The sequence below is a fragment of the Allobosea sp. genome (assembly GCF_030695125.1).
Lineage (GTDB): Bacteria > Pseudomonadota > Alphaproteobacteria > Rhizobiales > Beijerinckiaceae > Allobosea.
In genome coordinates, this window is the sequence record NZ_JAUYTP010000029.1 from 54,774 (window position 1) to 167,628 (window position 112,855).

The 112,855-nt window shown below is 68.2% G+C and carries 97 protein-coding genes and 1 tRNA gene (2 of these 98 only partly in view); 46 read left to right on the forward strand and 52 right to left on the reverse strand.

What is annotated here, in order from left to right; translation table 11 throughout:
• The 3 genes in view from Q8S38_RS08685 to dctP are tightly spaced (at most 59 nt apart) and all read right to left on the reverse strand, a layout consistent with a single transcriptional unit that may run on beyond the window.
• On the reverse strand, window positions 1-667 hold the 5' portion of the coding sequence (locus Q8S38_RS08685) for a TRAP transporter large permease (protein ID WP_305680026.1). Its footprint begins 647 nt before the window's first position; only the first 667 of its 1,314 coding nucleotides appear in the window; it begins with the start codon at window positions 665-667; its stop codon lies beyond the left edge, outside the window.
• Window positions 664-1,176 carry a TRAP transporter small permease subunit gene (locus tag Q8S38_RS08690; protein WP_305680027.1) on the reverse strand — a complete coding sequence of 171 codons (513 nt, stop codon included), beginning with the start codon at window positions 1,174-1,176 and terminating at the stop codon, window positions 664-666. Before Q8S38_RS08690 ends, Q8S38_RS08685 begins: the two co-directional genes overlap by 4 nt.
• A gap of 59 nt (window positions 1,177-1,235) precedes the next feature.
• Window positions 1,236-2,291, reverse strand: coding sequence for a TRAP transporter substrate-binding protein DctP (dctP, locus tag Q8S38_RS08695; protein WP_305680028.1), 1,056 nt, complete (start codon window positions 2,289-2,291; stop codon window positions 1,236-1,238).
• Window positions 2,292-2,894: 603 nt separating this feature from the next.
• Here dctP and Q8S38_RS08700 point away from each other — a divergent pair.
• Complete coding sequence (locus Q8S38_RS08700) at window positions 2,895-4,196, forward strand: SAM-dependent methyltransferase (protein ID WP_305680029.1); 1,302 nt, start codon at window positions 2,895-2,897, stop codon at window positions 4,194-4,196.
• Window positions 4,197-4,291: 95 nt separating this feature from the next.
• Here Q8S38_RS08700 and Q8S38_RS08705 read toward each other — a convergent pair whose 3' ends face one another.
• Window positions 4,292-4,609, reverse strand: coding sequence for a DUF2853 family protein (locus Q8S38_RS08705; RefSeq protein ID WP_305680030.1), 318 nt, complete (start codon window positions 4,607-4,609; stop codon window positions 4,292-4,294).
• 237 nt (window positions 4,610-4,846) lie between these two features.
• Between Q8S38_RS08705 and Q8S38_RS08710 the strand changes: the two genes are divergently transcribed.
• Complete coding sequence (locus tag Q8S38_RS08710; protein ID WP_305680031.1) at window positions 4,847-5,794, forward strand: NAD(P)-dependent oxidoreductase; 948 nt, start codon at window positions 4,847-4,849, stop codon at window positions 5,792-5,794.
• Window positions 5,795-5,804: 10 nt separating this feature from the next.
• Here the strand turns inward: Q8S38_RS08710 and Q8S38_RS08715 are convergent, their stop codons facing one another.
• The 4 genes from Q8S38_RS08715 to Q8S38_RS08730 form a co-directional block, all read right to left on the reverse strand.
• Window positions 5,805-6,335, reverse strand: coding sequence for a L,D-transpeptidase (locus tag Q8S38_RS08715; RefSeq protein WP_305680032.1), 531 nt, complete (start codon window positions 6,333-6,335; stop codon window positions 5,805-5,807).
• A 127-nt stretch (window positions 6,336-6,462) separates the two neighbouring features.
• Window positions 6,463-7,296, reverse strand: coding sequence for a heme ABC transporter ATP-binding protein (locus tag Q8S38_RS08720; protein WP_305680033.1), 834 nt, complete (start codon window positions 7,294-7,296; stop codon window positions 6,463-6,465).
• Window positions 7,289-8,365 (reverse strand): FecCD family ABC transporter permease, encoded by a 1,077-nt coding sequence (locus Q8S38_RS08725; protein WP_371125867.1) that lies wholly within the window; start codon window positions 8,363-8,365, stop codon window positions 7,289-7,291. Before Q8S38_RS08725 ends, Q8S38_RS08720 begins: the two co-directional genes overlap by 8 nt.
• A gap of 26 nt (window positions 8,366-8,391) precedes the next feature.
• Complete coding sequence (locus Q8S38_RS08730) at window positions 8,392-9,348, reverse strand: heme/hemin ABC transporter substrate-binding protein (protein WP_305680034.1); 957 nt, start codon at window positions 9,346-9,348, stop codon at window positions 8,392-8,394.
• A gap of 276 nt (window positions 9,349-9,624) precedes the next feature.
• On the opposite strand from Q8S38_RS08730, the gene Q8S38_RS08735 reads away from it, so the two are divergent.
• The 3 genes from Q8S38_RS08735 (at window position 9,625) to Q8S38_RS08745 (ending at window position 12,093) form a co-directional block, all read left to right on the forward strand.
• Entirely contained in the window at window positions 9,625-9,972 is a 348-nt protein-coding gene (locus tag Q8S38_RS08735) for an antibiotic biosynthesis monooxygenase family protein (RefSeq protein ID WP_305680035.1), read from the forward strand.
• A gap of 10 nt (window positions 9,973-9,982) precedes the next feature.
• Entirely contained in the window at window positions 9,983-10,504 is a 522-nt protein-coding gene (gene hutX / locus Q8S38_RS08740; protein ID WP_305680036.1) for a heme utilization cystosolic carrier protein HutX, read from the forward strand.
• 134 nt (window positions 10,505-10,638) lie between these two features.
• Entirely contained in the window at window positions 10,639-12,093 is a 1,455-nt protein-coding gene (locus Q8S38_RS08745) for a hypothetical protein (protein WP_305680037.1), read from the forward strand.
• Window positions 12,094-12,100: 7 nt separating this feature from the next.
• On the opposite strand, the gene Q8S38_RS08750 is transcribed toward Q8S38_RS08745, so the two are convergent.
• Window positions 12,101-12,823 (reverse strand): fused DSP-PTPase phosphatase/NAD kinase-like protein, encoded by a 723-nt coding sequence (locus Q8S38_RS08750; protein ID WP_305680038.1) that lies wholly within the window; start codon window positions 12,821-12,823, stop codon window positions 12,101-12,103.
• 195 nt (window positions 12,824-13,018) lie between these two features.
• Here Q8S38_RS08750 and ppa point away from each other — a divergent pair, with 195 nt between their 5' ends.
• On the forward strand, window positions 13,019-13,555 hold the full coding sequence (gene ppa / locus Q8S38_RS08755) for an inorganic diphosphatase (RefSeq protein ID WP_305680039.1): 537 nt from the start codon (window positions 13,019-13,021) through the stop codon (window positions 13,553-13,555).
• A gap of 99 nt (window positions 13,556-13,654) precedes the next feature.
• Here ppa and Q8S38_RS08760 read toward each other — a convergent pair whose 3' ends face one another.
• Window positions 13,655-14,530, reverse strand: coding sequence for an HpcH/HpaI aldolase/citrate lyase family protein (locus Q8S38_RS08760; protein ID WP_305680040.1), 876 nt, complete (start codon window positions 14,528-14,530; stop codon window positions 13,655-13,657).
• Between the two features lie 116 nt (window positions 14,531-14,646).
• On the opposite strand from Q8S38_RS08760, the gene Q8S38_RS24985 reads away from it, so the two are divergent.
• Window positions 14,647-16,359 (forward strand): serine/threonine dehydratase, encoded by a 1,713-nt coding sequence (locus tag Q8S38_RS24985; protein WP_371125860.1) that lies wholly within the window; start codon window positions 14,647-14,649, stop codon window positions 16,357-16,359.
• 104 nt (window positions 16,360-16,463) lie between these two features.
• Window positions 16,464-17,177: a class I SAM-dependent methyltransferase gene (locus Q8S38_RS08775; RefSeq protein WP_305680041.1), complete on the forward strand. Its 714-nt coding sequence runs from the start codon at window positions 16,464-16,466 to the stop codon at window positions 17,175-17,177.
• 81 nt (window positions 17,178-17,258) lie between these two features.
• Here Q8S38_RS08775 and hydA read toward each other — a convergent pair whose 3' ends face one another.
• The 4 genes from hydA to Q8S38_RS08795 form a co-directional block, all read right to left on the reverse strand.
• Window positions 17,259-18,707 carry a dihydropyrimidinase gene (gene hydA, locus Q8S38_RS08780; RefSeq protein WP_305680042.1) on the reverse strand — a complete coding sequence of 483 codons (1,449 nt, stop codon included), beginning with the start codon at window positions 18,705-18,707 and terminating at the stop codon, window positions 17,259-17,261.
• 56 nt (window positions 18,708-18,763) lie between these two features.
• Window positions 18,764-19,537 (reverse strand): HpcH/HpaI aldolase family protein, encoded by a 774-nt coding sequence (locus tag Q8S38_RS08785; protein WP_305680043.1) that lies wholly within the window; start codon window positions 19,535-19,537, stop codon window positions 18,764-18,766.
• Window positions 19,538-19,725: 188 nt separating this feature from the next.
• Complete coding sequence (locus tag Q8S38_RS08790; RefSeq protein WP_305680044.1) at window positions 19,726-20,352, reverse strand: ferric reductase-like transmembrane domain-containing protein; 627 nt, start codon at window positions 20,350-20,352, stop codon at window positions 19,726-19,728.
• A gap of 5 nt (window positions 20,353-20,357) precedes the next feature.
• Entirely contained in the window at window positions 20,358-20,855 is a 498-nt protein-coding gene (locus Q8S38_RS08795; RefSeq protein ID WP_305680045.1) for a twin-arginine translocation signal domain-containing protein, read from the reverse strand.
• A 617-nt stretch (window positions 20,856-21,472) separates the two neighbouring features.
• Between Q8S38_RS08795 and Q8S38_RS08800 the strand changes: the two genes are divergently transcribed.
• Complete coding sequence (locus Q8S38_RS08800; RefSeq protein ID WP_305680046.1) at window positions 21,473-22,672, forward strand: amidohydrolase family protein; 1,200 nt, start codon at window positions 21,473-21,475, stop codon at window positions 22,670-22,672.
• Window positions 22,673-22,681: 9 nt separating this feature from the next.
• Here Q8S38_RS08800 and Q8S38_RS08805 read toward each other — a convergent pair whose 3' ends face one another.
• The 9 genes from Q8S38_RS08805 to Q8S38_RS08845 all read right to left on the reverse strand — a co-directional run bounded on the left by Q8S38_RS08805 (window position 22,682) and on the right by Q8S38_RS08845 (window position 34,143).
• Complete coding sequence (locus Q8S38_RS08805) at window positions 22,682-24,166, reverse strand: amidohydrolase family protein (protein ID WP_305680047.1); 1,485 nt, start codon at window positions 24,164-24,166, stop codon at window positions 22,682-22,684.
• Between the two features lie 46 nt (window positions 24,167-24,212).
• Window positions 24,213-25,928 (reverse strand): dipeptide ABC transporter ATP-binding protein, encoded by a 1,716-nt coding sequence (locus Q8S38_RS08810; RefSeq protein ID WP_305680048.1) that lies wholly within the window; start codon window positions 25,926-25,928, stop codon window positions 24,213-24,215.
• A complete protein-coding gene (locus tag Q8S38_RS08815; RefSeq protein ID WP_267522831.1) occupies window positions 25,925-26,764 on the reverse strand; it encodes an ABC transporter permease in 840 nt (279 codons plus the stop codon). The genes Q8S38_RS08810 and Q8S38_RS08815 overlap by 4 nt, the downstream gene beginning before the upstream one ends.
• 65 nt (window positions 26,765-26,829) lie before the next feature.
• Window positions 26,830-27,798 (reverse strand): ABC transporter permease, encoded by a 969-nt coding sequence (locus Q8S38_RS08820; protein WP_305680049.1) that lies wholly within the window; start codon window positions 27,796-27,798, stop codon window positions 26,830-26,832.
• A gap of 28 nt (window positions 27,799-27,826) precedes the next feature.
• On the reverse strand, window positions 27,827-29,395 hold the full coding sequence (locus Q8S38_RS08825) for an ABC transporter substrate-binding protein (protein ID WP_305680050.1): 1,569 nt from the start codon (window positions 29,393-29,395) through the stop codon (window positions 27,827-27,829).
• Window positions 29,396-29,493: 98 nt separating this feature from the next.
• Window positions 29,494-30,894 carry an amidohydrolase family protein gene (locus tag Q8S38_RS08830; protein WP_305680051.1) on the reverse strand — a complete coding sequence of 467 codons (1,401 nt, stop codon included), beginning with the start codon at window positions 30,892-30,894 and terminating at the stop codon, window positions 29,494-29,496.
• A complete protein-coding gene (locus Q8S38_RS08835; protein WP_305680052.1) occupies window positions 30,891-32,381 on the reverse strand; it encodes a chlorohydrolase family protein in 1,491 nt (496 codons plus the stop codon). The genes Q8S38_RS08830 and Q8S38_RS08835 overlap by 4 nt, the downstream gene beginning before the upstream one ends.
• Window positions 32,382-32,802: 421 nt before the next feature.
• A tRNA-Glu gene (locus Q8S38_RS08840) sits at window positions 32,803-32,877 on the reverse strand.
• Window positions 32,878-33,033: 156 nt separating this feature from the next.
• On the reverse strand, window positions 33,034-34,143 hold the full coding sequence (locus Q8S38_RS08845) for an alkene reductase (RefSeq protein ID WP_305680053.1): 1,110 nt from the start codon (window positions 34,141-34,143) through the stop codon (window positions 33,034-33,036).
• Window positions 34,144-34,415: 272 nt separating this feature from the next.
• On the opposite strand from Q8S38_RS08845, the gene Q8S38_RS08850 reads away from it, so the two are divergent.
• The 5 genes from Q8S38_RS08850 (at window position 34,416) to Q8S38_RS08870 (ending at window position 39,037) form a co-directional block, all read left to right on the forward strand.
• Window positions 34,416-35,144, forward strand: a complete 729-nt coding sequence (locus tag Q8S38_RS08850) for a ComF family protein (RefSeq protein ID WP_305680500.1) — start codon at window positions 34,416-34,418, stop codon at window positions 35,142-35,144.
• A gap of 86 nt (window positions 35,145-35,230) precedes the next feature.
• Entirely contained in the window at window positions 35,231-35,488 is a 258-nt protein-coding gene (gene grxC, locus Q8S38_RS08855; protein WP_305680054.1) for a glutaredoxin 3, read from the forward strand.
• Between the two features lie 61 nt (window positions 35,489-35,549).
• Window positions 35,550-36,032 carry a DUF1178 family protein gene (locus tag Q8S38_RS08860; RefSeq protein WP_305680055.1) on the forward strand — a complete coding sequence of 161 codons (483 nt, stop codon included), beginning with the start codon at window positions 35,550-35,552 and terminating at the stop codon, window positions 36,030-36,032.
• Between the two features lie 9 nt (window positions 36,033-36,041).
• A complete protein-coding gene (locus Q8S38_RS08865; protein ID WP_305680056.1) occupies window positions 36,042-36,917 on the forward strand; it encodes an aldose 1-epimerase family protein in 876 nt (291 codons plus the stop codon).
• A 110-nt stretch (window positions 36,918-37,027) separates the two neighbouring features.
• Complete coding sequence (locus Q8S38_RS08870; RefSeq protein ID WP_305680057.1) at window positions 37,028-39,037, forward strand: protein meaA; 2,010 nt, start codon at window positions 37,028-37,030, stop codon at window positions 39,035-39,037.
• Between the two features lie 14 nt (window positions 39,038-39,051).
• Here Q8S38_RS08870 and Q8S38_RS08875 read toward each other — a convergent pair whose 3' ends face one another.
• Window positions 39,052-39,186, reverse strand: a complete 135-nt coding sequence (locus Q8S38_RS08875) for a hypothetical protein (protein WP_305680058.1) — start codon at window positions 39,184-39,186, stop codon at window positions 39,052-39,054.
• Window positions 39,187-39,339: 153 nt separating this feature from the next.
• Here Q8S38_RS08875 and Q8S38_RS08880 point away from each other — a divergent pair, with 153 nt between their 5' ends.
• Window positions 39,340-40,956, forward strand: coding sequence for an AMP-binding protein (locus tag Q8S38_RS08880; RefSeq protein WP_305680501.1), 1,617 nt, complete (start codon window positions 39,340-39,342; stop codon window positions 40,954-40,956).
• Here the strand turns inward: Q8S38_RS08880 and Q8S38_RS08885 are convergent.
• The 4 genes from Q8S38_RS08885 to Q8S38_RS08900 all read right to left on the reverse strand — a co-directional run bounded on the left by Q8S38_RS08885 (window position 40,928) and on the right by Q8S38_RS08900 (window position 45,908).
• Complete coding sequence (locus Q8S38_RS08885) at window positions 40,928-42,088, reverse strand: GNAT family N-acetyltransferase (protein ID WP_305680059.1); 1,161 nt, start codon at window positions 42,086-42,088, stop codon at window positions 40,928-40,930. The genes Q8S38_RS08880 and Q8S38_RS08885 overlap by 29 nt on opposite strands.
• A 122-nt stretch (window positions 42,089-42,210) precedes the next feature.
• On the reverse strand, window positions 42,211-43,350 hold the full coding sequence (locus Q8S38_RS08890; protein WP_305680060.1) for a CobW family GTP-binding protein: 1,140 nt from the start codon (window positions 43,348-43,350) through the stop codon (window positions 42,211-42,213).
• 31 nt (window positions 43,351-43,381) lie between these two features.
• On the reverse strand, window positions 43,382-44,284 hold the full coding sequence (locus tag Q8S38_RS08895; RefSeq protein WP_305680061.1) for an EamA family transporter: 903 nt from the start codon (window positions 44,282-44,284) through the stop codon (window positions 43,382-43,384).
• A 10-nt stretch (window positions 44,285-44,294) separates the two neighbouring features.
• Window positions 44,295-45,908 carry a D-alanyl-D-alanine carboxypeptidase family protein gene (locus Q8S38_RS08900; RefSeq protein ID WP_305680062.1) on the reverse strand — a complete coding sequence of 538 codons (1,614 nt, stop codon included), beginning with the start codon at window positions 45,906-45,908 and terminating at the stop codon, window positions 44,295-44,297.
• A gap of 203 nt (window positions 45,909-46,111) precedes the next feature.
• Here Q8S38_RS08900 and Q8S38_RS08905 point away from each other — a divergent pair, with 203 nt between their 5' ends.
• From Q8S38_RS08905 to Q8S38_RS08925, 5 genes are all read left to right on the forward strand, one after another.
• Window positions 46,112-47,014, forward strand: a complete 903-nt coding sequence (locus Q8S38_RS08905) for a DMT family transporter (protein WP_305680063.1) — start codon at window positions 46,112-46,114, stop codon at window positions 47,012-47,014.
• A 139-nt stretch (window positions 47,015-47,153) separates the two neighbouring features.
• Window positions 47,154-48,323 carry an acetyl-CoA acetyltransferase gene (locus Q8S38_RS08910; protein ID WP_305680064.1) on the forward strand — a complete coding sequence of 390 codons (1,170 nt, stop codon included), beginning with the start codon at window positions 47,154-47,156 and terminating at the stop codon, window positions 48,321-48,323.
• Window positions 48,324-48,363: 40 nt separating this feature from the next.
• A complete protein-coding gene (locus Q8S38_RS08915) occupies window positions 48,364-49,557 on the forward strand; it encodes an MFS transporter (protein WP_305680065.1) in 1,194 nt (397 codons plus the stop codon).
• Window positions 49,558-49,628: 71 nt separating this feature from the next.
• A complete protein-coding gene (locus Q8S38_RS08920; RefSeq protein ID WP_305680066.1) occupies window positions 49,629-49,862 on the forward strand; it encodes an AbrB/MazE/SpoVT family DNA-binding domain-containing protein in 234 nt (77 codons plus the stop codon).
• Window positions 49,859-50,263 (forward strand): type II toxin-antitoxin system VapC family toxin, encoded by a 405-nt coding sequence (locus Q8S38_RS08925; protein WP_305680067.1) that lies wholly within the window; start codon window positions 49,859-49,861, stop codon window positions 50,261-50,263. Before Q8S38_RS08920 ends, Q8S38_RS08925 begins: the two co-directional genes overlap by 4 nt.
• Before the next feature lie 12 nt (window positions 50,264-50,275).
• On the opposite strand, the gene Q8S38_RS08930 is transcribed toward Q8S38_RS08925, so the two are convergent.
• A complete protein-coding gene (locus tag Q8S38_RS08930) occupies window positions 50,276-50,548 on the reverse strand; it encodes a BolA family protein (RefSeq protein WP_371125861.1) in 273 nt (90 codons plus the stop codon).
• Window positions 50,549-50,676: 128 nt separating this feature from the next.
• Between Q8S38_RS08930 and Q8S38_RS08935 the strand changes: the two genes are divergently transcribed.
• Entirely contained in the window at window positions 50,677-51,294 is a 618-nt protein-coding gene (locus Q8S38_RS08935; protein ID WP_305680068.1) for a DnaJ domain-containing protein, read from the forward strand.
• A 19-nt stretch (window positions 51,295-51,313) separates the two neighbouring features.
• On the opposite strand, the gene Q8S38_RS08940 is transcribed toward Q8S38_RS08935, so the two are convergent.
• The 3 genes from Q8S38_RS08940 to Q8S38_RS08950 all read right to left on the reverse strand — a co-directional run bounded on the left by Q8S38_RS08940 (window position 51,314) and on the right by Q8S38_RS08950 (window position 54,086).
• Entirely contained in the window at window positions 51,314-52,084 is a 771-nt protein-coding gene (locus Q8S38_RS08940; RefSeq protein WP_305680069.1) for an ABC transporter permease, read from the reverse strand.
• Window positions 52,081-52,869, reverse strand: coding sequence for an ABC transporter ATP-binding protein (locus Q8S38_RS08945; RefSeq protein WP_305680070.1), 789 nt, complete (start codon window positions 52,867-52,869; stop codon window positions 52,081-52,083). The genes Q8S38_RS08940 and Q8S38_RS08945 overlap by 4 nt, the downstream gene beginning before the upstream one ends.
• A gap of 155 nt (window positions 52,870-53,024) precedes the next feature.
• Complete coding sequence (locus Q8S38_RS08950) at window positions 53,025-54,086, reverse strand: ABC transporter substrate-binding protein (RefSeq protein WP_305680071.1); 1,062 nt, start codon at window positions 54,084-54,086, stop codon at window positions 53,025-53,027.
• A gap of 299 nt (window positions 54,087-54,385) precedes the next feature.
• Between Q8S38_RS08950 and Q8S38_RS08955 the strand changes: the two genes are divergently transcribed.
• On the forward strand, window positions 54,386-55,390 hold the full coding sequence (locus Q8S38_RS08955) for a TerC family protein (RefSeq protein WP_305680072.1): 1,005 nt from the start codon (window positions 54,386-54,388) through the stop codon (window positions 55,388-55,390).
• A gap of 21 nt (window positions 55,391-55,411) precedes the next feature.
• Here the strand turns inward: Q8S38_RS08955 and Q8S38_RS08960 are convergent, their stop codons facing one another.
• Entirely contained in the window at window positions 55,412-55,915 is a 504-nt protein-coding gene (locus tag Q8S38_RS08960) for an Lrp/AsnC ligand binding domain-containing protein (RefSeq protein WP_305680073.1), read from the reverse strand.
• A gap of 80 nt (window positions 55,916-55,995) precedes the next feature.
• Between Q8S38_RS08960 and putA the strand changes: the two genes are divergently transcribed.
• The gene (putA, locus tag Q8S38_RS08965) at window positions 55,996-59,088 is read left to right on the forward strand and encodes a bifunctional proline dehydrogenase/L-glutamate gamma-semialdehyde dehydrogenase PutA (RefSeq protein ID WP_305680074.1); all 3,093 of its coding nucleotides are present in this window, start codon (window positions 55,996-55,998) and stop codon (window positions 59,086-59,088) included.
• A gap of 162 nt (window positions 59,089-59,250) precedes the next feature.
• Here the strand turns inward: putA and Q8S38_RS08970 are convergent, their stop codons facing one another.
• The 6 genes from Q8S38_RS08970 to Q8S38_RS08995 form a co-directional block, all read right to left on the reverse strand.
• Window positions 59,251-59,664, reverse strand: coding sequence for a F0F1 ATP synthase subunit epsilon (locus Q8S38_RS08970; RefSeq protein ID WP_305680075.1), 414 nt, complete (start codon window positions 59,662-59,664; stop codon window positions 59,251-59,253).
• Between the two features lie 106 nt (window positions 59,665-59,770).
• The gene (gene atpD, locus Q8S38_RS08975) at window positions 59,771-61,237 is read right to left on the reverse strand and encodes a F0F1 ATP synthase subunit beta (protein ID WP_305680076.1); all 1,467 of its coding nucleotides are present in this window, start codon (window positions 61,235-61,237) and stop codon (window positions 59,771-59,773) included.
• 66 nt (window positions 61,238-61,303) lie between these two features.
• Window positions 61,304-62,173, reverse strand: a complete 870-nt coding sequence (locus Q8S38_RS08980; protein WP_305680077.1) for a F0F1 ATP synthase subunit gamma — start codon at window positions 62,171-62,173, stop codon at window positions 61,304-61,306.
• 105 nt (window positions 62,174-62,278) lie between these two features.
• Entirely contained in the window at window positions 62,279-63,808 is a 1,530-nt protein-coding gene (gene atpA, locus Q8S38_RS08985; protein WP_305680078.1) for a F0F1 ATP synthase subunit alpha, read from the reverse strand.
• On the reverse strand, window positions 63,808-64,377 hold the full coding sequence (locus Q8S38_RS08990; protein WP_305680079.1) for a F0F1 ATP synthase subunit delta: 570 nt from the start codon (window positions 64,375-64,377) through the stop codon (window positions 63,808-63,810). Before Q8S38_RS08990 ends, atpA begins: the two co-directional genes overlap by 1 nt.
• Window positions 64,378-64,597: 220 nt before the next feature.
• Window positions 64,598-66,784 (reverse strand): primosomal protein N', encoded by a 2,187-nt coding sequence (locus tag Q8S38_RS08995; RefSeq protein WP_305680080.1) that lies wholly within the window; start codon window positions 66,782-66,784, stop codon window positions 64,598-64,600.
• Window positions 66,785-66,895: 111 nt separating this feature from the next.
• Between Q8S38_RS08995 and Q8S38_RS09000 the strand changes: the two genes are divergently transcribed.
• Window positions 66,896-67,246 carry a hypothetical protein gene (locus Q8S38_RS09000; RefSeq protein ID WP_305680081.1) on the forward strand — a complete coding sequence of 117 codons (351 nt, stop codon included), beginning with the start codon at window positions 66,896-66,898 and terminating at the stop codon, window positions 67,244-67,246.
• A 140-nt stretch (window positions 67,247-67,386) separates the two neighbouring features.
• Window positions 67,387-68,316 carry a tyrosine recombinase XerC gene (locus Q8S38_RS09005; RefSeq protein ID WP_305680082.1) on the forward strand — a complete coding sequence of 310 codons (930 nt, stop codon included), beginning with the start codon at window positions 67,387-67,389 and terminating at the stop codon, window positions 68,314-68,316.
• A 12-nt stretch (window positions 68,317-68,328) separates the two neighbouring features.
• Here Q8S38_RS09005 and Q8S38_RS09010 read toward each other — a convergent pair whose 3' ends face one another.
• Window positions 68,329-69,717, reverse strand: coding sequence for an amidase (locus Q8S38_RS09010; RefSeq protein WP_305680083.1), 1,389 nt, complete (start codon window positions 69,715-69,717; stop codon window positions 68,329-68,331).
• A gap of 155 nt (window positions 69,718-69,872) precedes the next feature.
• Complete coding sequence (locus tag Q8S38_RS09015) at window positions 69,873-70,616, reverse strand: GntR family transcriptional regulator (RefSeq protein WP_305680084.1); 744 nt, start codon at window positions 70,614-70,616, stop codon at window positions 69,873-69,875.
• A gap of 182 nt (window positions 70,617-70,798) precedes the next feature.
• Here Q8S38_RS09015 and uxaC point away from each other — a divergent pair, with 182 nt between their 5' ends.
• From uxaC to Q8S38_RS09060, 9 genes are all read left to right on the forward strand, one after another.
• Window positions 70,799-72,202 (forward strand): glucuronate isomerase, encoded by a 1,404-nt coding sequence (uxaC, locus tag Q8S38_RS09020; protein ID WP_305680085.1) that lies wholly within the window; start codon window positions 70,799-70,801, stop codon window positions 72,200-72,202.
• 11 nt (window positions 72,203-72,213) lie between these two features.
• Entirely contained in the window at window positions 72,214-73,062 is an 849-nt protein-coding gene (kduI, locus tag Q8S38_RS09025; protein ID WP_305680503.1) for a 5-dehydro-4-deoxy-D-glucuronate isomerase, read from the forward strand.
• On the forward strand, window positions 73,062-73,820 hold the full coding sequence (kduD, locus tag Q8S38_RS09030; protein WP_305680086.1) for a 2-dehydro-3-deoxy-D-gluconate 5-dehydrogenase KduD: 759 nt from the start codon (window positions 73,062-73,064) through the stop codon (window positions 73,818-73,820). Before kduI ends, kduD begins: the two co-directional genes overlap by 1 nt.
• Window positions 73,817-74,158, forward strand: coding sequence for a cupin domain-containing protein (locus tag Q8S38_RS09035; protein WP_305680087.1), 342 nt, complete (start codon window positions 73,817-73,819; stop codon window positions 74,156-74,158). The genes kduD and Q8S38_RS09035 overlap by 4 nt, the downstream gene beginning before the upstream one ends.
• Window positions 74,159-74,277: 119 nt before the next feature.
• Window positions 74,278-75,261: a TRAP transporter substrate-binding protein gene (locus tag Q8S38_RS09040; RefSeq protein ID WP_305680088.1), complete on the forward strand. Its 984-nt coding sequence runs from the start codon at window positions 74,278-74,280 to the stop codon at window positions 75,259-75,261.
• A gap of 75 nt (window positions 75,262-75,336) precedes the next feature.
• A complete protein-coding gene (locus Q8S38_RS09045) occupies window positions 75,337-75,831 on the forward strand; it encodes a TRAP transporter small permease (protein ID WP_305680089.1) in 495 nt (164 codons plus the stop codon).
• Window positions 75,828-77,114, forward strand: coding sequence for a TRAP transporter large permease (locus Q8S38_RS09050; protein ID WP_305680090.1), 1,287 nt, complete (start codon window positions 75,828-75,830; stop codon window positions 77,112-77,114). Before Q8S38_RS09045 ends, Q8S38_RS09050 begins: the two co-directional genes overlap by 4 nt.
• The gene (locus Q8S38_RS09055) at window positions 77,111-78,577 is read left to right on the forward strand and encodes a mannitol dehydrogenase family protein (protein WP_305680091.1); all 1,467 of its coding nucleotides are present in this window, start codon (window positions 77,111-77,113) and stop codon (window positions 78,575-78,577) included. Before Q8S38_RS09050 ends, Q8S38_RS09055 begins: the two co-directional genes overlap by 4 nt.
• 55 nt (window positions 78,578-78,632) lie before the next feature.
• Window positions 78,633-79,463, forward strand: coding sequence for a transporter substrate-binding domain-containing protein (locus tag Q8S38_RS09060; protein ID WP_305680092.1), 831 nt, complete (start codon window positions 78,633-78,635; stop codon window positions 79,461-79,463).
• A gap of 183 nt (window positions 79,464-79,646) precedes the next feature.
• Here the strand turns inward: Q8S38_RS09060 and Q8S38_RS09065 are convergent, their stop codons facing one another.
• The gene (locus Q8S38_RS09065) at window positions 79,647-80,810 is read right to left on the reverse strand and encodes an amidohydrolase (RefSeq protein ID WP_305680093.1); all 1,164 of its coding nucleotides are present in this window, start codon (window positions 80,808-80,810) and stop codon (window positions 79,647-79,649) included.
• A gap of 249 nt (window positions 80,811-81,059) precedes the next feature.
• Here Q8S38_RS09065 and Q8S38_RS09070 point away from each other — a divergent pair, with 249 nt between their 5' ends.
• Together Q8S38_RS09070 and Q8S38_RS09075 are read left to right on the forward strand one after the other, a co-directional pair.
• Window positions 81,060-82,766 carry a lysine--tRNA ligase gene (locus Q8S38_RS09070; protein WP_305680094.1) on the forward strand — a complete coding sequence of 569 codons (1,707 nt, stop codon included), beginning with the start codon at window positions 81,060-81,062 and terminating at the stop codon, window positions 82,764-82,766.
• A 136-nt stretch (window positions 82,767-82,902) separates the two neighbouring features.
• Window positions 82,903-83,583 (forward strand): nitroreductase, encoded by a 681-nt coding sequence (locus Q8S38_RS09075; protein WP_305680095.1) that lies wholly within the window; start codon window positions 82,903-82,905, stop codon window positions 83,581-83,583.
• A gap of 20 nt (window positions 83,584-83,603) precedes the next feature.
• Here Q8S38_RS09075 and Q8S38_RS09080 read toward each other — a convergent pair whose 3' ends face one another.
• The 3 genes from Q8S38_RS09080 to Q8S38_RS09090 form a co-directional block, all read right to left on the reverse strand.
• A complete protein-coding gene (locus Q8S38_RS09080; protein WP_305680096.1) occupies window positions 83,604-84,569 on the reverse strand; it encodes a DUF808 domain-containing protein in 966 nt (321 codons plus the stop codon).
• An 83-nt stretch (window positions 84,570-84,652) separates the two neighbouring features.
• Window positions 84,653-85,840 (reverse strand): acetyl-CoA C-acyltransferase, encoded by a 1,188-nt coding sequence (locus Q8S38_RS09085; protein WP_305680097.1) that lies wholly within the window; start codon window positions 85,838-85,840, stop codon window positions 84,653-84,655.
• A 46-nt stretch (window positions 85,841-85,886) separates the two neighbouring features.
• A complete protein-coding gene (locus Q8S38_RS09090; protein WP_305680504.1) occupies window positions 85,887-87,971 on the reverse strand; it encodes a 3-hydroxyacyl-CoA dehydrogenase NAD-binding domain-containing protein in 2,085 nt (694 codons plus the stop codon).
• Between the two features lie 216 nt (window positions 87,972-88,187).
• Here Q8S38_RS09090 and Q8S38_RS09095 point away from each other — a divergent pair, with 216 nt between their 5' ends.
• Window positions 88,188-88,931: an enoyl-CoA hydratase-related protein gene (locus Q8S38_RS09095; protein ID WP_305680098.1), complete on the forward strand. Its 744-nt coding sequence runs from the start codon at window positions 88,188-88,190 to the stop codon at window positions 88,929-88,931.
• 19 nt (window positions 88,932-88,950) lie between these two features.
• On the opposite strand, the gene Q8S38_RS09100 is transcribed toward Q8S38_RS09095, so the two are convergent.
• The 4 genes from Q8S38_RS09100 to Q8S38_RS09115 all read right to left on the reverse strand — a co-directional run bounded on the left by Q8S38_RS09100 (window position 88,951) and on the right by Q8S38_RS09115 (window position 93,606).
• The gene (locus tag Q8S38_RS09100) at window positions 88,951-90,465 is read right to left on the reverse strand and encodes a tripartite tricarboxylate transporter permease (RefSeq protein ID WP_305680099.1); all 1,515 of its coding nucleotides are present in this window, start codon (window positions 90,463-90,465) and stop codon (window positions 88,951-88,953) included.
• Window positions 90,466-90,475: 10 nt separating this feature from the next.
• On the reverse strand, window positions 90,476-90,943 hold the full coding sequence (locus Q8S38_RS09105; protein WP_305680100.1) for a tripartite tricarboxylate transporter TctB family protein: 468 nt from the start codon (window positions 90,941-90,943) through the stop codon (window positions 90,476-90,478).
• 112 nt (window positions 90,944-91,055) lie between these two features.
• Window positions 91,056-92,057, reverse strand: a complete 1,002-nt coding sequence (locus tag Q8S38_RS09110) for a tripartite tricarboxylate transporter substrate binding protein (protein WP_305680101.1) — start codon at window positions 92,055-92,057, stop codon at window positions 91,056-91,058.
• Between the two features lie 124 nt (window positions 92,058-92,181).
• Window positions 92,182-93,606, reverse strand: coding sequence for a trypsin-like peptidase domain-containing protein (locus Q8S38_RS09115; RefSeq protein ID WP_305680102.1), 1,425 nt, complete (start codon window positions 93,604-93,606; stop codon window positions 92,182-92,184).
• Window positions 93,607-93,830: 224 nt separating this feature from the next.
• Between Q8S38_RS09115 and Q8S38_RS09120 the strand changes: the two genes are divergently transcribed.
• Window positions 93,831-99,080 carry an alpha-2-macroglobulin family protein gene (locus tag Q8S38_RS09120; protein ID WP_305680103.1) on the forward strand — a complete coding sequence of 1,750 codons (5,250 nt, stop codon included), beginning with the start codon at window positions 93,831-93,833 and terminating at the stop codon, window positions 99,078-99,080.
• 110 nt (window positions 99,081-99,190) lie between these two features.
• Window positions 99,191-101,281, forward strand: coding sequence for a penicillin-binding protein 1C (gene pbpC / locus Q8S38_RS09125; protein ID WP_305680104.1), 2,091 nt, complete (start codon window positions 99,191-99,193; stop codon window positions 101,279-101,281).
• Window positions 101,282-101,405: 124 nt separating this feature from the next.
• On the opposite strand, the gene Q8S38_RS09130 is transcribed toward pbpC, so the two are convergent.
• Both Q8S38_RS09130 and Q8S38_RS09135 read right to left on the reverse strand, forming a co-directional pair.
• Window positions 101,406-104,492 (reverse strand): efflux RND transporter permease subunit, encoded by a 3,087-nt coding sequence (locus Q8S38_RS09130; RefSeq protein ID WP_305680105.1) that lies wholly within the window; start codon window positions 104,490-104,492, stop codon window positions 101,406-101,408.
• On the reverse strand, window positions 104,489-105,601 hold the full coding sequence (locus Q8S38_RS09135; protein ID WP_305680106.1) for an efflux RND transporter periplasmic adaptor subunit: 1,113 nt from the start codon (window positions 105,599-105,601) through the stop codon (window positions 104,489-104,491). The genes Q8S38_RS09130 and Q8S38_RS09135 overlap by 4 nt, the downstream gene beginning before the upstream one ends.
• A 772-nt stretch (window positions 105,602-106,373) precedes the next feature.
• Here Q8S38_RS09135 and phnC point away from each other — a divergent pair.
• From phnC to phnE (Q8S38_RS09155), 4 genes are all read left to right on the forward strand, one after another.
• Complete coding sequence (gene phnC / locus Q8S38_RS09140; protein ID WP_305680107.1) at window positions 106,374-107,192, forward strand: phosphonate ABC transporter ATP-binding protein; 819 nt, start codon at window positions 106,374-106,376, stop codon at window positions 107,190-107,192.
• A gap of 66 nt (window positions 107,193-107,258) precedes the next feature.
• Window positions 107,259-108,176, forward strand: a complete 918-nt coding sequence (gene phnD / locus Q8S38_RS09145) for a phosphonate ABC transporter substrate-binding protein (RefSeq protein ID WP_305680108.1) — start codon at window positions 107,259-107,261, stop codon at window positions 108,174-108,176.
• A 75-nt stretch (window positions 108,177-108,251) separates the two neighbouring features.
• Window positions 108,252-109,133 (forward strand): phosphonate ABC transporter, permease protein PhnE, encoded by an 882-nt coding sequence (gene phnE, locus Q8S38_RS09150; RefSeq protein WP_305680109.1) that lies wholly within the window; start codon window positions 108,252-108,254, stop codon window positions 109,131-109,133.
• Window positions 109,130-109,984, forward strand: a complete 855-nt coding sequence (gene phnE / locus Q8S38_RS09155; RefSeq protein ID WP_305680110.1) for a phosphonate ABC transporter, permease protein PhnE — start codon at window positions 109,130-109,132, stop codon at window positions 109,982-109,984. Before phnE (Q8S38_RS09150) ends, phnE (Q8S38_RS09155) begins: the two co-directional genes overlap by 4 nt.
• Before the next feature lie 33 nt (window positions 109,985-110,017).
• On the opposite strand, the gene phnF is transcribed toward phnE (Q8S38_RS09155), so the two are convergent.
• Window positions 110,018-110,773: a phosphonate metabolism transcriptional regulator PhnF gene (gene phnF / locus Q8S38_RS09160; protein WP_305680111.1), complete on the reverse strand. Its 756-nt coding sequence runs from the start codon at window positions 110,771-110,773 to the stop codon at window positions 110,018-110,020.
• Window positions 110,774-110,861: 88 nt separating this feature from the next.
• Here phnF and phnG point away from each other — a divergent pair, with 88 nt between their 5' ends.
• The 3 genes in view from phnG to Q8S38_RS09175 are tightly spaced (each overlapping or abutting the next) and all read left to right on the forward strand, a layout consistent with a single transcriptional unit that may run on beyond the window.
• Window positions 110,862-111,308 (forward strand): phosphonate C-P lyase system protein PhnG, encoded by a 447-nt coding sequence (gene phnG, locus Q8S38_RS09165; protein ID WP_305680112.1) that lies wholly within the window; start codon window positions 110,862-110,864, stop codon window positions 111,306-111,308.
• Complete coding sequence (gene phnH / locus Q8S38_RS09170; protein ID WP_305680113.1) at window positions 111,308-111,910, forward strand: phosphonate C-P lyase system protein PhnH; 603 nt, start codon at window positions 111,308-111,310, stop codon at window positions 111,908-111,910. Before phnG ends, phnH begins: the two co-directional genes overlap by 1 nt.
• Window positions 111,910-112,855, forward strand: the 5' portion of a protein-coding gene (locus Q8S38_RS09175; RefSeq protein WP_305680114.1) for a carbon-phosphorus lyase complex subunit. It continues 251 nt past the right edge of the window; only the first 946 of its 1,197 coding nucleotides appear in the window; the start codon lies at window positions 111,910-111,912; its stop codon lies off the right edge, out of view. Before phnH ends, Q8S38_RS09175 begins: the two co-directional genes overlap by 1 nt.

Below are 112,855 nucleotides of genomic sequence, written 5' to 3' on the forward strand. Positions count from 1 at the left end.
GCGTGAACCTGATCTTCTCGCCGAGCGGGCGTGGATCGGGCTCCGGATCGGGTGGGGCGAGCGTCGGCTTCAACGCGCAGGCGACGAGGATGTAGAGGATGAACAGGCCCGACATCAGCAGGCCTGGAAACAGGATGCCCGCCAGAAGATCGCCGATCGGCAAGGTCGCGATCGGCGCGAGCACGATCACCGGCACCGAGGGCGGGATGATCGTGCCCAGCGAGCCGCCCGCACAGATCGTGCCCGAGATCAGCTTGTTGTCGTAATGCCGCTTCACCATGGCCGGGATCGCGAGCATGCCGACCAGGGTCTCGGTCGCGCCGACGACGCCGCTGGCGGCGGCAAAGATCGTGCACATCAGCAAGGCTGCGATCGCGAGCCCGCCGGGCAGGCGCCGCGTCCACATATAGAGCGCGTCGAAGAGGCGCTCGGCGATGCCGGCCCGCTCCAGGATCGAACCCATGAAGATGAAAAGCGGGATCGCGCCCAGCACATAGTTGGTCGAGAGATCGTCGATGCGCTGCGCGAACTGGTGGACGAGCGTGCCGCCGAAGCGCATCAGCCCGAAGCCGAGCGCCGCGATCATCATCGAGAAGGCGACAGGGAAGCCGAGGAAGATCAGCCCCAGCAGCGCCGGGAACATCCAAAGCACGGTCTGCGCGGTCATCGGGCCGATCCTTCGGTCTCATATCCGAATACGATCAGCAGGTTCTCGATCGCTTTGGCGAGGCATTGCAGGGCAAACAGCCCGAAGCCGATGACGTAGATGACGCGATAGGGCCAGACCGGCGGGTTCCAGGCCGACAGGCCGGTTCCCTCGCCGGTGCGGTAGACGCTCGCGACGTTTCCGATCAGCGCATTCGTGATCCAGAACAGCATCCCGGCCATCAGCACATAGCCGACCGAGTCGATCACGGCGATGCCGCGCCGCGGCAGGATCTGATGAAGGAAATCGACATTGACGTGCTGGTCGAGCAGCACCGCATAGGACAGGCCGAACAGGAAGATCGATCCCATCATCATGTAGCTGAGCTCGAAGGCCCACTGCGTCGGCGCCGCGAAGAAGTACCGGCTGACGACCTCGAACACCATGGCGAGCACGAGCGGCAGCACGATCAGCGCTCCCACGCGGCCAGACCACAGCGAGAGCCTGTTGATGAATCGGACGATGGGCATGAAGACCTCGGGTCGGGCCCGCGACGGCGACCCGAAGGCCGCCGCCGCCAGGCGAAGGATCAGCGCGAGCCGATGGCGAAGCGGAATTCGCTCAGCGGCTTGACGCTGGCCATGAAGGCCTTCTGGCTGTCATAGGCTTTCTTGAACCAGGCGTTCGAAGCCGCCTGCTTGTCGGCCCACTCGCCCGACGCCTTTACCACGGCGGCCGTCAGGCTCGGATCGACCTGGATCACCTCGATGTTGCTCGCCTTGATCTGCTTGTAGGCATCGAGATCGCTCTTGGCGTAGCCGAGATAGGTGTCGAGCACGGTCAGGCGGCCGGCAAGCTCCAGCAACTGCTTGTCCTTGTCGCCGATCTTGGCCCAGACGGCGTTGTTGAAAACGCAGTCATGCGCGCCCGACGGCGCATGCAGACCGGGCATGATCACGTATTTGGCGACCTTGTGAAAACCCTCCGACAGGTTGCTGCCCGGGCCGCCCCATTCGATGGCGTCGACGACCTTGCGCTCGAGCGCGCTGAACACCTCCGAGCCCGGCAGAACCACGGTCGAGGCCCCCAGCATCGGCGCGATCTCGGCCCAGGAGGACGAGGTGCGCAGCTTGAGGCCCTTCATGTCCGCGACGGTGCGGATCGGCTTGTGCGAGTGCATGAAGAACTCCGTCTCCAGCACGCCGCAGGGGAAGGCGACGACGTCGAACTTCTCCTTGCGCCACTGCTTCCAGAGATCGGCACCCCCGCCATTGTAGAGCCACATCATCATCTCTTCGGGGTTGGGCCCCGCCGACCAGCCCGAGAAGATCGCGCCGGTGCGATCGACCGCCCAGTCGTAGCCCGGCCAGCTATGGCCCATATCGGCGACGCCCTTCTGGACCGTTTCCGTGACCTTCAGCGCCGGCCCGAGCGCGCCGGCCGGGAAGACGTTGATCTTGATCCGGCCCTCGGTCATTTTCTCGACGTTCTCGGCATATTTCTTGGCGCCGATGTCGAGCCAATGGCCGCCCGCCCAGGGCGTGGCCATGTTGAGTTCCATCTTGTTCTGCGCCAGGGCGCCCGGGGCGCCAAACGCAAATCCTGCTGCGATGGCGAGCGCGGCAGCGGTCTTGAATCCGGTCATGTTGTTAGCCTTTCCCTCTGGTGCGGCCCTTGTCGATATCTGCGCGTCGGCCGATCTGCCGTGGTTCGGCAGCGCGCGATGGTTGGCTTGATCGTAACGACGGAAGGTCGGCCGGGCAGAGGCATCACCATCATTCCGCAGCGCCCTTATCGTCAGGCTGCTCCGTGGCGATGTCCCGTTCCCCGACAACCTCGCTCTCCCCCCGCTCATCTGCGCCATGCAAGCCCAACGGCGCACCGCGCATCACATCATATATCGCCCGCGCATTTGCAGCGGGTCTCGTCACAGAACCGCAGGCAAGGATCGCGCCAGCCGCCCCAAAACAGATCAAAAATTTCACTGAGGGGCGATCCAGGCGCCCGCTCCACAAACATTATGACATATATCAGCACGGTGCTTGCAGCGCGGCAACCGGGCTGGACAACACGATTATCGAGGCTCGCCTCATTGCGAGGACGTCATCAGAAAACCGGCCAAGCGCAGTGTCAATCCAGCGCACCGCATGGGCAGCCCGCGCCTGGATCGGCGCCATGCCCTGCGACGGCTTGTCATCGGCGCACAGCGCGGCCAAAGACAGCGCGATGATCGGGCGGGAATGACGGCATGGACCAAGAGCAGAAGCGCCTCGCGGCGTTGCGACATCTCCTGACGCAAGCCCATGAGAAACTCGGGCTGAAGCTCGGCTTCCAGCTTTGGGACGGCAGCCGCGTCCCCGGCACCTGGCCACAGGACGGGCTCGCCATCGCCATCCGCGATTCCGGCGCCGTCGCCGCGCTGCTGCGCAAGCCGAAACTCGACACGCTGCTGAACCTGCACATCAGCGACCGCATCGCCCTGCTCAACGGGTCGATCTTCGATCTCGCCACAGCACGGCCCGAGGGCAAGATCGGCCGGCTGGCGCGCACGATTCCGAAGGCCGCCGTGTTCGACGTCGTCCGTCGCTTCATCTTCGCTCCGGGCTCCGCGCCCAGCGCCGTCGCGCATCGCAAGGGCGACGAGATCGCACGCGATGGCGCCCCCGCGACCAACAAGGCCAATGTCGCCTATCACTACGACGTCTCGAACGCCTTCTACAGGCTCTTCCTCGACGAGGAGATGGTCTACACCTGCGCCTACTTCACCGAGGACCATGGCGATATCGGCCGCGCCCAGCGCGACAAGCTCGACATGATCTGCCGCAAGCTGCGCCTGAAGCCGGGCGACCGCTTCCTCGACATCGGCTGCGGCTGGGGCGCGCTCGTCTGCCACGCCGCCCAGCATTACGGCGTCGAGGCGCATGGCGTGACGCTGGCCGAGGAACAGTTGAAGCTCGCCCGGGAGAAGGTCGAGCGGCTTGGCCTCACCGACCGCGTCACGCTCCATCTGCAAGACTACACGCAGATGGAGGGGCAATTCGACAAGATCTCGTCGATCGGCATGTTCGAGCAGGTCGGCATCCGCAACCACCCGGACTATTTCCGCGCGGTGAACCGGCTGCTGCGCCCGCGCGGCCTCTATCTGCACCACACCATTTCCCGCCGCGCCAAGAAGACCGACAAGGCCTTCAACAGGATGCCCGCCGAGTACCGCGCGCTGGTGCGCTACATCTTCCCCGGCGGCGAGCTCGACCATCTCGGCATGTCGATCACCAATCTCGAGCGCCATGGCTTCGAGGTCCATGACGTCGAGGGCTGGCGCGAGCATTACCAGCGCACGACGCGGCTGTGGTGGGAGCGGCTGGACGCGCGCAAGGCCGAGGCCGAGGCCGAGATCGGCCCCGAGCGGACGCGCATGTGGCTGCTTTATCTCGCCGGCTGCTCGCTCGCCTTCGAGCGCGGTGGTGCGCTGGTCAACCAGACGCTGGCCTCGAAGCGCCGCAAGGGCGCTTCGGGCCTGCCGCTGACGCGGGCGGACCTCTATCGGTAGAGGCGTCGCTTGCGTCATGCTCGGGCTCGAACCGAGCATCTCCGGATCGAGTTTCTCGGGTCTGCGCTTCGCTTCGCCCGAGAATGACGTCCAGCCTATTTCTTCACGAAGGCGTCGAGCTTCCCGTAATGCTCGGCGAGCAGATAATAGAACGTCAGGCGCGACTTGGTCTTGTCGGCCTTCATGTGCTCGCAGATCGCCTTGACCGAAGCGTCGAGGTCGTCGCTCTTCAGACCGAGCTTCTTCTTCAGGAAATTCTCGCGGACGCGCTCGAGCTCGGTCGCGTCCGAACAGGCGACATAGCGCGTGTCGGGCTTGCTCATCACCAGTGCATAGGACTTCGACATGCCGGCAAAGGCCGCTTCGTTGAGCGGCTTCTTGGCGAATTTCTTGACGTCAGCCAGATGATCCATCGTCAGCCCCCTTTTTGTCCGGGACGACGCTGCGCCCGGTTTCCTGTTGTCGCAACGTTACGTTAACGCGCTTCCGGAACCGGGGCGAGGCCTCAAAAAGGCTAGCCCGAATCTTTTTCACGCCGGGTTCGCGCGATGGCGATGCGCGTGGCGGATACGGGCCCCCGCGGCGATGCGGGTTGAGTTCGGCGCGACCAGATGTTGCGATGCAGCATGATGGACGGAGCGCTGCGACCGATGAAGCCGACGATTCTGATGGCCCCGAAAATGCCCGCCGCCCTCGTGGCGCGGCTGCGCCAGGATTACGAGGTGCTGGGGCCGATGGACCGGGCGGCCCCCGAAGCCCTGCCGCCCGGGGCTGAAGCGGCTCGCGTGCTCCTCACCGTCGGCGGCTGGCGCACCGACGCCGCGCTGATCGACGCCCTCCCGAATCTGGGCCTCGTCGCCTGCTACGGCACCGGCATCGAAGGTGTCGACCAAGCGCATGCCAAGACACGCGGCATCCTGCTCAGCAATGCCGCAGACGCCAATGCCGACGCCGTCGCCGAATTCGCAGTCGGCCTGATGCTCGCCAGCGTTCGCCAGATCGGCAAGGGCGACCGCTTCATTCGCGCCGGGCGCTGGCAGGGCAACGCGATCGAACGCATGCCGATCGTGCCCGGCCTGCGCGGCCGCAGACTCGGCATCTACGGCCTCGGCGCCATCGGTGGCCGGATCGCGACGATGGCCTCGGCCTTCGGCATGGAGATCGGCTACCACAACCGCTCGCCGCGCCCTGAATTACCCTATCTCTACCGCGACAGCCTGGGCGGCCTGGCGGAGTGGGCTGACGTGCTGATGGTGGCGGTCCGCGCCAGTGCGGACACCCGCCATGCGGTGAGTGCGCCGGTGCTGCGGGCGCTCGGCCCCAGCGGTCATCTCGTCAACATCTCGCGTGGCATCGCCATCGACGAGGAGGCTCTTTGCGAGGCGCTGGAGACGAGCGTTATCGCCGGCGCCGGGCTGGACGTCTTCGAGCACGAGCCGCATGTTCCCGAGCGCCTCAAGGCGCTCGACAACGTCGTCCTGACCCCGCACATCGCGGCGATGGCCGACAGCGCCCAGGCGGCGCAGCAGGCGCTGCTGCTGCGCAATCTGGACGCGTTCTTCGCCGGGGAGCCGCTGCCCTCGGGCGTGCCGCTCTAAGGCGCGCGGGTCAGGGCAGCACGACCACGGGCGTGCCCATGCGGACGCGGGCATAGAGATCGGCGACGTCGTGGTTGTGCATGCGGAAGCAGCCATAGGACGCCGCGGTGCCGATCGTGGCCGGCATATTGGTGCCGTGGATGGCGTATTCGCCGCCCGGCCCCAGCCCGATCACGCGCGCGCCCATCGGGTTGCGCGGCGAGCCGCCGGGAATGACGTCGGGGAGACGAGGATTGTCGCGTCTGACGGAGGCCGGCGGGCTCCAGGCCGGATCGACCTGCATCTCCTCGACATATTTCACGCCACGCCACTGCTTGCCGGCCTTGCCGACGGCGATGGTGTAGCGGATCGCCTCGCCGGGCGCCGTGACCAGATAGAGCCTCCGCTCGCCGGTCCTGATGACGATGGTGCCCGGGCGATAGCGCGCATCGGGCGCCTGCACGATTTCGCGCGCCGCCGCGGGCCCTCCGGCCATGACGAGGAGCGGCAGCGTCAGGGCGGCCGCAAGCATCAGCGTCATCGCAGCGTGGCGTCTGGCCATGGTCGCATCTCCCGCATGTCAGGACTGGCGGGTGATCTGACGCCGATCCCCTGAATCAGCGGTTGAGCGATATGGTGAAGCCGGATTCAGGATGAATCGCCACTGAATCCCCGCGATTGCGTGCCCGTCAGGCCGCCGGGCTGATCCGGTGCTGCTGCGGCAGGAGGAAGGGGAGGCCCGGCGCCGGCGCCCGGCTGAGCGAGAGATCGACCTTGAAGACCTGGCGCAGCAGCGCATCGTCGAGCGTCTTGGCCGGCGCGCCCTGCGCGATGATCTGCCCCTGATCCATCACCACCAGATGGTCGGCATAGGTCACCGCCAGATTGAGGTCGTGCAGCACGATCAGCACCGCGACGCCGCGCGCGGCGATGGCCCGCGCCATGTCGAGCAAAGCGAGCTGATGGCACAGGTCGAGGCTGGCGATCGGCTCGTCGAGGAACAGCGCCTGGCGCGGCGCGATGCTGCGCCCGGCCTCGATCTGGCAGAGCGTGCGGGCGAACTGCACGCGCTGCTGCTCGCCGCCCGACAGGGTCTGGTACTGGCGCCCGGCCAGATCGAGCACGCCTGCCGCCGCCAGGCAGTCGCCCACCAGCGCGTCGCGGCGTGGACGCGGCATCGCCCGACCGACGCCATCGACGCCGAGGCTCGCCACCTCATAGACGCTGAAGGGAAACGCCAGCCGCGCATGCTGCGCCATGACGGCGCGCTGGCAGGCCAGCCGCCAGGCGGGAATGGCCGTGAGGGTCTCACCGTCGATCGCGACATCACCGGCCGAAGCCCTGACCTCGCCGGTCATCAGCTTCAGCAGCGTCGATTTGCCGGCCCCGTTGGGCCCGATCAGGATCGTCGTCGTGCCCGGCACGAGATCGAGCGTCGCGTCGCGCACCAGCGCCTTCCCCCCGGTGGTGAAGCCGAGGCCCCGTGCGCAGACGAGGGCGTCTTGAAGCCGCGGCTCAGACATCGAGCGGCCCCGCGCGACGCAGCAGCAGCCACAGGAAGAACGGCGCGCCGATCGCCGCCGTGACGATGCCGATCGGCAGCTCGGCCGGCGCCACGACCAGCCTCGCGACGATATCGGCGCCGACGAGCAGCATCGCCCCGCCCAGCGCCGACAGCGGCAGCAGCAGACGGTGATCGGGCCCCACCGCCAGCCGGATGAGATGCGGCACGACGATCCCGACGAAACCGATCGCCCCGGCCGCCGCGACGCTGGCGCCGACCGCGAGCGCCACCAGCAGGATCGCCAGCGCCTTGATCCGCTGGACCGGAATGCCGAGGTGATAGGCCTCCGCCTCGCCCAGCATCAGCCCGTTGAGGCCGCGCGCCAGCAGCGGCATCGCCAGCAGCAGCGGAATCACGATCGGCGCGATTGCGCTCAGCTTGGTCCAGCTTGCGCCGCCGAGGCTGCCCATCGACCAGAAGGTCAGGTCGCGCAATTGCCGGTCGTCCGAGATGAAGGCGAGCAGCCCGGTCATCGAGCCCGACAGCGCCCCCAGCGCCACCCCGGCCAGCAGCATGGTCGCCACCGAGGTCCGGCCCTGGCGGGTCGCGATCAGATAAAGCGCCAGCGTCGAGATCAACCCGCCGCAAAACGCCCCGAAGGGCAGCACGGCGAAGGGCAGCTTCATCAGCGTGCCGCTCAGGAACCGGTCCCCCAGCACGATCGTCGCCGCCGCAGCCAGCCCCGCTCCGGCCGAGACGCCGACGAGGCCGGGATCGGCCAGCGGATTGCGGAACAGCCCCTGCATCAAGGCCCCCGAGACCGCCAGCGCGGCCCCCACCAGCAGGCCGAGCAGAACGCGCGGCAGGCGGATGTTCATGACCACGAGCACGTTGCGGCCCTCGAGCAGCGCCACGTCGCCGGTCAGCCGCGCCCACAGGATCTCGGCGACGCGGCCGGGCGCGATGCTGATCGCGCCCTGACCGATCGCGACCAACGCCAGCAGGATGCAGCCGAGCACCAACCCGCCGACCGCAAGGGCTGCAACCCGCCGTCGCCCGGCAACCAGCGTCGCCAGGCCGGCCGGCAGGTGCGACACGGACGGTGCGGCGAGCGTCACGGCGCGTTCGCGGTCTTCAGCGGCGGGATCGCCGCCTCGGGATAGATCGCCGCCATCAGGTCGCGCGCGGCCAGCGGCGTGCGCGGGCCGAAGCCGAGCAGATAGAGCCCGTCCATGCTGACGAGCCGCTTCTGCCGCGCCGCCGGCGTCTCCGCGAAAGCGGGCATGGCGAAGAGTTCCTCGGGCGTGGAGAGATGATTGGCGTTGTTGCGCATCATCAGGATCACATCCGGCGCCCCGGCCATGATCGCCTCGTCCGTCATCGTCTTGTAGCCTTCAATCCCGTCGGCGACATTGACGGCCCCGGCATGGCGGATGATCGCATCCGCCGAACTGTTGCGCCCGCCGACCATCACCCGGCCATTCTGCAGCGACAGCACGAACAGCACCCGCCGGGGCTTGGCGATGGCGCTGCGCAGCGCTGTCAGCTCCTCGAACCGGGCCCGCGTCTGCGCCGCCAGCCGCTTGGCCGGCTCGACGGCGCCGACCACGCCGCCGATCGCCTCGATCTTGGAGGCGACGCCCTCGGCACTGGTCTCGTCAGGGATCCGCGCGATGCCGACGCCGGATTCGCTCAGCAGCGACACGGCGCCGGGCGGCCCCGCCCCGTCGATCAGCATCACCTGGGTGGGCTTCAGAGACAGCACGCCCTCGGCCGACAAGGCCCGGACATAGCCGACGCTCGCCTTGTCGCGCAGCGCCTCCGGCGGGAACAGGCTGGTCGAGTCGACGCCGACGATGCGGTCCTGCAGGCCCAGCGCATAGATCACCTCGGTGATCACGCCACCGACGGCGACGATGCGCGGCGGCGCCTGGCCCAGCGCCGGCCCGGCCAGGCTCGCCGGCAGCAACAGGCTGCCAGCAGCCAGCAACGTCAGGCCGATCGCTGCCGAGAGTTCGCGCCGGTCGGGCTGGCGAGGTCGGCCCGTCGAGAGGAAGTTGAAAGCGCGCATGACAGATCTCCGATCGGAGGTGGCTCTGCTTCCCTATGGCAAGCGAAGGGCTCGGAACCACCACCTTGATATCAATCAGACCAAGTAATCCGTAGTTTTTAATTATTCAAAACTAAGAAACACACCGGCGTTGTTGACGTTGATATTCAGCTTTACTAGAAACGGTCAAGGGCATGACGAAGGCCGCGACACCGGGCAAGATGCCGGTCGGGCATGGATGTCGTCGCGCCCGCCTGACCGCCGCCAGACCAGACTTCAGACAACAGGACAATTCCGATGTTCATCGCCATGAACCGCTTCAAGGTCGCAAAGGGCCAGGAGGCTGCTTTCGAGACCGTCTGGTCGACGCGCAAGACCCGCCTCGACGAAATGCCGGGTTTCCTCGCCTTCCATCTGCTCAAGGGCCCGGAGAAGGAGGACCATACCCTGTACTCCTCGCACACCACCTGGGCCTCGAAAGCCGAATTCACGGCCTGGACCAAATCGGAGCAGTTCCGGGACTCGCACCGCAACGCCGGCGAGAAGCGCGAGCAGCCGCTCTTCCTCGGCCATCCCGAATTCGAGGGCTTCGAGACGGTGCTGAGCGAGACCAACCCGCGCCTGCCCCTCCAGGCGGCCGAGTGAGGCCGACGCCATGTCCGACAGCCTGACGATCGATGCACAGGACGGGATTGCGCGCGCCCGGCTCCTCCTCGCCGAGAAGCCCGATGCCATGGTCGAAACGCTGGCGCGCGAGGCCGGGGTGTCCACCCGCGCCGTCCTCGAGCTGATGCCCCCCGAGGGACGCATTCTGATCGCCGCGGAGCGTTTCGAGGCGCTCTGGCAGGAGCTGGCCTCCTGGGGAACGGTGATGCTCCTCGTCAACACGCCCGATATCGTACTGGAATGCGAGGGCGCGCTACCGATCGGCTCCTTCGGCCATGGCTACTACAACATCCATGGCGACAGCCCCATCGGCGGCCATATCAAGGCCGCCAACTGCGCCGCGATCTATGTGGTCGATCGCCAGCTGCCGAGCCGCCGCGTCTGCTCCGTCCAGTTCTTCAACGGAGCCGGCGAGGTGATGTTCAAGGTGTTCGTCCGCCGGGATGCCGAGCGTGCGCTGCTGCCCGACCAGCTGGCGCGTTTCGAAGCCTTGAAAACAAAATTCAACTGAACGGCCATTCAGCCGCCTGATTTGGAGGGTCTGTGCCCGTTCCGGGCGCAGGCCCATCCCTGGTTTGTGATGCCGCATCTTTACGACCCCTTAACCCTGTTGGCGCAGCCTCGATCCCCTAGGGCCGAGCCATCGTGAGCGCGACTGACGAGCCCGGTTCGCCGGGCAGCCCGCGCGACATGACCGGCGAAAGCCCGTCCGATGGTCCAGCCGCAGGTATCGACATGGTCGCACATGTCGCCTTGGAAAGGGCGAGCTTTCCGCCGAACCGTCCCGCCCTGGCCTTCGTGCAGGGGCGGCGCTTCGTCGCGCGCCTTCCGGCTTTGCGCCAGAGCCTCGCCTCCGCCGTGATGCTGGGCCTGCGTTTCGTCCAGGCCCGGATGATCTCGGTCTGGGGCCTGCTGGTCGCCGCCTATTTCTGCCCGCCGCATATCTTCGCAGCCTTTGCCGTATTTTCGGCGGCGGCGGCCTTCGTTTCGATCCCGGCCCTCATGCGGCTCGAGGCCGTGTTCTTCCGCAGTGGTGACGGCCGCGAACTCGCGCTGGCCTTCCGGCTCGCTCTGGCGAGCGGCGCCGCCTTCCTCGGGCTGGTGGCCGTCGTGCTGATCGGCCTCGCCGCGACGGGCTGGATCGCGCCGGCCGTCGCGCTGGTCTTCTTCCTCTCGCTGGCGGCCCGCGCGGTGTTGCGCCTGCTCTGGGCCGAGGCGACGGCTGAAGGCGACTTCCGCGCCATCGGCAACAGCAATCTGATGCAGGCACTGGTCCAGCCCTGCCTCATGCTGCTGCTGATCGGGCTGTTTGGACCCAAGGCGCTGGCGCTGTTCCTGGCCGATGCGCTCGGACACTGGGCTGCGGCGATCCATGTCATGATCCGGCGACGCGAGAACATCTTTGCCCTCGCGCGGCCCCGGCTCTGGTCGCTGCGCGCTTTGGCCTGGGGCGCGAAACGCTGGAGCGATGCGCCGCGCATCCTGTTGCCTGCGGCGCTGCTGTCTTTCGCCTTCACCGCCGCGCCGCTGATGGCACTGCCCTACGCCACTGATCCGCTGCTGGCCGCGCAGGTCGCGCTGGCGATGCGCCTGCTCGACATGCCGACGCAGATGTTCGGCATGGTGTCGGGCCCGCTCCTGATGAACGGCCTGCGGCGCCAGAGCGGTCAGCGGCGGCAGGTCTGGGTGCGCTGGACCACGCTGGCCCTGATTGCGGGCACGATCGGCGTCTATGGGCCGATTGCGCTGGGCACCAGCCATTTCGACGACCTGTTCGATGGCAGCAGATGGTCCGGCGTCGGCCATGTCATCGCGATCATGACGATGTTCTACGCCGGCATCGCCCTGTTCAACCCGCTCCATGACATCGCCGCGCTCGCGCGCACCACGGGCTGGCAACTGGCTGCCCATGCCATCGCGCTGTTTGCCATCGTCGCGACGATCCTCTGGTTCGGCGAACTCTCCCGGGACCTGCTCTATGCGGTGGGCGCGATCTCTCTGGCCCGGGCGGCCGCGCATGTCCTGTTCGCCTGGAGCGGACAGGCACACCGCCATCGCGGCGGCGCCGATGTCGCGGGCGCGCGCGCCGCGGCCTCCTGATCCGCCGCTACTCCCTGCGGATCAGGCGATCGGCCAGGAGCGACGACAGGAAACCCGGCCTGAAGCTGCTTTCCAGACGCACGGGATCGTAGACGTCCCGCGCCCAATCGAGAAAGGCGATGCCCTTGGCCGCGCCCTCAGCCCGGTAGGCGTCGAAGAACGCGTCGAGAATGCCCGTCTTGGCGAAGCGGAAATGTCCGTAGCGCAGCGACAATTGCCGTGTCGCCTCGTCGAGCGGCCGCCCTTCGTGAATCAGCAGATAGAGCGCGGAGAAGAACCCGGCCCTGTCGGCGCCCGATTTGCAGTGGACCAGCGCCGGCTCCTGCAGCGTCGCGAAGAAATCGCCCGCCGACAGGATCGTCTCGCGATCGGGCGCGCCGCGCGAGCGCAGCACGAAATCGACCAGCGCGATGCCGTGACGTTCGCAGGCTTCCCGCTGCAGCGGCCAGGAGCCGTGCTCGCGCCCGCCGCGCAGATTGACGATCGTCTTCACGCCCTGGCTCGCAAACCAGGCGATCTGCCCCGGCGCGGGCTGCGCGGCCCGCCACAGTCGCGGCGTGACCTTGTGGGCATTGAGATAGGCCAGCCGGAAGATCCCATGGTCGACCAGCAGCATGTTGGCCCAGGCGCGCAGCCGCTGGCCGCGGCTTTCGATCGGCCGGTCCCAGCGCGCGATGCGGGCCATGCGCCTGGCATAGCGCTCCTCGTCGGGGCGCATCCGGCTCAACATGGGCGCAGCCCGCCGGGAGCGAGACCCGCACGGCTCGAATGAGATGTCATGCCGCGCCCGATACCAGCGCGGCGGCGCGAGCGCAAATCGGCGGGGCAGGACGGGGGCCGGAGACTGGTGCTAATGTCGGGCTTGGCGTTTTCGACGCAAACCCTCATAAGACGCCCGTTTCCCATCCTGACAGGTCTCAACACAATGCGCCTCGACGCCATCTCCATCGGCAAGAACCCTCCCGACGAAGTCAATGTTGTGATCGAGGTGGCGATCGGCGGCGAGCCGATCAAGTACGAGATGGACAAGGAAGCCGGCACGCTCTTCGTCGACCGCTTCCTCTACACCCCGATGCGCTACCCCGGAAACTACGGCTTCATTCCGCACACCCTGTCCGAGGACGGCGACCCCTGCGACGTGCTGGTGGCCAACACCCGCCCGCTGATTCCCGGCTCCTACATCGCGGTGCGCCCGATCGGCGTGATGATGATGGAGGACGAGGGCGGCGGCGACGAGAAGATCATCGCGGTGCCGGTCCCCAAGCTGACCAAGCGCTACGAGAACGTCCACAACTACACCGACCTGCCGAAGATCACGCTCGACCAGATCCAGCACTTCTTCGAGCACTACAAGGATCTCGAGCCCGGCAAATGGGTCAAGCTGACCGGCTGGGGCGACGCGAAGAAGGCCAAGGAGCTCATCGTCGAGGCGATGGAGCGGGCCAAGGCCGCGAAGGCGTAAGACCGCGCCGGGGCGTCATTCTCGGGCCGCGCCTGCGCGGACCCGAGAATCTCATCGTCAAGGGATGCTCGGGTCGAGCCGGAGCCTGACGAGCCTAGCTCAAGCCCCGATCGCCTCGCTGAGCGCCACCACACGCTTGGCCATCTCGGCATGGAGCAATTCGACCATGCGCCCGCCGAGCTGGATCGCACCCTTGCCCTGGTTTTCCGGCTGTGCGAACGCGGCGATGATCGCGCGGGCCTGGGCCAACTCCGCCTCGCCGGGCGCGAACACGGCATTGGCCTGTGCGACCTGCGCCGGATGGATCAGCGTCTTGCCGTCGAAGCCGAGGTCGCGGCCCTGCTCGCACTCGGCCTGGAAGCCATCCTCGTTCTTCAGGTCGTTGTAGACGCCGTCGAGAATGTCGAGCCCATGGGCGCGGGCCGCCAGGATCGCGCTGGTCAGCCAGGGCAGCATCGGCGCGCGGCCGGGCACGAAGCGGGCGCGCGTCTCCTTGGCGAGATCATTGGTGCCCATCACGAAACAGGACAGGCGCACGCGCGGATCCTGCGCCGCATGCGCGATCTTCTCGGCGTCGAGGATGGCGAGCGGCGTCTCGATCATCGCCCAGACGCGCAGCGTCGGCTCCGCCCAGAGCCCGGTGAGCTGCGCGCCGATCAGTTGCAGCGTCTCGGGCGCCGAGACCTTGGGAATCAGGATCGCATCAGGCTTGGCTTCGACCGCAGCCGCGAGATCGTCCATGAACCAGGGCGTGTCGACGCCGTTGGTGCGGATCACGAGTTCGCGCCGGCCATAGCCGCCGGCCTTCACGGCGGCGCAGACCTGGTCGCGGGCCGAGGCCTTCGCTTCGGGCGCCACCGCGTCCTCCAGGTCGAGGATCAGCGCGTCGGCGGCAATCTCGCGGGCCTTTTCGAGGGCGCGGGCATTGGAGCCGGGCATGTAGAGCACGCTGCGGCGGGGGCGGATCGTCGGCATTTATTGTCTCCCGGCGCCGGACCGGCGCCTTCCCAAAAAGTTTCGCTGCACTGCACACTAGACGCGCCGCGCATGCAACGTCAGTTCTGCGAAAGGCGAAGACGGAAGGCGGGTCGATGAGCTGGATCGCGGGCGTGGACGGGTGCAAGGCCGGCTGGATCGCGGCCGTTCTCGACCTCGCGAGCGAAGCTCTCCCGACCCTCCATGTGATCGCGTCGATCGCCGATCTGTTCGCGCTCAAGCCAGCATTTGCGGTCGTGGCGATCGACATGCCGATCGGATTGCCCGATCGCATCGAGGGCTCGGGCCGCAGCCCTGAGCAGAGCGTGCGCGCCCTCCTCGGCCAGCGCCAGTCATCGGTCTTCTCGATCCCCGCCCGTGCGGCGGTCGAAGCTCCTGACTATGCGCAGGCCTGCCGGTTGGCGCTCGCGACGTCCCAGCCGCCGCGCAAGGTCTCCAAACAGGGCTTCCACCTCTTTCCGCGCATGCGCGAAATCGACACGCTGCTCAGAACCGAGGCCGGATTGCGCGACCGCGTGTTCGAGGTTCATCCCGAACTCGCCTTCGCCACCATGAATGGAGCGCCCCTCGCCCACCCCAAGAAGATCAAGGGCACGATCAACCCCACCGGCATGGCGCAGCGACGGACGCTGTTGATCGCAGCCGGCATCCCGGCGGCAACCCTGCAGGCGCAGCCCCCCAGGGGCGCCGGTGCCGACGACATGCTCGATGCGCTCGCCGCCCTGGTCGTCGCGCGGCACATCCAGGCCGGGCGCGGACGGCCCTTCCCCGAACCACCGGGACGCGATAGCCACGGATTGCCCATCGCGATCTGGACCTACTGGCCGGACCGCCCGCCGCCACAGGACCCCGCCATGACCGACCGCCCCGTCCCGCGCCCGATGATCGAAGCCGCTGCGCAGCGCATTGCGGGCCATGCCCGCGTCACCCCCGTGATGCGGCTGGGCGTCGGAGCCTTCGGTTCGCAGGCCGACATCTCGCTGAAGCTCGAATGCCTCCAGCATGCCGGCTCCTTCAAGACGCGCGGCGCCTTCAACAACCTGCTCTCGCTGGACGTTCCCGCAGCCGGCGTCGCGGCAGCCTCGGGCGGCAATCACGGCGCGGCGGTCGCCTATGCCGCTCGCGCGCGCGGCGTGAAGGCGCGGATCTTCGTCCCCGAGATTTCGCCCGCCGCCAAGATCGAGGCGATCCGCCGCTTCGGCGCGGAGGTCGTGATCGGCGGCGCGCAATATGACGACGCGCAGGCCGCCTGCGACGCTTATGTCGCCGAAACCGGTGCGCTCAAGATCCACCCCTTCGCGGCCAGGGAAACCATCGCCGGCCAGGGCACGCTCGGCCATGAATGGCAGGGGCAGGAGCTCGATCTCGACACCGTGCTGGTCGCGGTCGGCGGCGGCGGGCTGATCTCCGGCATCGCCGCCTGGTTTGCCGGGACGAAGGTCAAGGTCGTCGGCGTCGAGCCGGCAGGGTCGCGCGCCCTGCAGGCGGCGCTGGAAGCCAAGGGGCCCGTCGACGTCAAGGTCGCCTCTGTGGCCGCCGATTCGCTCGGCGCCCGCAATGTCGGTCCGCTCGTCTATGAGGTCTGCAAGGACAGCGTCGATCATGTCGTCCTGGTCCCCGACACCGCGATCAGCGATGCGCAGGTCACGCTCTGGCGCGATTTCAGGCTGGCGGTGGAGCCCGGTGGCGCCGCCGCGCTGGGCGCGCTGCTCTGCGGCGCCTACCAACCCGCCAGCGGCGAGCGGCTCGGCGTGCTGGTCTGCGGTGCCAATGTCGACCTCGGCAAGCTCGCCACCCTGACCGGTTGACGCCGGCTTGTCGTCGGGCTGCCGACGCCATGCGCCGCCGTCGTGAATGGCCCGCGTGGAAGGCTTGCCTGATCGGACTTCCCTTGCGTTAAACTTTGCGTCCCATGCCAGAGCGTCCGGTCAACGACACCCTGAGGCTGATCAAGGCGATCCTCGCGCCGCTCGAGGAGCGCCGCATCGTCGAGATCGGCTGCGGACGCGGCGCCCTGCTGCAGGCGCTGGCCGAGGCGGGCGCCAAAGTCGCGGGCATCGACCCCGACCCGGAGGCGCTGGCCGAGGCGCGCCGTACCGCTCCGACCGCGATCCTGCGCCAGGCCGGTGCGGAACGCCTGCCCTTCACCGACGGGGCCGTCCATGCCGCGCTCTTCGTCAACAGCCTGCACCATGTCCCGGTGGCAGGCATGGGGACCGCGCTGGCGGAGGCCGCGCGGATCGTCGAGCCGGGCGGCGACATCATCGTGGTCGAACCGCTGCCAGAGGGAACCTTCTTCCAGTCGATGCGCCCGATCGAGGACGAGACGCAGATTCGGCTCGATGCGCAGGACGCCATCAAGGCGGCGATCAAGGACGGGCGGCTGCTTCTCGTCGCGAAGAGCGAGTATGACCGCGTCGAAAGCTACGCCACCGTCACCGACTTCATCGACCGCATTGTCGCCATCGACCCGGCGCGACGAGACAAGGCCATCGAAGAGCGGGAGCGGGTGATGAAGCGCTTCTTCACCCTGGCCGAGTATGTGAAGGGCGGCTACCGGCTGCGCCAGCCGCTGCGCCTGCACCATCTCAAGGTCCCGGCCCCGGCAGGCAACCCCGATCCCTGACGGACGCAGGTTAACGTCCCGCCTTTGAAATGGCAGCCTTGCCGCTGCGCCGGCCATCAAGCCCCGACGCCGCGATCATGCTCATCTGTATCGCCCCGCCGGCTCGAACGAGGTCGGCAGCTGCCCCGCTGGGGCGGCCAGCGCCGAGCGCTCGCGCGCGACATGCCCGCCCTGCCCCGGCCTGCCGACGAGCTCGCCGTCGCGCACCAGCACCTGTCCCCGCAGGATCGTGGTCATCGGCCAGCCGGTCACCGCGATGCCCTCATAGGGCGTATAGTCGCTGCCGTGATGCAGCAGGGACTGGCTGATCGTCACCTCGCGCTTGGGGTCCCAGATCGCGATGTCGGCATCCATGCCGATCGCGATCGAGCCCTTCTTGGTCAGGCCGTAGGTCTTCGCGTGATTGGTCGCCGACAGCGCGACGAACTGGTTCAGCGTGATCCGCCCCTTGCCGACCCCTTCCGAGAACAGGATCGGCAGCCTTGTCTCGACGCCGGGGATGCCGTTGGGCACCCAGCGGAAGGAGGTCTTGCCCTTCGGGATCAGCTTGCCGGCCGGGTCGTCATAGCGGAACGGGCAATGGTCGGAGGAGAATACGTTGAAGATGCCGTTCGACAGCCCTTCCCAGCAGGCCTGCTGGCTGGCGGTGTCGCGCGGCGGCGGCGAGCAGACATATTTGGCGCCCTCCATGTTGAGGCCGTCCATGTCTTTCTCGGTCAGCACCAGATATTGCGGGCAGGTCTCGCCATAGACCTTGAGGCCGCGCGAACGCGCGCGCGCGATCTCCTCCATCGCCTCGCGGTTCGAGACATGGACGATCATCACGGGGACATCGACGAGTTCGGCGAGCGAGATCGCGCGATGCGTCGCCTCGCGCTCGACGGGAATCGGCCGCGACGTCCCGTGGAATTTCGGCGCGATGTGCCCGCCGCGCTCCAGCCGGTCGGTCAGGAAGCGGATCGCGTCATAGTTCTCGGCATGGACCATGACGAGCGCGCCGGTCTCGCGCGCCACCGACATCACCTCGAGCATCTCGCGGTCGTTCAAAGCGAGCCCGTCATAGGTCATGAAGACCTTGAAAGAGGTGTAGCCGTCCTCGATCAGCGCCGGCAGGTCCTGCCCCAGCACCTGCTCGGTCGGCTCGGAAATGACGAGATGGAAGGAAACGTCGGTGTAGCAGCGCCCCTCCGCCAGCTTGTGATAATCCTTCACCGTCTCGCGCAGCGACGTGCCCTTCTCCTGCATACAGAACGGCATCACGGTAGTGTTGCCGCCGAACGCCGCCGAAAGCGTGCCCGAGGCGAAATCGTCGGCCATGACGATGCCGTCGCCGCTGGGCTGGGCGATATGGACATGACTGTCGATGCCGCCGGGCAGGACGAGGTGGCCGGTGGCGTCGATCACCTGGGTCGCCGGGCCGAGATCATGCCCGAGCGCCACGATGACGCCGTCGCGGATACCGACATCGCAGGAAAACACATCCGATGCGGTGGCGATCGTGCCGTTGGCGATGATGAGATCGTAGGCCATGTCCGGTCTCCAGAGTGATTGTCCCGCCGCATCGACGGCCCTTGCCTGCGATGTCGTCAGGCCAGCCCGCGCACCCGCGCTGCAACCTCCAGGCCGCGGTCGATCAGGAGGTTGATGTCGTTGGTGGCGACGATCAGTTTCGCGCCGAGATCATAGGCATGGCTGCGCAACAGCACCTCCCCGACCCCGATGACGCCAAAAGCCTTGCCATGCGCCGCAGCCGCTCCGGCTATGGACGCAAAGGCTGCCAGAACAGCGGGATGCTCGACGGCGCCGACATGGCCCATATCCGCCGCCAGATCGTTGGCGCCGATCATCAGCATGTCGACGCCATCAACGGCCGCGATCGCCTCGGCATTGGCGACCCCGAGCGCGCTCTCGATCATCAGGACGACGACGGTATCCGTCTCGATCTCGGCCATCATCTGCGCGGCCGGCGGCACGCGAAAGCCGAGCCGCGCCAGCGGGCTCGGCAAAGAGCGTTTGCCGGCGGGCAGAAAGCGGCATTTTTCGACGACGAGACGGGCTTCATCCGCGGTTTCGACATGCGGCACGACAACACCCTCTGCACCGCAATCCAGCACGCGGGCGAGGTCGGGCGCATAGGGACCGCCGACCCGCACCAGGCAGGGCAGCCCGGCCTCGAACGCCGTCACGCTGATCGAGGCCGCGTCCCCGATCGCGATCGGGCCATGCTCCATGTCGACGAGCAGCAGATCGAAGCCGCAACTGCGCGCCACCGTCACGATCTCGACCGTGCGCACCACGCAGGCCGCCAGCCCGATCGACAGGACGCCCGCATCAAGGCGCCGTCGCAACGTCTCTCGCATGATCGTTCGCCTCGACAGGGACCGCACAAAAACGGGAAAGGCCCATGCAAATGGCATGCACATTGCGCACGGGATGCCAACCGTTTCGTTGTCTTGCCCCTCGCGTCAGTTTGCTGCGCGTCGGCGCGTCGAGCCACGCGGGCCGCATGACAGTCTGAGCAGAGTCGCGACCTCGATCGGGCGCAGGGCTAGGGGCGGTTCGCCGCCCGCCTCGTGCGTGCGATCAAGACCCAGACGCGCAGGTCGAGGACCACTTTGGCGGTCGCCAGCAGCACCAGTGCGCAGAATGCGGCCTTGGACAGCGGCTCCATCGTCCCCTCGATCAGCAGCGCATGGACCACGCTGCCGACGACGATCACGACCGCAAGCGCCGTATGCCCGATGCGCCAGGCCTTCGGCGCGATGCGCAGGCGAGCCCGCAGCAGCGCCAATGTCGCGGCGGCAAAGCTGGCCCACATCGCGACGACGCCCCAGGCTGAAAACGGGGTGGGCGACGCAAACAACAGCGCATCGATCACATCCGGCGGGCTCGTCAGCCACAGCCCCGCGACATGGAGCCCGATCAGCGCCACCAGCGCGATTCCGAGCCAGCGATGGAGGCGACGACCGCGCAGCGCGCCCAGGCCGGGCAGATAACCGCCAGCCAGCAAAGGCTGGCCCAGCAGGAGCGCCAGCGCCAGGATCCCCGCCAATCCGGAGGCGATGTAGACGCCGTCGCGCCAGGCGATCAGCGGACTCGTCGCCGCAAGCCCGATCGGCGTCGCCACCACGATCACGAGCGCGGCCCAGATCAGAACAGCCCGACCAGACCTCAAGCCGCTCAGACCGGCTGCAGGACGAAGTGAGCGCTGAGGCTGGTGTTGCGCGCGCTGGCCATCACGGGCCGGAGGAAGACCGTCCTGAAACCGTCGCCTTCATAGGCGAGATGGCCATGAGCCTGGCCGAAGGCCGGGATGATCTGCGGCATCTCCAGCCGGAAGACTCCATCGGGCCCCGTCAGCGTGGCGCCATGGCTGTGCCGGTCATTCTCGCGCCCCTCTGTCGTATGGGCCCAGATCTGGATGCGGACACCCGACAGCGGGGCGCCATCGCCCGCACGCCGCACGGTGCCCGTCATCCAGAACCCGCCATTGCCGATGCGGCCGACCACGGGGGCGCCGGGGATATAATTGTTGGCTCCACCCGGCATGGTCGGCGTCGGCGCCAGGCCCTGAGCGCTGGCCGGGCGCAACAGGCCGGGGGCGCCGGTCAGCAGCGCGGCGCCGGCGGCAGCCCCGGCTGCCAGAAACCTGCGGCGGGTTGAGGGGTCGTGGCTCACAGCGATCTCTCCGGTCCTGCTTCGCAATCGACGCAATCGGTCGGGCTCTTGACATCATCCATAAAGGGGGCGGGTTTCGGGCAGACAAGAGCGTGGCGTTCGCGGCCCCGCCGCCCAAATCCACCGACGAAACCCGCGACGCCGTTGTTTTGGATTTGTTTACAGGAGCTTGCGCTCTCCGGACCCGACAAGGCGCCTGCGCTCAGGGGCTCTTCACAAAATCGCGTTCGGTCGTCAGGACGGGACCGCTCGAGCGGTGGCTCGAACCGCTCTCGACCGCGGCAGCCCAACAGGCGCGGCGTGTCTGCATCGCCTGCCGACCTTCGTGTCAGACAAATCTGCGCACCGCTGGGCCTCGGACAGGCCTGCCGATATCATCTCGCAGCAGCGCGAACTCAGGCGAGTGCCGGCCGCTGCGACACGCGTGCGGCACGCAGGCTGACGAGCGCCTCGACCTGTTCCATGATCGCGATGCCCTGCCCGGCCGGGTCGCGATAGGCCGCGGCTTGCGTCAAGAAAATGCATGCAATAGCAATCCCATGATGCATGCAGCGCCAATGCGAGCGGCCGGCGCGCAGACAATCGCGCGCCACGGTCGGCGAGAAGGAGAGCGAGCGATGACGGCGTCCCTGCTGCTGCGCAATGTCCGTCCCTATGGCGGCGCGGCAACCGACATCCTGATCGAAGGCGGCAGGATCGCGCGCATGGCGCCGATGATCGCATCGGGGCCGGGTATCCCGGTGGAGGAGGGACGCGGCGAGATCGTCGTGCCCGGCCTCGTCGAGGCGCACACCCATCTCGACAAGAACCTGCTCGGCCTGCCCTGGTATGTGAACGAGGTCGGCCCGAACCTGCTCGACAAGATCGACAACGAGCGCATGAACAAGAAACGGCTCGACATCGAGCCCGCCCGCCAGTCGGCGAGGCAGGCGGTGCGGGCCTCGGTCTTCGGCGCGACGCATATCCGCAGCCATGTCGACGTCGACACCGAGCATGGGCTCTGGGGCATCGAGGGGGTGATGGCGACGCGCGATGCCTGGCGCGACATCGTCGATATCGAGCTGGTCGCCTTTCCGCAGTCAGGCCTGCTGCGCCGCCCCGGCACGCTCGAGATCATGGATGCGGCCATGAAGGCCGGCTGCGACGTCGTCGGCGGGCTCGATCCCTGCGGCATCGACCGCGACCCCAAGGGCCATCTCGACGCGATCTTCGGCCTCTGCCAGCGCTACGGGAAGCCGCTCGACATCCATCTGCACGAGCCGGGCGAGATGGGCGCCTTCTCGCTCGACCTGATCATCGAGCGGACGCGGGCGCTCGGCATGCAGGGCAAGGTCGCGGTCAGCCACGCCTTCTGCCTGGGCACGCCCGATCCCGCGCTGGTCGATCCGCTGATCGAGGCTATCGCGGCGCTCGATATCGCCATCGTCACCACGGCACCGGCGAGCCGCCCGGTTCCCGCCGTCAAGCGCATGCTCGCCGCCGGAATCCGCATCGCCGCCGGCTCCGACGGCATCCGCGACACCTGGAACCCCTATGGCAATGGCGACATGCTGGAGCGCGCCGTGCTGGTCGGCCTGCGCAACAATCTGCGCCGCGACGACGAGGTCCGGCTCGCGCTCGACACCTGCACCGTCGAGGGCGCGAAGCTGATGGAGGTCGCCGATTACGGGCTGGCCGAGGGCTGCGCCGCCGACCTGCTGATCCTGCCCGGCGAGACGCTGGCCGAGGCGGTCGTCAACCGCTCGCCCAACCGCCGCGTCCTGAAGCGCGGCCGCATCGTCGCCCGCGACGGGGTGCCGCTGCGCCCGGCGCCCTGAGGCCGGAGCTCAGTTCTTCTTCAGCCCCGACAGGCTGCGCGCCTCGACCTGGTCCATGGCGCGCACCTGGCCCCAGAAGCTCGCCGGCGTTTCCAGCAGAGGCCGGAAGCCGCAGTAGTCGAGCATCCACTCCGTCTGCGCCTGCGCCGTGTCGAGCACCGCATCCTCGTTGACGAATAGCGCCTTGCGGCCGCGCAGCGCGATCCGGCCATCGACGATGACGGTGTCGACGTCGTTGCCATTGGCGAAATAGACCAGCCGGAACAGCGGCATGTTGGCCGGGTAGAGATGCGGCCGGCGCCAGTCGAGCAGCACGACATCGGCCTTCTTGCCGACCTCCAGCGAGCCGATCTCGTCGGCCATGCCGAGCGCCCGCGCCGCATCGACCGTGCACATCTCCAGCACCCGTCCCGGCGGCAGCCAGCTCGGATCGTGGTGGAAGGTGCGGTGGTAATGCATGCATTGCTGCATGTGCCGGAACATGTCGCCCGAGCGGTCCGGCGCCGTCGCATCCGAGCCGAGGCAGACATTGGCGCCGGCCTCCAGCAGCTCCGTCACCGGGCAGCGCGCCAGGATCGAGGCGACCGCGGACGGATTATGGACGATATGCGTGCCGGTATCGGCGACGATCGCGATCTCCTCATCGGTCAGCGCCGTCGAATGGGACAGGAGCGCATGGGGACCGAGGATGCCGAGCTCCTTGGCATAGGCGACGCTGCCCTTGGTGTGCCCGTCCTGCGTGAAGACGAGCCCGGCTTCCCTGGCGAAATCGGACATGCGGCGGCCCTGCGCGCGCGCATCGGCCAGATCCGACGCGCTCAGCCCGGCCTCGTGCTCGGCCCGCAGCGTCGGCGTGATCAGCGCGATGTTGAGCCGCTTCCCGAGCCGGCCATGCTGCGTCTCGACCAGCGACTGGCAGGTCGCGAACATGTCCTCGAAGGTCGTGGCGTGCTCCTTGGTCTCGCCGTTCTCGAAGCGGGCATAGGTGCGCGGGAAGGGCGGGCGCGTCGCGCCGACCGCCAGCACCGAGCGCGTGCCGACCTCGGCGACGCCGTCGAGATGCGCCTCGCCATAAACAGGCTCGTCGCAGCGCATGATCGTGTCGCCGCCGCCCAGCAGCGCGACCGCCGTGGTCACGCCGAAGCGCAGCCGCTCCAGCGCCGCGAGCTGCGCCTCCGCGCGCCACCATTCCGGCGTCGAGGCGATGGTGTAGACCCTGTGGCAGACCTCGTACCATTCGTCGCTTCGCCCACCGCCCATGGTCTTGATCAGGCCGTGGCCGGCATGGGTGTGCGCGTCGATCAGGCCCGGCATCACGATCTTGCCGGCGGCGTCGATGATGGTCGCGGCGTTGCCATAGCTGATCGCGAGTTCGGCGCTGGTGCCGACGGCGACGATCCGGTCGCCTTTGATCGCGACGGCGCCATCCTCGATGACGCGGCGGGTGCCGTCCATCGTCACGACGACGCCGTGCTGGATCAGGATGTCGGTCATGGTCGTCTCCTCGGGCTCTATGTGTTCTGTTCGGTGAAGCCGGCCGTCAGACTTCGCCGCGAATGCGCTCGAGCGTCGGCACGAGCGAGAGCAGTTGCCTCGTGTAGTCGGCCTGCGGGGCCGTGAAGAGCGTCTCGGCGGCCGCCATCTCGACGATCCGCCCTGCGCGCATCACCGCGACCCGGTCGCACATCTGGCGGATCACCGCGAGGTCGTGGCTGATCAGCAGCAGCGTCAGCCCGGTCGCGTCGCGCAGGTCCTTCAGCAGGTTGAGGATCTGCGCCTGGACGGAGACGTCGAGCGAGGAGGTCGGTTCGTCGCAGACGATCAGTCGCGGCCGCGCCCCCAGCGCCCGCGCGATCGAGAGCCGCTGGCGCTGGCCGCCGGAGAAGGCATGCGGGAAGCGCTGTGCGGCTTCCGCCGGCAGGCCGACGGCCTCGATCAGCAGGCCGACATCGGCCTCAGCCTCGGCCCGCGTCCGCGCCAGCTCGTAGAACAGAATCGGCTCCGCCAGGATGCGACCGACCCGCATTCGCGCGTTCAGCGAGGAATAGGGGTCCTGGAAGATCATCTGGATCGCGCGACGGGCCTTGCCCTTGCGCGGCGCCGCCTCAGCGCCGGCGATCACCTGGCCATCGAAGCGGATCGTGCCGCCGGTCGGCGCCCGCAGGCCCGCCACCACATTGGCGATGGTGGTCTTGCCGCAGCCGGACTCGCCGACGAGGCCGAAAACCTCGCCCTGCCTGATCTCGAAGCTCACACCGTCGACGGCCCGGAAGGCGCGGGCGCCACGGCCGGCGAGGAAGCCCGCCCCATAGTCGACGCTCAGGTTGTCGACGCTGAGCAGCGGCACGTCGCGACCCGACGACGGGTCCCCGACGGCCAGGGCCTTCGCCCGCAGCTGGTCCCGGGCGGCCCCGGCCTCGGTCTGGTTCGCCCCGTCGAGCATCGGAAAGCGGTCGAGCCGGATGTCGATGCGTGGCACGGCGCCGATCAGGGCCTTGGCATAGTCCGCCTGGGGATTGCGCAGGACCTGCGCCACCGGCCCGCTCTCGACGATGTGGCCGCGATGCATGATCGTCACCGTGTCGGCGATCTGCGCGACGACGCCCATATTGTGGGTGACGAGCAGGATGCCGATGCCGCGCTCATCGGCCAGCCCGCGCAGCAGATCGAGGATCTGCGCCTGGATCGAGACGTCGAGCGCGGTCGTCGGCTCGTCGGCCACGAGCAGCCGCGGCTCGCAGGCCAGCGCGCAGGCGATGACGACGCGCTGGCGCTGCCCGCCGGAGAGCTGGTGCGGATAGGCCGACAGCCGCCGCTCGGGCTCGGGAATGCCCACCGCCTTCAGCAACTCCAGCGCCCGCGCCCGCGCCGCGCTCCGGTCGAGCGGCAGATGCGCGCGCAGCGTCTCGACGATCTGGCTCTCGATCGTGAAGAGCGGGTTCAGGCTCGTCATCGGGTCCTGGAACACCGCGCCGATGTCGCGGCCGAGCCGGACTGCGCCGGGCCTCTGCGGGTCGAAGGGTTGGCCGTCGAGCGCGATCGTGCCCGAGGCGATCCGGCCGGGCTTTTCGAGCAGGCCGAGCACCGCATTGCCGATCGTCGTCTTGCCCGCGCCGGATTCGCCGACCAGCGCATGGATCTCGCCCGGCGCGATCGAGAGCGTGGCGCCCTCGACGGCCGTCAGCACGCCGCCATCGGCCAGCGGGTATTCGATCCGCAGCCGGTCGATGGCGAGGATGGGGGCAACCGCGCTCATCCGCGCCCCCGCAGCTTCGGGTTGAACAGGTCGCGGAGCCAGTCGCCGACGATGTTGACGCCGAGGACCAGCAGCACCAGCAGCAGTGCCGGAAACAGCGCGATCCACCAGACGCCGGAGAAGACGAACTCGTTGCCGATGCGGATCAGCGTGCCAAGCGAGGGATAGGTCGGCGGCATGCCGACGCCGAGGAAGGAGAGGGTGGCTTCCGTCAGCACGGCGGCGGCGAGGTTGATCGTCGCGATGACCAGCACCGGCCCCATCACATTGGGCAGGATGTGCCGCAGCATGATCTGGCGGGAGGGCAGGCCGATCACTTTAACCGCCCGGACATAGTCGCGCGCGCTCTCGACCATGGTCGCGGCCCGCACGGTGCGCGCATACTGCACCCATTCATGGATCGCGATCGCCCCGATCAGGATGAAGGGCGCCCATTCGGCCGAACTCGCTGCGGGAAACAGCATCCGCGCCACCCCGGCAACGAGCAGGGCGAGCAGGATCGTCGGAAAGCTGAGGATGATGTCGCCGAAGCGCATGATCGCGGCATCGACCCAGCCGCCGAAATAGCCCGCGATCAGGCCGAGCCCGACGCCGACCACCGCCGCCACCATCACCGCGCCACCGCCGATCAGGATCGAGACGCGCGCGCCATAGAGCATGGCGGAGAGCAGGTCGCGGCCCTGGTTGTCGGTGCCGAGCAGGAAGCGCGGATCGCCATCGGGCGAGAAGCGCGGCGGCAGCTCCGCGTCGATCAGGTTGAAGCTGGTCAGATCGGTCGGATCGAACGGCGCGATCAGCGGTGCCAGGGCGGCCGCCGCCACGATGACGACGGCCATCAGCCCGGCGAGCCAGACCGAAAGCGGCACGCGCCGCAGCCGCCTGGAGAGGGAAGCCGCCACGGTCAGGCCCTCACGCGCAGGCGCGGATCGACCAGCGCATAGAGCAGGTCGACGGCGGTGTTGATCAGCACGAAGAGCAGCCCGACGAAGAGCAGATAGGCTGCCATCACCGGCACGTCGGAGAAGCTCACCGCCTGGATGAAGAGCAGCCCCATGCCCGGCCACTGGAAGACGGTCTCGGTGACGATGGCGAAGGCGATCAGCGAGCCGATCTGCAGGCCGGTGACGGTGATCACCGGCATCAGCGCGTTGCGCAGCGCCAGCGTGAAATGGATGTGCCGGGCCGACAGGCCCCGCGCCCGGGCGAAGCGGATATAGTCGCTGGAGAGCACGTCGATCAGCTCCGAGCGGACGAGCCGCATGATGAGCGTCAGCTGGTAGAGCGCCAGCGTGATCGAGGGCAGGATCAGCGCCTTGAGCCCGCTTAGCGTCAGCAGGCCGGTCGACCAGGGGCCGATCTGCACCGTCTCGCCCCGGCCGAAGGAAGGCAACAGGCCGAGCGTCACCGCAAAGGTCAGGATCAGCACGATTCCCGTCACGAAGGTCGGCGTCGAGATGCCGATCAGCGACACCGCCTGGACGAGCCGTGCCGCAACCCCGTCCGGCTTCAGCGCGCAGAGCACGCCGAGCGGGATGCCGAGCGCCAGCGAGAGCAGCGTCGCGACGAGGACCAGTTCGAGCGTCGCCGGCAGCCGCTCCGCGATCAGGGTCGCCACGGGGCGCTGGTTGCGGAAGCTGATGCCGAAGTCGCCGCGCACGATCCGGCTCAGGAAGCTCCCGAACTGCACGACGACCGGCCGATCGAGCCCGAGCTGCTCGCGCAGCTCGGCCTTTTCGGCGATCGTCGCATTCTCCCGCGAGAGGGCCGCGACAGGGTCCCCGACGAAGCGGAACATCCCGAAGGACACCGCCGAGACCGCGAGCATGACGAGCGCGGCCTGGCCGAGGCGGGCGAGAAGCAGACGCAGCATCAGCCTGGGGACCGTCCGGTCGCTGGCGTCACTTCACCTGAGCGAACCAGAGGCGGACATACTCGTCCGGGAACTGCGGCACATCGAGACCCTGGCGCGAGGCCCAGGCGACGGGCTGCAGATGCAGCGGGATGTAGGCGATGGTGTCCTTGGCGACCTTGAGCGCCTGGACCATCATCGCGCGCCGCTTGGGCTCGTCGAGCTCGACCGCCGCCTCCCGCGTCAGCCGCTCGATCTCGGGGTTGGTGTAGCCCATCGGGTTCGAGCCGCCGAAGCCGTCCTTCGGCGCGGTCAGCAGGGCCGAGAGCACGCTGAACCCGTCCATCGGCGGCAGGGTCGCCCAGCCCAGCATGAAGGAGTCGAACTCGCCGCGGTCCTGCTTCGGGAAATAGGTGGCGCGCGATTCCGTCTTCACATCGGTCTGCACGCCGATGCGGCTCCACATCGCGGCGACTGCGACGCAGATGGCCTCGTCATTGATGTAGCGGTCGTTGGGGCAGTTCAGCCCGAGCTTGAAGCCGTTGGGATAGCCGGCCTCAGTGAGCAGCGCCTTGGCCTTGTCGGCGCTGTAGCCGGGCAGCGTGTCATTGGCCTTGTCGTAGCCCGGCACCGGCGGCGCCACGAGCGTGCCGGTGTTCTGGGACTTGCCGCGCATGACGCGCTTCTGGATCGCGTCGAGGTCGATGCCCTGCCAGAGCGCCTGCCTGACCTTGAGGTCCTTGAGCGGGTTCTTCTCGCCCGGCATGGACTTGAGTTCGTCGCGCTGGCTCAGGCCGAGGAAGATCAGCCGCAGGGACGGCTCCTCGATCACCTTGAAGGCGCTGTTGGCGCCGATCCGGGCGAGATCCTGCAGCGGGGCCGGGGCAATCAGGTCGAGTTCGCCCGACAGCAGCGCGGCCACCCGGGTGGCGTCCGACTTGATTGGCTTGAATTCGATGCGCGTGATGTTGTGCTGCGGCTTGTCCCACCAATCCGGATTCACGACCATGTTCGTGCCGGCGTCCGGCTTGAACGACTCCAGCTTGAACGGCCCCGTGCCGATGGCAGTGGTGGAGGCGGCGGTGCTGACGCCGGTGGCGATGTTGCCCGGCTTGAGCGACCCCGTCTGCTCCATCCACTCCTTGTCCATGATGTAGATGCCGGCGAGATCGTTCAGCAGCAGCGGGTAGGGGCCCTTGGTGACGAGATCGACGGTAAAGTCGTCGACCTTCTCGGCCCGGATCACCTGCGAGAGGTTGCCGCGGGCCCGCGCGCCGGGGTCGAGCAGGCGGGTCACGGAGGCGACGACGTCGTCGGCGGTGAAGGCGTTGCCGTTGTGGAACTTCACGCCCTTGCGCAGCTCGAAGCGCCAGGTGTCGGGCTTGACCGTCTTCCATCTCGTCGCCAGCGCCGGCTCGAGCTGCATCGTCCGCCCGCGGCGCACCAGCGGGTCGAAGACGTGGTGGAGCATCGCCGTGGTGAAGCTCTCGGTCTGGGCGAAGGGATCGAGCGTCGCGATGTCGGTCGGCGCCGACCAGCGGACCGTCTTGGCGTCGGCTGCGGTTGCGGCGAGCGCGGCCACGGAGGCGGCGGCCAGAAGCGTAACGATCCGGTTCATGTGACCCCCCTTGCGATCTTGCGATCATCCGTATTGTTGCATGCGCAGAATAGCCAAATTGCATGCACTTCGGTCAAGCCTCCTCTACGGGCAGGCCCTCAGATTTCTGCACGTTGTTTCATCATGCTGTAGGCGCGCGCGGCCCGGTCGAGCACCGCCTCCGCATCCATGTTGACCGGGACATGGCCCCGCAGCAGCAGGCGCCCGTCCACCATGACATGCGAAACATCGCCCGCATGGGCAAAGAAGACGAGCCGCTCGACAGGCAGGTCGGGCGGATAGAGATGGGCGGCGCGACGCGAGACGGCGACGAGATCGGCGCGCTTGCCGGGTTCGATCGAGCCGAGGCTGTCTGCCAGCCCCAGCGCGGCCGCACCGCCACGCGTCGCCATCTCCAGGACCGTCCAGGCATCGATCGCCGACGGGTCCCTCCAGCGGATCGCCTGATGGCGATGGGCCATGAACATCGTGCGGAACATGTCCAGCGAGCGATCCGGCGCGGGACCATCCGTCCCGAGGCCGACGCGCAGGCCCGCCGCGACCAGCCGTGGCGCCGGGCAATAGCCGAAGACAGCCATCAGGGAGCTCGGCGTATAGACCGCCGCCGCCCCGCGGCCGACGAAGGTGGCGATGTCGGCCTCGGTGAGATCGATGCAATGCGCCAGGACCGAGCGCTCGTCGAACAGCCCGAAAGCGTCGGCCATGAACGCCACGGAGCCCTCGCGGTGCCCGTCCTGGATCAGGCGGCTCTGGCTGCGCCTGACGAGATCCCACACAGCAGCGAGCATGTCCTGCGTCGCGATGCGGCTGTCTCCATCCGCCTCCCGGAACGCGGGCTCTCCAACCACCGGCGCGGAGACGGCGATGTCGATCCGGCCGTCGGCGGCGCCACGCCAGGAGGCGCAAACCTGCTCGATCGTCGCGATCTGGTCTGCGAGGCTGATCGCACGCTCAGAACCTGAGCCCCGGCGCCAGTCGCGTCGCGTCTTCGGGAAGGGCGGCCGGTCGACCCCCATCACCAGAACCTCGCGCAGGCCGCTGGCTTCGATCTCGGCCAGATGGGCGGCCGCATAGATCGGGTCTTCGCTGCGCATCACATTGTCGCCGCCGCCGAAGAACGGCACGGCGAGCGTGGTGCCGCCCTTCAGCCGCTCCAGCGCCTGGAGAGCGGCATCGGCGGCCCAGAACTCCACATCGGAGTGCAGCGCATAGACATCGCCGACGGTCGCCATCCAGTTGTCGACAGGGCCGCCGAGATTCTTGGTCAGGCCATGGCCGGCGTGAAGATGCAGGTCGATCAGGCCGGGAATGAGGATGGCGCCGTCGAGATCGATCCGCTCCGCCTGGGGCGGGCTCTCTCCTGGCCAGGGGCCGGCGCCAACGGACAGGATGGCGCCGTCGCCGACGACGACATGCCCGCTGTCGATGACGCGCCGCGTGCCGTCGACCGGCACGACGACGGCATTGCCGAGGATGCTGACGGCCACCGTCGGCGTCATGGCGCGCGCTCGAGCGGGTAGCTCGGCTGGAAGATCTCCGCGACCGGCGGATGGCCGAAGGTGCGCTCGGGATAGCGTGCGATCAGCCCATCGAACTGCTTCTGAGCCCGGGCGTGGGCCGCCGCCGCATCGAAGCCGGGGATGACGCGATGTTCCATCGCCACGCGGCCCTCGACGATGACGTCCGTCACGTCGCGCCCGGCTGAGGACTGCATCAGCGTCTGGATGGGATCGATGACCTGGCCGATGCCGTCATGCCCGAAATCGATCGCGATCAGGTCCGCCCGCGCGCCAGGCATCAGACGGCCGAGATCGGGCCGGCCGAGTGCATCGGCGCCGACCCAGGTCGCGGCGTCGAACATCTCGGCGCTGCTCGGGCGGCAGACAGAGCGCGCCATCACCCGCCCCAGCATCAGCCCGACCTGCATGTTGAGGATCATGTCAGGCGGCCAGGTATCGGTTCCCAGCCCGATGCGCAGGCCGCGTTCGCGCAGCGCGGAAAACCCGTCCAGCGCCGCCCCGTTGCGCGCCATCACCACCGGGCAATGGACGACGGTCGCGTCCGCCGCAAGCAGTGCGGCGAGATCGGCTTCGCGCGTCGAAACGCCGTCGATCGTGGGAAAGTCGGTGAAATGCGGCAGCAGCACATGCGGCCCGAGCAAGCCGAGCGAGGTGAGCCAGGCTGTCGGCGAGACGCCATGGCGCGCCATCACCGTCTCGACCTCGAACCGCGACTGATGGCAATGCAGGCGCAACGGCACGTCGAGGTCACGCGCCGCAGCCCCCGTGCGGCGCAGGAGTTCGGGCGTGCAGCTCTCGATCCGGTCGGGCGCCAGCATCGTGCGCACCCGTCCGCCCGCCCGTCCCTCCATGTCGCGGCAGAAGCGGATCGCCTCGTCGAGGCCCGCCAGCCCCCGCGCCTCGTCCATGAACAGGCTGACGGCGCCGCTTTCGTCGACCTGGGTATGGCCGCTGCGGTAGGCCGGCCCCAGATAGACCCGCATGCCGAGTTCGTCGGCAGCCTCGGCGGCGGCGGCGAACTCCTCATAGGTCTCGCCCCATTGCCGGTAGAACAGCGAGGCGATCGGCAGCGCCGTCGTGATGCCGTTGCGCAGCAGCTGCGCCAGCCCGTAGCGCTTCTGGAAGGCCAGTTCGTCGGCCGAATACATCTCGGAGGGGCCGCGTGCGATGTAGCTGGTCGGCCAGACGCGCCCCTTGCGCCAGGACGGCGTGTTGTCGAGGCTGAGCACGGCGGTGTCGAGATCGCAGACGGCATCGAGATCGATGAAGCCGGGCGCGATCAGCGCGTCGGGCCGCTCGATCCGGCGGACGACCTCTCCGGGAAACGCATGGCCGACGAAGACGATCTCGCCATTCTCGAACACGACCTCGCCGCGCTCGATCAGCACAGGCCGGCCCTCGCGATGACCGACGACCCATCGACCGCTGACCAGTGACCGCCCGCTCGGCTGCCTATCGGAATTCATGCCGATCTTCCTGCAACGTCGATGCCGGTGACCATTTCGGCTCCGCGTGAGAGAGCGTCTTCAGGCAATCCCGACAGCCCAGGCAAGATCCGACGGGCAGCTTGGCGGGATGCCTGCGCAAACGGGTTGATCACCAGCCGGGATACGCCGCAGCCCGAGATGCGGCCCGACCATTGAACAGCCCCTGGCGACGGGAAGCAATCGCGCCAGCGCCTTGCCGTTCTGCGGCCCAAGGCAGGTCGCCGTGCCGATCGCGCGCATCGGGCGCGGCGGCGGCAAGCGATCGGCGAATCTGCGGGGCGGGATGGAACGCGGGAAGGCGAGCAATCGCCGACGCGCCTGGCCCATCCACATCCGCAGCCGCTTATGTCATGGGATTTACGACCAGCATGCCACCACATGACCTGAGCCAATGAGGTGATGGCGCGCCCACGGGGAATCGAACCCCGGTTTTCGCCGTGAGAGGGCGACGTCCTAACCGCTAGACGATGGGCGCAGTGCGGTAAGCGCTGCTGTGTAATCGGGCTTTGGCCGTCCCGCAACTGTTTTTGCGCGCTGCGGCCGAAAATCGAAACGGGCGCCCTGAGCGCGCCCGTCTCGTGGCGTCGGGGCTGCGCGTCGAGCGCGCAGCCCCGAGATACGAGCCGGACCGTCAGGCCGCCTTGTCCGACAGCGCCGGATAATCGGTGTAGCCCTTCTCGTCGCCACCATAGAACAGCGACGGCTCGGGTGCGTTCAGCGGCGCGTCGCGCCGCAGGCGCTCGACGAGGTCGGGATTGGCGATGAAGAGCCGACCGAAGGCGACCGCATCGGCCCGGTCGCTCGCGACAGCGTCGATCGCCGAAGCCCGGTCATAGCCGTTATTGGCGATATAGGCGCCCTTGAAGGCCCGGCGCAGCGCGCCGTAATCGAAGGGCAGGAAGTCGCGCGGCCCGCCGGTGGCCCCCTCGATGACATGGATGAAGGCGATCCCGGCCTCGTTGAGCTTGGCGACGAGATAGTCGAACAGCGGCTGCGGGTCGCTGTCATGGGCATCGTTGGCGGGCGTCACCGGCGAGAGACGGATGCCGACCTGCCCCTTCGGGAAGACCTTCGTCACGGCCTCGACGACCTCGAGCGTCAGCCGCGCCCGGTTCTCGATAGAGCCGCCATAGGCGTCCTCGCGCGTGTTGCTGCCGTCGCGCAGGAACTGGTCGAGCAGATAGCCATTGGCGGCGTGGATCTCGATGCCGTCGAAGCCGGCAGCCTTGGCGTGCTCGGTCGCGCGGACATAGTCGGCGACGATGCCGGGCAGTTCGTCGAGCCGCAGCGCGCGCGGCGCGGAGACGTCGGCAAAGCCGCTCTCGATATAGGTCTTGCCCTTGGCGGGGATCGCCGAGGGCGCGACCGGCGCCTGACCATCGGGCTGCAGCGAGACATGGCTGATGCGCCCGACATGCCAGAGCTGCGCGACGATCTTGCCGCCTTCCGCATGGACGGCGTCCGTGACCGCCTTCCAGCCGGCGACCTGCTCCGCCGTGTAGAGGCCGGGCGTCCAGGCATAGCCCTGGCCCTGCTGCGAGATCTGCGTCGCCTCGGAGATGATCAGCCCGGCGCCGGCGCGCTGGCGGTAATACTCGACATTGAGCGCATTGGGCGCATCATTGCCATGGGTGGCGCGGTTGCGCGTCAGCGGCGCCATCACGACGCGGTTGCTGACGGCGATATCGCCGATGCGAAACGGCGTGAACAGCGCCGGAACGGATGATTCTGAGTGGCTCATGAGAGTGTCCTTGGAAACGCAAAACCAGATGGTGAGCGGAAAAGTCGCCGCGATCGGCCAGGCAGGGAGCGCCTTGCCTGATGGGAACTTTCACTACTTAGATAGGCGCTGCAGTGCAGCATGACAGGGCCAGAGCCACGCTCACGCCCGAAAACGATGGCGTGATCGCGCCGGCGCTCCCTGCGGAGACGAACGGTCTCCCGAACCCCGGCGAGACGCACAGGATCTCCTCCCGGCTTTTCGTACGCACCGGCCGCTGGGCAGCCGGCTGGCTGCGTGCCGGGCTCCGTGGTGCGATTGGCATCGTCTATCCGCCCTCCTGCATCGCCTGCCAGGCGGCGACCGGGGAAGCGCAGGCGCTGTGTCCGGCCTGCTGGGGCGCCATCGGCTTCATCGAACGGCCCTATTGCGAGCGGCTTGGCACGCCCTTCTCGGTCGATCTCGGCGACGGGTTGATCTCGCCTGCGGCGATGGCCGATCCGCCGGTCTTCGCGCGCGCCCGAGCGGTCTGCCGCTTCGACGGCACGGCGCGCGAACTGGTCCATCGCCTGAAATACGGCGACCGCACCGACCTCGCCTTGACGATGGGACGGATGATGGCGCAAGCCGGCCGCGAACTCCTGCCCGATGCCGGGCTGATCGTGCCGGTGCCGTTGCATCGCGCGCGGCTCTGGACCCGGCGCTTCAACCAGGCGGCGGCGCTGGCCCAGGTCGTGGCGCGACAATCGGGCGTCGCCCTGGCCCCGCTCGCGCTCGCCCGCATCAAGCGCACGCGCCAGCAGGTCGGCCTGACCAGGGCGCAGCGCGCCGACAACCTGCAAGGCGCGTTCAAGGTCCCACCTAGCGCCCGGCCGCAGATCGAAGGCCGCCGCATCCTGCTGGTCGACGACGTGCTGACGACCGGATCGACCGCCAATGCCGCCGCCCGCGCGCTGCTGCGGGCCGGTGCCAGCGCCGTCGACGTCCTGACCTTTGCGCGGGTGGTCACCGACGGCTCGTGAGGAGCGCGGATCGTGAAGCGGGCTGCCCGTGACGAAGGCGTGAAGACGCACTACATTGGGGGCAGCGCAACATGATGGACGCCCCGATGCCTGCCGTCACGATCTACACCACATCCTGGTGCCCCTATTGCAAGGCCGCAAAATCGCTGCTGACGAAGAAGGGGGTCGCCTTCGACGAAATCGACGTCGACGGCAAGCCCGAGCTGCGTCTGGCCATGACCGCGCGCGCCGGCGGCCGCACCTCGGTGCCGCAGATCTTCATCGGCGAGAAGCATGTCGGCGGCTCCGACGACATTCACGCGCTCGATGCCCGTGGTGAACTCGACAAGCTCTTGGCGGCATGACCGTCCACCGCGCGGCAGGCCCGCTCGCCCGCGGCCCGCACCGTCGGCGGCCGGAGCGGCCATGATCAAATACGCGCTGATCTGCGACCACGCGCATGAGTTCGAGAGCTGGTTCGCCACCTCAGCGAGCTTCGAGGAGCAGGCGAAGCGCGGCTTCGTCGCCTGCCCGGTCTGCCAGAGCGTGCGGGTCGAGCGCGCCATCATGGCGCCCAACGTCGCGCGCACCGACCGCAGCGCCAGGCGCGTCGACACCGCAGCTCCAGCCGTCGAAACCGCGACTCCCTCGCCCGACACCGCCCCGATCGCCCTGATGGGCGAGAAGGAGATCGCCTTCCGGCAGATGCTGGTGGCGCTGCACGAGCATGTCGCGCAGACCGCCGAGCATGTCGGGCCGCGTTTTGCCGACGAGGCCCTGAAGATCCATCATGGCGAGAGCGACAGCCGGCCTATCTATGGTCAGGCCACGGCCGAGGACGCCCGGATGCTACAGGAGGAAGGCGTCGACTTCATGCCGCTGCCGCGCCTTCCCGGCGCGGGGCACTGAGGAGCGTCCATGATCACGCTGGCCAATGACAGCCTGAGCATCGCCGTCAAACCGCTCGGCGCCGAGTTGCAATGGGTCGTCGATGCGCAGGGCCGCGACTGGCTCTGGAATGGCGACCCGGCGATCTGGGCCGGGCGCTCGCCGGTGCTCTTCCCCGTCATCGGCAAGCACCCGGACGGCCAGGTGCTGATCTCGGGCGCGCGTTACCCGATCAAGAGCCATGGCGTCGCCCGCACCAGCCTGTTCGAGATCCGGGCGCAGGACGGCACGGCCTGCACGCTGCGGCTGACCGACACTGACGAAACCCGCCTGGCCTATCCCTTCGCCTTCGCGCTCGACATGACCTACCGGCTCGACGGCCCGTCGCTGACCCTGACCGCGCGCATCGCCAACACGGGCGACGCGCCCATGCCCTTCTGCTTCGGCTATCACCCCGCCTTCTGCTGGCCCCTGCCCGGATGCGAGGGGCTGCCGCATCGCATCAGGCTCGCCAATGGCCAAAGCCCCCAGCATCTGCGCCTCGACGCCGCCGGGCAGCTGTCGCCCGAGCGTCACGCCTCCGCTTTCGTCGATGGCGTCCTGACGCTCGACAACGGCCTGTTTGCCGCCGATGCGCTGATCATCCCGCAAGGCGCCGGGAGCCGGGCCTGGTATGGCGCCGACGGGCAGCCCGGCGTTGCGGTCGATTATCCCGCCATGCCCCATCTCGGTATCTGGACGAAGCCGAACGGCCCCTTCATCTGCATCGAGCCCTGGCACGGCCTGCCCTCTCCGGCCGACCCCGACGAGCCGCTCGACAAGCGCGCCGGCGTCATCGTGTTGCCGCCCGGCGCCGCGACGGAGCTGCCGATGACGCTGACCTTCGGGGTACCCTGGAGCGGCTGAGGCCTGTCCTGCGCGCTCATCCGAAGGTCGCAAGCGACTTCCCGGCCCCTCTGGCGTTATTCTCGCCGCAGTGCAACATTCAGATTGCTCTGAAAAGAGGGTGGAAAAGCATGAACGCGATCGACCCCGCCGGCAGCACATCCGCGCCCCGCGACAAGCCAGCGCCGCGCGATAAACCCTGGATTTTCCGCACTTATGCGGGCCATTCCGACGCCTCGGAATCCAACAAGCTCTACCGCAACAACCTCGCCAAGGGGCAGACCGGCCTCTCGGTCGCCTTCGACCTGCCGACGCAGACCGGCTACGACCCCGACCATGTCCTGGCGCGCGGCGAGGTCGGCAAGGTCGGCGTGCCCATCGCCCATCTCGGCGACATGCGGGCGCTCTTCGCCGACATTCCGCTCGCTCAGATGAACACCTCGATGACGATCAACGCGACGGCGGCCTGGCTGCTGTCGCTCTACATCGCGGTGGCCGATGAGCAGGGCGCCGACCGCAAGGCGCTGCAGGGCACGACCCAGAACGACCTCGTCAAGGAATACCTCTCGCGCGGCACTTACGTCTTTCCGCCGCGCCCCTCGATGCGCCTGACCACCGACATCGTCGTGTTCACCACCCGCGAACTGCCGAAATGGAACCCGACCAACGTCTGCTCCTACCATCTGCAGGAGGCCGGTGCCTCGCCGGTGCAGGAGCTGTCCTTCGCCCTGGCCACTGCGATCGCGCTGCTGGATTCGATCCGGGCGAGGCCCGAGGTTTCGGCTGACGAATTCCCCGAACTCGTCGGCCGCATCTCCTTCTTCGTCAATGCCGGGATGCGCTTCGTCACCGAACTCTGCAAGATGCGGGCGTTCGTCGAGCTCTGGGACGAGATCACGCTCGGCCGCTATGGCGTCGCGGATGAAGCGATGCGCCGCTTCCGCTATGGCGTTCAGGTCAATTCGCTGGGGCTGACCGAGCCGCAGCCCGAGAATAACGTCTACCGCATCCTGATCGAGATGCTGGCGGTGACGCTGTCCAAGAAGGCGCGCGCCCGCGCCGTGCAGCTCCCGGCCTGGAACGAAGCTCTCGGCCTGCCGCGCCCCTTCGACCAGCAATGGTCGCTGCGGATGCAGCAGGTCCTGGCCTATGAGACCGACCTGCTCGAATTCGGCGACATCTTCGACGGCTCGACCGTGATCGACGCCAAGGTCGCCGACCTCAAGGCGGCAGCGCTCGAGGAACTGGCCAAGATCGACGACATGGGCGGTGCGCTCGCCGCCATCGAGACCGGCTACATGAAGCAGGCGCTGGTCGAGAACGGCGCTCGCCGGATCGAGGCAATCGAGCGCGGCGAGCAGATCGTCATCGGCGTCAACAGATTCACCAACACGGAACCGTCACCGCTCTCGGCCGGCGAGGGCAACGTCGTCACCGTCTCGGATTCGGTCGAGATGGAGGCCGTCAGTCGGCTGAAGGCCTGGCGCTCGGCCCGCGACGCGAAGGCCTGCGAGGGCGCGCTGGCGGAACTCGCCTCCGCCGCGAAGGAAGCCCGCAACGTCATGCCGGCCTCGATCGCCTGCGCCAAGGCCGGCGTCACCACCGGCGAATGGGCGCAAACCTTGCGCGAGATTTTCGGCGAATACCGCGCCCCGACCGGCGTCGACACGACCAAGCTCGGCGACAATGCCGATCTCGCCACGGTCAAGGCCGCCGTGGCACGCGCTACCGAGAAGCTCGGCCGGCCGCCGCGCTTCCTCGTCGGCAAGCCCGGCCTCGACGGCCACTCCAATGGCGCCGAGCAGATCGCGGTGCGGGCCCGCGATGCCGGCATGGCCGTGAGCTATGGCGGCATCCGCCAGACGCCGGAGGAGATCGTGGCGCAGGCGCAGGAGACACAAGCCGATATCATCGGGCTGTCGATCCTCTCGGGCTCGCATCTGCCGCTGGTGCGCGACGTCACCGCCCGGCTGCGCGTGGCCGGCATGAACGTGCCGGTCGTGGTCGGCGGCATCATTCCGCCCGACGACGAGAACGCGCTGCGCAACATGGGCGTTGCGGCCGTCTACACGCCGAAGAACTTCGAACTCGACGGCATCATCGCCGATGTCGCGGGGCTGGCGGCGAAGGAGCGGCCCTGACCGTGCCGCTTCCGTCAATCGCCACCGCCATCCCCGCCGCCATCATCGCTCGTCGGAGCCTCCCCCGCACGCGCGCCGCGGCGGACCATGGCGATGACGACAATCAGCGGAATGGCCATGATGGCCAGGTAGGCGGCAGCATCCTGCATTGATCGGCCTCGTTCCGCCGGGCAGCCCGGCCTCTCCTCACATCGCAGCCTGCCACGACCCTGCACGGATGGCGAGGCAGCCGCGCGCTCGCTCACGGTGACAACACCGCGCTTCCTGCCTATTTTGACGCCTTCCCCCGGACCACAGCCTTGATCCTTTCCGACCTTCGCGACCATCCTGCGCTGCGCCGTGCCTTCCGCTGGCAGATCCCCCTCCGCTACAACATCGGCGTCGATGTCTGCGATCGCTGGGCTGCCATCGACCCCGGCCGCACGGCGATCATCGAGGTCTCGCAGGACTGGCGGGTGACGCCGGTCAGCTTCGGCGCCATGCGCGACGCCTCCAACCGGCTGGCGAACGGCCTGCAGGCGCGTGGCGTCCAGCGGGGAGACCGCATCGCGATCTTGCTGCCGCAGGGCCGATGCGTGCTCACCGCCCATCTCGCCGCCTACAAGCTCGGGGCCATCGCGGTGCCGCTGGCGGCGCTGTTCGGCGTCGATGCGCTGGCCTACCGGCTCGCCGATTCCGCCGCGAAGGTGCTGGTCACGGACGCGGCCGGCCTCGCCAAGACCCGCCAGATCGCCGCGCCCCTGCCCGAACTCGCGCTGACGGTCTCCACCGATGGCGCCGATGGCGACGCGTACGGCTGGGCGACGCTGCTGGCGGGCGCGAGCCCTGATTTCGCCGCCGTCGAGACTGGGCCCGACGATCCCGCCCTGATGATCTACACCTCAGGCACCACCGGAAACCCCAAGGGCGCGCTGCATGGCCACCGCGTCCTGCCGGGCCATCTGCCCGGCGTGCAGATGCCGCATGAGTTCATGCCGCAGCCCGGCGACCTCGCCTGGACGCCCGCCGACTGGGCCTGGGCCGGCGGCCTGCTCAATATGCTGCTGCCGGCGCTGCATTTCGGCGTCGCGGTCGTGGCGCGGCCAGTGATGCGCTTCGAGCCGGAGGAGGCCTTCCGCCTGATGGCCGATCTGGGTATCCGCAACGCCTTCGTGCCGCCGACCGCGCTGCGCATGCTGCGCAGCGTCGAGCGCCCGCGCGAGCGCTTCGCGCTGCGGCTGCGCACAGTCGCCGCCGCCGGCGAGGCGCTGGGTGCGGAGACGCTCGCCTGGGGCCATGACGCGCTGGGGCTGACGATCAACGAGGCCTATGGCCAGACCGAATGCAATCTCGTGCTGGCCTCCTGCGCGGCGATCGGCGTCAGCCGCCCGGGCTTCATCGGCAAGGCGGTTCCCGGCCATGAGGTGGCGATCATCCGGCCCGATGGGTCGCTCTGCGAGGCGGATCAGCAGGGCGAGATCGCGGTCAGACGGCCCGACCCGGTGATGTTCCTGGGCTATTGGGGCAACGAGGCGGCGACGCAGGCCAAGTTCGTCGGCGGCTGGATGAAGACCGGTGATCAGGCGGTGCAGGACGCGGACGGCTATGTCCGCTTCGTCGGCCGCGACGACGACGTCATCACGTCCTCGGGCTATCGCATCGGGCCCGGGGAGATCGAGGACTGCCTGCTGCGGCACGAGGCGGTGGCGCTCGCCGCCGTCATCGGCAAGCCCGACGCGCTGCGCACCGAGATCGTCAAGGCCTTCGTGGTGCTGAAGGAAGGCCGGCGCGGCACGCCGGACCTCGCCGCCGAGCTTCAGGCTTTCGTGCGACGACGCCTGTCGGCGCACGAATACCCGCGCGAGATCGCCTTCCGCGACGAACTGCCGATGACGACCACCGGCAAGATCATCAGGCGGCTCCTGCGCGCGGAGGCTTGAGGCGCGAGCCGGCCAGGCGACCCAGCGAACGCCGCAAAGCCGCGCGGGCCCGGCCCGCGAGATCGCGCGGCGTCGCGCTGTCTTTTGGCAGGACGTGCAGGTCGCCCATCGCGAGCGCCCCGTCGCCGCACGTGGCCTGTCCGCCCGGCAACAGGATCGTTCGCGCCGGTGCTGCCTGCCGCATCATCGCGAGCAGGACCGGCAATGGCTGCAGCGCGGCGTGGGTCTCGTCCTGCGCCGCGAGATAAAGCCAGCTCCGCGTTCCCCGGCCGAGCACGATCGCGCCGGCGATCGGCTGGTCGTCGAGCATCAGGAGTGCAATCCGGCACTGCCGGGCGCGGCTCAGACCGCGTGTCATCGCGCGCAGGAAGCCGACCTCGCGCGTATCCTGCAAGGTGGCCTGGCCGGCTTGCGCGCGGGGGCCCGACGCCTCCATGGCGAGGATGATCTCTGTGGCGTCGCGCAGGCCCGCCTGCCCGCGCGGCTCGATCAGCGCCAGCTTGCCGCGTTGCGCCAGCGCCTCGCGCAGGCCACCGAACGCGGTGCGGGCAAGGTCCGACACCGTGGCAGCGGGTGCAGGCTGAAACCGCACGACCAGGCCCGTACCACCGGGTCCGGCGAGGGTCGACGCCAGCGGGCCGTCGCGATCGATTGCGCGCAGGATCAGGCCGCGGCCCTCCAGCAGCCGCTGGCGGCCCGGATCGAGCACGGCCGCGATCACCGCGCCGGCCTGCTCCCTGTCGAGCAGCGGCGCCCCGCTGACGATACGCCGGTCACCAAAGCCGATCAGCGCATCGGGCAGGAACAGGCCTTGTCTCGGGAAAACCGGGATGAACCCGAGCAGGCGCCGCTGCGGCTCGTTCGGGGAGCCTTGCCAGGCCAGGATCGTCACCACATCGCGGAAGGCGACGAGGTGTTGCGACGCCGCGAGCAGGAAGCCGGGCTCGACGAAGGGATGGGCCTCCAGCGCCCGCCCCGCGAGATGGCTCCACGCCTCCGCGATCTCGGCGCAGGCCGAGAGCGGCCGGATCTCGAGCGTAATCGGCGCAGCGGGGCGATGCAGCGGGGCATAGCCGGCGCCCCGCGCCGCGCCGACGGACGCAACCCCCTTCAAAGCCATGACCTGGTTCATGCGACCCTGCCTTCCGCGGCGCTGGATCGATCTGGGGCGGGGCTGTGCCGAAACGGCAAGCCCCGGCGCCATCGGCGACCGCTGCCGAGACAGGCTTCAAGATCGGGGCCAGAACCGCTGGTTCAGACCGGGCCCGCCGGCGCAGTGGCTGCCTTCGCGGTTTGCCCGAGAAAGGCCCCCCAGAGCCGCTGGACCACCGCCTCCTCGATGTCCTTGACGATCAGCACCAGCCGCGAGCGGCGGTCGCCATCGGGCCAGGCGTCGAGAATCACCGGGGGGTGCAGGATCTGCTGGACGGCATGCAGCAGCAGCGGCTGGTCTGGATGCTCGGCGACCTGCACCAGCCCCTTCATGCGCAGGAGCTTCGGCCCGTGGACCGAGCGCAGCAGCGTCCAGAACAGATCGACCGTCGCCTGCTGGATCGGCCTGTCCGCCGTCAGGACGAAGGCGCGGATGCTGGCGTCGTGCCGGTTGACGTCGTGATGATGATGGCCGTGATCGTGATGGGCATGGCCGCGATCGTGATGATGCCCATGGTCGTGCTCGCCATGGTCGTGGGCGTGCTGCGGCCGCTCGCCCGGCAGGGTTTCCCGTGCCAGCCACTGGCCGATCTCGGCTGGGCGCTGCGCCAGATCGTAGAGGCCGGCGCCAAACAGCGAACTGGCCGCCGCCTGCGGGCCGAGCACGGCGACACCGGGATTGAGCAGCGCGAGACGCTGCCGCAGCGGCGCCAGTTGGGCCGGTCCGTCCACCAGATCCGCCTTGGTCAGCACGAGGCGGTCGGCTGCGACGACCTGCTTGCGCGCCTCCTCGTGGACATCGAGCGTCGCCATGCCGTTGACCGCATCGACCAGCGTCACCACGCCGTCGAGCCGGAAGCGCATCGCCAGATAAGGGTGGTTGATCAGCACATTGAGGATCGGCGCCGGGTCGGCGAGACCCGTGGTCTCGATCACGACGCGGCTGAACGGGCTGATCCGGCCATTGTCGCGCCGGCGCAGCAAATCCTCCATCGTGACGATCAGGTCGTCGCGGATCGTGCAGCACAGGCAGCCTGAATCCAGCAGGATCATGCCGTCCTCGACGCCCTCGATCAGCAGGTGGTCGAGCCCGATCTCGCCGAACTCGTTGACGATCACGAGCGTCTGCGCGAGCGCGGGATCCTTCAGCAGCCGGTTGAGCAGCGTCGTCTTGCCGGCGCCCAGGAAGCCGGTGAGCAGGGTCAGCGGCAGCGGTTCCGGCCGGGTCGGCGGGCTCGTCATGGTCGTTACGCTCTGGTTCGGTTCGAAGGCGTCAGGCCGGGGAGGGAGCGCGGCCCTTATGTTCTAATGTTACATTAATCACCAGCACCGCGACGACAAGGGCGCAGCCCGCATATTGCAGCGGTCCCAGCCGCTCGCCGAGCACCACCGCCGCGATCAGCACCGCGCAGACCGGCTCGGCGCAATAGGCCAGCCCGGCCGCGCCCGGCGAGATCCGGTTGAGCGCGATCACCTGGAGCAGGAACCCGACGAGATAGCCGCCGATCGTCACCGCGGCGGCGATCGGCGCCAGCGCGAAGGCGGCAGGCGGCAGGAAGCCGCCGGTAATCGCCAGGATCACGGCAGTCACCGGCAGGATCAGCAAATGCGACCAGAGCAGCCGCGCCGCCAGGGGCGTCTGCGAGAGTGCGCTCGCGGCGAAGAACTGGGCTGCCGCCCCGATGCTCGCGCCCATCGCCAGCACAAGGCCGCGCGGGTCGAGCCCGTGCAGATCGGGCCCGACCACCATTGCGACGCCGATGAAGGCGGCGCAGGCAGCCACCAGTCGCGCCGGACGAAAGGGCGCGGCGGTCACGAAAGGCTCCGCCAGGACGATGAGGACCGGATAGGTGAAGAACACCACCGCCGCGACCGTGACCGGCAGGAACGCGACCGAAGACAGATAGGCCGACCCGACGAGCGCGCTGGTGATCCCGAACAGCAGCAGCGCCGGACGCTCGCCGCGAGGCACGGCGATCGATGCCCGCCAGATCGCGACCGCCGCCGCCACCAGCGCCAGCATGATGAAGACGCGGTAGAACACCAGCAGCGGCCCGTTCAGACCGGCCTGTCCGGCGATCTGCGCGCTGACGATGTTGGTGCCATAGGCGCCGGCCGACGCCAGCGCCATCAGCATGCCCTGCCGCCTGGCAGTGAGGCCGGGATCGCCGTTCAAGCAGCCATGCTCAGGCGTCGTCGTTCGGCTGGGTCTTCGCCTTCGGCTTGACGGGCGGCTTGGCGGCTGGCGGCTTGCCCGCCTGGATCTTGGCCGACGCCTGGGCAGGCTTGCCCTGCGCCGGCTTCGCGGCTGCCGCAGCCGGCGCCGCCTTGGGCGAAGGCTTCACCAGCAAGGGCTTCGCCGCCGGTCGCGGCAGCGGCCTGATCCCCGCGGCCGCACCCGCACGCAAGCTGGCCGGTGCCGCAGCGCCGGGCTGGATTGCGCCCTGCAGACGCAGGGGCCCGCTGGAATCCAGCGGCTGCGTCGTCTCGGGCGTGCTTGGCGCAAAGGCGGTCGCACCGGGAATGGCGCCGTTGCCCGACGCCGTGCGCCCGCGATCGGCGAAGAGCCCGCCGGTCTGGCTGCCGAACAGACTGGCGGCCACCGGTGCCGAGGGCGCGAGCATCGGCGACACGCCACGCGCGACGCGGCTCTCGGCCCCGCCTGCGACATTGGCCGCCAATGGCGCCGAGGCCGAGGCCGGCGTGCGCCCGAAAGCGACCGGAAACGGCGTCGCCTCGGCCCGCGGACCGAGCGAGACGCGGCCGGAGGGCTGCCGGCTCAGCACCGAGGTGGTGGCAGAACTCGGCCCGAGGGCTGTGGCAAACCGGCCGCCATCATCGGCATTCCCGCCGATGCCCGAGGCCTGGGCTGCGATCGGCCCCGCACTGTCGGCATCGTCGGCGAGCGCGACGCCGCCGCCCCTGCGCTGGACGTCGCCGCAGATGCTGCTGGCGCGACCGCCCTGCGAGGGCAGCGACGCGATGGTGTATCCGCCCCCGCCCCATTTCGAGAAGCCGTCATCGAGCAACTGCGCCGCCTTGATCGTGCGCTCGGTGCCCGACAAGGCGCCCAGCACGACCGCGATCAGGGTGCGCCCGCCACGTGTCGCGGTCGCGACGACGTTGAACCCCGACGCGCAGACATAACCGGTCTTCATGCCGCCGATGCCGGGATAGCGGCCGACGAGCCCGTTGGTGTTGTTCAGCACCTGCTTGCCGAGCTGCACGGCGGGCGTGTTCCAGTAATCCGAATAGTCGGGGAACTCGCGCATCAGCGCCATGGCGAGGATGGCGAGGTCGCGTGCGCTGGTCTGCTGGTCGGGATGGTGCCAACCATTGGGGTTGGCGAAATGGCTGTCGCGCATGCCCAGCCGTGCGGCTTCGGCGTTCATCATGCCGACGAAGGTCTCGACATCCCCACCCACGCCCTCGGCGATGACATAGGCGATGTCGTTGGCCGACTTCACCATCATGATCCGCAGGGCGTTGTCGAGCGTGACCTCCTGACCGGCCTTGATATAGACCTTGACGCGGGGCTGGCTCGCCGCCCGCTTCGAGGCCGGGATCGCGGTCTGCAGACCCAGCCGCCCGTCCCGGATCGCCTTCAGCGCCAGATAGGCCGTCATCATCTTGGTCGTCGAGGCCGGGTGCCAGGGCTGACCGGCATTCTCCGCCGAGAGCACCGCGCCGCTGGCGGCATCGACCACGAGGCTGGTGCCGGCGGAGGCGGGGCCTGCCCAGGCAAGACCCGCGAAGGTCAGACCAAGGACAGCAGCGGTGGAGAGACGGGAAACGATCATCGGGCGGGTCTTGAGCCTGTCTGGACGAGGGTTGAAGGCTTGGGGGTTCAACGCGACGCGTGCGGCATTTTCGAGACGACCGGACGAGAGCCCCGTCCCCGTACGCATACCTACCCCCAGCAGAGCGATTTGCCTAGCCGCGGCCCAGCGTCCACAAGCGCGCGGACGTCCCTGTCCTGGCTTGAAACGACCGGATCTGCCGCGTGAGCTTCGCCCTCCTCTGGATCCCCGCGACGATCGCGGCCTCGCTGCTGCAGACCGCCCGCAACCTGACCCAGCGCTCCCTCACGCAGGTCATCGGCGTGGTCGGCGCGACGCAGGTGCGTTTCCTGTTCGGGCTGCCCTTCGCGGTCCTCTTCCTCGTCATCGTCTGCGCCGTCGCGGGGCGCCTGCCGCCCGAGATCTCGACCGGCGCCCTCGCCTATACGATCGGTGGCGCCCTCACCCAGATCGCGGCGACCGCGCTGATGCTCGCGGCGATGCGCGAGCGCTCCTTCGCCGTCACCACGGCCTACACCAAGACCGAACCGGTGCAGGTCGCGATCTTCGGCGCGCTCTTGCTGGGCGACGCGCTGACGCCCGCCAAATTCGCCGCGATCCTGATCGCAACCGTCGGCGTCGTGCTGGTGTCCTGGAAGCCGGGCGAGAAGCTGACCCGTGCAGGGCTGCGCCCGGCCCTGCTCGGCGTCGGGGCGGGCGCCTTCTTCGCCTTCTCGGCGATCGGCTATCGCGGCGCGATCCAGGCCCTGCCGGAGGGCGGCTTCTTCATCCGCGCGTCCACGATCCTGGCGCTCGGCCTCTTCCTGCAGACGCTGGTGCTGACGCTCTACATGCTCGCAGCCAACCGCCCGGCCCTGATGTCGAGCCTGCGCCACTGGCGTGCGTCGCTGTCGGCGGGCTTTCTCGGCGCGGCCGCCTCGCAGTGCTGGTTCATCGGTTTCTCGCTGACCAGCGCCGCCAATGTCCGCACGCTGGCCCTGATCGAGGTGCCGCTGGCGCAGATCGCGTCCCGCCGCATCTTCGCGGAGGGGACGAGCTGGCGCGAAATGGCGGGCATGGCGATGATCGTGGCCGGCGTCGGCCTGCTGCTGATGATCGCGCTCTGACCTCGGCCGTTCCGCATCATGGTCCCTCTTTCCACGCACGCCGGAAATGCGCTTGTACCCGCTTGCGAGGTGCCGACGGCGAGCGCACATGAGACGTCAAAGTCGGGCAACGTCTAGAATGTCGGCAGGGAGAGATGTCATGAGCGCTGCGATCGTCGGTTGGGCCCATACGCCGTTCGGCAAGCAGGATGCGGAGACGATCGAAAGCCTGATCGTCCGGGTCACGAACGACGCGCTGATCGATGCCGGGATCACCGCCGACCAGGTCGACGAGATCGTGCTCGGCCATTTCAACGCCGGTTTCTCGGCGCAGGACTTCACCGCCTCGCTCGTGCTCCAGGCCGACCCGGCCCTGCGCTTCAAGCCGGCGACCCGCGTCGAGAACGCCTGCGCCACCGGCTCGGCCGCCGTGCAGCAGGGCGTGCGCGCGATCAAGGCCGGCGCGGCCAGGATCGTGCTCGTCGTCGGCGTCGAGCAGATGACCACGACGCCCGGCCCCGAGATCGGCAAGAACCTGCTCAAGGCCTCCTATCTCCCCGAGGAGGGGGCGACCCAGGGCGGCTTCGCGGGCGTGTTCGGCGGCATCGCGGCCGCCTATTTCCAGCGCCATGGCGACCAGTCCGATGCGCTGGCGATGATCGCAGCCAAGAACCACAGGAACGGCGTCGACAACCCCTATGCCCAGATGCGCAAGGACCTCGGCTACGCCTTCTGCCGCGAGGAAAGCGAGAAGAACCCCTATGTCGCCGGCCCGCTGAAGCGCACCGACTGCTCGCTGGTCTCCGACGGCGCGGCTGCGATCGTGCTCGCCGACGAGGAGACGGCGCTGACCATGCGCCGCGCCGTCGGCTTCCGCGGCACGGCGCATGTCCAGGATTTCCTGCCCGTCTCCAAGCGCGACATCCTGCGCTTCGAGGGCGCGACGCGCGCCTGGCAGCAGGCGCTCAGCGCAGCCGGGGTGGCGCTCGACGATCTCTCCTTCGTCGAGACGCATGACTGCTTCACCATCGCCGAACTGCTCGAATACGAGGCGATGGGGCTGACGAAGGAGGGCGACGGCGCCCGCGCCATCAAGGAGGGCTGGACGCAGAAGGACGGCAAGCTGCCAGTCAACGTCTCCGGCGGCCTGAAGGCCAAGGGCCACCCCATCGGCGCGACCGGCGTCTCGATGCATGTGCTCAGCGCGATGCAGCTCGTCGGCGAGGCTCCGGAAGGCATGCAGCTGAAGGATGCGCGCCTCGGCGGCATCTTCAACATGGGCGGTTCGGCGGTAGCGAACTACGTCTCGGTGCTCGAGCGGATCAAGTGATCCGCTCCGCGCCTGCTTCGGCCCAAAGGCTGATCCGCTCTTGATCGTCTTCTTCGCGCTGCTGCCGGCCTATTTCCTCTCGATCTTCTACCGGTCGTTCCTGAGCGTCATCGCCGGGCCGGTGATGACCGACCTGGCGATCGGCCCGCGTGAGTTCGGGCTGCTCGGCGCGGCGTGGTTCACCACCTTCGCGATTGCCCAGTTCCCGATCGGCTGGGCGCTCGACAGGCTCGGTCCACGCCGGACCGTCACCGCCGCGATGGCGATCGGCAGCGTCGGTGCCATCCTCTTCGCGCAGGCGACCGGCGCCGTCAGCGGCACGCTGGCGATGGCGCTGATCGGCATCGGCTGCGCGCCGATCTTCATGGCGAGCCTCTTCCTGTTCGCCCGCACGGCCGAACCGGCGCGCTTCGCCTTCCTGACCTCGGTCTTCATCGGGCTGGGCTCGCTCGGCAATCTGGTCGGCGCAGCCCCCCTCGCCATCGCCGCCGCCCGTTTCGGCTGGCGCCCCTCGATGCTGGTGATGGCGGGCTGCTTTCTCCTCGCCACCGCGCTGGCCGCGCTCCTGATCCGCGACCCCGTCCGCGCCGAGAGCGCCTCGGGCAAGGCCGAAGGCCTGCTCGCCGGCCTCGCCAGCATCCTGAAGCTGCGGCCGCTCTGGCTGCTCGCCCCGATCACGCTGACGGCCTATGCGATCCTGGCGACCGCGCGCGGGCTCTGGGTCGGACCTTACATGGCCAGCGTCCACGGCTTCGACGCCGTCTCGGCTGGCAACGCCGCGACCGCGATGGCCGTGACGATGGTGGCCGGCGCCTTCATCTATGGCGGGTTCGAAAAGGCACTGGGGCGGGTCAAGCCGCTGGTGTTCTGGGGCACGCTCGGCACGGCGGCCTGCTTCGCGCTGCTGGCGGCCTTCGGGGCAGGCTCCTCGCTCATCGCCGTCGCCCTCTTCGCGCTGATCGGCGCCGTCGGCTTCACCTATGCTATCCTGATGGCGCATGCGCGCCTGTTCTTCCCGGCGCATCTGCTCGGACGCGGCATGACGGCCGTCAATTTCCTGTTCATCGCGGGGGCCGCCCTGACCCAGTCCGGCTCCGGCTGGTTCATCGCCAGCCAGCGCGCCGCCGGTCTCGACGCGGCCACGACCTTCGCCCATCTCCACTGGGCCTTCGCGGGGCTGCTGCTGGTCTCCGCCGCGATCTACGCCTTCACGCCGGAGCGGCCGAAGGCCTAGTGGCCATCTCTGGCTTGCGACGTTGAGCGCCGAGTATTACCTTGAACTCAACGGGTAATACGGAGGTCATCATGGCGACGACGGTCACCAGCAAGGGGCAGGTCACGATCCCCAAGCCTATCCGCGACCGCCTCGGCATCAAGCCCGGAAACGCCGTCGATTTCCGGATGGATGCAGACGGCAGGGTCGTTCTGCTGAAGGTCGAACGGTCCGCTGCGACCACCCCCCTCGAAAAATGGCGCGGATCGGTCGGCCCCGGCATGAGCACCGATGAAATGATGAGCCTGACCCGCGGTGAACCGTGACGGCAACACTGGTCGACGCCAACATTTTCCTCGACCTGATCACGAACGATCGGGATTGGGCCGACTGGTCTGCTGGACGGCTTGCTGCCGCCATGAGCGCTGGCACGCTACTGATCAACGATGTCATCTATGCAGAAATTTCGATCCGGTTCGATGAAATCGCCAGACTCGATACGATGATGGCGGACTTCAATGCGAAGCATGCGCCCATTCCACGACAGGCGCTGTTCGATGCGGGAAAGGCCTTCCGTCGATACCGCGCGTCAGGCGGGCTTCGCCAAAGCGTTCTGCCGGACTTCTTTATCGGCGCACACGCTGCTGTGGCAAAGCTCCCGCTCCTGACCCGCGACGCCAAGCGCTACCGGACCTACTTTCCCACCGTCGAGCTGATCTCACCCTGAGCCGCGAGGCCCTTACCCTTCACCCGGAGCCCGCGCCGCGATCGCCAATGCGTGGACGCTTTCGGCCAGTTCCTGCGCCAGGGCCGCATTGACGAGGCGGTGCCGCTCCAGGCGGCTCTTGCCGGCAAAGGCCGATGAGACGATCTCGACCCGAAAATGGGTTTCGCCGCCCTCGCGCCAGCCGCCATGGCCCTGATGCTGATGCGACTCGTCGATGACCCGGAGCGTCTGCGGCGCCAGCGCCTGCTCGAGCCTGTTGGTGATCCGTTCAGCCATTCCGGTCATGATCGCGCCACCGTTCTGAATGATCCGTCCGAAGGCCGCGGCAATGCGGCCCCAGCCCTGCCCGGCCTGCGGCTACATGCTGCATCGCACTTGCCGGTTCCGATCCCGCGTCTCATAACCATTCGACCATGAACTTCAACTCACGCTTGTTCGACCGCATCAGGATCGGCCCTTCCGAGGCGGAAGCGGTCCAGGAATCCGACGCGCCGCATTGCGACCATCCGGGCTGCAAGCGGCCGGGCGAATTTCGCGCGCCGAAAGGGCGGGGGCGCGAGGGGCAGTTCTTCCTGTTCTGCATGGAGCATGTGAAGGCCTACAACGCGACCTACAATTATTTCCAAGGGATGAACGACGAGGCGCTGGCCGAATACGCCAAGGACGCGGCCATCGGCCACCGGCCGACCTGGAAGCTCGGCGTCAACTCCAAGGCGGCGCGGATGGCGCAGCGCGGCCGGGTCGCGGGCGGCGGCGAGCAGCCCGACGTGCAGGACGCGTTCAACATCTTCGGCTCGCGGCGGACGCAGACGGCCGCCCAGCCCGAACCGCGCGTCGGCGTGGTCGCGCGCAAGGCGCTCGAGGCGCTCGGCCTCGACGAGAACGCCGATCCCGTCGCGATCAAGGCGCGTTACAAGGAACTGGTGAAGCGCTTCCATCCCGATGCGAATGGTGGCGACCGCTCGCGCGAGGGCACGCTGCAGGAAATCCTGAAGGCCTATCAGCAGCTCAAATCGACCGGCATGGTCTGACCAGGCCCTCGTTGGACTTTCAGACGTTGCCCATCTGCGAGCGCTTGGCCCAGCCGGTCATCCGGTTCTCGACGATGTCGACGATCGCGACCAGAAAGACGCCGAGCACCGCCAGCACGATCAGCGCCGCGAAGATCAGCGGCACGTTGAAATCCGCCGAGGCGCGCGTGATCAGGTTGCCGAGGCCGAGATTGGAGGCGTTCTGCTCGCCGATCACAGAGCCGACATAGGCCAGCGTGATCGACACCTTCAGTGCCCCGAAGAGATAGGGCAGCGAGCGCGGGATGCCGACCTTAGTCATGATGTCCATGCGGCTGGCGCCGAGCGCCTTCAGCACGTCCTCCGTCTCCGGCTCGATCGTGGCGAGCCCGGTGGCGACGTTGACCACGATCGGGAAGAACGAGATCACGAAGGCGGTGAGCACCGGCGGCAGCCAGCCGACGCCGAACCAGATCACCAGGATTGGCACCACCGCGACCTTCGGGATCGAGTTGAAGCCGACCAGCAGGGGATTGAGGCCCGCATAGATCAGCTTCGAGGAGCCGACGAGCAGCCCCAGCGCCAGCCCGAACAGGATCGACAGCCCGAAGCCCAGCGACGTCATCCAGAGCGTGTGGAAGGCGTTGGTGTAGAGCGGCTTCTGGTACTGGACCAGGGCCGCCCAGATCGCCGAGGGCGGCGGCAGGATGAAGGACGAGATCGAGAATGCCCGGCAGGCGACCTCCCAGATCAGGAAGAAGCCGATCGTGAACAGATAGGGTGCGAGCTTGAGCCAGGTCGAGCGGGTCATGCCACCGCCCTCGCTTCCCGGATATGCCCGCGCAGCTCGTGCACGATCGCCGCGAATTCCGGCGTGTAGGTCACGTCGAGATCGCGCGGACGGGCAAAGCCGATCTCGCGTTCCGCGATGATCCGGCCGGGTCGCGCCGACATGCAGAAAACCCGGTCGGCCAGGAACACCGCCTCGCGCAGATCATGCGTGACCAGGATCACGGTGACGCCGCGCTGCGCATGCAGGTCGCGGATCACGCACCAGAGTTCCTCCCGCGTGAAGGCGTCGAGCGCGCCGAAGGGCTCGTCCAGCATCAGCAGCTTCGGCTCATGGATCAGCGAGCGGCACAGCGAGGCCCGCTGCTGCATGCCGCCCGAGAGCTGCCAGGGAAACTTCGACCCCATGCCCTTGAGGCCCACCGTCTCCAGCAGCATCTCGGCCCGCGCGACGTACTCGGCCTTGTTCGCCCGCAGCCGCGAGCGATGCGGCTGGACGATCTCGAGCGGCAGCAGCAGGTTCTGCAGCGTCGTGCGCCAGGGCAGCATGACCGGGTTCTGGAAGGCCATGCCGGTGATCTTGATCGGCTCCGACACTTCGCGCCCATCGACGATCACGGTGCCGGTTTTGGGCCGCTGCAGCCCGGTGGCGAGCTTCATCATCGTCGACTTGCCACAGCCGGACGGGCCCACGATCGCAGCGAATTCGCCCTCGCGGACCTTGAGCGACAGGCCTTCGACGGCCGGCGGCCCCTCGCCGCCGCCATAGACATGGGTGACATCGTGAAGTTCGACGAAAGCGGTCAAGGCAATCCTTCTGGAAACAAACCGCCGTCATCCTGGGCTTCGCGCAGCGAAGTCCCGGGATCCATCCGAGAGCGCCGTCCTGCCCTGTGATGGATCCCGGCCGGCGCCGCTGCGCGGCTTGTCCAGGACGACGGCCAGTGGAAAAACCGCGAAACTCAGAACACCCGCTCGGCCGAGGCCGGCAGGAAGGCGTCGGTGAAGGCGTCGCCCGCCTTGGCCTTGTCCTTGAAGGTAAAGGTCAGGGCGATCTGGTCGAGCGCCTTGTCCCAGCGCGCCTTGTCGATGCCGCCAAACCCGTTGGCTTTCACCCAGGGCGTCATCACGTTCTGCGCCAGCGTCATCTTGAGCCGTTCGAGCTCGACCTCGACTTTGGCGACATCGTTGCGCTTGATCACGAGCTGCGCGCCGAGCTCCGGATTGGCCACGGTCTCCTTGACGCTCTTGGTGATCGCCCGCAGCAGGCCGCGCACGGCTTCAGGCTTCTCGGCCGCGAATTTCGGCGAGACCATGATGACGTTGCCGTAGAGTTCGACGCCGTAATCCGACATCAGCATGACGACGATGTCGTCCACCGGCACGCCGCGCGACTTCAGATTGATGAAGGAGGAGTTGGCGAAGCCGAACACGGCATCGACCTCGCCCGAAGCCAGCATCGGCTCGCGGACAGGGAAGCCGACATTCTCCAGCCGGATCTTGCTGTCGTCGAGCTTGTTCACCGCCTTGAAGATCGGCCATTGCGCGAAGGCCGCGTCGGCGGCGGGTGCGCCGAACTTCTTGCCTTCGAGGCTCTTCACATCGGCGGCGATGCCGCGGCTCTTGCGGCCCACGATCGCGAAGGGCGGCTTGTCGTAGACCATCATGACGGCTTTCACGTCGACGCTGGGATTCTCGTCGCGAAAGCGGATCAGCGAGTTCACATCGCCGAAGCCGACATCGTAGGTCCCCGATGCGACGCGCGGGATGGCCTCGCGCGAGCCGTTGCCGGTGTCGATGGTGACGTCCAGCCCCTCGGCTTTGAAATAGCCCTTCTCGATCGCCATCAGGAACAGTGCGGCGGGACCTTCGAACCGCCAGTCCAGCGTGAAGCGAACCGGCGTCTGCGCCTGAGCGCCCGGCGCCAGACCGACGAAGGCCGCCGCCAGCCCGGCGGCGAGGACGAGGCGCCCGGCGGATGAGCGCAGGCGTCCGAAGACGGTCGGGCAGGTCGGGGCGGGCATCGAAGACTCCTCTGGAATGGCGATCGCGGTCGTTGGTCCGCAGTGCGAGCAATCTTCATGCCGCGCGGCGGTTTCACACTGACGGAGCGGTGGCGGCGGTCAAGCCGCAATCGGCCGCTGAGCCGCATCTCCCACAAATTCATGCGCCAGGCGCATCAACGCCCCTTGCCAAACGAGGGGCACGGTCCCATGTGGGCCGCTGGTGGTGACCGGGCCCCTCTGGCGGAGCACGTCTGGACGACGTGGCCGCGATGTCGGAACCACCCTTGACGTCAACCCAAACCGATAGGCGCCCGGACATGGATTTTTTGATTGCCGACTGGCTCGGCAAGCCGCTCTGGATGTGGAGCGGATTTCTTTTAATCGTTTTTGCCTTGCTCGCTTTCGACCTCGGCCTGATGAATCGCGGCGAGCGCGAGATGGGCATCGCCCGCAGCCTCAAACTGTCGGTCTTCTATATCGGGTTCTCCTGTCTTTATGGCGCTGCCGTATGGTGGGCCTATGAATCGGGCTACCTCAAGACGACCGACGGCACCCATGCCGGCGTGACGTTCTTCACCGGCTTCTTCATCGAAAAAGCGCTGTCGATCGACAACGTCTTCGTCATTTCGCTGATCTTCACCTTCTTTGCCGTTCCGCCGCGCTATCAGTACCGGGCGCTGGTCTGGGGCATCCTGGCGGTCATCGTCCTGCGTGGCCTGATGATCGGCATCGGCGCGGCGCTGGTTCAGCAGTATGACTGGATCCTCTATCTCTTCGGCGCCTTCCTGCTGGCCACCGGCGTGAAGATGCTGTTCGTGGCCGAGGCCGAGCCCGATGTCGCCAACAACCCGCTCGTGCGATTCCTGCGCAAGCGCATGCGCGTGACCGACACGCTCCATGGCGAACGCTTCTTCGTCAGGCTGCCGGACGCCGTGACCGGCCAGAAGATGATACACGCCACGCCGCTCTTCCTGGCGCTGGTCATCATCAATCTGGCCGACGTGGTCTTCGCGGTGGACTCGGTGCCGGCGATCTTCGCCATCACCACCGACCCGTTCATCGTCTTCACCGCCAACATCATGGCGATCCTGGGCCTGCGCGCACTGTATTTCGCGCTGTCGGCCATGGTTCACCGCTTCGAATACCTCAAGACGGCGCTGGCGCTCGTCCTGGTGTTCATCGGCGCCAAGATCTTCTGGAACCAGATCGTTGGCAAGGTCGACCCTGCGATCTCGCTCGGCGTCACCCTGGCGTTGATCCTCGGCGGCGTCGTCTTCTCGCTGTGGAAGACGCGCGACGCGGCCGCCAAGCCGGTGGAGTGATCCCCACCCGTCGGCGCGCTGTCACAGAGGCAGCGCGCCGTCGGTCTTGACCTCCTCCATCACCGCATAGGTGCGCGTCTCGCGCACCGCCGGAAGCGCAAGCAGAACCTCGCCCAGAAACCGCCGATAGGCGTTCATGTCGGCGACCCGGGTCTTGACCAGATAGTCGAAGCCGCCGGCCACCATATGGCACTCCAGTACCTCCGGCGCGCGCTGTACCGCCGCCGCGAAGCGCTCGAAGGCGTCGGGCGTCGTCTTGTCGAGATAGACCTCGACGAAGACCAGCAGATTCAACCCGAGCTTCAGCGGGTCGAGCGTTGCCCTGTAGCCGGTGATGTAGCCCTCCCGCGTCAGACGCTTCAGCCGGTCGCCGACCGCCGTCGGCGACAGCCCGACCTTTTCGGCCAGTTCGACGCCCGCGATGCGGCCATCCCCCTGGATCAGCGACAGGATACGGCGGTCGGTTCGGTCAAGCACGGGATGAATCTCGGCAATAAGCTGGTTTGACCGGACAAGATAAGGCATCCTGGATAAAACAGCCAATTGATATGAGGCTGAAGCCGGATGATGCTTCAGATCATCCGTTCTCAAATTCGGAGCCTCACATGGCTGTCTCTCTTCCGCCCTTTCGTGCGCCCTTCGCGCAGGACGATGGTGAGATCGCCGCACGCCTGCTCGCCGGCGCGCGGCGCGAGCCGGCGGCGAAGGCCCGGATCGATGCGCAGGCGACGGGGCTGATCGACGCCATCCGCAGCCGCAAGGTCGGCCTCGGCGGCATCGAGGAACTGCTGCGCGAGTATTCGCTCTCGACACGCGAGGGCCTCGCCCTGATGGTGCTGGCCGAAGCGCTGCTGCGCGTGCCCGACGCCGCCACTGCCGACCGGCTGATCGAGGACAAGCTCGGCCAGGGCGATTTCGCCCATCACGAATCCAAGTCCGATGCCTTCCTCGTCTCGGCCTCGGCCTGGGCGCTGGGCATCACCGCCCGCGTCATCCAGCCCGGCGAGACGCCGACCAGTATCATCGGCGGCCTCGCAAAGCGGTTGGGCATGCCGACGGTGCGCACCGCCACCCGCCAGGCGATGCGCGTCATGGGCAACCATTTCGTGCTCGGCCAGACCATCGAGGAGGCGCTGAAGCGCGCCGGCTCCAAGAGCGGCAAGCTCTACCGCTACTCCTTCGACATGCTCGGCGAAGGCGCCCGCACGCAAGCCGATGCCGACCGCTATCTCGCCTCCTACACGGCCGCGATCGACGCCATCGGCCGCTCGGCCGGCAACGCCCCGCTGCCGAACCGGCCGGGCATCTCGGTCAAGCTCTCGGCCCTGCATCCGCGCTATGACGCCACGAACCGCGAGCGCGTGCTGGCGGAACTGACGCCCAAGGTGATCGCGCTCGCGCAGCAGGCCAAGCGCTACGACCTCAACTTCACCATCGATGCCGAGGAGGCCGACCGGCTCGAACTCTCGCTCGATATCATCGATGCCGTCGTCGCCGATGCCTCCCTGGCGGACTGGGACGGCTTCGGCCTCGCCATCCAGGCCTATCAGAAGCGCGCCTCGGCCGTGATCGACCATATCGGCGCGCTCGCCGAGAGCCATGGCCGGCGCATGATGGTGCGGCTCGTCAAGGGCGCCTATTGGGACACCGAGCTGAAGCGCGCCCAGGAGCGCGGCCTGCCCGACTATCCCGTCTTCACCCGCAAGGCGATGACCGACCTGAACTACGAGGCCTGCGCCGCCCAGTTGCTCGCGCTTCGCCCGCGCATCATTCCCCAGTTCGCCACCCACAACGCCCAGACGGTCGCGACCGTCGCCGAAATGGCGGGGTCGTCCGAGGGCTTCGAGTTCCAGCGCCTGCACGGCATGGGCGAGGCGCTCTACGAGAAGCTCCTCGCCGGCTCCGATGGCTTCGCCTGCCGGACCTATGCGCCGGTCGGCGGCCATCAGGACCTGCTCGCCTATCTGGTGCGGCGTCTGCTCGAGAACGGTGCCAACTCCTCCTTCGTCAGCGTCTCCGGCGACCCCGACGTGCCCGTGGCGCAACTGCTCGTGCCGCCGGCCGACATCATCGGCCAGGCCGGCGCGGCGCGGCACCGGCGCATCCCGCTGCCGGCCGATCTCTTCGGCCCGTCCCGCAAGAACTCGGCCGGCGTCGAACTCGGCCATGCCGACAGCCTCGAGGCCCTGCTGGCGGAGATCGCGGCGGCGTCCGCCAAGCCCTTCCCGGAGGCCACCCCGATCATCGACGGCGCGAGCGCGGGCGGCGCGGCCCGCGATGTCCGCTCGCCGATCGACAACCACGTCATCGGCCGCGTCGCGGAGGCCGACGCGGCGACTGCCGCGCGCGCCATGGCGGCGGCGAAGGCGGGCTTCCCTGTGTGGAACGCCACCCCGGCCCGCACGCGCGCGGCCGCTCTGCGCAAGGCCGCGGACCTGATGGAGGCGCGTCGCGGCCTGCTGCTCGCGCTGCTCCAGGCCGAGGCCGGCAAGACCCTCGACGATGCCCTCTCGGAGGTCCGCGAGGCGGTCGATTTCTGCCGCTACTATGCCGCCGAGGCCGAAGCGAAGTTCGCCAGCCCGACCGTGCTGCCCGGCCCCACCGGCGAGGACAACCGCCTCGTCCTGCGCGGTCGCGGCGCCTTCCTGTGCATTGCGCCGTGGAATTTCCCGCTGGCGATCTTCGCCGGCCAGATCGCAGCCGCGCTGGTCACGGGCAACAGTGTCGTCGCCAAACCCGCCCCGCAGACGCCTCTGATCGCGGCCGTCGCCGTGCGCCTCCTGCACGAGGCCGGCATTCCCGCCTCCGCGCTCCATCTCGTGCCCGGCGACGGCGCCGTCGGCGCGGCTCTCGTGGCCCATAGGGACGTCGCCGGCGTCGCCTTCACCGGCTCGACCACGACCGCGCGCGCGATCAACCGCGCGCTCGCCGCCAAGGACGGCCCGATCGTTCCGCTGATCGCCGAGACCGGCGGCCTCAACGCCATGATCGTCGATGCCACGGCCCTGGCCGAGCAGGTCGCGGACGATGTCGTCATGTCGGCCTTCCGCTCGGCCGGGCAGCGCTGCTCGGCCTTGCGCCTGCTCGTCGTGCAGGAGGACGTCGCCGACAAGATGATCGAGATGATCACCGGTGCGGCCCGCGAGCTGAAGCTCGGCGACCCGCGCGCGATCGACACCCACATTGGGCCTGTCATCGACACCGCCGCCAAGCACCGCCTCGACGACCATATCGAGGCGATGCGCAAGCTCGGTCGCGTCGCCTGGGCCGGGCAGACGCCCGCCCTCGGCGGCACCTATGTGGCGCCGCATGTCGTTACGCTAGGCAGAGTCGCCGACCTCTCCCAGGAGCATTTCGGTCCGGTCCTGCATGTCGTGCGCTGGAAAGCCGGCGAGCTCGACACGATCATCCACGACATCGAGGCGACCGGCTACGGGCTGACGCTCGGCGTCCATTCGCGCATCGAGACCACGATCGAGCAGGTCACCAGCCGGCTCTCGACCGGCAATATCTATGTCAACCGCAACATCATCGGAGCCGTCGTCGGCGTGCAGCCCTTCGGCGGCCACGGCCTGTCGGGCACCGGGCCGAAGGCTGGCGGGCCAAACTATCTGATGCGCTTCGCCACCGAGCAGACGGTGACGATCAACACGGCGGCCGCCGGCGGCAACGCCAGCCTGATCGCGATGGGGGAGTGATCGCCGTCATTGCAAGCGCAGCAAAGCCATCCAGGGAGACGTAGAACGCGTCCGCTCTGGATGGCTTCGCTGCGCTCGCAATGACGAGGAGACGACATCGGCCTCCAAAACGAAAAAGGGCCGCTGACGCGGCCCTTTCAACTATCAAAACAGTGGGTCGCCTCACGCCGCCTTGCGGCCCTCGAACACATGCTTGAATTCGCGCAGCTGGACGAGGGCCTCGTGCAGGCGCCTCTTCTCGTCCTCGACCTGGGTCGCGGCCAGCTTGGTCTCCGCGGTCAGGATTTCCTGGTCCAGCACGGCGGCGTTGACGTCCTCGAGGAAACGGCCCTGCTCCGCCAGGATCGTCGTCGTGCTGGCGTTGATCTCGATCAGCCCGCCATTGACGAAGAATTCCTTGCCGTTGCTGCCAGTCGTCTGGACGAAGACGATGCCCGCCTTCAGCGTCGCCACCAGCGGCGCGTGGCCAGCCAGCACCGTCATCTCGCCCTCGACCGAGGGAACGATGACGCTGACGACATCGCCGGCGAACAGCATGCGCTCGGGCGAGACGAGTTCGAACTTGAAGGTGGCCATCGTATATCTCTCCTCGGCTCGTCATGGTCGGGCTTGACCCGACCATCCCGGAAACCAGCGTCCTCTGGTCGTGAGATTCTCGGACCAAGCCCGAGAATGACGATCCTCAGGCCGCTTCGGCCGCCAGGCGCTGGGCCTTCTCGATGGCTTCGTCGATCGAGCCGACCATGTAGAAGGCGGCTTCCGGCAGGTGGTCGTACTTGCCTTCGATCAGGCCCTTGAAGCCCTTGATCGTATCCTCGAGCGCAACCAGCTTGCCCGGCGAGCCGGTGAAGATTTCGGCGACGAAGAAGGGCTGCGACAGGAAGCGCTCGATCTTGCGAGCGCGCGCCACCGTCATCTTGTCCTCTTCCGAGAGCTCGTCCATGCCGAGGATCGCGATGATGTCCTGCAGCGCCTTGTAGCGCTGGAGGATCTGCTGCACGCGGCGGGCGATGCCGTAATGCTCCTCGCCGACGATCGCGGCCGAGAGCATGCGCGAGGTCGAGTCGAGCGGGTCGACCGCCGGATAGATGCCCTTTTCCGCGATCGAGCGCGACAGCACGGTCGTAGCGTCAAGATGGGCGAAGGAGGTCGCGGGCGCCGGGTCGGTCAGGTCGTCGGCCGGCACGTAGATCGCCTGCACCGAGGTGATCGAGCCCTTGTTGGTGGTGGTGATGCGCTCCTGCAGATTGCCCATGTCGGTCGCCAGCGTCGGCTGGTAACCCACCGCCGACGGGATGCGGCCGAGCAGCGCCGACACTTCCGAGCCGGCCTGCGTGAAGCGGAAGATGTTGTCGACGAAGAACAGCACGTCCTGGCCCTTGTCGCGGAAATCTTCCGCGACGGTCAGACCCGACAGCGCGACGCGCATGCGGGCGCCCGGGGGCTCGTTCATCTGGCCGTAGACGAGGGCGCATTTGGAGCCGTCGCCGCCGCCCTTCTTGTTCACGCCCGACTCGATCATCTCGTGATAGAGGTCGTTGCCTTCACGGGTGCGCTCGCCCACGCCGGCGAACACCGAATAGCCGCCATGGGCTTTCGCGACGTTGTTGATCAGTTCCATGATCAGCACGGTCTTGCCGACGCCGGCGCCGCCGAACAGGCCGATCTTGCCGCCCTTGGCGTAGGGGGCCAGCAGGTCGACGACCTTGATGCCGGTGACGAGGATCTGCGCGTCCGTCGCCTGCTCGGCATAGGAAGGAGCCGGCTGATGGATGCCGCGGGTCGCGGTGGTCAGGATCGGGCCGGCCTCGTCGATCGGCTCACCGATGACGTTCATGATGCGCCCGAGGCACTCGTCGCCGACGGGGACCATGATCGGCGAGCCGGTGTCGGTCACCGACTGACCGCGAACCAGACCTTCGGTCGAGTCCATCGCGATGGTGCGGACCGTGTTCTCGCCGAGGTGCTGGGCGACCTCGAGGACCAGGCGGTTGCCGAGATTGGTCGTCTCGAGCGCGTTCAGGATCTCCGGCAGAACGCCGTCGAATTGGACGTCGACGACGGCGCCGATGACCTGCGCGATGCGGCCGGTGCCGGTGTTGGCGGGCTTCTCGGCGGCGGCGGTCTTCTTCGTAGCGGCTTTGGCCATGGTGATAACCTCGGATTCGCGTTCAGCGTGTCGAAAAGGCCGGCGCGCCGGCCTCAATTCAGGCGGTTAGAGCGCTTCCGCGCCGGAGATGATCTCGATCAGTTCCTTGGTGATCATCGCCTGGCGCGAGCGGTTGTAGAGCTGCGTCTGCTTCTTGATCATCTCGCCGGCGTTGCGCGTGGCGGAATCCATCGCCGACATGCGCGCGCCCTGCTCGGAGGCGGCGTTCTCGAGGATCGCGCGCAGCACCTGCACCGTGAGGTTACGCGGCAGCAGCGTCTCGAGGATCTCGCTCTCGTCCGGCTCGTAATCGTAGACGGCCTCGGACACCTTGGTCCCGGCCGGGATCTCGGCGGGAATGATGCGCTGCGCGGTCGGGATCTGCGAGATCACCGACTTGAACTTCGAGAAGAACAGCGTCGCCACGTCGAACTCGCCGGCGCCGAAACGCGACAGGATGTTGTTGGCGATACCCTCGGCATTGACGAAGCCGACCTGCTTGAAGGCGCGCAGGTCGATCAGTTCGATGATGTCCTTCTCGAACTGCCGGCGCAGGATGTCGTAGCCCTTCTTGCCGACGCAGATGATCTTGACGGTCTTGCCCTGGGCCTTCAGCGCCTGCGCATGGTCGCGCGCCAGACGCGCGATCGAGGAGTTGAACGCGCCGCAGAGCCCGCGCTCGGCGGTGCAGACGACGAGCAGATGGACCTTGTCGGCGCCCGTGCCGGCGATCAGGCGCGGCGCGCTGGCGCCGCTCACGCCAGCGGCGAGATTGGCCAGAACCGTCTCCATGCGCTCGGCATAGGGACGCGCCGCTTCCGCCGCCGCCTGCGCCCGGCGCAGCTTGGCAGCCGCGACCATCTGCATGGCCTTGGTGATCTTCTGCGTCGCCTTCACGGAAGCGATGCGGTTTCGTAGGTCCTTGAGGGACGGCATCCGGTCTTGATCCCCTACCCGTCACGGCGGCGAGCGCAGCGACGAAGCAATCCAGAAGGTCTGCGCGGCGGGGCTGGATTGCCCCGCTGCGCTCAGCTCATGAGATCAGGCGAACGACTTGGCGTAGTCGATCACGATCTCTTTCAGCTTCGCGGCGTTCGCGTCCGAAAGATCCTTGGTCTTGCCGATCTCGTTGAGCAGATCGACATGCTTGCCGCGCACCAGCGCCAGCAGCCCGTCCTCGAAGGCGCGGACCTTGTTGACCGGCAGCGGGTCGAGATAGCCGTTGACGCCGGCATAGATCACGACCGTCTGCTCTTCCATCTTGAGCGGCGAGAACTGCGCCTGCTTCAGGAGTTCGGTCAGGCGGGCGCCGCGGTTGAGCAGGCGCTGCGTGACGGCGTCCAGATCCGAGCCGAACTGCGCGAACGCGGCCATCTCGCGATACTGGGCGAGCTCGCCCTTGATCTTGCCGGCGACCTTCTTCGTCGCCTTGGTCTGCGCGGCGGAGCCGACGCGCGACACCGAGAGGCCGACGTTCACGGCCGGGCGGATGCCCTGGTAGAACAGGTCGGTCTCCAGGAAGATCTGGCCGTCGGTGATCGAGATCACGTTGGTCGGGATGTAGGCGGAGACGTCGTTCGCCTGCGTCTCGATGACCGGCAGCGCCGTCAGCGAGCCAAGACCGGCATCCTCGCCCATCTTCGCCGCGCGCTCGAGCAGGCGGGAGTGGAGATAGAACACGTCGCCCGGATAGGCCTCGCGACCCGGCGGGCGGCGCAGCAGCAGCGACATCTGGCGGTAGGCGACGGCCTGCTTGGAGAGGTCGTCATAGATGATGACGGCATGCATGCCGTTGTCGCGGAAATACTCGCCCATGGCGCAGCCGGCGAAGGGCGCCAGGAACTGCATCGGGGCGGCGTCCGAAGCGGTCGCCGCGATGATGATCGAGTACTCCAGCGCGCCGCGCTCCTCGAGCACCTTCACGAACTGGGCGACGGTCGAGCGCTTCTGGCCGATCGCGACATAGACGCAATAGAGCTTCTGGCTCTCATCCGTGCCCTCGTTGTTGGCCTTCTGGTTCAGGATCGTGTCGAGCGCCACGGCGGTCTTGCCGGTCTGGCGGTCGCCGATGATCAGCTCGCGCTGGCCGCGGCCGATCGGGATCAGGGCGTCGATCGCCTTGAGGCCGGTCGCCATCGGCTCATGCACCGACTTGCGCGGGATGATGCCGGGCGCCTTGACGTCGACGCGCGAGCGCTGCGTCGCCTTGATCGGGCCCTTGCCGTCGATCGGGTTGCCGAGCGCGTCGACGACGCGGCCGAGCAGCTCCTTGCCGACCGGCACGTCCACGATCGCGCCGGTGCGCTTGACCGTCTGGCCTTCCTTGATCTCGCGGTCGGAACCGAAGATCACGACGCCGACATTGTCGCTCTCGAGGTTGAGCGCCATGCCGCGCACGCCGCTCTCGAACTCGACCATCTCACCGGCCTGGACCTTGTCGAGGCCGTAGACGCGGGCGATGCCGTCGCCGACGGACAGGACCTGACCGACCTCGGTGACGGAGGCTTCGGATCCGAAGTTCGCAATCTGCGCCTTCAGGATCGCGGAGATTTCAGCGGGGCGGATTTCCATCAGCCGACCTCTTTCATGGCAAGACGAATTGAATTGAGCTTGGTTTTCAGCGAGGCGTCGACCATGCGGGAGCCCATCTTGACGACGATCCCGCCGATCAGCGCCGGATCGACCTTGATCGCGACGTCGACATCCTTGCCCGCGACCGCAACGAGCGCGGCCCGGATCTCTTCTGCGCGCTTGGGCGAGGGCGCCTCGGCGAGCGTGACATCGGCGCTGACGATGCCCTTGGCTTCAGCGACGAGCGTCTTGTAGGCGACGATCATCCCCGGCAGCGCGAACAGGCGACGCTTGCTGGCGACGAGGCCGATGAAATTGGCGGCGATGCCGGACATCTTGGCGGAGGCAAGCACAGCCTTGATCGCGCCGGTCTGTTCCTCTGCCGAGAAAGCCGGGCTGCCGACCAGACGCCGCAGATCCTCGCTCTCGGCGAGCATCGCGAAAAAGCTGTCGAGATCGGCGGAGACGGCATCGATGGCGTTGGCCTCGCTGGCCAGTTCGAACAGGGCCGTGGCGTAGCGACCCGCTACGCCCGAAACCAGTGATCCTTGCGATCCGCCTTCAGCCACGCGTCAAATCTCTCGTTTCATAGGACCGCTCCCGGCGACCCTCTCGTCAAGGGTGGAGTGCGATGTCCTGGCGCTGCGGTGTATCACGGACGCGAACCCGGCAAGCGGCTTCGCGACCTAAATGTGGCGGTGCACTAGCATGCGGTTTTAGGGCGCGCAATCCGTAGATGCCGATCTCCGGCGCGGTTCGCCGGCGCTTTCGGGGGTGGGCGGGGCACTGCTACAAGAAGCTCTGCGGATCGATATCCACCGCGACCCTGACCGAGCCCTTCGGCTTGCCGGCGCGCTTGAGCCAGGCGCGCAGGTAGTCCTGCAGGTTCACCTCGCGCTCCGTCTTCACGATCAGGCGCATGCGGTGGCGCCCGCGCAGCACGGCCAGCGGCGCCTCCGCCGGCCCGAGCACGCTGACCCCCTCGGGCGCGTCGGCACAGCGCGCCAGGGTCCGCGCATGCCCTTCGGCCTCGGCCTGCGTGCTGGCGGAGACGATCAGCCCGGCGAGACGGCCGAAGGGCGGTAGGCCGGCGGCCTCCCGCGAGGCCGCCTCTGCGGCATAAAACCGCTCCGGGTCGCCCGAGACCAGCGCCTTCAGCACGGGATGCGTAGGGTCATGCGTCTGCAGCAGCGCCCGCCCCGGCCTTTCGCCTCGCCCGGCCCGGCCCGTGACCTGTCGCAGCACCTGGAAGGTGCGCTCGGCCGCGCGTGGATCCCCCGAGGTCAGGCCGAGATCGGCATCGATCACGCCGACCAGCGTCATGCCGGGAAAGTTGTGCCCCTTGGCCACGAGCTGCGTGCCGATGACGATGTCGAATTCACCCGCCGCGACCGCCATCAGCTCGGTCTTCAGCCGCTCGGTCCCGCCGGGAAAATCGCTCGACAAAACGATGCCGCGCGCCTGCGGGAACAGCGTCGCGACCTCCTCGGCCAACCGCTCGACGCCGGGCCCGCAGGCGCTCAGGCTGTCCTGCGCATGGCATTGCGGGCATTCGTTGGGCCGGCGCTCGACATGGCCGCAATGGTGGCACACCAGCGCACGGCGGAAGCGGTGATCGACCAGCCAGGCCGAGCAGTTCGGGCACTGGAAGCGGTGCCCGCAGTCGCGGCACAGCGTCAGCGGCGCATAGCCGCGACGATTCAGGAACAGCAGCGACTGCTCGCCGGCGTCCAGATTGGCGGTCATGGCCTTGGCCAGCGTGTCGGAGATCCAGCGCCCGCGCGGCGGCTTGTCCTGGCGCAGATCGACCAGGCCGAGCGTCGGCAGCGACCGCCCGCCGAAGCGCTCGGGCAGCTTGAGATGGGTGTAGCGCCCGCGCTCGGCGTTGACGCGGGTTTCCAGCGAGGGCGTCGCCGAGGTCAGGATCACCGGCGCGTTCTCGATACGGCCCCGCACCACCGCCATGTCGCGGGCATGATAGGCGACGCCGTCCTCCTGCTTGTAGGCGGCCTCGTGCTCCTCATCGACGACGATCAGGCCGAGATCCTTGTAAGGCAGGAACAAAGCCGAGCGTGCGCCCGCCACCACCTTGGCCTCGCCGCTGGCGATCGCAGCCTGCAGGCGCTCGCGCCTGCGGCCGGTCACGGCCGAGTGCCACAGCCCGGGCCGGACCCCGAAGCGCGCCTCGAAACGGTCGATGAACTGCGCGGTGAGCGCGATCTCCGGCATCAGGATCAGGCTCTGGCGGCCCAGCCGCACGGCCTCTGCGACCGCCTCGAAATAGACCTCGGTCTTGCCCGAGCCGGTGACGCCTTCCAGCAGGGTCACGCCATAGGCTGCCGCCTTGACCGAGGCCACGAGCGCGGCCGCCGCCGCCGCCTGATCCTCCGACAGCGTCGGCTGGGCGTGGTCCGGGTCGGGCCGCGCGGCAATCGCCTCGCGCGGCAGCGGCTCGACGGCGAAGGTGCCGGCATCGACGAGCGAATCGATCACCGCGCTGCTGACCGAGGCCGCCTCCGCCAGTGCGCTCTTGGCCATGAGGAGCCCGCCCTCGGCGGCGGCGATCGCCCGTGCGCGCGCCGGGGTCAGGCGCGCCGGCGGCGGCCCGACGAGGCGCACCCCGAGCTTGGGCCGCTCGGGGCCATCCTCCGGCGGCCGCCGCAGGGCCAGCGCCAGCACCGAACCCTTGGCCGCCAGCGTGTACCAGGCCACCCAGTCGACCAGCTTCATCAGCGCAGCGTCGAGCGGCGGCATGTCGAGTTTGCCGGTGACCTTTTTCAGATTGCCGCCGCTGCCCGTGCCCATGGCCCAGACCACGCCGACGGTTTCGCGCGGGCCCAGCGGCACCTGGACGACATCGCCGGGCGCCAGCACGAGCCCCGGCGGCACCGCGTAGCTATAGGCCTGGTCGAGCGCGAGCGGGATCAGCACATCGACCGTGCCGCCTTCCCCACCCTGCTCCGACCGGCTCTCCATGGCCTGTGCCTAGACGCTCGCGGCAGGAGCGACAACCGCCTGCCTTGGCTTTGCCCCGATCGGATGATGTCTGCAGGCGCACCACGCGACCGCGACCTGACGAGTCCCTCGATGACCCGCAAACCCATCACTCTGATCGCCCTTGCCCTCCTGTCGGGTCTGGCTGTCAGCCATCCGATCGGCGCGCTCGCGCAACCGGTGCCGCCCGAGAACTGGCCCGCGGTCAAATGCGAGCGCTACACCAAGGCCTATGCCGGGGCGTTGGCCAAATTCGGTCGAAAAGGCCTCGGCCAGCCCTTCCTGGAGGCGCACGAGGCCTTCCTCGCCTCCGGCTGCAGCATCAGGGGCGAGGTCTGCCCGCGCAGCGCCGAGGAGCTCAACCTCGCCAATGTCATGGTGATCATGGGCATGAACCAGGGCATGGCCAGCACCTTCATGCCCTTCGCCTGTCGGAAGCCTTGAGGGGCAGCCCTTGTCTCGGTTCGCACGGCGTTAACGTACCGGCGTCATGCTCGGGCTTGACCCGAGCATCTCGCAGGCGAGAGCGCGACCAGAGATGGTCGGCTCGAGGCCGACCATGACGGCTGAGGACGCGTCCATCCATGACCGATTTCGACGCCCTCGCCCGCGCCTGGCTGAACCATCTCGCCCATGAGCGGCGGCTCTCGCCGAAGACGCTCGAAGCCTATGGTCGTGATCTGCGTCAGTTCGTTTCCTTCCTCGCCGAGCATCTCGGCGGCGCCCCTGCGCTTTCCGACATCGCCGCGCTGAAGCCCGCCGATCTGCGCGCCTTCCTCGGCCGCCGTCGCCGCGACGGCGTCGGCAACCGCACGCTGATGCGCCAGCTCGCGGCGCTGCGCTCGCTCGCGCGCTTCGGCGAGCGCACCGGCAAACTGACCGCCGCCGCCTTTGCCGCGACGCGGGGCCCGCGCATCGGCAAATCCCTGCCGCGGCCTTTGGAGGCCAGCGCGGCAAGGGCGGTGACCCAGGTCGACACCCGCGCCGGCGAGGCGCGTGACCAGTGGATCCTCGCCCGCGATGCCGCCGTGCTGGCGTTGCTCTATGGCTGCGGCCTGCGCATCTCGGAGGCGCTGTCGCTGACGCGCGCGCAGGCTCCAGTCCAGGCCGGCGACACGCTGACCGTCATCGGCAAGGGCAACAAGACCCGCATGGTCCCGGTCCTGCCGGTCGTCGTCAGCACCATCGCCGAATATCTGGCGCTCTGCCCCTGGCGGCTGCCGCCGGAGGGTCCGCTGTTCCTCGGCGCCAAGGGCGGCCCCTTGTCCCCGCGCATCATCCAGCTTGCGGTCGAGGGTCTGCGCGGCGCGCTGGGCCTGCCATCGTCGGCGACGCCGCACTCCTTGCGGCATTCCTTCGCGACGCATCTGCTGGGGCGCGGCGGCGATCTGCGCGCGATCCAGGAGCTGCTCGGCCACGCCTCGCTCTCGACGACGCAGATCTACACCCGCATCGATTCAGCCAGGCTGATGGCGGCCTATGACGCCGCCCATCCGCGCGCGCAGCGCGCCTAACCGGCACGCGCTTCAGCGGGACACACGCGGCCACGGCACCTCGCCGCCGCGCAACCGCTCCCAGGCCCGTGCCATCCGCAGCACGCCGAGATCGTCGAAGCGTCGTCCGGTGATCTGCAGGCCGATCGGCAGGCCCTCCTTTGTCACCCCGGCATGGACCGAGATCGACGGCTGGTCCGACATGTTCGCCGGCAGCGTGAAGACGATATGCTCGAAGGGCTGGTTGGGGTCGTCGAGCGGCGAGGCCATTTCGGCGGGATAGCTCGGCACCGGCGCGACCGGCGACAGCACGAAATCGAAGGGCGCGCTCTGCTTCAGTGCCGCATCCTTGATCGCCAGCATCTGGCTCATGCCGCGATAGACGCGTTCGCCCGAGAGCCCGTCGCCGCGCTTGGCCCAGGCGAAGATATAGGGCAGCACCTTGGCCTGCTTTTCCGGCGGCAGCGCGCCGATATCGGCCCAGGCCCGCTGGCTCCAGAAATCGTCGAGCCCGTCCAGCATCTCCCGCGTCAGGAAGGCCGGCGCCTCCGCGACGATCGCACCGGCCATCGCGAAAGCGCGTCCCGCAGCCTCGATCGCGGCCTTCGTCTCCGGCTCGACCGGGATGCCGATGCCGGGGTCGAGCTGCAGGCCGATCCGCAGCCCCTTCACGTCGAGATCGAGCGAGAGCCAGTCGATCGCCTGGGGCGGCAGGCTCATGCCGTCGCGCGCATCAGGCTTCGAGATCTCGCGCATCATCAGCGCCGTATCAGTGACGGTGCGGGTCATCGGCCCGGCGACGCGGCCATAATAGCTCGGATCGATCGGCACCCGGCCGAAGCTGGGCTTGAGCCCCACGAGCCCGCACCATCCCGCCGGCAGCCGCACCGAGCCGCCGATATCGGTCCCGACATGCAACGGGCCGTAGCCGGCCGCACCCGCGGCGCCCGCCCCGGCCGAGGACCCGCCCGGGTTCTTCGTCACATCCCAGGGGTTGCGCGCCAATTCGTGGAAGCTCGACAGCCCCGAGGAGAGCATGCCGTAATCGGGCATCGTCGTCTTGGCGAGCATGACGAAGCCGGCCTCGCGCAGGCGGGCTGAGACCGGGGCATCCTCCGCCATCGGCGTAAGATCGCGCGCCGCCGTGCCGACCGGCATCTGCGTGCCCTTGGTCGCGATGTTCTCCTTGATCGTGCCGGGCACGCCGTCGAGCGGCAGCGCCTGCCCGCTCATCCAGCGCGCCTCGGAGGTTTTCGCCGCCGCGCGCGCCACGTCCGGCTGATAGGCGTAGAGCGCCTTGATTTGGGGCTCCCAGGCCTCGATCCGGGCGATGACGGCATCCACCGCCTCGACCGGAGACAGCGTCTTGCTGCGATAGGCCTCGAGCAGTTCGACGGCGCTGAGATCGGCGGGGTTGGGCATCGGCAGCATCCTCGTCAGGCATGGCGCAGCGTGGCTCTCTTTCATGCCACGGCTGATCGGACACGGCATGGCCCGGCAGCGCAACCCGCGCCGGCTTCCGCCGCAGCACGAGGCCAAGCAAGCCCCGCGCCGACCGGGCGGGGGCCATGCCGGTGTCAGACGAAGTAGTCCGGGTTCTGCTCCTGGAGATGCAGCAGATCGGGCAGCAGCGTGCCCAGATGCTGGCGCATCGCGGCTTCGGCGGCCGGCGCGTCATGCCGGCGCACCGCATCCACGATCGACAGATGCTCGCGCATCACCATCGCCATGCGGCCCGGCACGGGCAGTGTCATCCGGCGGCAGCGATCGATCTGCGCCTTGGCGGCATGGGCTATCCTCCAGATGCCGGGATAGCCGGCGATCCCGGCCAGGGTCTCGTGGAACGCCTCGTCGGCGAGATGGAAGCTCTCCTGGTCGCTCGCCTCGAACGCCTCGTGCTGCCGCGCGATCGTGGCGTCGAGTCTGGCGATGGCCTCCGGCGTGCCGATCCGCGCCACAAGCGCGACCGTGGCGCATTCGAGCGCCTGCCGGATGAACACGGCCTCAGGGATCGCGTCGGTGGGAATCCGCGCCACAAACGTCCCGGCCTGCGGGAAGATCTCGACGAGGCCTTCCTCCTTCAGCCGGATCAGCGCCTCGCGGACGGGGGTGCGGCTGGTGCCGAAGCGCGCCGTCAGGTCCTTTTCGACCAGCGATGCGCCAGGCACGATCTCCATCGCCAGGATCGCGCGCCGGAGTTCGTCCTGCACCATCGAGGCGGCGGTCGAACGGCTGGCGGGCACGCTCCCCACCGCATGGCGACGCCGCCCGCGTCGAGGGGCGTCATCGCCGACGTTCTGCGGAATCGTGATCTGCGACATCGCCCTGCTCAACTCCGCCAGCGGCCCCTCGGGGTTGCGGGATCCGGCCGCCGCCAGCCCGACATCTGCTCCCTTTGGCCGATAGCATGCCCCTCTTTTCCATACTAGTATATTAGTATATTGACCCATCAGCGCTGCAATGCCTATGGTCCGCCGGCAAGCCGACGAGAGTGCAAGACCCGATGTTGCTCCACGATGATCGCCTGTTTCCCGCCGACCCCGTGACGCGCGGCATCGCGCGCCGGCTCTACGCCACGATTCGCGATCTTCCGATCATCTCGCCCCACGGCCACACCGACCCGCGCTGGTTCGCCGAGGACCAGCCCTTTCCCGATCCCGCGACGCTCCTGGTCAAGCCGGACCACTACATTTTCCGAATGCTCTATTCGCAGGGTGTGCGGCTCGAGCAGCTCGGCATCCCCCGCAAGGACGGCGCCGCGGTCGAGACCGATCCGCGTGCAGTCTGGAAGCTTTTCGCCAGGCACTGGTCGCTGTTCCGGGGCACCCCGACCCGGCTTTGGTTCGAGCATGCGCTCTCCTCCGTGTTCGGGATCAACGAGCGGCTCTCGCCGGAGAATGCCGACAGGCTCTACGACAAGATCGCCGAGAAGCTGGTCCAGCCGGAACTCCGACCCCGTGCCCTGTTCGAGCGCTTCAAGATCGAAGCGATCTCGACGACCGAAGGCGCGCTGGATGATCTGAAGTGGCACGACATGATCAAAGCCTCGGGCTGGGGCGGCAAGGTCGTCACCGCCTATCGCCCCGACAGCGTCGTCGATCCGGAATTCGAGGGCTTCGCCGCCAACCTTGAGCAGCTGGGAACGCTGACCGGCGAGGACGTGATGAACTGGAGCGGCTATCTCGCCGCCCACCGCCAGCGCCGCGACTATTTCCGCGCGCGCGGCGCGACCTCCTCCGACCACGGCCACGCCACCGCCCGCACCGCCAACCTCTCGAAGGCCGACGCGGAAGCCCTCTTCGCCAAGGTCGTCGCCGGCAAGGCCTCGGCCGAGGAGGCCGACCTGTTCCGCGGCCAGATGCTGACCGAAATGGCGAAGATGAGCCTCGATGACGGGCTCGTGCTGCAGATCCATCCGGGTTCCACGCGCAACCACAACGCCTTCCTGTTCGAGCATTTCGGCCGCGACATGGGCGCCGACATCCCGCGCCAGACCGACTACGTCGCCGCGCTGAAACCCCTGCTCGACGCGGTAGGCAACGAGCCCGGCCTGACCGTGATCGCCTTCACCCTCGACGAGACCAGCTATTCGCGCGAACTCGCGCCGCTGGCGGGGCATTATCCGGCGCTCAAGCTCGGGCCGGGCTGGTGGTTCCTCGATGCGCCCGAGGCCATGCTGCGCTTCCGCGAACTGACGACCGAGACAGCCGGCTTCTACAATACCGTCGGCTTCAACGACGACACCCGCGCCTATCTCTCGATCCCCGCGCGCCACGACGTCGCCCGCCGCTGCGACTGCACCTATCTCGCCAAGCTCGTCGCCGAGCACCGCCTCGACGAGGACGAGGCGGCCGAGGTCGCCCATGACCTCGCCTACCGACTGGCCAAGGAGGCCTATCGCCTGTGACCGCCCCCAAGATGATCGACAAAAAGACGACCGACGAACGCCAGGCCGCCCATCCGCGCGATGTCCGCGGCTACGACACCGAGACCTTGCGCGCCGACTTCCTGATCGAGCGCATCTTCGTCACGGGCGAGATCACGCTGACCTACAGCCATTACGACCGCATGATCGTCGGCGGCGCGATGCCGGCGGCCGCGCCGCTGACGCTCGCCCCCTTCGCGCCGACCGGCACGTCCTTCTTCCTGGCGCGGCGCGAGCTCGGCGTGATCAACATCGGCGGCGCCGGCCGCGTCACGGTCGATGGCACGGTCTTCGAGCTACCGAGCCTGGACGCGCTTTATGTCGGGCTCGGCGCCAAGGACGTCGCCTTCGCCAGCGCGGATGCCGCCAACCCCGCCAAGTTCTACCTGACCAGCGCGCCCGCCCACCGCGAGGCGCCGCACCAGCTCATCCGCAAGGACGACGCCAACACGATCCACCTCGGTTCGTCGGAGACCTCGAACAAGCGCACCATCCGGCAATACATCATGCCCAACACCACCGGCACCAACCAGCTGGTGATGGGCATGACGGCACTGGAACCGGGCTCGGTCTGGAACTCCATGCCCTGCCACACCCATACGCGACGGATGGAGGCCTATCTCTATTTCAACCTCGACCCCGCCCACCGCGTCTTCCACTTCATGGGTGAGCCCCAGCAGACCCGCCACCTCCTCGTCGCCAACGAGCAGGCCGTGATCTCGCCGAACTGGTCGATCCATTGCGGCTGCGGCACCTCGAACTACGCCTTCGTCTGGGCCATGGCCGGCGACAATGTCGAGTTCACCGACATGGACGCAGCCCCCGTGGACAGCTTGCGCTGATGACCTCGCCCTTCGACCTCACCGGCCGCAGAGCCCTGGTGACCGGCGCCAATACCGGCATCGGCCAGGGCATCGCGCTGGCGCTGGCGCAAGCGGGCGCCACGGTGGTGGCCGCCGGGCGCTCGGACCTGACCGAGACGCTGGGGCTGGTCGCGGCGGCCGGCGGAACGGCTCATCCCCTCAAGGTCGATCTGCAGGAACAGGGCATCGCGCCGCGCGTCATCGCGCAGGCTGAAGGTCTCGCCGGCCCGCTCGACATCCTCGTCAACAATGCCGGCATCATCCGCAGGGCCGACGCCCTCGATTTCAGCGAGAGCGACTGGGACGAGGTGATGAACGTCAACCTCAAGGCGACGTTCTTCCTGGCCCAGGCCTTCGCAAAATCGGCGGTCGAGGCCGGACGCGGCGCCCGCATCGTCAACATCGCCTCGCTGCTGTCGTTCCAGGGCGGCATCCGCGTCGCCTCCTACACCGCCAGCAAGAGCGGACTCGCCGGGCTGACCAAGCTTCTCGCCTGCGAGTGGGCGCAGAAGGGCATCAATGTGAACGCCATCGCCCCGGGCTACATCGAGAGCAACAACACGCAGGCGCTCCGCGCCGACCCGGACCGCAACCAGGCGATCCTTGCGCGCATTCCCGCCGGCCGCTGGGGCAAGCCCTCGGACATCGGCGGCGCGGCCGTGTTCCTCGCCAGCGACGCCGCCGCCTATATGCACGGCGCAATCATCCCCGTCGACGGAGGCTGGCTCGCACGATGACCGAACGTCTCAATTCCTTCTTCCAGCAGGACGCCGAGATCGCCTGGGAGCCGACCGAGCCCGGCGTGAAGCGCAAGATCATGGCCTATGGCGAAGACCTGATGGTGGTGCGGGTGGTCTTCGAGGCCGGTGCCGTCGGCAAGCCGCACCAGCATCCGCACCGGCAGGCCTGTTATGTCGAGAGCGGCGTCTTCGACGTCACCATCGACGGACAGACCCAGCGTCTGACGGCCGGCGACACCTTCTTCGTCCCGGCCGATCTCGTCCACGGCGTCACCGCGGTCGAGGCCGGCCAGCTGATCGATTCCTTTACGCCGATGCGGAGCGAATTTCTCTAGCCAGGACCACCATTTCTCGAGCCGAGACCGCCCTGCCGGCCACCGCCGGCCGGGCTCCCATCACGGGACAAGAACGACCGGAAAAACCCGGCGCCACACCAAAAGGGAGAGAAACTGCCATGCTCACCAAACGCACATTCGGCGCGCTCGCGGGCGCCGCCATCCTGGCCCTGGTCGCCGGCACCGCCAGCGCCCAGACCGTCACCCTTCGTTCGACCGACATCCACCCCGACGGCTATCCGACCATCGAGGCGGTCAAGCACATGAGCAAGCTGCTCGAGGAGCGCAGCAAGGGCCGCATCAAGATCAATGTCTTCCACTCGGCCCAGCTCGGCCAGGAGAAGGACACGATCGAACAGACACGCTTCGGCGTGATCGACATGAACCGCATCAACATGGCGCCGTTCAACAACCTGATCCCGGCCACCAACGTGCCGTCGCTGCCCTTCATCTTCCGTTCCGTCGACCATATGCGGAAGGTCATGGACGGTCCGATCGGCGACAACCTGCTGAAGGAATTCGAGAAGCACGACCTCGTTGGGCTCGCCTTCTACGATTCCGGCTCGCGCTCCTTCTACAATTCCAAGCGCGCCATCAACACGCCCGCCGACATGAAGGGCCTCAAGATCCGGGTGCAGCAGTCGGACATGTTCGTCAGCCTGGTCTCGGCGCTGGGCGCCAACGCGACGCCGATGAACTTCGGCGAGGTCTATTCCGGTCTGCAGACCGGCGTCATCGACGGCGCCGAGAACAACTGGCCGTCCTATGAATCGACCAAGCATTACGAGGTGGCGAAGTTCTACTCGCTGACCGAGCATTCGCTCTCGCCCGAAGTGCTGGTGATGTCGAAGAAGAGCTTCGACAAGCTCAGCGCCGAGGACAAGGCGCTGGTCAGGGCGGCCGCGAAGGAATCCGTCGCCAAGATGCGTGAGCTCTGGGATGCCCGCGAGAAGGCCTCGGAAGCCAAGGTCAAGGCCGGCGGCGCGGTCGTCAACGCGGTCGAGAAGCAGCCCTTCATCGACGCGATGAAGCCGGTCTACGACAAGTTCGTCACCGACGCGAAGCTCAAGGACATGGTCTCCGCCATCCAGGCGGTGAAGTGAGCGTCTGCTGAACATGATGGCGCGCCACCCGGCGCGCCATTTTCCTTTCGTCGTCCCTCGCTCCCGGACCACCCCATGTCACCAGTCTTGACTCGAGTCTCCAGTGCCCTGGCGTCGCTGGCCCTGTGGTTGTCGGCCATCGGGCTGGTCGGCATGACGCTGGCGGTGTCCTGGCAGGTGTTCGGGCGCTATGTGCTCAACAGCACGCCGACCTGGACCGAGGCGCTGTCGATCCAGCTGATGGGCTGGTTCATCCTGCTGGGCGCCGCCGTCGGCGTCCGCGAGGGCTACCATCTCGGCTTTGACATCCTGCGCATCGCGCTGCCTGGCCGGCCCGCCAAGCTGATGGCCCTCGTCAGCCATCTCGTCGTGCTCGCCTTCGGCCTCGCCATGGTCTGGTACAGCTGGGATCTCGTCGTTGGCACCTGGACGGCCACGATCCCGATCCTCGGTTGGCCGGGCGGCGTCGATTTCCTGCCGCTGCTCGGCGGCGGCGCGCTGATCTCCTTCTTCACCCTCGAGCATCTCTACAATCTGGCCACCGGCCTCGATGATGGGACCGGCGCATGAGCCTCGAACTGATCATTCTCTTCGGCAGCTTCGTCGTCCTGCTGCTGATCGGCACGCCGATCGCGTTTTGCCTCGGCGCCGCCTCGCTGGCGACCGTCGTTTACATGGGCATCCCGCCGCTGGTCGTCTTCCAGCGACTGAATTCCGGGATCAGCGTGTTTTCACTGATGGCGATCCCCTTCTTCATCTATGCCGGTGACCTGATGATCCGGGGTGGCATCGCGGAACGGCTGGTGCGCTTCGCCGGCTCGCTGGTCGGGCATCTGCGCGGCGGGCTCGGCCAGGTGAACATCGCGGCCTCCACCCTGTTCGGCGGTATTTCCGGCTCGGCCGTGGCGGATGCCTCCGCCATCGGCGGGCTGATGATCCCCCAGATGCAGAAGCGCGGCTACGACACCTCCTTTGCCGTCAACGTCACGGTCAGCTCCGCCATCATCGCGCTGCTGATCCCGCCCTCCCACAACATGATCATCTATTCGCTGTCGGCGGGCGGCTCGATCTCGATCGCCGATCTCTTCACCGCCGGCATCGTGCCTGGCCTGATGCTGGCCGCCGCGCTGATGCTGGTGACCTGGTTCGTCGCGCGCAAGCGCGGCTACCCGGCAGAAGCCTTCCCCGGCTGGACCAGGGTCGCGACCTATGCCGTCTCCGCCTTCCCCGGCATCATCCTGATCGGCATCATCTTCGGCGGCGTGCGCTCGGGCGTCTTCACCGCCACCGAAAGCTCCTGCATCGCTGCGGTCTACGCGCTGCTGATCACGGTGCTGGTCTATCGCGGCATGAACCTCGCCGAGTTCAAGGACGCGACCTTCGCGGCCGTGCGCACCACCGCGATGGTCCTGCTGGTGATCGGCTGCGCGGCCGCTTTCGGCTGGCTGCTCGCCTTCTTCCAGGTGCCATCGGCCATGGTCGCCTTCATGCGGTCGATCTCCAACGATCCGATCGTGATCTTCCTGCTGATCAACCTGTTGCTGCTGTTCCTGGGCACCTTCATGGACATGTCGCCGCTGATCATCATCACCACGCCGATCTTCCTGCCGGTGGTGACGGCCTTCGGCATGGACCCGGTGCATTTCGGCGCCATCCTGATCCTGAATCTCGGCATCGGCCTGTGCACCCCGCCGGTGGGCGCCGTGCTCTTCGTCGGCTGCGCGATCGGGCGCATTTCGATCTGGGAGGCAATGCGGACGATCTGGCCTTTCTACGGCGCCAGCCTCGCCGTACTGATGCTCGTCACCTATGTCCCCGCCTTCTCCCTCTGGCTGCCGAGCATGTTCCGTTGACGCGACTGAAGACGAAGACCCTCTCCTCCCTGCCCGCATCAGTCCGCCGCCCTGCCTATGACCGCGCGCGGTTGACGCCGGGCATCGTCCATCTGGGCCTGGGCGCCTTCGCACGTGCCCATCTCTGCGAGTACACCGAAGACGCGCTAGAGCTGGAATTCGGCGCCTGGGGCGTCACCGGCGCGAGCCTGCAGCGGCCGGACCAGCGCGACAGGCTGGCGCCGCAGGACGGGCTCTACACCCTGCTCAAGCGCGCCCCGGCCGGGCCGGACCTGCGCCTCATCGGCTGCCTCGGTGAGGTGGTGGTCGCGCCGGAGAGCCCGGCAGCGCTGATCGCGCGCATGGCCTCCCCCGACACGCGGATCGTCTCGCTGACGGTCACCGAGAAGGGCTACTGCCACGACCCCGCCACCGGCCGTCTCAAGGCAGACCATCCCGACATCGTCCACGACCTCGCCCATCCGGACACCCCGCGCTCGGCGGTCGGACTCATCGTCGCCGCCCTGAAGGCCCGCCGCGCCGCCGGGCTCGGCCCCTTCACGGCGCTGAGCTGCGACAACCTCCCCCATAACGGCGGCGTGTTGCGCGGCCTCGTGCGCGATTTCGCGGCGCTGAGCGATGATGGCTTGAGCCAATGGATCGAAGCCAACGGCGCCTTCCCGGCGACGATGGTCGACCGCATCGTGCCCGCCACGACCGAGGCCGACATCGCCGAGGTCGCCAGCCTGATCGGGCTCGAGGACGCAGCCCCCGTGATCGGCGAGCCCTTCCGGCAATGGGCGATCCAGGACGTCTTCGCCGCCGGCCGCCCGGCCTGGGAGAAGGTCGGCGCGCAGATGGTTTCCGAGGTTGCGCCCTTCGAGTTCATGAAGCTCCGCATGCTCAACGGCGCACATTCCAGCCTCGCCTATCTCGGCTATCTCGCGGGCCATGAGACGGTCTCAGAGGCCAGCGGCGATCCGGTCTTCGCCCGCTTCCTCGAAGGGCTCTGGGCGCAGATCATCCCGACCGTTCCCGCGCCGCAGGGTGTCGTCCTCGACGACTATGCGCAGGCGCTGCTTGCCCGCTTCCGCAATCCCGCCATCCGCCATCGCACCTGGCAGATCGCCATGGATGGCTCGCAGAAGCTGCCGCAGCGGCTGCTGGGAACGATCCGCGACCGCCTCAAGCAGGACGCCCCGATCGACCATCTCGCGCTCGGTGTCGCGGCCTGGATGGCCTATGTCTCCGGCACCGACGAAAAGGGCGCGACGATCGACGTCCGCGACCCGCTGGCCGCGACCTTCGCGGAGAAGGCCAGGGCCGCCGGCCGCGACGCAACGACGCTCAGCCGGTCGCTGTTCGGCATCGAGGCGATCTTCGGCGGCGACCTGCCGCGCGAGCCGCGGTTCACGCAGGCCGTCGAGAGGCATCTCGCAGCGCTGTTCGACAAGGGCGCGAAGGCGACGGTGGCCGCGCTCTGATCGAGAGCGCGGGGCCCCCCTTGATCCCGCCCGCCCCCTCGCGCCAGATGCGCGCATGATCCGCGCCGTCCTCCTCACGCTGGCCCTGCTGACGCTCGCCCCGCAGGCCGCGCTGTCGCAGTCGCGCGTCACCGTGCCGAACTTCTGGGACCCGCGCATCCGGCTCGACCGGCCCGAGCCCGGCCCGCCCCGCGTCATCCGCTTCCTGACCGACGACGAATACCCGCCGCTGCACTTCGCCGGGCCCGATGGCGGCCTGACCGGTTTCTCGGTCGAACTGGCGCGGGCCGCCTGCGAGAAGCTCGGCTGGACCTGCACCGTGCAGGCCCGCCGTTTCGACACGCTGCTAGATTCGCTCGCCGAGGGCCGCGGCGACGTTCTGGCCGCGGCGCTGAACCTGACACCGCCGATCCGCGCCCGCTTTGCAGCGAGCCATCTCTATTTTCGCGGCTCGGCCCGCTTCGCCACCACCCGCGGCAACGCCCAGGCCGAACTCGACACGCGCTCCCTGCAGGGCAAGCGCGTCGCCGTCGTCGCCGGCACGGCGCATCAGGCCTATCTCGAGCGACTGCTGCCCTTCGTCCAGCGCCGCGAGGCGGGAAGCCTCGCCGCCGCCGTCACGGCCCTGCGCAGCGGCGACGCCGAATTCGTCTTCGGTGACGGCGTCGCGCTCTCGCTGCTGCTGGCCGGCAGCGGCGGCGGCGAACTCGCCTTCACCGGCGGGCCCTTCCTCGAAAGCCGCTACTTCGGCGAGGGCGTCGCCTTCCTCCTGCGCAAGGACGAGGCGCCGCTCAAGCGCTCCCTCGACTACGCGCTGCAATCGCTCTGGGACGACGGCACCTATGCGCGGCTTTATCTGCGGTTCTTCCCGGTGAGCCCGTTCTGAGTTTCAGCTCGCGGACATGGTCGACGGCAAACGCTCCGACAAACACCATTCCCTCGCCGTCATTCCGGGCGAGCGAAGCGAAGTCCCGGAATCCATCTTGGGGCACCGCGGTTTACGATGGATTCCGGAGCGGCGCTGCTTCGCAGCTTGTCCGGAATGACGGGTGACGCTTCAAGAACGGCGTCACCCGCGCTGCGCCGGCGCGTTCGCGCTGAGCGCCTGCTTGGCCACCGCCGCCAGCCAGCCGGATGCCGCCGGCAGGATCGCGTCGTTGAAGTCGTAGCGGTCATTGTGCAGTTCGCCGCCGTCGCGCACCGGGCCATTGCCGATCCAGACATAGGCGCCGGGCAGTCGTGCCAGGAAATGCGCGAAATCCTCGCCGGTCGTGCTCGCCTTCAGGTCGCGCCGCAGGGTGAGGCCGGCCGCCTCGGCCGCAGCAGCTGCGAGCGCCTCCTCCGGGGCGGTGTTGACAGTGGCGAGGCCATGCACCGTCTCGACCTCGGCCTCCATCTCGAAGGTCGCGGCGATGTGGCTCGCGATCGCGCGGATGCGCGCCAGCACCCGCTCGCGCACGGCCGGCACGAAGGTGCGGAAGGTGCCTTCGATGAAGACGCTGGTCGGAATCTGGTTCGAGGCCAGCCCGCCATGCACCTGACCGATCGACACGACGGCCGATTCCATCGGATCGACATTGCGCGAGACGATGGTCTGCAGCGCCACGATGAGATGGCCCATCGCCACGATCGGGTCGCGCGTCGTCTCCGGCAGCGCCGCATGGCCCGCCGTGCCGTGCAGCGTGATCTTGAAGCGGCCGGGCTCGGACATCACCGGCCCGCGATGCACGGCGATGGTGCCCGCCTCCAGCCCCGGCCAGTTGTGCAGGGCGAAGATGCGCTCCATCGGGAAGCGCTCGATCACCCCATCGGCGAGCATCGCCTGAGCGCCGCCGGCGCCCTCCTCGGCGGGCTGGAAGACGAACTGCACCGTCCCGCTCCAGCCCTCGTCGCGGGCGAGCAGCGCGGCCGCGCCCAGCAGCGCCGTGGTGTGCCCGTCATGGCCACAGGCATGCATGACGTTGAGCGTGCCCGACTTGTACGGCAGATCGTTTGCCTCGAGGATCGGCAGCGCGTCCATGTCGGCGCGAAGCCCAACAGAGCGCTCTGAGGTGCCGCGCGTGAGTGTCGCCACCACGCCGTGACCGCCAACCCCGGCGGTGAACGGCACGCCCAGCTCCGCGAGCTTCTCCTGCACGAAGCCGCTCGTCTCCTTCTCCTCGCGGCCCAGTTCCGGATGGGCGTGGAGATGGCGTCGCCAGGCGGTGAGTTCGGCGTACAGATCGGGATCCAAGGCGGTCGTCCTCTCGAGGCTCAAGGCCGAGCAACCTATACCCGCCGTGCGGTTCCACAACCGCTCTCAACGCATCGCGTCATTCTCGGGCGAAGCGCAGCGCAGACCCGAGAATCTCTTGCAGGAGATGCTCGGGTCGAGCCCGAGCATGAAGTGCCTCCCATCCGACGCATTGACGCCCCCCTTCGCAATCTGCGAAAGCCCGTCCCTCGCATTTTCGCGCAGAAGCTGGAGAGGACACCACCCGACATGCCCGTTTTCGACCCCGCCCTTGTGGACGCCGCCCAGCGTTCGGCCGCCTGGCCGTTCGAGGAAGCTCGCAAGCTCGTCGCGCGGATCGAGAAATCGGGCAAGAAGGAGGTCATCTTCGAGACCGGCTACGGCCCCTCGGGCCTGCCCCATATCGGCACCTTCGGCGAGGTCGCGCGCACCTCGATGGTCCGCCACGCCTTTGAGGTGCTGACCGACGGCGCCATCCCCACCCGCCTGATCGCCTTCTCCGACGACATGGACGGGCTGCGCAAGGTGCCCGACAACGTCCCCAACAAGGAGCTGCTCGCCGCCAATCTCGGCAAGCCGCTGACCGAGGTGCCGGACCCCTTCGGCACACACGACTCATTCGGCCGGCACAACAATGCGCGATTGCGCGCCTTCCTCGACCAGTTCGGCTTCGATTACGAGTTCAAGTCGTCCACCGACAGCTACCGCGCTGGCGAGTTCGACGCGACGCTGCTGAAGATGCTGGCGCGCTACGACGCGGTGATGAAGATCATGCTGCCGACGCTGCGCGAGGAGCGCGCGGCGACCTATTCGCCCTTCCTGCCGATCCATCCCGTGACGCGCGTCGTCATGCAGGTGCCGATCGAGGCGCGCGACGTCGAAGCCGGCACCATCACCTGGACCGACCCCGCCACGGGTGAGCGCTTCGTCACGCCCGTCACCGGCGGCCATGTCAAGCTGCAGTGGAAGCCCGATTGGGCGATGCGCTGGGTCGCGCTCGGCATCGACTACGAGATGGCCGGCAAGGATTTGATCGACTCGGTCAAGGTCTCCTCACAGATCGCGCGCGCGCTCGATGCCCAGCCGCCCGAGGGCTTCAACTACGAGCTCTTCCTCGACGATCTCGGCCAGAAGATCTCGAAGTCCAAGGGCAACGGCCTGACCATCGAGCAATGGCTCGAATACGGCCCGCCCGAAAGCCTCGCGCTCTACATGTTCCAGCGCCCGCGCGAGGCCAAGAAGCTGCATTTCGACGTCATCCCGCGCGCGGTCGACGAATACCTGCAGTTCCTCGGTGGCTATGAGCGGCAGGACTGGAAGAACCGGCTCGGCAACCCGGTCTGGCATCTCCACCACGGCGAGCCGCCGCAGCCCGAGATCATCGCCACCGGCGAAGGCGACAACGTCTCGCGCGCGCAGGTCACCTTCGGCCTGCTGATGAACCTCGTTGCCGTCGCCAACTCCGAGGACAAGGCGGTGCTCTGGGGCTTCCTCCAGCGTTATGCGCCGGGCATCTCGCCCCAGACGCATCCGCGGCTCGACGCGCTGGTGGGCTACGCGATCGCCTATTTCCGCGACTTCGTGAAGCCGGCGAAGAACTACCGCCTCGCCGACGAAACCGAGGTGGCGGCCTTCACCGCGCTCGACGCCGCCATCGCCGCCCTGCCGGCGGATGCGACCGCCGAGATGGTGCAGGACACGGCGCTCGACGTCGCCCGCGCCATCCCGCGCTACCAGAACCTCACCGCCAAGAACGCCACGCCCGAGCGGCCCGGCGTCTCCGGCGACTGGTGGAAGGCGATCTACCAGGTGATGTTCGGCGAGGAGCAAGGCCCCCGCTTCGGCTCCTTCGCCGCGATCTACGGCCTCGCCAACACCCGCGCTTTGATCGCCAAAGCGCTGGCCGGCGGGCTGGTTGAGGAACACGCGGCGTTTGTCGAGGCGCGGAAGGGCTGACACCCGTCCCGTCATTCCGGACAAGCGGCGCAGCCGCGCAGATCCGGAATCCATCTTAGGGCGGACAGTTCTACGATGGATTCCGGCGCTCCGCTTCGCTGCGGCCGGAATGACGACTTTGAAGGGACAGTATGTGATGACACCCGCCCAAGCCGTCGAGCACGCCATCACCTCCCGCCGCGCCATCCGCGCCTTCCTGCCGACGCCGGTCGATCCCGCGCTGCGGCACCGGCTGATCGAGGTCGCGTCACGCGCGCCAAGCGGCACCAACATGCAGCCCTGGAAGCTCCGAGTGATCGGCCCCCAAGTGCGGGCACGGCTGGAAAGCGCCCTGCTGGCCGCGCTGGACGATCCCGGCTTCGTCCAGTCCGAGGAGTACCGCTACTATCCCGAGACCTTCCGCGAGCCCTATCAGTCGCGCCGCCGCAAGGTCGGCTGGGATCTCTACGGCCTGCTCGGCGTCGCCAAGGGTGATGTCGCCGGCATGAAGCGCCAGAGCGCCGCCAATCTGCGTTTCTTCGACGCGCCGGTCGCGCTGATGCTGACGGTCGACCGCGATCTCGAGATCGGCTCCTGGATCGATCTCGGCATGTTCCTGCAGAGCCTGCTGATCGCGGCGCAGGGGCATGGCCTGCAATCCTGCCCGCAGGCGATCTTCGCGCGCTTCCACCCCGTCGTCCGGCGCGAACTCGCCATTCCCGAAAGCGAGGTCGTGGTCTGCGGCATCGCCATCGGGCACGCCGACCCCGACGCCCCGCAGAACGGCCTCATCTCTGAGCGCGAGCCGGTCGAGGGCTTCACGACCTGGCTTGATTAGCTAGAAGCCGCCGGCAGCCTTTACGCGGGCTGGCCGGTCTTGCTCATGCCCTTCATGATGGGCTGCACGACATAGTGCATCGCCACGATCGCGATGCCGCCAACGACCAGCCCGAACACCGCCGAGAACACCGCGCCCGTCAGCCATTGCAGGACACCGCCCAGCGGCAGCATCGCTCCGGCGGCAACCGCGAGCCCATGGCTGGCATGGCCAATTGCCGTCAGCCCGAACTCTTCCAGCCCGTGGATGATGATGCCGCCGCCGACCCAGAGCATCGCCGCCGTGCCGACCGCGCTGAGCCCACTGAGGAAATACGGCATGCCGAGAACCAGGCCGCGGCCGAACCAGCGAACCGGCGCGAAACGCTGCTGGGCCAGCGCCAGACCGATATCGTCGGCCTTCACGATCAGCGCCACCGCGCCATAGACCAGGACGGTGATGCCGATGCCGACCACGGCCAGGACGACGGCCTGCATCTGGAACGAGGATGTCGACACCGTCGACAGCGTGATCGCCATGATCTCGGCCGAAAGAATGAAATCGGTCTTGATCGCGCCCGCGATCTTCTGCTCCTCGAGCAGCTTGGGATCGAGCACGGCCTTGCCGGCCTCTTCCGGGGCCGCCGCATGCGGCACGACCAGTTCCAGGATCTTCTCGGCGCCCTCATAGCAAAGATAGACGCCGCCCGCCATCAGCAGCGGCGTGATCAGCCAGGGCGCAACAAGCGCCAGGATCAGTGCGCCCGGCAGCAGGAAGAGCAGCTTGTTCTTCAGAGAGCCGAGCGCGATCTTCCAGATGATCGGCAATTCGCGGGCGGCGGCAAAGCCCACCGCATAGCGTGGCGTCACCGCCGCATCGTCGATGACGATACCGGCCGCCTTGGTGCCGGCCTTGGTCGCCTGAGCGACAACATCATCGACGGAGGACGCCGCGACCTTGGCGATCCCGGCGATGTCATCGAGCAGCGCGAACAATCCCGAAGCCACGTGTCGTCTCCATGGTGAAAGGCGGCGCAGCGGATCTTCCGTCGCACCGCACCGCCAGTAAGACGCGGCAGCGACGGTTTGGTTCAACCCTGATTGATCTCGAACAGCCCAGCACAACCCATGCCGCCGGCGACGCACATCGTCACCACCGCATAACGCGCCTTGCGGCGGCGCCCTTCCAGCAGCGCATGACCGACCAGGCGGGCCCCGCTCATGCCGAATGGATGGCCGATCGCGATCGCCCCGCCATTGACGTTGACCTTGTCGGGATCGATGCCCAGCCTGTCGCGGCAATAGAGCGACTGCGAGGCGAAGGCCTCGTTCAGCTCCCAGAGATCGATATCGGACACGCTCAGTCCGTTGCGCTCCAGCAGGCGCGGCACCGCAAACACCGGGCCGATGCCCATCTCGTCGGGCGCGCAGCCGGCCGAGGCGAAACCGCGGAAGATGCCCAGCGGCGACAGGCCACGCCTTGCCGCCTCCGCAGCCGACATCACGACGCTGGCCGAGGCGCCGTCCGAGAGCTGGCTGGCATTGCCGGCGGTGACGAACTGGTCTTCGCCGCGCACGGGCTTCAGCTTGAGCAGGCCCTCCAGCGTCGTGTCGGCCCGGTTGCCCTCGTCCTTGGACAGCGTCACCGGCTTCTGGCTGACCTCGCCGGTGGCCTTGTCGGTCACCGCCATCACGGCGCTCATCGGCACGATCTCGTCGTCGAACAGGCCCCGCTCCTGGGCGGCGGCCGTGCGCTGCTGGCTCGCCAGCGAGAATTCATCCTGGGCCTGCCGCGAGATGCCGTAGCGTTGCGCCACGATGTCGGCGGTCTCGATCATCGTCGTGTAGATCGTCGGCTTGTTGGCGAGCAGCCAGTCGTTCAGGGCGAGATCGCGCCGCGTCACCGGCTGCACCAGCGAGATCGACTCGACGCCGCCGCCCACCGCGACCGGCACGCCGTCCATCACCACCCGCCGCGCCGCATGGGCGATCGCCTCCAGCCCCGAGGCGCAGAAGCGGCTGACGGTGACGCCGGCCGACTGGACGGGAAGCCCCGCGACCAGCGCGGCATGGCGCGCGACATTGAGCCCCGTCGCGGCCTCCGGATAGCCGCAGCCCATCACCACCTCCTCGACCGCCTCCGGCTCGAGCCCGGCGCGCTCCAGCGCATGGCGGATCGCATGGGCCGCCATGTCGGCGCCGCGGACCTGGTTGAAGGCCCCGCGATGGGCCTTGCCGATCGGCGTGCGCGCCGTGGAAACGATGACGGCTTCGGTCATGGACGCTTCTTCCCTGCCTTGTGCTGTGAGTGTGTGGATCTGCCGCTTAGGCGGATCGCGTCTTCAGATCGGCGAAGCCCTTGCCCTCGTCCGCCAGCCGGCGCAACAGCGGCGCCGGCTGCAGCGTGGCGTCGCCGGTCTCCGCCGCCTGCGCGTCCAGCCGCGCGACGAGGGTGCCAAGCCCGACCGTGTCGGCCCAATGCATCGGGCCCCCGCGCCAGGCCGGCCAGTTGTAGCCGTTGAGCCAGATCACGTCGATGTCGCCGGGGCGCGCCGCAATCCCCTCCTCCAGAATCCGCGCGCCCTCGTTCACCATCGGGTCGAGCAGCCGCGACAGGATTTCGTCAGCGGTGAGGCTGCGCCGCGTCACGCCCTGTTCCTCAGAAATACGGGCGATCAGCGCCTCGACCTCCGGGTCGCGCTGGCCGCTTCGGGCGCCTTCCGGATAGAGGAAATAGCCGCGCCCGGTCTTCTGGCCGAACCAGCCGGCCTCGCAGATCGCATCCGCCACGGCCGCAGTCTTGCCGCGTGCCTTGCGCGAGCGCCAGCCGATGTCGTTGCCGGCGAGATCGGCCATGGCGCAGGGGCCCATTTTGAAGCCAAAGCCGGTCAGCGCCGCATCGACCTCGTGCGGCAGCGCGCCCGCGATCAGCAGTCGCTCGGTGGCGCGGGTGCGGGCCTCCAGCATGCGGTTGCCTACGAAGCCAAAGCCGTTGCCGACGACGACCGGCACCTTGCCGATCCGGCGCCCCAGCGCCATCGCCGTCACCACCGCATCATCGGCCACGCCCTCCGGCCGCACGACCTCGAGCAGCTTCATGACATTGGCGGGGCTGAAGAAGTGCATCCCCAGCACATCCTGCGGGCGCTTCGTCGCCGCCGCGACCGTGGGGATGTCGAGATAGGACGTATTGCTGGCGAGGATCGCGCCGGGCTTGGCGATGCCATCGAGCGCGCCGAAGATCTGCTGCTTGACGCCCATCTCCTCGAAGGCCGCTTCGATCACGATGTCGGCGTCGGCGGCGGCCGCGAGACCCACCGCAGGCGTGATCAGCGCCAGGCGCTCCTCGCGCTTTTCGGGCGTCAGCGAACCGCGCGTGACCGACATCGCGTAGATCGCCGCGACCCGGTTCATGCCGTTGTCGATCTGCGCCTGCTCCTGCTCGATCAGCGTCACCGGGATGCCGGCATTGGCGAAGCACATGGCGATGCCGCCGCCCATCGTGCCGGCGCCGATCACCGCCGCCTTCGCGATCGCGCGCGGCTTCACTTCGGCGCCGATGCCGGGCACCCGGGCGATCTCGCGCTCGGCGAAGAAGACATGGCGCAGCGCGGCAGAGCGTGGATCGGCGACGAGCTTCAGGAAGAGCGCCCGCTCTACCGCAAGCCCCTCCGCGAAGGGCAGCGTGAAGACGCCGCGGACGGCCTCGATCAGCGCCATGGCATTCGGCATCTCGCCCGAACTCTTGGTAGCCGCGAGCGCCTGCGCCTCGAAGGCCTCGCGATCGGCGGCCGTCAGGCGGCCGGTTCTGTCACACACCCGTTCCGGTGCGCCGCGGGCGGCAAGGTCGCGCGCCAGCGCCACGGCGGCGGCCACCACATCGCCATCGACCACCTCGTCGACGAGGCGCAAGCTCAGCGCCCGGCTGGCGGCGATCGGCTCGCCCGCCAGCATCAGCGGGAAGGCCTGTGCCGCCCCGATCAGCCGCGGCAGGCGCTGCGTGCCGCCGGCTCCCGGGATCAGGCCGAGCTTGATCTCCGGCAGACCGAACGAGGCTGAAACCGAGGCGACGCGGCCATGGCAGGCGAGCGCGACCTCGAGCCCGCCCCCGAGTGCAACACCCTGGATCGCGGCGACGACCGGCTTGCGGCAGGTCTCGATCGCGTCAAGCACATCGGGAAGAAACGGCGCCACCGGCGGCTTGCCGAACTCGCTGATATCGGCCCCGGCGATGAAGGCGCGGCCGGAAGCCGCGATCACGATCGCCGTGACATCGGGATCGGCGCCAGCCTCTGCGATGACACGGGCCAGGTCGGCGCGAAGCGCCTGGCCCAGCGCATTGACCGGCGGGTTGTCGATCGTCGCGATCGCGATCTCGCCATGGCGGGCGAGCCGGACGGTCTCCATCAGCGCATATCCTTAAGGCTCTGCCGGCGCCTTCGATCCGGCCGATTGAGGGCGAGGGAGGAAGTCCGGCGGGTGGCTTTTTGTCAAGCCGGCGCCGGCTTGACCCTCGGTGAAACGCCGTGCCAAGCCTGTCTGCGGGATGATCACGAGCTTTCGGACCCGCGCCCTCTCGATGCGTCGCGGATCAACAGAGAAGGCCGCAGGGATGGGGACGCGCCGATGACAGCCACCGTTTTGACCGAGATCGTGGCGCAAGGCGTCATGCAGATCACGATGAACCGGCCCGAGCGCAAGAACGCCCTCGACCGCGCCAGCTATGCCGGTCTGATCGCGGCCTTCGCGGCGGCGGAGGCCGATGCCGACATCCGCGTCCTTCTGGTCACCGGCGCTGGAGGCTGTTTCACCAGCGGCAACGACATCCGCGACTTCGCGGCCTCCGCCGATGACGGCGCCCGCATCGCCATCGAATTCCTGAGCGCGATCTCGACCGCCACCAAGCCGGTCGTCGCCGCCGTCGAGGGCTTCGCCGTCGGCATCGGCACGACGATGCTGCTGCATTGCGACCTGGCTTATGCCGGAGCCAGCGCGACCTTCCGCATGCCCTTCGTCACGCTGGGGCTCTGCCCGGAAGGCGCCTCGAGCTATCTGCTGCCGCTCGTCGCCGGTTCCAAGCGCGCCGCCGAACTGCTGATGCTGGGCGAGGCTTTCGGCCCGCAGGCGGCGCTGGACGCAGGCCTCGTCAACGCCACCGTAGCGGAGGGCGCGGCGCTGGCGGCGGCACGCGACAAGGCGAAGGCGCTCGCAGCGCTGCCGCCGCAATCGGTCGCCCTGACCAAGATGCTGCTCAAGCGCGGACAGGCTGCCAGCGTCGCCGAGACGCTCGCGACCGAGGCGAAGCATTTCGGCGAGCGCCTGCGCTCGGCGGAAGCGCAGGCCGCCTTCGCCGCCTTCCTCAAGCGCTGAGGGCCGGAACGCAACGCTCTCAGCCCCTGGCGCCGTCCGCGCCAAGGGCGGCGCGCGAGGCCCGCCTCGGCAGCCCGCGCCAGATCATCAGAGCCCAGAGGCCCAGCGTCGCGACACCCAGCACGCCCGCGATCGGCCGCGACAGGAAGCCGATCAGCGATCCGTCCGCCTTGATCATCGACGACATGAAGTTCTGCTCCAGCATCTCGCCGAGCACGAGGCCGAGGATCAGCGGCGCGACCGGCACGCCATGCTCCTCCAGAAGCCAGCCGAACAGCCCCATCAGAACCATCAGCACGACGCCATAGAGCGAGTTGGTCATCGCATAGGAGCCGACGATGCAGAAGATCAGGATGATCGGCAGCAGGATGTTGCGGGGTACGCGCAGGATCTGCTTGGCCGATTTGATCGCCGCCCAGCCGAGCGGGAACATCAGAAGGTTCGCCAGGATGAAGATGATGAACACCGCATAGATCAATTCCGGCGTCTGCAGGAAGACGCTCGGCCCCGGATTCATGCCCTTCATGTAGAGCACGCCGATGACGATGGCCGTGATCGAGTCGCCGGGAATGCCGAAGACGAGTGCCGGAATCCAGGCGGCGCCGAGCGCCGAGTTATTGGCCGAAGTCGAATCGACGATGCCCTCGATATGGCCCGTGCCGAACTTCTCCGGCTCCTTGGAGGTCTTCTTGGAGACCGCGTAGGACACCCAGGCGGCGATGTCGGCCCCAGCGCCTGGCAAGGCGCCGATCACGGTGCCGATCATCGAGCCGCGCAGGAAGTTGAACCAGTACTTCTTGAACACGGCCCCGACGCCGGTCATCAGGTTGCCGACGGCCTGGGCGACCACGCGGCCGCCCTTCTCCATCGTCACCGCCCCGCGCAGCAGCTCGGACACGGCGAACATGCCGATCAGCGTCGGGATGAAATTGATGCCCGACAAAAGATCGACGTTGCCGAAGGTGAAGCGCGGTTGGCCTGCGGCGGGATCGATGCCGATGCAGCCGATCGCCAGCCCGATGAAGAGCGAGAGCAGGCCCTTCAGCGGGTCGCCTGTGCCGATGAAGACGGCGCAGGTCAGGCCGAGACAGGCCAGCCAGAAATACTCGAAGGACGAGAAGTTGATCGCCACCTCGGCCAGCACCGGCGCCAGCACGATCAGGATGATGACGCCGAAGATGCCGCCCAGCACCGAGAACACCAGGTTGACGCCCATGCAGAGATCGAGCTGACCCTTCTTGGTCATCTCGTAGCTCTCGTCGGCATAGGCCGCCGAGGCCGGCGTTCCCGGCATGCGCAGCATCGCGGCGGGAATGTCGCCGGCGAAGATCGCCATCGCGGTCGCGGTGACGATGGCGCCCAGCGCCGGCACGGGCGCCATGAAGAAGGTCACCGGCACCAGGAGCGCCGTCGCCATCGTCGCCGTTAGCCCCGGCATCGCGCCGACGAACATGCCAAACAGCGCCGAGCCCATGATGACCGCGAGCACGGTCGGGTCGAAGACCAGCCCGAAGGCGGTATAGATCGCGGTCATGCCGGTCTCCTCAAAGCACGCTGTCGAGGATGCCGCGCGGCAGGGGCACCCGCATCAGGCTTCCGAAGAAATACTGCACGGCGATCGTCATCACCGCCGCGACGATGAGCGCCATGACCGGGCGCACGCCGAACCAGAGGAACAGGACGAGCTGGATGAGGAAGGCGGTCGGCATGAAGCCGAGCGGCTCGGAAGCGAGGAGATAAAACACCATCGCACCCAGCATCAGCGCGAAGGAGGCGAGCGGGGCCGGACGGCGCGCCCAATCCTCGAGAACGAGCCAGGGACGCCCGCCGCTGCGCCATTCGCGCAGGATCAGCAGCAGCGAGCACATCACGATGCCGCCGCCGATGATGCGCGGAAACAGGCTGGGCCCGTAATTCTGGCCTGGAAACGCCGGAAAGGTGAAGGTCATCGCGATCATGGCACCGGCGATCAACAGGAACGCGGTGCCGACGACGGCATCGTTGAAGCGCATCGTACGAGCTTTCGACGGAGCATGGACGGCCGCGCGCCTCGGGCGCGCACCGGAATTGGCAGGGGGCGTGGCGGCTGCGCCTGAGCGCAGCCGCCATCGTCGCGCGCGATGGTTAGGCCGGCTTCTTGGCGAGGCCGGCAGCGGTCATGGCCGAACCCATGGCCTTGTCGCCCTCGGCCATGAACGTCGCGAAGCCCTTCTGGTCCTGGAAGGTCATGCCGAAGCCGCGCGCGTTCATGAAGTCCTGGAATTCCTTCGAATCGAAGGCCTTCTTGAGCTCCGTCATCAGCGTAGCCTGCACCGCGTCCGGCAGCCCCTTCGGCCCGGCGATGCCGCGCCAGGCGCCGACGGAGTAGTTGATGCCGAGCGTCTCGTTCAGGGTCGGAACGTCCTTGAACTGCGGGTTGCGCTCCTTGGCCATGATCGCGAGCGACTTCGCCTTGCCCGCGTCGATCATCGCACGCGCTTCCGGAACGGAGCAGGTGACGATGTCGATGCCGCCGGCCGCGAGATCCTGCATGGCTGGCGCCGCGCCGTTCGACGGCGCCCAGGCGACATGGTTCGGCTTCAGGCCCATGGCCTGCAGCCAGCCGATCAGCGCGAGATGCCAGATGCCGCCCTGCCCGGTGCCGGACGCCTTGAACTTGCCCTCGGGCGCGGCCTTGATCGCGTCCGCCAGGGCCTTGATGTCCTTGTAGGGCGAATCGGCCTTGACCTGCACGCCCGGCGGATCCTCGTTCATCAGCGCCAGCGGGGTATAGCTGGTCGGGTTGAGCTCGGTCAGGCCCTGGTGATGCATCATGGTGATTTCCACCGTGATCATGCCGATCGTGTAGCCGTCCGGCGCCGCGGTCGCGATCGCGGAATGGCCGACGACACCCGAGCCGCCGGTCCGGTTCACCACGTTGAAGGGCTGGCCGAGGCTCTTCTCGAGCATCGCCCCGATGATGCGCGCCGTCGCATCGGTGCCACCGCCGGCGCCCCAGGGGCAGACCAGGGTGACGGGCCGGCTCGGCCATTTCGCCTGCGCGATCGCCGGCGCCGCGATCAGGCCCGATGCTCCGACCGCAGCCGCCCCGGCGAGGACACTGCGCCTGCTGATGATGTCGCTCATTCGATTCTTCTCCCTAAATCGATTTAATCACTGAGCGCTCCTCATCGTTGACGGGGCGCTCTTGCGTGGACGGTTGCATCTGAACCGATTGTCGCGGCAGAGACAACTGCCTTGGCAGCAATTTCTACAAGGCGCAGGCGACCGGCAGGACCGACGCCGCCACCGTCTCGACGATCGCGCCGGTGCTGAGATCGCGGCCGGGCGCCGCGGCGGCCCGCGGCGGCAGCCCGTTCCTGGCCGCATGATCCTGCAGCGCGCTCCCGTCGGCCACGGCGTAGCTGCGCTGGGGCGCCACGCCGGCGACGAGCACCTTGTCGGACGGATTGCCGGTAACGACCCCCGCCAGCCGCCCCTGCCGGTCGAAAACCGGAGAGCCGGCCTGCCCGGGCTGGAGCGGCGCCGACACGACCGAACCGGATCCGATCGTCAGGCCCTGCCCGGGCAGGGCGAGGGACACGCGCCGCCCGCCCTCGTCGCCGAAGGCCAGCAGGAGAAGCGGCTCGCCCTCGGTCAGGGCCTCCCGGCGCAGCGGCGGCACCGACAGCGCCGCCCCTCCCTGGACCTCCAGCAGCGCGAGCCCGCCCTGGACCGCCCCGCGCAGCTGGGCCGGCCGCCCGCCGACCTGCAACGCGCGACAGCCCTCGATGGCGGCGGCGGCCGTCGCCACGACGCGATCGGCGAGCGCCACGGCGACGCCATGGCGTTGCGTCGGACGAAGCTGGAGGACTGCGGCAGCCGTCGCCGCCACAGGAGCCGCGGGAACGGACGCCACGGCCGAGGCGCCGGGCAACGGACCGCTCGGGAAAGGCTCGAAGCTCGACGCGATCGCGATCACCAGCTTGTCCACGGTGGCCGACAGTGCCTTCTCGTAGCCGATCGCGAAGCCGCGCAGTCCCGTCGGGCCGGCGGCGAGGCGGCGGTAGAACTTGCCGGTCGGCGTCTCGCCGGTGACGACGAAGAAATCCGGCCGCAGCAGCTTGTAGGTGATCTTCCGGCCCGGATTGTTCGGCGTCGGCGCTGTCGCCTTCTCGTAGACGGCCTCCAGCGTCTCCCCCGGGGGCGTCGCAGAGGTATCGAGCGTGATCTTGCCGTCGGCGCTCTGCCAGCGACTGCCCGACGGCGAGACGTCCCGTTTCAACAGGACCGCCATGGGGATACCGATGCGCAGGCCCGTGCGCTCGTCGGCGATCACGCGGAAGCCCGCCGCCTCGCGCGCCGCCTGCGCCGCCTGGGCGAGGCTGCGCCGCTCGGGCGGTGTCAGCACGCCATCGGGCGCACCCTTCCCCGCCTTGAACGCGTTGATCGCGCGGAAGGTCAGGGGCCCGTAGCTGCCACTGACCGCGCCGTTGAAATGCCCGCTCCAGATCAGATCGGCCTGGATCGCCCGGCGTTCCGGCTCGGGCAGGCTCTCGAAACCGGCCTGGGCCGCGGCCAGCTGCGGATTGGCCGCGGGGGCGGGGGCCTGTGCGAGTGCCCCGGCGGACAGCGCCGCGCAGACAGGCAGCATCAGCGCCGCAGACACGATCAGACGCAACGAACGGGCTCTCATGATCGCCTCCCACCCCGACGGCCGGCATTGAGCGTCAGATCGACAGCCCCTGCAAGCGATTCCGGCAGCGCATCGCGGTCCGGCCAATGCCACCCGCCCGCTCGCCGCGCGCTTTCGGATTGCGCCAATCGATGCCGGTGATAGCCTGCCGCCGCGACCACACCCGTCATCCGGTCTTGGCCCTGGGCAGCCGGAATGTGGGACGTCATCTGGAGGAAATGCCCATGCGCCTGTTGCCCCGTCTCGCGCTGGTTCTGGGCCTGAGCCTCGCCGCCCACCCCGCCTTCGCGCAGAAGGCTTATGTCCGCAACGATCTCGCCGCCGACGGCCAGCGGCTCGAAGAGCGCCTCAAGCGCGAGGTCTCCGCCGGCGCCCGCTCGGCCGCCGATCTGGTACGGACCGGCGAGGCCGCACTCGCCCGGGGCGATGCCCGCGCCGCCCTGCCCCAGGCCAATGCCGCCGTCGTCGCCGAGCCCGCCAGCGCGGCGGGCTGGCGCCTGATGGCGCGCGCCGCCAACGCCATCGAGCCGCGCGACTATCGCGAGCGCTGGGAATTGCGCGAGCGCGCCATCAGCGCCGCCTATCTCGCCTATCAGCGCGCCACGAGCCGCAATGACGAAGCCGCCTCGCTGGGCCTTCTCGCCCGCATCTTCGAGAAGAACGAACTCTGGCGCCCGGCGCTGACGACCTATCGCCTCAGCCTCGATCTCGTCGACAACGCCTCGCTGCGCACCGCCTATGAGGGTCTGCGCGAGCAGCGCGGCTTCCGCCTGACCGGCAACAAGGTCGATGCCGATGCCGCGAGCCCGCGCGCCTGCTTCGAGTTCTCCGAACCCCTCGCCCGCGGCCGCATCGATTTCGCTCCTTACGTCGCCATCTCCGGCGGCAAGGGCGATTTCGCCGTCACCGCGGAGGACCGCCAGATCTGCGTCGATGGCCTGCGCCATGGCGAGCGCTACGGCTTCGTCATCCGCCAGGGCGTGCCCTCGGCGATCCCCGACGAGAAGCTGCTGAAATCCGCCGATTACGAGGTCTATGTCCGCGACCGGACGCCCTCCGTCCGTTTCACCGGCAAGAACTACGTCCTGCCGCGCACCGGCCAGCAGGGCGTGCCGGTCGTCTCCGTCAATGCCGACAGGCTCGACCTCGAGGTCATGCGCATCGGCGACCGCAACCTGATCAATTCGGTCCATTCCGAGGATTTCCTCGGCCAGCTCGGCGCCTATCAGTCGAAGCAGATCGAAAGCGACAAGGGCCAGCGCGTCTGGACCGGGTCGATGGAGGTCAAGTCCGAGCTGAACAAGGACGTCGTCACCGCCTTCCCCGTGGTGGAGGCCGTCGGCGCGCTGAAACCCGGCGTCTATGTGATGTTCGCCAGGCCGAGCGGCGGCCGGACACCCGCGCCCTCCGACAGCGATGGCGATTATGACGACGGCACGACGCGCGCGACGCAGTGGTTCGTCGTCTCCGATCTCGGCCTGACCTCCTTCTCCGGTCCCGACGGCGTGCATGTGCTGGTGCGCTCGCTGTCCGATGCCGCCCCCGTCGCCAATGCCGAGTTGCGCCTGCTGGCGAAGAACAACGAGGTGCTGGCGACGATCCGCTCCGACGCCAACGGCTATGCCCGCTTCGATGCCGGCCTCGCCAAGGGCCAGGGCGGCAATGCACCCGGCCTCGTCACCGCCTCGCTCGCCGAGGATTACGGCTTCCTCGACCTGAAGCAGACGGCCTTCGATCTCTCGGATCGCGGCGTGAAGGGCCGCGTCGCCCCCGCCGGGCTCGACGCCTTCCTCTACACCGAGCGCGGCGTCTACCGCTCCGGCGAGACGGTCTATCTGACCAGCCTTCTGCGCGATGCGCGCGGCGTCGCCGTCACCGGCCTGCCGCTGACGCTCGTCGTCAAGCGGCCCGACGGCGTCGAGTATCGCCGCCGCCAGGTCGAGGACCAGGGCGCCGGCGGGCGTGCCCATTCGATCCCGCTGCTCTCGGGTGCGGCAACCGGCACCTGGCGCGTCCAGGCCTATGCCGATCCCAAGGGCCCTGCCATCGGCGAGGTCTCCTTCCTGGTCGAGGATTACGTTCCCGAGCGGCTCGAACTGACCCTATCACCGAAGGCGCCGTTCCTGCAGGCCGGCCAGCCGGCCGAGATCGACGTCAGCGCGCGTTATCTCTACGGCGCGCCGGGCTCAGGCCTCGACGTCACCGGTTCGATGACGATCCGGGCTGCCGGCCAGTCGGCCATTCCGGGTTTTGCCGGCTATCAGGTCGGCCTCACCGACGAGGCCTTCGAGCCGGTCCAGTCCGAGTTCGAGGAGAGCACGACGACCGACGCCGCCGGCAAGGTCACCGTGACGAACCCGGTGGCGCAGCCGGAGACCAACCGCCCGCTCGAAGCCGAGTTCACCATCCGCGTCGGCGAACCCGGCGGGCGCGCCATCGCACGCTCCGTCACGCTGCCGATCGTCCCCAAGGGCGCCGCCATCGGCGTGCGCAAGGCCTTCAAGGACGGCGAACTCGGCAACGGCCAGACCGCGACCTTCGACGTCGTCATGGCCAATGGCGACGGCCGCCGCCTCGCCAGGGCCGGTGTGAAATGGACCCTGTCCAAGGTCACGCGCAACTATCAGTGGTTCTTCCAGGACGGCCGCTGGAACTATGAGGGCGTCAAGTCGACCCGCCGCGTCGCCGATGGCGAGGTCGCGGTCGCGGAGGCCGCGCCCGCCCGCATCGCCGCGCCGGTCGAATGGGGCAATTACCGGCTCGACGTCGCCGCCGACGGACCGGACGCGACCGAAACCTCTGTCTCCTTCAGCGTCGGCTACGAGGCCGACAAGACCGCCGACACGCCCGACGTGCTCGACGTCATCATCGACAAGACGGCTTACGCGGATGGCGAAAGCCTGAATATCCGCCTCAGTCCCCGCTTCGCCGGCAAGGCCACGCTCGCGGTTATCACCGACCGCGTCGTCGATCTCCGCACCATCGACATCGCGACCGGCGGCACCACCGCGACCGTCCCGGTCAAGGCGGAATGGGGCGCGGGCGCCTATCTCGTCGTGCTCGCCCACCGGCCGATGGATGCCGCCGCCAAGCGCCTACCCGGCCGGGCGATCGGCCTGTCCTGGTTCTCGATCGGCAAGGAGAGCCGTACGCTCGCGCTCGATCTCGGCGCGCCGCCTCTCGTGCGCCCGCTCTCGACCCTGTCGCTGCCGGTGAAGGTCACTGGCGCCCGGGCCGGCGAGGACGCCTTCGTCACGGTCGCCGCCGTCGACGTCGGCATCCTCAACCTGACCCGCTTCGAAAGCCCCGATCCGAGCAAGTTCTTCTTCGGCCAGCGCCAGATCGGGCACGAGCTGCGCGACCTCTATGGCTATCTCATCGACGGCATGCAGGGCACGCGCGGCGCGATCCGCAGCGGCGGCGACGCCGCCCCCTCCCTCGAAGGCGAGAAGCCGACGCAGGAGCCGGTCGCCCGCTATTCCGGCGTGGTCAAGGTCGGCCCCGACGGGATCGCGAAGGTCGATTTCGAGCTGCCGGCCTTCAATGGCTCGCTGCGCGTCATGGCGGTCGCCTGGTCGGCCGGCCGCACCGGCCAGGCCAGCACGGAGGTCATCGTGCGCGATCCGGTGGTCGCGCAGGCGACGCTGCCGCGCTTCCTCGCCATCGGCGACCAGTCGCGCTTCCACCTCTCCATCGACAATGTCGAGGGCCCGGCCGGCCCCTATCTCGTCGATCTCGACATTCGCGGCCCGGTGCTGGTGCCGACCGACGCGACCCGCCGGACTATCCAGCTCGCCGCCGGGGCCAAGGCCCAGATGACGATCCCCGTCACGGCCGCAGGCCTCGGCCGCGCCGAGTTCGATGTCCGCATCAGCGGACCCGGCGGCGTCGGGACCGTGCAGAACCTCGCCGTCCGCGTGCAGCCCTCCGCGGCCACGATCGCGCGCCGGATCGTGCGCCCGATCCCCGGTAATGGCGGCGCGATCACGGTCTCGGCCGATCTTCTGGCCGATCTGGTGCCCGGCTCCGGCCAGGTCTCGGTCTCCGTCTCGCCGCTCGCCTCGCTCGACGTGCCTGCCCTGCTCAAGGCGCTCGACCGCTACCCCTATGGCTGCACCGAACAGACGGTGAGCCGCGCCATGCCGCTGCTCCATGTCAACCGGCTCGCCTCGCTCGAGCATCTCGCGCTCGACGCCAATGCCGATGAGCGGGTCCAGACCGCGATCGAGCGCGTGCTCGCCCGCCAGGGCGCCAACGGCTCCTTCGGGCTCTGGGGCGTCGGCGGCGACGATCTCTGGCTCGACGCCTTCACGGCGGACTTCCTGACGCGGGCCCGCGAGCGTCAGTTCCCGGTGCCGCAGACCGCCTTCAATCTCGCGCTCGACCGGCTGCGCAACCAGGTCGTCAACACCGGCGAGATCGTCAAGGAAGACGCGGCCGGCATCGCCTATGCGCTCTATGTGCTCGCCCGCAACGGCCGCCCGGTGATGGGCGATCTGCGCTATCTCGCCGACAACAAGCTCGCCGATTTCGCCACACCCATGGCCCGCGCCCAGATCGGTGCGGCGCTCTCGGCGCTCGGCGATCGCGGCCGCGGCCGCGCCGCTTTCGTCAGCGCGCTCGCCGGGCTGCAGGAGCGCGGCGACGACAGCCTGTCGCGGCCCGATTACGGCTCGCGACTGCGCGACGGCGCGGCGGTTCTGGCGCTGATCGCGGAATCGTCCGGCGACCGGGCCGAGATCGGCCGCGCCGCCGCCATCCTCGACGGCGCCCGCAACGCGGCCCGCTCCACCTCGACGCAGGAGCAGGCCTGGATGGTGCTCGCCGCCCAGGCGATGGCGAAGGACGCCGAAGGCATGACGTTGACCGTCGACGGCACGGAGCGGAAGGGGCCGCTCTACCGCACCCTTTCGGCTGCGGCGCTGGAACAGAAGCCGCTGACGGTCGCCAACCCCGCCGCCGCGACCGCCCAGGCGGTCATCACCGTCGCGGGCATCCCGACCGGCGCGGAGCCGGCGCTCAACCAGGGTTTCGGACTGGAGCGCGTGATCTACACGATGAAGGGCGAGAGGGCCGACCCGGCCCGCCTGCGCCAGAACGAGCGCTATGTCGTGGCGCTCACGGTCACCGAGCCAGCCAGCCGCTATGGCCGTCTGCTGCTGGTCGATCCCGTCCCCGCCGGGCTTGAGATCGAGAACGCCAACCTGACCGAGGGCGCCTCCGTCGCCGGCCTCGACTGGCTGAAGCAGGAGGTCTACCCGGTCCATACCGAGGCGCGCGACGACCGCTACGTCGCCGCCTTCGAGCGCTCGGGCGGCAACGACCAGAAGCTCGTCTACACGGTCGCCTACATCGCCCGCGCCGTCTCGCCCGGCCGCTATGTGGCGCCTGCCGCCATCATCGAGGACATGTACCGTCCCGACCGCTTCGGGCGGACGGCCTTCGGCACGGTGGACATCGCCTCGGCGCGGTGATGCACGGCGATCACAATCCGTCATTCTCGGGCGAGGCGAAGCCGGGACCCGAGAATTTCTCGCAGGAAGGAGCGCCCTCCCTGCCTGAGATGCTTGGGTCGAGCCCGAGCATGACGGCGAAACGCCGCTGCTTCCGCAAGCTGAAGATCGCAGCCGGATCGCTCGCCCTGCTCCTCACCGCCGCGACCGCCACGCTCCTCCACTATGCCGCGACCCTTCCGCCGCTCGACCTCACGGCCGCCACCGACCGCTCGACCGTGGTGCTCGACCGCGAGGGCCGGCTGCTGCGCCCCTTCCTGACGCCTGATGGACGCTGGAAGCTCCCGGTCGGCGCGAGCGACGTCGACCCGCGCTACCTCGCCATGCTCAAGGCCTTCGAGGACAGGCGCTTCGACAGCCATGCCGGCATCGACCCGCTCGGGCTCGTTCGCGCCGCCGGCCAGATGCTGTGGAACGGCCGCATCGTCTCCGGCGGATCGACCCTGACCATGCAGGTCGCGCGCCTGCTGGAGCCCCGCGAGGAGCGCACACTCGCGGCCAAGCTCCGGCAGGCGGTGCGCGCCATCGAACTGGAACGGCGTTTCACCAAGACGGAAGTCCTCGACCTCTACCTCACGCTCGCCCCCTTCGGCGGCAATCTCGAGGGCGTGCGGGCTGCCAGCCTCGCCTGGTTCGGCAAGGAGCCGAAGCGCCTCTCGACCGCCGAGGCCGCGCTCCTCGTCGCCCTGCCGCAATCGCCCGAGACGCGCCGGCCGGACCGCTACGTCGAGGCCGCCCGCAAGGCCCGCGACCGCGTGCTGGCCCGCGTTGAACAGGCCGGCCTCGCCACGGCCGCCGAGGTCGCGGCGGCCCGCGACGAGCCTGTCCCGACAGCGCGAAAGCCTTTCCCCAACCTCGCCCCCCATGTAGCCGAGCAGGTCGTGGCGGAAGCGCCGGCCGCCCGCAGCCATCGCCTCAGCCTCGATGCGCGGCTGCAGTCAGCGCTGGAAGCGCTGGCCCGCGACCGCAGCCTCGGCCTCAGCCCCCAGGTCTCGATCGCCATCCTCGCCGTGGACAACGAGACCGGCGAGATCCGCGCCTCGGTCGGCGGCGTCGATTACTTCGCTGCCGAGCGGGCCGGCTCGCTCGACCTGACGCGGGCGCTGCGCTCGCCGGGCTCGGCGCTGAAACCCTTCATCTACGCGCTCGCCTTCGATAACGGCATCGCCCATCCCGAGACGATGCTGGAGGATCGGCCGGCGCGCTACGGGCTCTACGTGCCCGAGAATTTCGACATGACCTTCCAGGGCATGGTCTCGGCCCGCAAGGCGCTGCAGCTCTCGCTCAACGTGCCGGCGGTCGAGCTGCTCTCGGCGCTCGGCCCGCAACGCTTCCTGTCGCGACTGCGCGATGCCGGGGTTGCGGTCGCCATGCCCCGGGAAGGTGGCGCGCCCGGCCTCGCCGTCGGGCTCGGCGGTCTCGGCATCACCCTGCAGGACCTGACGCGGCTGTATGTCGGGCTCGCGAGGGGCGGGGATGTCGCGCCGTTGCGGGTGCGGGCGCAGGACGGGGGCGCACCCTCGCCGCGCCTCGTCGAACCCGTCGCCGCCTGGTATGTCGCCGACACGCTGCTGGGCGCCCCGCCGCCGCTCAATGCCGTTCCCGGCCGCATCGCCTTCAAGACCGGCACCTCCTATGGCTATCGCGACGCCTGGGCGGTGGGCTTCGACCGCAAGCATACGATCGGCGTCTGGGTCGGCCGCGCCGACAACGGCGCGGTGCCCGGCCTCGTCGGGCGCGTCGTCGCCGCGCCCATCCTGTTCGACGCCTTCGCCCGGCTCGGCCTCGATCCGCGCCCCTTCCCGCAGCCGCCAGACAGCATCGTCGCGACATCGGCCCATCTGCCGCCGCCGCTGCGCCATCTGCGCCAGGACGTGCCCAAGACCATGGCCGCGATGACGACGCCGTCGCTGAGGCTCGCCTTCCCGCCCGAAGGCGCGCGCATCGATCTCGCCGCCTCGGCCGCCGACGGCCGGCCCGAGCTCAACCTCAAGGTCGCGGGCGGCGCGCCGCCCTACACCTGGCTCGTCGACGGCGCCCCGATCCTCAGCCCGACACGGCGTCGCGAAGCGATCTGGCAGCCGCCGGGCAAAGGGTTCCTGAGGATCTCGGTGATCGACGGCACCGGCGCCAGCGAAAGCGTCTCGGTGCGACTGCAATAGCAGCCGTTCGTCATGCTCGGGCTTGACCCGAGCATCTCACGGTTCGCGAACGGCCCGACCGTGCCAGCGCGGCCTGAGATTCTCGGGTCTGCGCTTCGCTGCGCCCGAGAATGACGTGGGGCCCTTACTCCGCCGGCTGCGGATGCGCCGCCGGCGTCTCCTTCACCGCATGCCCATGCACCGAGCGCTTCTTGCTCGCGAGGTAGGAATAGGCGACCGGCACCACATAGAGCGTCAGGAACGTGCCGAAGGTCATGCCGCCGACGATGACCCAGCCGATCTGCGAGCGGCTTTCGGCGCCGGCGCCGGTCGCAAGCGCCAGCGGCACCGCGCCAAGCACCATCGCCCCCGTCGTCATCAGGATCGGGCGCAGCCGGAGCTCGGCCGCCTCGACCAGGGCCTCGACCATCTCCTTGCCCTCCTCCCGAAGCTGGTTGGTGAACTCCAGGATCAGGATTCCGTGCTTGGTGATGAGGCCAACAAGCGTGATCAGCCCGATCTGGCTGTAGACGTTCATCGTGCCGCCGGTGAAATACAGCGCCGCCAGCGCGCCGGTCAGCGAGAGCGGCACCGAGACCATGATCACGATCGGGTCGATAAAGCTCTCGAACTGCGCCGCCAGCACGAGATAGATGAAGCCCAGCGCCAGCAGGAAGACGATGGCGATCGAGGCGCCCGACTGCTTGAACTCGCGGCTCTGGCCGCCATAGTCGATCTGCACCGTCTTCGGCAGCACCTTGGCGGCCGCCTGTTCGAGAACCGTCAGTGCGTCACCCAGAGAATAGCCCGGCGCGGGAACGGCGGTGATGGTCGCCGAGCGGAGCTGGTTGAAGCGGATCAACTCCTTGGGCGCGACCCCCTCCTCGACCGTGACGAGGCTCGACAACTGCACGACGGCGCCGCCACGACCGAGCAGATAGATCGACTGCAGCGCCTGAGGCGTGTTGCGGTCCTCGCCCGCGACCTGAATGACGACATCGTACTGCTCGCCATTCATGTTGAAGCGGGTGACCTGCCGTCCGCCGAGCAGCGTCTCCATCGTCCGGCCGATCACATCGACGCCGACCCCGAGGTCGGCCGCGCGCTGCCGGTCGATCGAGACCTTGATCTGCGGCTTGTCGAGGATGAGGTTGGACTCGACGTTGGTGAGAGCCGGCGAGCCGGCGACCTCTGCGATGACGGCATCGACATAGTCCTTGATCTGGACGTAGGATTCCGACGAGCGCAGCACGAACTCGACGGGCCGGCTGCTGGCGCCGCCCTGACCGAGCGAAGGCGGATTGGTCGCAAACAGCCTGATGCCCGGAATCTGTGACAACTCGCGGTTGATCTGCGCGACGATGTCCTGCTGCTTGCGGGTGCGCTCCTCCCACGGCTTCAGGCGCGCAAACGCGATGGCGCGCGTCACATCCGGAAAACCGACGATAACGAGATAGGTCTGCACCTCGGGAATCTTGCTGACGACCTCCTCGACGCGGCGGGCATATTCCGCCGTGAAAGCGATCGTCGCACCTTCCGGCGCGACGCCGATCGCCGTGATCGTGCCGCGATCCTCCACCGGGGCCAGCTCGGAACGCAAATTCGTGAAGAAGAAGTAGCTGGCGCCGGCAACCCCCAGCGCCACGATCACGATCAGCGGCCGGACCGACAGCGCCGCCCGCAGCGAAGCGCGATAGCCGCGCGACAGGCCGTTGAAGCCGCGCTCCATCACATTGTAGAGCCAGCTATGCGAGGTCTCGTGCTTCAACAGCTTGGCGCACATCATCGGCGTCAGCGTCAGTGCGACGAAGCCCGACACCAGCACCGCACCCGCCAAGGTCAGCGCGAACTCGATGAAAAGCTTGCCGGTGCGGCCGGTCGAGAACGCCATCGGCGCATAGACAGCCACCAGCGTCAGCGTCATCGCGATGACGGCGAACGCGATCTCGTTGATGCCGCGGATCGCCGCCGCGTTCGATTCCATCCCGTCTTCGATATGACGGTGGACGTTCTCGAGCACGACGATGGCGTCGTCGACGACAAGCCCGATGGCCAGCACCATGGAGAGCAGGGTCAGCGTGTTGACGGTGAAGCCCAGCGCATACATCAGCGCGAACGACCCCACGAGCGAGACAGGAATGGTGACGAGCGGAATCAGCGTCGCGCGCAGCGAGCGCAGGAAGACGAAGATGATCAGGACGACCAGGACCGTCGCTTCCAGGATCGTCGTGTAGACGGCCTGGATCGAACGATCGATGAAGACCGAGCTGTCATAGGAGGTCGCGATGGTCATGCCATCCGGCAGGTCCTCGATGATCTCCGGCAGGGCCGCGCGCACGCCGCTGGAGACGTCGAGCGGATTGGCCGTGGCCTGCTTGATGATGCCGATCGTCACAGACGACTTGCCCGTGAACCACGCCGCGTTGCGCTCGGCCAGCGCGCCGAGCTCGACCTTCGCGACGTCCCGAAGCTTGACCGGGAAGCCGCTGACATCCTTGACGACGATCTGCTGGAACTGTTCCGGCGTCGTCAGCCCGGTCTGCGACAGCACCGTGAACTCGCGGTTGTTGCTCTCGATCCGGCCTGACGGGATCTCGACGTTCTGGGCGCGGACCGCCGCCTCGATTTCCTGGACGGTGATGTTGTAGGCCGACATCCGGGCGCGATCGAGCCAGATCCGCATGGCGTAGCGCCGCTCGCCGCGAATCTGCACCTCGGCCACGCCAGTGATGTTCTGGACGCGGTCGGTGATGAAGCGATCGGCGAAGTCGGTCAGCTCAAGCGGGTTGTGGCGCGAACTGACCAGCGAGAGAAACAGGATGGGCTGGGCGTCGGCCTCGACCTTGGCGATGATCGGCTCGTCGATCTCGGTCGGCATGCGCCCGCGCACGCGGCTGACGCGGTCGCGCACATCCGAGGCGGCGACGTCGGGATCGACGTCGGGCCGGAAGCGCACGGAAATGTTGCTCTGCTCCTGGCGGCTGGTCGAGGAGATGATCTCGATGCCCTCGATCCCGGCGATCGAGTTTTCGAGGATCTGCGTGACCTGCGTCTCGATGATCTCGGCGCTGGCGCCGGAATAGACCGTGCGGACGGAGACGACGGGCTCGTCGATGTTGGGATATTCGCGCACCGTCAGCCGCGTATAGGAGACCGCGCCAACCAGCAGAACGAGCAGGCTCAGCACCGTCGAGAGGACGGGCCGGCGAACGAAGAGTTCGAACAGGCTCATGGCTGCGGGCTCGAAGGTGCGCCGGGCAGGGCGCTGGTCTGCACCGGCGGCTGCGCGTTCTTGATCGACACCGTCGCGCCTTCACGCAGCCTCATCTGGCCCGAGCTGACGACCTGCATCTGCGGCGTCAGTCCCTTCACGATTTCGACCTTGCCGGGCAGGCGCTTGCCGAGTTCGACGGGGACGCGCTTGGCCTTCCCGTTTTCGACGATGTAGACGATCTTGCCGACGCCATCGGGCACCACGGCCGATTCAGGGATCAGCATCGCGTTCTCCCGCCGGTCGACGACGATGGTGACGCGGGCAAACAGGCCGGGCTTGAGAACGAGATCGGCATTGGGAACGGTGGCGCGCAGCCTGATCGCGCGGCCATTGACGTCGACCACGGGGTCGACGGCGAAAATCTGCCCCCGGAAATCGGCGCCCGGCACGGCATCGACCTTCAGGCTGATCGTCTGGCCGACCTTGACCTGCCCCAGGAAGATTTCCGGCACCCGAAAATCGACCTTGATCGGATCGATATTGGTCAGTGTGATCAGCTGCTTGCCCACCGCGACATAGTCGCCGACGCTGACCGAACGCAGCCCGACCACGCCGTTGAACGGCGCCATGATCGCCGACTGGGCGAGCTTGGCCTGCGCGAGCTGGATGCGGGCTTCGCTGGACGCGAGCTGCGCGGTGGCCTGCTCGAGCGCGACCTGCGTGCCCGCGCCGCGCTGAACGAGCGACTGATTGCGCTGGAACGTGTCGCGCGCGAGGCTGAGATCGGCCTGGAGCTGCTTGAGTTCGGCATCAAGGATCGCCGTGTCGAGCTTGACCAGCAACTGCCCCTTCTCGACGCGCTGGCCCTCGCGGAAGCCGAGCGCGATGACACGGCCGGCGATCTCGGGCGCGATCACCACGGATTCGTCGGCCGCCAGCGTCCCCAGCGCCTCGACCTCCTCGTTGACCGTCGCCCGCTCGATCCTGGCGACCTCCACGGGAACGGGCCCCCGCGCGGCTGGCGCGGTAGCCTGGACAGGCCCGCGGCCAGGCTTGAACTGCTGGTAGCCATAATAGCCGCCACCGGCGAGACCGGCGATCAGGAGCAGATAGGCAAACAATTTCATCGAGTGGGACGCTCCGAAACCATCATGGTGTCTTAGACTGGCGCTGATGCTTTGATAAAGACCCTGAGGGTCGGAATCATGACGGTCGCGGCGCCAGAACCCGCTGTCGCGCCCTGCAAGATGCTTGCCGCACGACCGGCGGAAACCGACGCGATACGGCATGGCAACCCGCCGAGGCCGCCCCGGTCTGGAGCAGGCCCAGCCAGCTCGCCCCCGCACCCCGCGCCCAGGCCACGCCGCGCCGGGCGCGGCGCTAAGCCGGCGAGCGACCGCAGCAGACCAATGCCCGGCAGAAGCCGTTGAATGAAAAGCATTTTTAGCAGCCCGTTCCGAAAAGGAAGAGACGGGGCGGCCTTGCCACACGGCCTTGCAGAGCCAACCGCAGGCCGTCAGCCCATCGCGATGCGCGATCGGCCTCACCATTCGAATGGGAGGATCGGACGATTGCAGCGCGCTCAGCCCAACCGCCGCCGCCACCGTCGCGAGGCCGAAATCGCCTGCATCGGGTTCGCACGACAGGGCGTTCACAAATGGGTGACGTCGTCTGGGTGACGTCGTCGCGAGCGCGCATGGCGGGGGCACCCCGCCTCGCTTGCGGAGCAGTCTCTGCGGCCAATGCGCAACCCGTGGTTCGCGGTGCGATGGCATGCCCGCAATGTCACCGCCGCGTCATATGCGCTGACTAGCTGTCTCGCTAAGAAAAGGGCGGGACCGCGACGGCAGCTTGCTGCGATCGCGCGGCTTCGCTCGTCACGCAAGCGAGACCGTCGCCATGCTGCGCATCGAAGGCCTGACCAAACGCTTCGGCACCAATGCCGCTGTCGACAACGTCACGCTCTCCATTCCGCGCGGCGAGATGGTCGGCATCATCGGCCGATCGGGAGCGGGCAAGTCGACCCTGCTGCGCATGCTCAACCGCCTCGCCGATCCCAGCGAAGGCCGCATCGTTTCCGGCGAGCGCGACGTCACGGCGCTCAAGGGCGCGGCGCTGCGCCGCTGGCGCCGCGACACGGCGATGATCTTCCAGCAGTTCAACCTGGTCGGCCGGCTCGACGTGCTGACCAATGTCCTGCTCGGCCGCCTGAACCATCGCTCCCTGCCGCTGACGCTGATCAAGAACTTTTCGCGCGACGACAAGATCCGCGCCATCGCCGCGCTCGAGCGCCTCGACATGGGCCATCTCCTCGCCCAGCGCGCCGAAACGCTGTCGGGCGGCCAGCAGCAGCGCGTTGCCATCGCCCGCGCGCTGGTCCAGGAGCCGCAGATCATCCTCGCCGACGAGCCGATCGCCTCGCTCGACCCGCGCAACACCCAAGTGGTGATGGATGCGCTGTTCCGGATCAACCGCGAGGACGGCATCACCGTCGTCTCCAACCTGCATCACCTCGATATCGCGTCGAAATACTGCGACCGGCTGATCGGCATGGCTGCCGGCAAGGTCGTCTTCGACGGCCCGCCGCACCAGCTCACCAGCGAGGTCGCGGCCAAGCTCTACGGCATCGAGGCCAAGGACGCCGGCGCCGAGGCGCTCGACCAGCTCGAGGCCATCGCCAGCGAAGAGGCGCAGCGCGCCAAGCAGAACGTCGCCTGAGGTCCCGTCCCCGGTTCGCCGGGGGCTTGAAGACGCCGCCGATCCATCATCCACCAGGAGCACCCCATGCTGACCCGTCGCCATACCCTGGCGCTCGCCGCTGCCGGCCTCGCCACCGCGCTCGCCGGCCCCGCCTTCGCCCAGGACTGGAAGGCCAAGTTCCCCGAGCTCGTCTTCGCCGTCGTTCCCGCCGAGAACGCGTCGGGCGTGACCGAGCGCTACGCACCCTTCGCCGCCTACCTGTCCAAGGAACTCGGCGTGAAGGTGACGGTGCGTGTCGCCAACGATTATGCCGCCGTGATCGAAGGCCAGCGTGCCGGCAACATCCATATCGGCGAGTACGGCCCGTCCTCCTATGTCCGCGCCTGGACCGTCTCGAAGGGCGGCGTCGAGCCCTTCGCGACCCTGCGGGCCTTCGACGGCTCGACCGGCTATTACGCCGTCGCCTATGCCAAGAAGGACGCGGCGGGCGCCAAGCTGGAGGACTTCAAGGGCAAGAACCTCTGCCTCGTCGACCCCAACTCGACCTCGGGCAACAACGTGCCGCTGTATTCGATGGCCAAGATGAACATCGAGCCGGACAAGTTCTTCAGCAAGATGGTCAATGCCGGCAGCCATGAGAACGCCGTCATGGCCGTGCAGCAGGGCACCTGCGACATCGGCTTCAACTGGTGGAACTCGGAAGAGGATTCCAACCTGTCGCGGATGGCAAACAAGAACATGGTCAAAAAAGACGATTTCAAGATCGTCTTCAAGTCGGACAAGATTCCTGGCTCGCCCTACGCCATGCTGTCGTCGATGCCTGCCGAGCTGAAGACCGCGATCTCGAAGGCCTTCTTCGACATGCAGACCAAGGACAAGGCCGCCTTCGACAAGCTGTCCGACGGCAAGTCGCCCGGCTTCGCCCCGATGAAGCACGAAGACTACAACGTCACCATCGAACTGCAGAAGTTCGTCGACGAACTCCGCAAGAAGCGCAGCTGACCGCCTGACCGCCCGGGCCCCTTTCGCTGTGCGGAAGGGGCCCGCCTGCGCCTTGGCTGACGGACCCATCCCGACATGACACTCGCGATCGACCGCAACGATCCGACGATCCTCGCCCATGCCGATCTCTACCGGCGTGAGATGGCGACCAAGCGCCGGCAGACGCTGATCGGCGGCGCGATTTTTGTCGCCTGCGTGGTCGCCGCCGCGATCGGCTCGGAAGCCAACCCGATCAAATTCTTCGAGAATGTCTGGCGCTTCCCGAAATACATCCTCGACACGATGCCGACACTGCGCCTCGCGACCTTCGGCGCCGACATGGCCGAGTGGTTCTGGGGGCTGGAAGGCTGGCTGAAACTGCTCTGGCAGACAATCCTGATCGCCTATACCGGCACCATTCTCGGCGTCGTCGGCGGCTTCCTGCTCTGCTTCGTCGCCGCAGCCAATCTCGGGCGATCGGGCTGGATGCGCTTCGTTACCAAGCGCTATCTCGAATTCTGCCGCACGGTGCCGGAACTCGTCTTCGCGCTGATCTTCGTCATCGCCTTCGGGCTCGGCCCCTTGCCCGGCGTTCTCGCCATCGCGATCCACACCATGGGCGCGATGGGCAAACTCTTCTCCGAGGTGGTCGAGAACATCGACATGAAGCCGGTCGACGGCCTGACCGCGACCGGCGCGAGCTGGTGGCAGGTCATCCGCTACGCCGTCGTCCCCCAGGTGCTCTCAAACTTCGCCAGCTATTCGCTGCTGCGCTTCGAGATCAACGTGCGGGGCGCCTCGATCATGGGCTTCGTCGGCGCCGGCGGCATCGGCCAGGATCTGATCGAGGCCATCCGCAAATTCTATTTCACCGACGTCAGCGCCATCCTGCTGCTGATCATCGTCACGGTGATGCTGATCGATTACGGCACCGAGCGCCTGCGCCATGCGCTGCTGAGCCTGGAGCACGGCAAATGACCCTCGCCCTCTCCGCCCCCGACCGCGCCGCGCTGGCCGAACGTCACAAGGCCGCGATCGACGGTTCGCTGCGTACGCGCGTGACCACGATCACCGTCGTCGTCGGTCTTGTGGGACTGTTCGTCTACGGGCTGTCGACTCTGGAGGTCTCGTTCTGGCGCCTGGTTAGCGGCTTCGGCAATCTCGGCACCTTCGTCGTCCTGATGCTGCCGCCCGACCCGGGCTCGATGGCGCGCGCCATGCTCTTTGTGAAGGCGCTGTTCGAGACGATCGCGATCGCCTTCCTCGGCACCATCCTGGCAGCGATCCTCGCCTTTCCGCTCGGCTTCCTCGCCGCCAAGAACGTCGTCGCCAACCGGGTCGTCCATTTCCTGGCACGACGCTCGATGGACACGGTGCGTGGCGTCGATGCGCTGATCTGGGCGCTGATCTGGGTCAATGTTGTGGGCCTTGGCCCCTTTGCCGGCATGCTCGCCATCATGACCTCCGATATCGGCGCCTTCGGCAAGCTCTATTCGGAAGCCATCGAATCGGCCGACCGCAAGCCGGTCGAGGGCGTCACCTCGCTGGGCGGCGGCAAGCTGCACGAGATCCGCTTCGGCCTGATCCCGCAGGTCCTGCCGGTGATCGCGAGCCAGGTGCTCTACTACATCGAGTCGAACACCCGCTCCTCGACCATCATCGGCATCGTCGGCGCCGGCGGCATCGGGCTCTATCTCGCCGAGACCATCCGCACGCTCGAATGGCAGCAGGTCTCCTTCCTGATCCTGCTGATCCTGGCCGCCGTCACCGCGATCGATTTCCTCTCCGCCAAGCTGCGCTTCGCCATCATCGGCAAGCGGGCGACCTGAAACCGGAGTGACGCTCGGGCGAAGACCCGGGCGTCACTCCGCGAAGGGCTCGACCACCATCTCCATGCGCTCACCCGCGAAGACGCTGCTGACGAGATGGATCGGCGTCAGGTCCGGCAGCGCATCGACGGCGACCGAGACCATCACCGGCGCGCCGGGCTCGATCTCCAGCAGTTTAGCCTCGCGCTCGCTGGCGAGCCGTGCGGTCAGTCTCGTCGAGAGGCGGACATAATCCGCGACGCCATAGGCCGCCAGCGCCGCCGTGATCGAGGCCCCACCGTCCCGGAAGGCCGCATCGAAATCCGGAAAGCGAGCAACCGACAGCCAATGCGTACCGGTGCCCATCGGCGTGCCGTCGGCCAGGCTGAGCCCCTCGACGCGCCAGAGCCGCGCGCCATCATCCAGCCCGAGCGTCGCACAGGTTTCAGCCTCTCCGTCGATCTGCTCCGCCGACAGCATCTCGCTGGAGGCGACGAGGCCGATCCGGCCGAGATTGGCCCGCATGCTGACCCGGCGGCCGATCGGATAGGGCACGCGCCGGCTGCTGACCTGCGTGCCGCGCCCGCGCGACACCGTGACCAGACCCTGCTCGGCCAGATGCCGAAAGGCCTGCCGCACCGTATGGCGATGCACGCCATAGCGCTCCGCCAGCGCGGTCGCGGCCGGCAGCGTATCCCCCGCCGCGTAATCGCCCTTGCCGATCGAAACGGCGAGTTCGTCGGCAATGCGGCGCCAGGCTGTGCCCGCATCCGCCGCGCCGGCGCCGCCGGGGTCGCTGTCTTCCGTCACCAAAGCGTCACGCAAAATGTATAGACCTTTCCTCACAGGTGGACTATCATAGTCTAGACATTCACGAACGACCAGACGGCGGATGGCAATGAGTGCGGTGACCGCAGACAAGACCGAGAGGCAGCACTGGATGGCCGTGCTCGCCCGCGCCTCGCGCCCCGACATCGCGACTCTCATCGGGCCCAGCATCCCCGACCACGAAGTCCTCAAGGCGCCCGAGACCGGCACGGTGATGGTCGAGGGACGTGCTGGCGGCGCCGGCCGCCGCTTCAATCTCGGCGAAGCGACCGTGACCCGCTGCGTCGTGCGCCTTGCCGACGGAATGATAGGCTTTTCCTATGCGCTCGGCCGCGACGCCGGCAAGGCGCGCCTCGCCGCGATCCTCGACGCCAGGCTCCAGCGCGAGGAGGCAACCTCGCCCCTGCGCCGGGCCGTCGACGACCTCGCCGCCCGCCAGAGCGCAGCCCGCGAGCTCGCCTCGCGCAAGGCGGCCGCGACCAAGGTCGATTTCTTCACTCTGGTCAGGGGCGCGTGATGGCGACCGACACCCTCATCGGCGCAGGCTTCACAGACCCCGTCTTCCAATCCCAGGCCGCCTTCCGCGCCTTGCTCGGCGCCCTGTCGGAGCCCGGCACGCTGCAGGCCATCCATGGCGGTATCGCGCCGCCCGAGGGACTGCATGCGGCGACCGCGACCGCCCTGCTGACGCTGGCGGATTACGAGACGCCGATCTGGCTGCCGCCTGCGCTGCGCGACGGCCCGGCCGGCGCCTGGCTGCGCTTCCATTGCGGAGCGGCCCTCGTCGAGGAGCCGCGCCGGGCCGCCTTCGCCGTCATCGACGGCGCCGCGCTGGCGCCGCAGCTGACGGATTTCGATCCGGGCAATGACCAGTTCCCCGATCGGTCGACGACGATCATCGTGCAATGCGCCGCCTTCCACGGCGGCGAGGCGGTGACCCTCTCGGGCCCCGGCATCGCGACCCGGCGCGAGATCGCTCCGGCGGGGTTGCGGCCGGGCTTCTGGGCCGAGGTCGCGGCCAACAACGCCGCCTACCCGCTCGGCGTCGATCTGCTGCTGGCCCATGGCGACGGCGTCATCGGCCTGCCGCGCTCCACGCAAATCGGAGGGGCGGCCTGATGTATGTCGCGGTCAAAGGCGGCGAAGCCGCCATCCTTGCCACCCATGAGCGCGTCGCGGAAGCGCGCCGCGGCGACGCGGCCGTTCCCGAGATCAGCGTCGCCCAGATCCGCGAGCAGCAGGCGCTGGCCTGCGCGCGCGTCATGAACGAGGGCTCGCTCTATGATGCCGACCTCGCGGCGCTGGCGCTGAAGCAGGCGCAGGGCGACGTCATCGAGGCCGCCTTCCTGATGCGCGCCTATCGCACCACCCTGCCCCGCTTCGGCTCGTCGGAGCCCCTCGACACCGCGAAGATGGCGATCCGCCGCCGCGTCTCAGCGACCTACAAGGATCTCCCCGGCGGGCAGGTGCTGGGCCCGACCTACGACTACACCCACCGGCTGTTCGATTTCGCGCTGATGGATGAGGGGGCGCCCTCCGTCATGGTCGGGCCCGACCCGACCACCTCAGGACGAGAAGGCGCATCTGGCGCGAACGCGTCAGGAGTTGCTCGGGTCGAGCCCGAACATGACGGCCTTCACGCCCCCCTCGACGCCCACATGCCCCGAGTGCCCGATATCCTCGGCGCCGAAGGGCTGATGGAGCCGGAAATTGCGCCCGAGGGCGACCCGCGCCCCTTCGACCTGACCCGCGAGCCGGTCTCCTTCCCCGCCGACCGCGACGTCCGCCTGCAGGCGATGGCGCGCGGCGACGAGGGCTTCCTGCTCGGGCTCGGCTACTCCGTCCAGCGCGGCTTCGGCGGCAACCATCCCTTCGTCGGCGAGATCCGCGTCGGCGAGGTCTCGGTCGAGTTCGTGCCCGAGGAACTCGGCTTCGCGGTCGATCTCGGCGAGATCACCCTGACCGAGTGCCAGATGGTCAACCAGTTTGCCGGCTCAAAGGACGTTCCGCCGCAGTTCACCCGCGGCTACGGCCTGGCCTTCGGCCATAGCGAGCGCAAGGCCA

What these genes read in the sequence shown, in the direction of transcription:
- Q8S38_RS08690 (WP_305680027.1), bottom strand. Translation starts at nt 1,176, where the DNA reads ATGCCCATCGTCCGATTCATCAACAGGCTCTCGCTGTGGTCTGGCCGC.
- dctP (WP_305680028.1), bottom strand. Translation starts at nt 2,291, where the DNA reads ATGACCGGATTCAAGACCGCTGCCGCGCTCGCCATCGCAGCAGGATTT.
- Q8S38_RS08700 (WP_305680029.1), top strand. Translation starts at nt 2,895, where the DNA reads ATGGACCAAGAGCAGAAGCGCCTCGCGGCGTTGCGACATCTCCTGACG.
- Q8S38_RS08705 (WP_305680030.1), bottom strand. Translation starts at nt 4,609, where the DNA reads ATGGATCATCTGGCTGACGTCAAGAAATTCGCCAAGAAGCCGCTCAAC.
- Q8S38_RS08710 (WP_305680031.1), top strand. Translation starts at nt 4,847, where the DNA reads ATGAAGCCGACGATTCTGATGGCCCCGAAAATGCCCGCCGCCCTCGTG.
- Q8S38_RS08715 (WP_305680032.1), bottom strand. Translation starts at nt 6,335, where the DNA reads ATGGCCAGACGCCACGCTGCGATGACGCTGATGCTTGCGGCCGCCCTG.
- Q8S38_RS08720 (WP_305680033.1), bottom strand. Translation starts at nt 7,296, where the DNA reads ATGTCTGAGCCGCGGCTTCAAGACGCCCTCGTCTGCGCACGGGGCCTC.
- Q8S38_RS08730 (WP_305680034.1), bottom strand. Translation starts at nt 9,348, where the DNA reads ATGCGCGCTTTCAACTTCCTCTCGACGGGCCGACCTCGCCAGCCCGAC.
- Q8S38_RS08735 (WP_305680035.1), top strand. Translation starts at nt 9,625, where the DNA reads ATGTTCATCGCCATGAACCGCTTCAAGGTCGCAAAGGGCCAGGAGGCT.
- hutX (WP_305680036.1), top strand. Translation starts at nt 9,983, where the DNA reads ATGTCCGACAGCCTGACGATCGATGCACAGGACGGGATTGCGCGCGCC.
- Q8S38_RS08750 (WP_305680038.1), bottom strand. Translation starts at nt 12,823, where the DNA reads ATGTTGAGCCGGATGCGCCCCGACGAGGAGCGCTATGCCAGGCGCATG.
- ppa (WP_305680039.1), top strand. Translation starts at nt 13,019, where the DNA reads ATGCGCCTCGACGCCATCTCCATCGGCAAGAACCCTCCCGACGAAGTC.
- Q8S38_RS08760 (WP_305680040.1), bottom strand. Translation starts at nt 14,530, where the DNA reads ATGCCGACGATCCGCCCCCGCCGCAGCGTGCTCTACATGCCCGGCTCC.
- Q8S38_RS24985 (WP_371125860.1), top strand. Translation starts at nt 14,647, where the DNA reads ATGAGCTGGATCGCGGGCGTGGACGGGTGCAAGGCCGGCTGGATCGCG.
- Q8S38_RS08775 (WP_305680041.1), top strand. Translation starts at nt 16,464, where the DNA reads ATGCCAGAGCGTCCGGTCAACGACACCCTGAGGCTGATCAAGGCGATC.
- hydA (WP_305680042.1), bottom strand. Translation starts at nt 18,707, where the DNA reads ATGGCCTACGATCTCATCATCGCCAACGGCACGATCGCCACCGCATCG.
- Q8S38_RS08785 (WP_305680043.1), bottom strand. Translation starts at nt 19,537, where the DNA reads ATGCGAGAGACGTTGCGACGGCGCCTTGATGCGGGCGTCCTGTCGATC.
- Q8S38_RS08800 (WP_305680046.1), top strand. Translation starts at nt 21,473, where the DNA reads ATGACGGCGTCCCTGCTGCTGCGCAATGTCCGTCCCTATGGCGGCGCG.
- Q8S38_RS08805 (WP_305680047.1), bottom strand. Translation starts at nt 24,166, where the DNA reads ATGACCGACATCCTGATCCAGCACGGCGTCGTCGTGACGATGGACGGC.
- Q8S38_RS08810 (WP_305680048.1), bottom strand. Translation starts at nt 25,928, where the DNA reads ATGAGCGCGGTTGCCCCCATCCTCGCCATCGACCGGCTGCGGATCGAA.
- Q8S38_RS08815 (WP_267522831.1), bottom strand. Translation starts at nt 26,764, where the DNA reads ATGGCCGTCGTCATCGTGGCGGCGGCCGCCCTGGCACCGCTGATCGCG.
- Q8S38_RS08820 (WP_305680049.1), bottom strand. Translation starts at nt 27,798, where the DNA reads ATGCTGCGTCTGCTTCTCGCCCGCCTCGGCCAGGCCGCGCTCGTCATG.
- Q8S38_RS08825 (WP_305680050.1), bottom strand. Translation starts at nt 29,395, where the DNA reads ATGAACCGGATCGTTACGCTTCTGGCCGCCGCCTCCGTGGCCGCGCTC.
- Q8S38_RS08830 (WP_305680051.1), bottom strand. Translation starts at nt 30,894, where the DNA reads ATGACGCCGACGGTGGCCGTCAGCATCCTCGGCAATGCCGTCGTCGTG.
- Q8S38_RS08835 (WP_305680052.1), bottom strand. Translation starts at nt 32,381, where the DNA reads ATGAATTCCGATAGGCAGCCGAGCGGGCGGTCACTGGTCAGCGGTCGA.
- Q8S38_RS08845 (WP_305680053.1), bottom strand. Translation starts at nt 34,143, where the DNA reads ATGAGCCACTCAGAATCATCCGTTCCGGCGCTGTTCACGCCGTTTCGC.
- grxC (WP_305680054.1), top strand. Translation starts at nt 35,231, where the DNA reads ATGCCTGCCGTCACGATCTACACCACATCCTGGTGCCCCTATTGCAAG.
- Q8S38_RS08860 (WP_305680055.1), top strand. Translation starts at nt 35,550, where the DNA reads ATGATCAAATACGCGCTGATCTGCGACCACGCGCATGAGTTCGAGAGC.
- Q8S38_RS08865 (WP_305680056.1), top strand. Translation starts at nt 36,042, where the DNA reads ATGATCACGCTGGCCAATGACAGCCTGAGCATCGCCGTCAAACCGCTC.
- Q8S38_RS08870 (WP_305680057.1), top strand. Translation starts at nt 37,028, where the DNA reads ATGAACGCGATCGACCCCGCCGGCAGCACATCCGCGCCCCGCGACAAG.
- Q8S38_RS08875 (WP_305680058.1), bottom strand. Translation starts at nt 39,186, where the DNA reads ATGCAGGATGCTGCCGCCTACCTGGCCATCATGGCCATTCCGCTGATT.
- Q8S38_RS08885 (WP_305680059.1), bottom strand. Translation starts at nt 42,088, where the DNA reads ATGAACCAGGTCATGGCTTTGAAGGGGGTTGCGTCCGTCGGCGCGGCG.
- Q8S38_RS08890 (WP_305680060.1), bottom strand. Translation starts at nt 43,350, where the DNA reads ATGACGAGCCCGCCGACCCGGCCGGAACCGCTGCCGCTGACCCTGCTC.
- Q8S38_RS08900 (WP_305680062.1), bottom strand. Translation starts at nt 45,908, where the DNA reads ATGATCGTTTCCCGTCTCTCCACCGCTGCTGTCCTTGGTCTGACCTTC.
- Q8S38_RS08910 (WP_305680064.1), top strand. Translation starts at nt 47,154, where the DNA reads ATGAGCGCTGCGATCGTCGGTTGGGCCCATACGCCGTTCGGCAAGCAG.
- Q8S38_RS08920 (WP_305680066.1), top strand. Translation starts at nt 49,629, where the DNA reads ATGGCGACGACGGTCACCAGCAAGGGGCAGGTCACGATCCCCAAGCCT.
- Q8S38_RS08930 (WP_371125861.1), bottom strand. Translation starts at nt 50,548, where the DNA reads ATGACCGGAATGGCTGAACGGATCACCAACAGGCTCGAGCAGGCGCTG.
- Q8S38_RS08935 (WP_305680068.1), top strand. Translation starts at nt 50,677, where the DNA reads ATGAACTTCAACTCACGCTTGTTCGACCGCATCAGGATCGGCCCTTCC.
- Q8S38_RS08940 (WP_305680069.1), bottom strand. Translation starts at nt 52,084, where the DNA reads ATGACCCGCTCGACCTGGCTCAAGCTCGCACCCTATCTGTTCACGATC.
- Q8S38_RS08950 (WP_305680071.1), bottom strand. Translation starts at nt 54,086, where the DNA reads ATGCCCGCCCCGACCTGCCCGACCGTCTTCGGACGCCTGCGCTCATCC.
- Q8S38_RS08955 (WP_305680072.1), top strand. Translation starts at nt 54,386, where the DNA reads ATGGATTTTTTGATTGCCGACTGGCTCGGCAAGCCGCTCTGGATGTGG.
- Q8S38_RS08960 (WP_305680073.1), bottom strand. Translation starts at nt 55,915, where the DNA reads ATGCCTTATCTTGTCCGGTCAAACCAGCTTATTGCCGAGATTCATCCC.
- putA (WP_305680074.1), top strand. Translation starts at nt 55,996, where the DNA reads ATGGCTGTCTCTCTTCCGCCCTTTCGTGCGCCCTTCGCGCAGGACGAT.
- Q8S38_RS08970 (WP_305680075.1), bottom strand. Translation starts at nt 59,664, where the DNA reads ATGGCCACCTTCAAGTTCGAACTCGTCTCGCCCGAGCGCATGCTGTTC.
- atpD (WP_305680076.1), bottom strand. Translation starts at nt 61,237, where the DNA reads ATGGCCAAAGCCGCTACGAAGAAGACCGCCGCCGCCGAGAAGCCCGCC.
- Q8S38_RS08980 (WP_305680077.1), bottom strand. Translation starts at nt 62,173, where the DNA reads ATGCCGTCCCTCAAGGACCTACGAAACCGCATCGCTTCCGTGAAGGCG.
- atpA (WP_305680078.1), bottom strand. Translation starts at nt 63,808, where the DNA reads ATGGAAATCCGCCCCGCTGAAATCTCCGCGATCCTGAAGGCGCAGATT.
- Q8S38_RS08995 (WP_305680080.1), bottom strand. Translation starts at nt 66,784, where the DNA reads ATGGAGAGCCGGTCGGAGCAGGGTGGGGAAGGCGGCACGGTCGATGTG.
- Q8S38_RS09000 (WP_305680081.1), top strand. Translation starts at nt 66,896, where the DNA reads ATGACCCGCAAACCCATCACTCTGATCGCCCTTGCCCTCCTGTCGGGT.
- Q8S38_RS09005 (WP_305680082.1), top strand. Translation starts at nt 67,387, where the DNA reads ATGACCGATTTCGACGCCCTCGCCCGCGCCTGGCTGAACCATCTCGCC.
- Q8S38_RS09010 (WP_305680083.1), bottom strand. Translation starts at nt 69,717, where the DNA reads ATGCCCAACCCCGCCGATCTCAGCGCCGTCGAACTGCTCGAGGCCTAT.
- Q8S38_RS09015 (WP_305680084.1), bottom strand. Translation starts at nt 70,616, where the DNA reads ATGTCGCAGATCACGATTCCGCAGAACGTCGGCGATGACGCCCCTCGA.
- uxaC (WP_305680085.1), top strand. Translation starts at nt 70,799, where the DNA reads ATGTTGCTCCACGATGATCGCCTGTTTCCCGCCGACCCCGTGACGCGC.
- kduI (WP_305680503.1), top strand. Translation starts at nt 72,214, where the DNA reads ATGATCGACAAAAAGACGACCGACGAACGCCAGGCCGCCCATCCGCGC.
- kduD (WP_305680086.1), top strand. Translation starts at nt 73,062, where the DNA reads ATGACCTCGCCCTTCGACCTCACCGGCCGCAGAGCCCTGGTGACCGGC.
- Q8S38_RS09035 (WP_305680087.1), top strand. Translation starts at nt 73,817, where the DNA reads ATGACCGAACGTCTCAATTCCTTCTTCCAGCAGGACGCCGAGATCGCC.
- Q8S38_RS09040 (WP_305680088.1), top strand. Translation starts at nt 74,278, where the DNA reads ATGCTCACCAAACGCACATTCGGCGCGCTCGCGGGCGCCGCCATCCTG.
- Q8S38_RS09045 (WP_305680089.1), top strand. Translation starts at nt 75,337, where the DNA reads ATGTCACCAGTCTTGACTCGAGTCTCCAGTGCCCTGGCGTCGCTGGCC.
- Q8S38_RS09050 (WP_305680090.1), top strand. Translation starts at nt 75,828, where the DNA reads ATGAGCCTCGAACTGATCATTCTCTTCGGCAGCTTCGTCGTCCTGCTG.
- Q8S38_RS09060 (WP_305680092.1), top strand. Translation starts at nt 78,633, where the DNA reads ATGATCCGCGCCGTCCTCCTCACGCTGGCCCTGCTGACGCTCGCCCCG.
- Q8S38_RS09070 (WP_305680094.1), top strand. Translation starts at nt 81,060, where the DNA reads ATGCCCGTTTTCGACCCCGCCCTTGTGGACGCCGCCCAGCGTTCGGCC.
- Q8S38_RS09075 (WP_305680095.1), top strand. Translation starts at nt 82,903, where the DNA reads ATGACACCCGCCCAAGCCGTCGAGCACGCCATCACCTCCCGCCGCGCC.
- Q8S38_RS09085 (WP_305680097.1), bottom strand. Translation starts at nt 85,840, where the DNA reads ATGACCGAAGCCGTCATCGTTTCCACGGCGCGCACGCCGATCGGCAAG.
- Q8S38_RS09095 (WP_305680098.1), top strand. Translation starts at nt 88,188, where the DNA reads ATGACAGCCACCGTTTTGACCGAGATCGTGGCGCAAGGCGTCATGCAG.
- Q8S38_RS09100 (WP_305680099.1), bottom strand. Translation starts at nt 90,465, where the DNA reads ATGACCGCGATCTATACCGCCTTCGGGCTGGTCTTCGACCCGACCGTG.
- Q8S38_RS09105 (WP_305680100.1), bottom strand. Translation starts at nt 90,943, where the DNA reads ATGCGCTTCAACGATGCCGTCGTCGGCACCGCGTTCCTGTTGATCGCC.
- Q8S38_RS09110 (WP_305680101.1), bottom strand. Translation starts at nt 92,057, where the DNA reads ATGAGCGACATCATCAGCAGGCGCAGTGTCCTCGCCGGGGCGGCTGCG.
- Q8S38_RS09115 (WP_305680102.1), bottom strand. Translation starts at nt 93,606, where the DNA reads ATGAGAGCCCGTTCGTTGCGTCTGATCGTGTCTGCGGCGCTGATGCTG.
- Q8S38_RS09120 (WP_305680103.1), top strand. Translation starts at nt 93,831, where the DNA reads ATGCGCCTGTTGCCCCGTCTCGCGCTGGTTCTGGGCCTGAGCCTCGCC.
- pbpC (WP_305680104.1), top strand. Translation starts at nt 99,191, where the DNA reads ATGACGGCGAAACGCCGCTGCTTCCGCAAGCTGAAGATCGCAGCCGGA.
- Q8S38_RS09130 (WP_305680105.1), bottom strand. Translation starts at nt 104,492, where the DNA reads ATGAGCCTGTTCGAACTCTTCGTTCGCCGGCCCGTCCTCTCGACGGTG.
- Q8S38_RS09135 (WP_305680106.1), bottom strand. Translation starts at nt 105,601, where the DNA reads ATGAAATTGTTTGCCTATCTGCTCCTGATCGCCGGTCTCGCCGGTGGC.
- phnC (WP_305680107.1), top strand. Translation starts at nt 106,374, where the DNA reads ATGCTGCGCATCGAAGGCCTGACCAAACGCTTCGGCACCAATGCCGCT.
- phnD (WP_305680108.1), top strand. Translation starts at nt 107,259, where the DNA reads ATGCTGACCCGTCGCCATACCCTGGCGCTCGCCGCTGCCGGCCTCGCC.
- phnE (WP_305680109.1), top strand. Translation starts at nt 108,252, where the DNA reads ATGACACTCGCGATCGACCGCAACGATCCGACGATCCTCGCCCATGCC.
- phnE (WP_305680110.1), top strand. Translation starts at nt 109,130, where the DNA reads ATGACCCTCGCCCTCTCCGCCCCCGACCGCGCCGCGCTGGCCGAACGT.
- phnG (WP_305680112.1), top strand. Translation starts at nt 110,862, where the DNA reads ATGAGTGCGGTGACCGCAGACAAGACCGAGAGGCAGCACTGGATGGCC.
- phnH (WP_305680113.1), top strand. Translation starts at nt 111,308, where the DNA reads ATGGCGACCGACACCCTCATCGGCGCAGGCTTCACAGACCCCGTCTTC.